The following is a 113,906-nucleotide window of genomic DNA, read 5'->3' as shown; positions in this document are numbered from 1 at the left end:
TCGACCGCGGCGACCGTGTCGTGATCTACCTGCCGATGGTGCCCGAGGCGGTCATCGCGATGCTCGCGTGCGCGCGGCTCGGCGCCGTGCACTCGGTCGTGTTCGGCGGGTTCGCGGCCCCTGAGCTGGCCGTCCGGATCGACGACGCCCGGCCCAAGGCGGTCGTGTCGGCGTCCTGCGGCATCGAGGCGGGCCGGGTCGTCCCCTACAAGCCGCTGCTCGACCGGGCCCTCGACCTCGCCAGGCACAAGGTGGAGCGGTGCGTCATCCGGCAGCGTGAGCAGCTGCACGCCGACCTCGTCCGGCCGCGCGACGTGGAGTGGGACGAGGCCGTCGCCGCCGCCGAGCCCGCCGAGTGCGTGCCCGCCGCCGCCACCGACCCGCTGTACATCCTGTACACGTCGGGGACGACCGGGCGGCCGAAGGGCGTCGTCCGCGACAACGGCGGTCACGCGGTGGCGCTGCGCTGGTCGATGGAGAACGTGTTCGGCGTCGGGCCCGGCGACGTGTTCTGGGCCGCGTCGGACGTCGGATGGGTCGTCGGGCACTCCTACATCGTCTACGCGCCGCTGCTCACCGGCTGCACGACCGTTCTGTACGAGGGCAAACCCGTCGGAACCCCCGACGCGGGGGCGTTCTGGCGGGTCGCCGCGCAGCACCGGGTCAAGGCCCTGTTCACCGCGCCGACCGCGATCCGCGCCATCAAGAAGGAGGACCCGGAGGGCGCGCTGCTCGCCGGGTACGACCTGTCGGCGCTCGACACGCTGTTCCTGGCCGGGGAGCGCCTGGACCCGGGCACCTACCGGTGGGCGGCGCGCGTCCTGGACCGTCCGGTCATCGACCACTGGTGGCAGACGGAGACGGGCTGGCCGATCGCGGCGAACCTGCGCGGGCTGGAGCCGATGCCGGTCAAGCCGGGGTCGCCTTCGGTGCCGGTCCCCGGCTACGACGTGCGGATCCTCGGCCCGGACGGCTCCTGCCTCCCGCCCGGCGAGGACGGCGACATCGCCCTGCGCCTGCCGCTGCCGCCCGGCACGCTCCCGACGCTCTGGCAGGACGACGAACGTTTCGTCGAGTCGTACCTGACCAAGCATCCGGGCCACTACCTCACCGGCGACGGCGGTCACGTCGACGAGGACGGCTACGTCTGGGTCATGGGCCGCACCGACGACGTGATCAACGTGGCCGGGCACCGGCTGTCCACCGGGACGATGGAGGAGGTCATCGCCGCCCATCCGGCCGTCGCCGAGTGCGCGGTCATCGGCGTCGAGGACCCGATCAAGGGGCAGGTTCCGCGCGGTCTGGTCGTCCTGAAGAACGGTGTCCTGGCCGAGGCGGGCGAGGTGTGCGCGGAGCTGGTCGCCATGGTCCGGGACCAGGTCGGGCCGGTCGCGGCGCTGAAAGAGGTCACGGTCGTCCCGGCGCTGCCGAAGACCCGCTCGGGCAAGATCCTGCGCGGCGTGATGCGCGGCATCGCCGACGGGCGGGAGGTCTCCGCCCCGTCCACGATCGAGGACCCGGCCGTGCTGGACGCCCTCCGTCCCGTCCTGCGCGCCGACGCCTAGGCGCCGGGCGGTCTCGGCCGGGGCGGTCCCCGATGGACGACCCGCTTGGGCCAGCACAGCGCCACCAGGAACACGCCGAGGGCCGCGATGGAGATCTGCAACAGCGTCTCCCAAAGGCTCCACCCGTCGCCCGTCAGGCCGAACACCTGCGCGAGCCCCGTCCCGGCGAACGCGGCGACGATGCCGACCGCGATCGTGCACCAGACCGGCATGGTCTCCCGTCCCGGCGTGAACAGCCGTCCCAGCACCCCGACCGCCGCGCCGAGGACGACGGCCGCGGCGAGCCCCCCGATGGTCATGCGCGCTCCTCGAACTCCCAGGCCACGGTGAAGGCCCGGTCACGGGACGCTCTACCCTCGTCCGGGCGGGTGACACGGAAGGTCAGCGGACGACCAACGTGCGGCGACCGCGCGCGACGAGTTCACCGATGACGGGGGCACCGGGAATCTCTCCGGCGACCAGCAGGCCGCCGGAGACCTGCGCGTCGGCCAGCAACAGCCGCTCCTCCTCGGAGATCCGGCGGAACTCGGTGTGCGGCGACACCCACGACAGGTTGCGGCGGGTGCCGACCGGGACGAAACCGTCCCGGACGGCGGTGCGGGCGCCGTCCAGGTACGGGACGGCGGCGGCGTCCACGACGGCCGTGACGCCGCTCGCCCTCGCGAGCTTGTAGAGGTGGCCGAGCAACCCGAACCCGGTGACGTCGGTGGCGCAGACGATGCCGCGTTCCAAAGCCGCCACGCCCGCGGCGGCGTTCAGCGCCGTCATCGTGTCCACCGCGTGCGCGAACACCTCGCCGGTGGCCTTGTGGCGGGCGTTGAGGACCCCGACGCCGAGCGGCTTGGTCAGCGACAGCGGGACGCCGGGACGTCCACCGTCGAGGCGCAGCAGCCGGTCGGGGTCGGCGACACCCGTCACGGCCATGCCGTACTTCGGCTCGGGGTCGTCCACGCTGTGCCCGCCGGCGATCGTGCACCCCGCGAGGGCCGCCGCGTCCCGGCCACCGCGCAGCACCTCACGGGCCAGTTCCGCGGGCAGCGCGTCACGGGGCCAGCCGAGCAGGTTCAGCGCCATCAGCGGCTCCCCGCCGATCGCGTAGACGTCGGACAGCGCGTGGGCGGCGGCGATGCGGCCCCAGTCGTAGGCGTCGTCGACGACGGGGGTGGAGAAGTCGGCGGTGGACACCACGGCCCGTCCGCCCTCGACGCGCAGCACTGCGGCGTCGTCACCGTCAGGGCCCCCGGCGAGGAGGGCGTCGTCACCGCCGGTGAGCCCGGCCACCATCCGCTCCAGCTCCGCCGGCGGGATCTTGCTCGCGCAACCCGCGCCGTGAGCGTACTGCGTGAGGCGGGCGACGGGGGCGAGGCGTGTCACTGAAAGATTTAACGCACAACTAACGCATATGATCAACAAACGGACAGTACGAATATGGTCACCGAGGGCGCGCCCCCGTTCCGACCTGCGCGAACCTTCCCGCCCTGCCACGTCCCGCCCGTCCCCGACTAAGATCGTCCACGGAGGCGTGTGAGTGCCTGGTGGCCTCCCCGGCCTTCAAAGCCGACGGTCCCGAGGACCTCGGGACGGCGGGTTCGATTCCCGTACGCCTCCGCCACCGGCCGCCGGGAGGCCGCCAAGCTGCGGTTTCCGGGTACGGTGACCGTTATGGGGCGGATCACCGTGCGCAGGCCCGTGCTGCGGCTGAGCACATCCGGGACGGGGGGACGCAGGCCCGACACGCTCGCGGTGGAGGAGCCGCTGGAGATCCGTGTCGCGGGCAAGCCGCTCACCATCACGATGCGCACACCGGGGAACGACTTCGACCTGGTCGCCGGGTTCCTGGCCGCCGAGGGCGTGATCGCGGGCCCGGACGACCTGGCGACGATGCGGTACTGCGCCGACACCACGGAGCAGAACACCCTCGACGTGGTTCTCGCGCCCGGGGTGACGCCCCCGGACGACTCGATGACCAGGGCGTTCACCACGACGAGCGCGTGCGGGGTGTGCGGGAAGTCGAGCATCGAGGCGCTACGCGCCGACCGGCCGTACGACGTGGCCCGTGACCCCCTCCGGGTGACGCCGGAGCTGCTGGCGGCGCTGCCGGAGCGGCTTCGCGAGGCGCAGCGGGTGTTCGACCGGACGGGCGGGCTGCACGCGGCCGGGCTTTTCGACGCCGACGGTCGGCTGCTCGCGCTGCGCGAGGACGTCGGCCGGCACAACGCGGTCGACAAGGTGGTCGGCTGGGCGCTGCGCGGAGGGCGGCTGCCGCTCACCGGGACCGTGCTGCTGGTGAGCGGGCGCGCGTCCTTCGAGCTGACGCAGAAGGCCATGGCGGCGGGCGTCCCGGTGCTCGCGGCGGTGTCGGCGCCGTCGTCGCTGGCCGTGGAGCTGGCCGAGGACGCGGGCATGACGCTCGTCGGGTTCCTGCGCGGCGAGACCATGAACGTCTACGCGGGAGCGGACCGCCTCGCCGCGTGAGCCCCGTCCTCCCGGGTACCCCTAGGGTGATCATCGGGAGGCGGTGGAACATGGCGGACGCCGTGGTCGTCGGCGCGGGACACAACGGGCTCGTCGCGGCCAACATGCTGGCCGACGCGGGCTGGGACGTCGAGGTCCTGGAGGCGCAACCGGAACCGGGCGGCGCGGTGCGCAGCGACCGGGGCGTGCACCCCGACTTCGTCAGCGACCTGTGCAGCGCGTTCTACCCCCTCGGTGTCGCGTCCCCGGCGCTACGGGACCTCGACCTCGAACGGCACGGGCTGCGCTGGCGGCACGCGCCCGCCGTCCTCGCCCATCCGCTGCCGGACGGGAGCTGCGCCGTCCTCGAACGCGACCGGGACGCGACGGCCGCCGGGCTCGACGCGCTCGGCGCGGGCGACGGCGAGGCGTGGCTGCGGCTGTGCCGGATGTGGGACGCGATGGGCGAGGAACTCGTGCGCGCCCTGCTCGGTCCGTTCCCGCCCGTCCGGGCCGCGGTGCCGCTTGCGGTGTCGGCGCGCCGCGCGGGCGGGCTCCGCGTCGCGCGGGCGCTGCTCGCGCCCGTGCGCACCCTCGGCGAGGGCGAGTTCGACCATCCGGCCGGGCCGCTGCTGATCGCCGGATCGGCCCTGCACACCGACATGTTCCCCGAGACGACCGCCGGGTCGGTGTTCGGCTGGCTCCTCTCCATGGTCGGCCAGGTGCACGGGTGGCCGGTTCCCGAGGGCGGTGCGGGGGCGTTGACGGCGGCGCTGGTGCGGCGGCTGGAATCGCGGGGCGGGCGCGTCCGCTGCGGCGTTCCGGTCACGTCGGTGGTCGTCCGCGACGGTCGCGCGCTCGGCGTCCGGACGGCCGACGGCGAGGCGGTCCGGGCCGTCAGAGCGGTGCTGGCGGACGTGTCCGCGCCCGCGCTCTACGGCGGCCTCGTCGGCTGGGACGACCTCCCCGGCGCGCTCCGCGAGGACATGCGGCGCTTCCACTGGGACCACGCCACCTTCAAGGTCGACTGGGCGCTGTCCGGCCCGATCCCCTGGTCGTCGCCCGAGGCGGCACGGGCCGGGACCGTCCACCTCTCCCCCGGCCTGGACGCCATGACCGGCTACAGCGCCGAACTCGCCACCGGCCACCTCCCCTCCGAGCCGTTCACGCTGCTCGGCCAGATGACGACCGCCGACCCCACCCGCTCACCCGCCGGAACGGAATCGGTGTGGGCGTACACGCACATCCCGCAGCGTGTGAAGGGCGACGCGGGCCCCGACGGCATCACCGGAGCCTGGGACGAACGGGACCGGGACGCCATGGCCGCCCGCCTGGAGAACACCATCGAACGCCTCGCCCCCGGTTTCCGCTCCCGCATCCTGAACCGGCGCGTCACCGCGCCGCCCGACTTCCGGGAGCACAACGCAAGCCTTCCGAACGGCGCCCTCAACGGCGGGACCGCGATGCTCCACCAGCAGTTCGTGTTCCGGCCCGTCCCCGGCCTCGGCCGCCCCGAGACACCGATCGCGCGCCTGTACCTGGCTTCCGCGTCCGCCCACCCCGGCGGCGGTGTCCACGGCGCCTGCGGCGCCAACGCCGCCCGCGCCGCCCTCGCCCACGCCTCCCCCGCAGGTCGCCTCCTCACCCCCGCCCTGAAAGCCCTGGCCCGCCTCCTCGCCCCGTGACCACGCCGCACGACCCTTTTCGGACCTGCGCTGGAACGGTTTACCGCCGCGGGGTTTCCTCCGCGCCCCGAACGTGCGACCTTGGCAGAACAAGACAGACCCTGCGGCAGGGTCCGGAACGGCACCGGAGCGTGAGGCATGCGGATTCGCGACATCCTGCGGAAGAAGGGAGCGGCGGTGGCCACGGTGCGACCCGAGGCCACCGTGCGGCAACTGCTCGCCATCCTGGCCGAGCACAACATCGGAGCGGTGGTGGTCTCGCCGGACGGCGTGTCGATCTCCGGCATCGTCTCCGAACGCGACGTCGTCCGGCGCATGCACGAACGCGGCGCCGTACTGCTCGACAGCCCCGTCTCCGACATCATGACCTCGGAGGTCCGCAGCTGCGGCCCCGCCGACAAGGTGGAGGACCTCCGCCGCACCATGACCGAGCACCGGTTCCGCCACGCCCCCGTCGTCGAGAACGGACGACTCGCCGGAATCGTCAGCATCGGCGACGTCGTCAAGAGCGCGATCGACGAACTCGAGAGCGAACGCGAACACCTCGTCGGCTACATCCAGAACGTGCAGTAATTTTTGTATTTTTCTCCTCCTTCGGGCGCTGCGCGCCCTCCATCGTCGTGAACTGCGTGCGATCGCTGCATCGCTCCGGCTCGCCTTGCGGCTCGCTGCGCGATCAGGTTCTCGCTTCGCTCGAACCTGCCTTCGGACGCGATCGCAGACCCTGAGGTTGTTGCGGGGTTGCGGAGGCGGCTGAGGTGAGTGGGCCGGAGGGCTCCGCTGAGCGATCTGGTGAGGGCGCTCAGACGTATATGGGGAGGTGGCGGGTGTTCGGGGTGGTCTCGGCGTCGCGGTGGGCCAGGGCCAGGCGTTCGACCGCCGTGCGTAGGGCGGCGGGTGGGAGGACGTACGGCAGGCGGACATAGTCCTCCAGGACGCCGTCCACGCCGAACACCGGGCCGGGGACGACCCGGACGCCGCGCCGCTCCGCCGCCTCCGACAGGAGCGTGGCGATCGGCGCGCCGATGCGCGCCCACAGCGACATGCCGCCCGCGGGCAGCCGGAACTCCCAGTCGGGCAGGAACTCCCGCAGCGCGGCGGCGAGCGCGTCCCGGCCGAGCAGCAGGCTCCGGGCGCGTTCGGCCCGCACCTCCTCCACCCGGGACAGCAACTCCCGGACGATCAACTGGTCCAGCACCGGGCTCGCCATGTCGAACGGCTCGCGTGCCAGGACGATACGGCGGGCCAGCGGCGCCGTGGTGCGGATCCAGCCGATGCGGAGCCCGCCCCACAGCAGTTTCGACGCCGAGCCGATGGTGACGACGCGGCCGCCGGAGTCGAAGGCGGCGAGCGGCGGCTCGCGGGGCGCGTCGAGGTCGTGGGCGAGGTCGGCGAACGTCTCGTCGGTGACGAGGAACGCGTCGGCGCGGCGTCCCGCGTCGGCGAGCGCGGCCCGGTCGGCGCCGGACATCACGTGCCCGGTCGGGTTCTGGAAGTCGGGAACGAGATAGGCCATCCGGACGGTGGCCTGCCGCATCGCGGCCGCCGCCTGCTCGACGTCCCAGCCCTCGTTGACCCCGATCGGGACGAGCCGGGCGCCGCGGCGGCGCAGCGCCCCGAGCGCGTGCGGGTACGTCGGGCGCTCCACCATGACGGCGTCGCCCGGCTCCGCCAGGACGTGCGTCAGCAGCGTGAAGGCGTGCTGCGCGCCGGTGGTGACGACGATCTGGTCCGCGCGGGTGGGGACGCCCCGAGCCGCGTACCCGTCGGCGATGATCTCGCGCAGGCTCGCCAGCCCGGCGGCTTCGTATCCGGGTCCGGAGCTGTAGCGGGGCAGTTCGGCGACGGCGGCGGCGACGGCCTCGTCGAAGATGGCGGGGGCTCCGGGGGTGGCGCAGCCGAGGTCGATGAACGACGGGTCGTCCGGCGTGGGAAGGGCCCCGCCGTACCGGCCGCTCGCCGCGGCCTGCGGCTCGGCGGACGACATCCGCACCGCGGGCAGCATCGTCCAGCTTCCCGCGCCCTGGCGGCTCTCGACGTAGCCCTCGTCGCGGAGCCGGTCGTAGGCGGCGGTGACGGTGGTGCGGCTGACGCCGAGCGCGGCGGCGAGGTCGCGTTCCGCCGGGAGCCGGGTGCGCAGGGCGAGGCGTCCGTCCAGGACGAGGGCGCGCACCGACCGGGCGAGCGCCGCGTAGACGGGACGTTCCCGCGGCACGTCCCCCAACAGTCGGGCCAGATGCGCGCCGCTCACATAACTCGTGGCCATACGAGCCACTTTCTCATATTGGCCCTGTAAGTACCAGACCACTGTCGGGCAAGGTAGGGCACACTTGTCACTCTTGTTGGTTGGAGCGGAGCAATGGCCTTGATGGTGCGTCGGCTCGTGCAGCTGTACGTGGGATTGGCCTTGTACGGGCTGGGCATCGCCCTCCAGGTGGCCTCGAACCTGGGCAACGATCCCTGGGACGTCTTCCATCAGGGACTGTCCCGGCGATTCGGCCTCTCGATCGGCGCCTGGATCATCATTGTGGGTGTGCTGGTGATGGTCGCCTGGATCCCGCTCCGGCAGCGGCCCGGCATCGGCACGATCAGCAACGTCGTCCTCGTCGGCGTCTTCGCGGACCTGTTCCTCTGGCTGCTGCCCACCCCCGACGCGCTCGCCGCGCGCTGGACGTACCTCATCGCCGCCGTCCTGGTGGGCGGGTTCGCGACCGGCTGCTACATCGGCGCAGGCCTCGGCCCCGGCCCGCGCGACGGGCTGATGACCGGGCTCGCCGCACGCGGCCACTCCATCCGCGTCGTCCGCACGGGCATCGAGTTGACCGTGCTGGCCGCCGGCTGGCTGCTCGGCGGCACCGTCGGCGTCGGAACTGTCCTCTACGCACTCGCGATCGGCCCGCTGACCCACGTCCTCCTGCCCGCACTGACGATCAAGACGCCCGCGACCGCCCCCGAAGAGCACGCCCCGGAACCAGCAACCGTCTGACACGTGTTCCGAAGTCGCCTCACCCCGCGCGCGAACGCGTCACCCGCCCGGCGCAGCGAAGCCGCAGGCGAGCGGAGCCGGGCGGATCGCGAAGCGATGTCGCGTTCGCCCAGGAACGGTCACGCAGCAAGCCGCAAGGCGAGCGAAGTGGGCCGGGACTGCAATGAATACAGTTCACCGCTCTGCGGCGAGTGTGGTGAGGACCGTGGAGAACTTCTTCGGTAGCACCAGTGTGTCGCCCTCGTAGCGGGTCTCCAGGTAGGTCATTTCGCCGGCCCGCCACCAGTACAGGTGCGGGCTGAGCGAGCCCGGGCCCTCCTCGTAGGCGCGGTCGGCCTGTGCCTGGAGTTCGGTGGCGGCGGCCACGGCCGCGCGGTAGCGGGCCCTCGGGTTCTCTTCGGCGAGCAGGAGCGGGTGCGCGACGATCAGGCTGCGGTTGGGGGCGATGACCAGCGCGCCGTACGGGCCGATCGTCAGGTACTCCTCCAGCCACGCGAGGTGGGTCGCGACGTAGAACGTCCAGCCGTGCAGGACGGAGACGCGGACGTCGCCGAGGTCCTGCTCGTCGACCTGCAGGGGTCCGTCGGCGCGGACGTTGGCGCGGCCCAGCATGAACAGCGAGTCGCCCGACACCGGCCAGCCGTTCATCTCCTCGGTGCTGAGGGTCCGTACGGAGGTGGGCGTGTCGACGACCACGACCTCGATCAACCCGGGCGCGAACGGGCGGGCGGCGAGCCCGCCGTTGTCGGCCTCGCCGGGGTAGATGCGGGTGCGCAGCAGGTGCTGGGCGAGGTCGAAGTCGCTGAGGTCGAGAGGCTCCTCCATCGAGGTGACGATGGTGGTGACGTAGTCGGACACGACGGCGGGCCAGTCGGTGCGCGGCACCAGCCGGGCCAGCTGCCGCACGTCGCGCATGTTGACGGGCAGGCGTCGCGGGCCCTCCAGCATGACGATCTCGCCGGGGCCGGGACTGCAGCTGTAGCCGAGGCTTTCGGCCACGAGCACGAGCAGCGAGTCGAGGGTGCCGTCCTGCGACGGGTCGGAACCCGCGTCGGAACGAGAATGGCGGCCGCTCATCGCGCACCTCCTGGGAGCGCTGGGAGGGTGAGCGCGCCGACGTCCGGCACACCGAGTTCGAGGGAGCCCGTGTCGAGCAGGGCGGGGGCGCCGAGTTCCAGCGTGTGCTGGCGCGGGCCGTGTCCGGCGGGGACGCCCGCCAGGATGGGGACGCCGAGCGGCCCGAGCCGCGCGGTCAGGACCGAGTCGAGTTCGGCGGGGTCGCCGCAGTCGTGCCAGGAGCCGAGCGCGATCCCGGCGGCGCCGTCGAACCAGCCGGCCTGGAGGAGTTGGACGAGCATCCGGTCGATTCGGTAGGGCGCCTCGGTCACGTCCTCCAGGAAGACGACGCGTCCGGCGGCGGGCGGTGGGGCGTACGGGGTGCCGAGGAGGGCGGTCAGGAGCGACAGGGTGCCGCCGGTCAGCGGGCCCTCCGCGCGTCCCGGCCGCAGCGCGCGCGTGCCGGGCAGGACGACGGGATCGCCGAACAGGGCCGCGCGGAGACCTTCGAGTCTTTCGTCGGGCATGTCCTGCGATACGGCCGGGGCGAGGTCGGCGATCACTCCGGCGGGCATGGGACCGAAAGAGGTCGTGACGCCGAGCCGCGCGCCGAAGGCGGCGTGCAGGGCGGTGATGTCGCTGGAGCCGTGCAGGATCTTCGGGCCGCGGCCGGACGCGACGGACGCCTCGGTCGCGTCGGCGAGCGCCGCCCAGTCAAGATGGTCCAGGACCCGGGTGGCGCCGTAGCCGCCGCGGGCGCAGACCACCGCCCTGATCTCGGGATCGCACCAGGCCTCCTGCAGGTCGGCGGCCCGGTCCGTGTCGCTTCCGGCGAGCCGATGCCAGTCATTTCGGACCGTTCCCAAAGACCCCAGGTTGACAAGGTCCAACGTGTGTTTTCCGACCGCCGGGTCAAGTCCGACACGCCGCAGGACGGCGCAGCCGGCCTCCAGCCGGACGGGGTCGACGGGACCGCTGGGCGCGACGACGGCGACGCGGTCACCGGGCCGCAAACGCCCGTACCTGCGGGTTTCCCGTGTTCGCCGCCCACCGCCCACTCGATCGGCGGTGGGCGCGGCGGACGGCCCGTCGGCCGCCTCCGCTCGGGTGCCCCCGCTGTTCAACCCGATCCCTCCTCGCACCGCGACGGATAGAGCTTGTCAGGATCCGGACGCCAGTGGAAGGGGCGCCGGGTCACGACCCGCCAACAGATCATCTCCCCGTCGTCCTTCCGGTACCGAGCGCGAGGTCGGCCAGGCGCGGCAACGTCTCGCCGATCGGGTGGCGCAGCACCGCGTCGGCCAGCCCATCGTAGGGGGTCTCGGCCGCGTTGATGATCACCAGGAGGGCGCCGTGGTCGACGGCCTCCAGACAGAGCCCGGCGGCGGGCTGGACGGTCAACGACGTGCCGACCGCGACGAACAGGTCGCAGGACCGCGCCGCGGTGATCGCCGCGTCCAGGACGTCCTGGTCGAGGGCCTGCCCGAAGGAGATCGTCGCGGACTTCTGCACGCCGCCGCAGGAGACGCACGGCGGGTCGTCCTCACCGGCGTCGAGGCGCGCGAGGATCTCGGGCATCGGGGTGCGCAGGTCGCAGGACAGGCAGACCGCCTCGCGCATCGTGCCGTGGATCTCGATGACCTTGTCGGCGGACGAGCCCGCGCGCTGGTGCAGGCCGTCGATGTTCTGGGTGATGAGCGCGCGGAGCCGTCCGGCGCGCTCAAGCGCGACGAGGGCGGTGTGGGCGGCGTTGGGCTCGGCGTCCCACACGGGGCTGTCGCGGCGGGCCCGCCAGGTGCGGCGCCGTACCTCGGGGTCGGCGAGGTAGGCGTCGATCGTGGACATCGCCTCGGCGGTGGGGTCCTTCGTCCAGACGCCCTGCGGGCCGCGGTAGTCGGGGATGCCGCTGTCGGTGGAGATTCCGGCGCCGGTCAGAACGGTGATGGCCTCGGCGACGGGCAGGAAGTCGGCGAGGGTCCGGGGAGCGTCCACCCCACCATGGTAGATCCGTCCGGACCCGCGCCGTCCTTTACGGAGCGTCACGGACTTGCCAGGCCTCAAAAGGTGACAAACTTGCCCCGGTATGAGGTCGACGCCGCACATCCTGGTGGTCAACGGCACCAAGGTCCGCCGCCCGGTGTTCATCCTGGGCGCTCCGCACTCCGGTGCGGAGCCGCTGGCGCGTGCGATCAAACGCTCCCCCGGCTTCCATCTGACCACCGGGCGTCACGGCGTCCTGCGCGTCACCTACGCGTTCGCCCGGCAGCCGTCGATCGCGACCGAGCGCGGGACGGGCGCGGCGCGGGTGCTGCGGGACGCCTACGCCGAGGCGTGGCTCGTGTCGGCCCGGAGCTGCGCGCAGTGCCCGCCGGAGTGCCGCGAGCTGGCCGGGCTCCCTCCGAGGCCGCCCGGGGATCCCGGGGCCGCGGCGGGGCCGGGCATGGAGCCGTGCGCGGATCCCGGTGGCATCGCCCGGTTCGCCGACGCGTCCCCCGACCTGATCTACAGCGCGGACGTGCTGCTGGACGCCTTCCCCGACGCGCAACTCGTCCAGGTGATCCGGGACGGCCGGGACGCGGTCGCCGACATGCTGGAAGACGAGCGCTGCCTCGCCTGGTTCAAACCGGGGCTCGACAACCTCGACACGGTGTTCCCGAACCTGTTCTACGGCGTCGAGGACCACACCGAGCGGAACCGCTGGCCGCGCGCCGCGCCCGCCGTCAAATGCGCGCTGCGGTGGCGGGGGGCGGTGCGGCTCAGCGCGCGGCTCCGTCAACAGGTCCCGGAGGAGCAGCTGCTCACCATCCGGTACGAGGACCTGGTGAGGAAACCGCGCCGGGTCGGTGACGACCTGTCGCGGTATCTGGACGCGCCGATCTCCAGGACGGCCCTGTCGGGTCTGGTCCGTCCCGCCGAGAAGGACGACGGGGGCGTCGGCTCCTGGCGGGAGCGGCTGACGGCGCGGCAGGTCGCCCAGGTCGAGAAGGTCGCCGGTACGGAGCTGCGGCGGCTCGGATACCGCCTCACCTCGGACGTCTGAACCCGGGCGTCCGAACCCGGACGTCCGAACCGGTCACTCGGCGCCGAGCGGCTCCGTCCGCCGCTCCTCGTCGCGCTGGTGGGAGAACTGCGTGCGGTACAGCTCCGCGTACAGGCCGCCCTGGAGCAGCAGCTCCTCGTGCCGTCCGCGCTCGGCGACCCGGCCCTCGTCGATCACCAGGATCTGGTCGGCCTCCCGGATCGTGGACAGGCGGTGCGCGATCACCAGGGACGTCCGTCCGGCGAGGGCGGTCCGCAGCGCGCGCTGTACGGCCGCCTCGGACTCGGAGTCCAGATGCGCGGTCGCCTCGTCCAGCACGACCACCGACGGCGCCTTGAGCAGCAGCCGGGCGATGGCGAGACGCTGCTTCTCCCCGCCGGACAGCCGGTAGCCGCGGTCGCCGACGACGGTGTCGAGGCCCTCGGGCATCGCGGTGACGAGGGCGCCGATCTGCGCGGCCTCCAGCGCGGCGAGGATCTCCGTGTCGGTGGCGTCCGGGCGGGCGTAGCGCATGTTCTCGCGGATCGTGTCGTGGAACAGGTGCGCGTCCTGGCTGACCACGCCGATCTCGGCGCGCAGCGATTCGAGGGTGACGTCGCGGACGTCCACGCCGCCGATCCGGACGGCGCCGTCGGACACGTCGTACAGCCGCGACACCAGGTGCGTGATCGTCGACTTGCCCGCGCCGGACGGGCCGACGAGCGCGACGAGCGAGCCCGGCGCGGCGGTGAAGTCGACGTCGTGCAGGACCTCGCGTCCGGGCGCGGTGTCGGTGCGGGCGATCGACTCCAGGGACGCCAGCGACACCTCCTCCGCGGACGGGTACGCGAACCGGACGTGGTCGAACTGGATCGAGGGCGCCTTGCGCAGGGACGGCGCCGAGCCCGAGCCCGGCGAAACGGGCCGTTCGGCGAGCGGGCGGGCGTCCTCGCGGTCGCGGATCAGCGGCTTCAGGTCGAGGACCTCGAAGACCCGGTCGAAGCTGACGAGTGCGGTCATGACGTCCACATGGACGTTCGACAGCGCGGTCAGCGGCCCGTACATGCGGGTGAGCAGGGTCGCGAGGGCGACGAGCGTGCCGAGCTGGAGGGTGCCGTCCACGACCAGGTAGCCGCCGACGCCGTACACCATGGCGGTGGCGAGGGCCGCGACGAGGGTGAGGGCGGTGAAGAACACCCGGCCGTACATGGCGGCGACGACCCCGACGTCGCGGACGCGGGCGGCGCGGCCGGAGAAGTTCTCCTCCTCCTCGGCGGGACGCCCGTAGAGCTTGGCCAGCATCGCGCCCGCCACGTTGAACCGCTCGGTCATCAGCGAGCCCATCTCGGCGTCCAGCACCATCTGCTCGCGGCTGACGCGCTGGAGGCGCTTGCCGACCCATTTCGCCGGCAGGATGAAGATCGGCAGGAGCAGCAGCGCGATCAGTGTCACCTGCCACGACAGGATCATCATGGTGACCAGCACCAGGACCAGGCTGATCACGTTCGACACCACCGCCGACAGGGTGGTGGTGAGGGCGCGCTGCGCGCCGATGACGTCGTTGTTGAGGCGGCTGACGAGCGAGCCGGTCTGGGCGCGCATGAAGAACGCGACGGGCTGGCGCTGGACGTGCGCGAAGACCTGGCTGCGCAGGTCGTAGATGAGTCCCTCGCCGATGCGCGCCGAATACCACCGTTGCGCGAGGCTGAGCACGGCCTCCACCAGGGCGAGTCCGGCGACGGCGGCGGCGAGCCAGATCACCAGGCCCTGCCGTCCCGCCACGATGCCCTGGTCGATGATCGCCTTCAGCAGCAGGGGGTTGGCGACGACGATCAGCGCGGCGAACGAGTTCAGGGTGAGGAACAGGACCAGCTCACGGACGTAGGGCCGGGCGTACCCGGCGATCCGTCCGACGGTGCCGGGCTTGAGCTTCTGCTGCATGACGGAACCGTCCCTGCGGAACGAGGCCATCACCTGCCAGCCGTTGCCCGGCATTCCCGGCATTCCCACAAGCGCCTCCGGAGTCCACCCCGTCGATTCGACCGGACGCGGTCGAACCGACCCGATCAAGGCCGTGTAATCAAGTAAGCACTGCCCGAGCCCGGCCCGAACAACGCGGGCCCGCACCGCCGCCTTCCCGCGTCCGCTCATGGCGTAACCGGGCCACCTGCCGGGCCACCATGATCACGATCCGGCGGCGCACGAAAACGCGGTGCTTATGGACTTCACCGCGCCTGCGCGAGTTAATGATGTCCCCATCCTCAGGCTCACACCTCCCAGGAGCCCCAGTGAAACGTAAGCTCCCGTCAGGCGGCACCGGCGTGATCTTCCTCACGGCCGCGCTGCTCGCCCTCACCGCGCTGCCGGCGGGGGCGGCCGGACCCCCGAGGTCCGCGCCGCCCGGGTCGGGGTCGGCGCCGACGGTCACGGTGAAGGGCGGCGAAACGAAGCCGGTCTTCTCCCGCGCCGACGCCGTCACGCAGACCGTCATGATCGAGACCACCGTCGACAGCGACCGCGACGGTGTCCGCGACCGCGTCCAGATGCGGATCATGCGGCCGAAGGAGACCGACACCGCCGGGCTGAAGGTCCCGACGATCATGGAGGCCAGCCCGTACTGGGCCGGCACCCACGACGTCCCGATGCATCCGGTCGACGTCGACGACGCGCAGGGCCGGTCGCTCGCGCCGCCGTTCCGAAGTCTCGCCGAGGTCTTCCCCGGCTACTACGACAACTACTTCCTGCCCCGCGGGTACGCCATCGCGAACCTGGACAGCATCGGGACGGGCGGCTCGACGGGCTGCCCGACGTCCGGGGACCGCAGCGAGCAGGCGGGCGCCAAGGCCGCGGTGGACTGGCTCAACGGCCGCGCCCGGGGCTGGGCGCCGGACGGCACGCCGGTGAAGGCGTCCTGGTCCACCGGCAACGTCGGCATGATCGGCCAGTCCTACAACGGAACGCTGCCGAACATGGCCGCCGCCACCGGCGTCGAGGGCCTGAAGGCGATCGTGCCCATCGCCGGGATCTCCAACTGGTACGACTACTACCGCGCGGGCGGCGGCGTGGTCGCGCCCGGCGGCTTCCAGGGCGAGGACCTCGACATCCTCGCCAAGGTGGTGCTGACCCGCGACAACCCCGAGGTCTGCAAGAAGATCATCGACGAGATCGCCGCGACGCAGGACCGCGAGACCGGCGACTACGGCAAGATCTGGGCGGAGCGCGACTATGTCGACCAGGCGCGGAAGGTGCGCGCCGCCGTCATGGTCGTGCACGGCGTCAACGACTGGAATGTCAAGGTCAAGAACTCCGTGCAGTGGTGGAACGCCCTGAAGACCGCGGGCGTGCCGCGCAAGCTGTGGCTGCACCAGGCCAGCCACGCCACGCCGTTCCGGTGGCGGGTCGAGGAGTGGCTGAGGCAGACGCACCACTGGTTCGACCGCTACCTGTACGGCATCCGCAACGGCGTCGAGCGCGAGCCGCGGGTGGACGTCGAGAAGCCGGACGGCACGTGGGAGACGGCGAAGGACTGGCCCGTGCCCGGCACCCGCACCGTCGACGTCAGCCTGAACGCCGGCCCCGAGGGCCAGCCGGGCACCCTGGGCCTGCGGTCCCGGTCCGGTGAGACGCAGACGTTCACCGACGCCGGCAGGACCCGCACCGCCGAGGAACTCCTCGTCAACGAGAACAAGGTCGACCCGAACCGGCTCGCCTACCTGACGGGACCGCTGCGCGGGCCCGTCCGGGTGAACGGCATCCCGTCGATGTCGGTGCGCGCCTCGCTCGACGGGCGGTCGCCGTACCTGACGGCGCTGCTGGTCGACTACGGCACCGACAGCCGTCCCACGGGCGCCCGGACCAACACCGACGACCAGGTCTGCTTCGGGGAGACCGTGACCGGCGACGTCGGCTGCACGATCCGGCAGCGGCACCGGATGGAGACCGCCCCCTACAAGATCATCACCCGGGGGTGGCTGGACGTGCGGAACCGGCGCAGCATCAGCCGCTCGGAACCGATCAAGCCCGGCAAGAGCTACACGTTCCGCTGGGACCTCGAACCGACCGACTACGTCGTGAAGCCCGGTCACCGGCTGGGCGTGATCCTGCTGTCCACCGACTACGACTACACGCTGCGGCACCGTCCGGGCACCGAGGTGGCCGTGCGGCCCGGCGTCAGCAAGATCATGCTGCCGCTGGCGCGCGGCGGCCGCGAAGTGCTCGGGTAGCCCGGTCGGACGGGTCGTTCTCAGGTGCCCCGGCTCCGGCCGGGGCGCCTTCCCGCCGAATTTCCGACGAACGCGTTTCGGGCCCGTCCCGCCATCGGCGGAGGCGGGCCCGAAACTCGTCCACCGCCGTGACCGGACCGGGGAGGTCCGGCCACGGCGACGGGCCGTGCGCTCATCCGGGGGCCGGGGTCCGTCAGGACTTCTTGCCCCGGGTCGCGCCACCGCGACCGCGCAGGTTGACTCCGGACTCGGTCAGAATCCGGTGGATGAAACCGTAGGAGCGGCCGGTGGCGGCTGCCAGGGCGCGGATGCTCTCGCCGGAGTCGTACCTCTTCTTCAGGTCCGCCGCCAGCTTGTCGCGCTCGGCACCGGTCACGCGGGTGCCCTTCTTGAGGGTCTCGGCCACGAGTACCTCCCGTAGTGATGTGGTGACCGCTGCGTTATCCCCCGCCATGATCAGTCATTCCCGGCGGTTCGGCTACCCACTCGGCCAGAAAAGATCTGCGGAAGTCGTTCCGCAGGTCACGCGAGGGCCACCAGATCGGCAAACTCGTCACTCCAGATGTCTTCCACCCCATCCGGCAGCAAAATCACTCTTTCCGGTGCGAGCGCCTCCACCGCGCCCTCGTCGTGGGTCACCAGGACGATCGCTCCGGCGAACGTCCGCAGCGCCGCGAGGATCTCCGCGCGGCTGGCCGGGTCGAGGTTGTTGGTGGGCTCGTCCAACAGCAGGACGTTCGCGCTGGACACCACCAGCATCGCCAGTGCCAGCCGGGTCTTCTCGCCACCGGACAGCACGCCCGCGGGCTTGTCGACGTCGTCGCCGGAGAACAGGAACGAGCCGAGGATCTTGCGGACCTCGACGGGCGCCATGCCGGGCGCGGACGACTGCATGTTCTCCAACACGGACCGGTCGACGTCCAGGGTCTCGTGCTCCTGGGCGTAGTAGCCGATCCGCAGGCCGTGTCCGGCCACCACGGCACCGGTGTCGGGCTCGTCGACGCCCGCCAGCAGGCGCAAAAGGGTCGTCTTGCCCGCGCCGTTCAGCCCGAGGACGACGACGCGGCTGCCCCGGTCGACGGCCAGGTCCACGTCGGTGAATATCTCCAAAGATCCGTACGATTTCGACAAACCCTCCGCGGTGAGCGGAGTCCGGCCGCACGGCGCCGGATCCGGGAAGCGGATCTTGGCGACCTTGTCGGCCTGCCGTTCGCCCTCCACGGACGCCAGCAGCCGTCTGGCGCGCCGGTCCATCTGCTGGGCCGCCTTGGCCTTGGTGGCCTTGGCGCGCATCTTGTCGGCCTGCGACAGCAGCGCCGAGGCCTGCCGCTGCGCGTTGGCCGACTCGCGCTTGCGGCGCCGCTCGTCGGTCTCGCGCTGGTCGAGGTACTTCTTCCAGCCGACGTTGTAGATGTCGATCACGCAGCGGTTGGCGTCCAGATGGAACACGCGGTTGACGACGACGTCCAGCAACTCCACATCGTGGCTGATCACGACGAGGCCGCCCTGGTGGGACTTGAGGAAGTCGCGCAGCCAGACGATCGAGTCGGCGTCCAGGTGGTTGGTGGGCTCGTCCAGCAGCAGCGTGTCGGCGCCGGAGAACAGGATGCGGGCCAGCTCGACCCGGCGGCGCTGCCCGCCCGACAGCGTGCCGAGCGGCTGGGTCATCACCCGGTCCGGCAGGCCGAGGCTGGAGGCGATCGACGCGGCCTCGGCCTCCGCGGCGTAGCCGCCGAGCACGTGCAGCCGCTCCTCCAGCCGCCCGTACCGGCGCACGGCCCGGTCGCGCTCGGCGCCGGTGGCGGTCGCCATCGCGTCCTCCGCGGCGCGCAGGTCGCGGATCACCGTGTCCAGGCCGCGGGCGGACAGGATGCGGTCACGGGCCAGCTCGTCGAGGTCGACGCCGCGTGGGTCCTGCGGCAGGTAGCCGATGGTGCCGGAGGACGTCACGGCGCCCTGGGCGGGCAGCGCCTCCCCCGCCAGCACCTTGGTGAGAGTGGTCTTGCCCGCGCCGTTGCGCCCGACGAAGCCGACGCGGTCGCCGGGGTTGACGCGGAACGTGGCGGCCTCGATCAGCAGCCGGGACCCGGCGCGCAGCTCGATGTCTTTCGCGATGATCACAGTGACTGGGCTCCCCAGGAGGGACGGCTCGATGGACAGGCACGAAGAAGCGCGCCTCTCGGTCACGAGCGGGGCTCGAACCGGGGCGCGCCGGGGCTGCCGGTCAATTCGGGAGCGGAATCATCACTCCAGTGTACGTGACGGCGGGCCGGTACCGGCCATGCCGACCGGGCACCGTTTCCCGCGCGGACGGGGTGTCGCCGATGTGTGAACACCGCCGGAAAGGCCAGGATGTGGACACGGGCGTGCGGCGCACACCAACGGGACCGGGGACTCGGCACGAAGGAGCGTGAAGTCGAATGACGCAGGTAACGAGCAACCAGCCGGAGGGCACGCCGACCTGGCTCGACATCGGCGTCCCCGACATCGACCGGGCGAAGACGTTCTACGGGACGCTGCTCGGCTGGGAGTTCCAGGACCTGGGCGCCGAAGGCGGCGGCTACAACATGTGCACACTGCGCGGGGCGCCCATCGCCGGGATGATGCGCAACCCCGACGACCAGCCCGCCGAGTACTGGTGGAGCGTCTACTTCGCCACCGACGACTGCGACGGCACCGTCAAGCGGGTCACCGACGCGGGCGGTGAGGTCGTCGTCGCGCCCATGGACGTGATGGACCAGGGCCGCCTGGCGATCGCCAAGGACCCGGTCGGCGGGCAGTTCGGCCTGTGGCAGGGCACCGCCCACGCGGGCTCGGCGATCGTCAACGAAACGGGGTCGTTCGTCTGGAACGATCTGTTCGTCCCCGGTGACGCCGGGCCCGCCCGCGACTTCTACGAGGCGGTGTTCGGCCTCCGGTCCGAGCGGCTGCCGGGCGTCGAGGGCCTCGACTACACCACCCTGGCCCGTCCGGACGGCCGCCTCGTCGGCGGGGTCTTCGGCCACGAGGGTCTCGTCCTCGGCGGCGCCACCGAGCAGGTCGCGTCCTGGCTCACCTACTTCGTGGTCGACGACACCGACGCGGCGGTCGAGCGGGCCGTCACGGGCGGCGGCTCCGTCGAGGAGGACCCCGTCGACACCCCGTACGGCCGCATCGCGACCGTCCGCGACCCGTTCGGCGTCCCGTTCCGCCTGACGAAGCCCGCGCCCTCGACGGACTCGTGAGGGACGGGCCCGATCCGGACGCCCGCGTCTCCGGGCGTCCGGATCCGGTCAGCCCTGCCGCTCGGCGGACAGCCGCTGGGTGATCGTGTGCTGGAGCCGCTGGAGGCCGGACGTGCCGACCAGCCCGATCTGTCCCTCCAGGTCGCGCAGCAGCGTGTCCTCGTTCATCACGGCCTCGGACGACTGCATCAGCACCGTGCCCTGGCCGGTGAAGTCGAACTGGTGCTCCTCGCCGGACTGCCCGCCGATCCCGAACACCATCCGCGCCGCGCCGAGCGCCCCGCGCATGTAGGAGTGGTCGTAGTGGTGGCACGGGGACGGGCAGTCGGCCCAGCCGAGCAGCGCCTGCGGGTCGACCCTGATCGGCGGCTCGACGAAGTGGACGGGCCCGTTGGAGGCGGCCACGAACCGTCCGGTGCCGATCAACGTCAGGAACCCCGGGATGATCGACTGCTTGAGTTCCAGGCCGGGCTCGAACGCCAGGAGGTTCCCGGCCCGGACGGTGAGGTTCCCGTTGTCGAGGTCGAAGGAGTTCACGTCGTAGCCGCGGTCGGCCAGCAGGAGCTTGCCCTGCCCCTGCGCGATGATCCAGTCCTGCGCGTACAGCGGCGAGTTGAACGTGTGCGCGACGAGCGAGTCGAGCGGCCCCGCCGACAGCGCCTCGAACTTGATCTGCCCGTAGTAGGCGATCATCTTGCCCTTCTGCGCGAACCACTGCCCGTTGAGGTCGACGCTGAAGGCGTAGGGGTTGACGTTGTCGTTGGACGGGAGCGTCCCGGGATTCCAGGTCTGCGTGCCGAACGTGCTCACGGTCAGATCTTCCTCTCGCTGGCCTGGACGTAGACGACCCCGGTGCCGCTCAGTTCGAGCTGGAACGCCTCGCCGGAACCTCGTCCGACCAGGTCGCGCAGCCCCACGGCCGTGGTGAGCTTGTTCTGCACCTGCCCGCGGTGCGCCACGTAGGCCTGCGGGTCGACGTGCACGGACCGCTGCGGACTGATCGGCAACTCCATCACGCCGCCGTGCGACAGCAGCGCGCACGAGCCGTGCCCGGTGAGCGTCGAGGTGAACAACCCCTGCCCGGTGACCGCGCCGCGGACCATGCCGCGCACGCCGCCCTGCTCGCCCATGAACATCGTCCCGACCTGGAGGGACGCGTCGTGCACCAGCAGCCGGTCGGCCTCGACGTAGAGCGTGTCGGCGCCGTTCAGGTCGATGACGGTGACGTTCATGCCGCCCTGCCCGAACAGGACACTGCCCTGGCCGGTGACGTGCATCATCGCGGTCCGCTCCCCGGCGACGGCGCGTCCGAGGGTGCCGCCGAGGCCCTGCCCGGCCGTCGCGGTCGGCGCGAACGACACCGGCCCGCTGTAGGCGAGCATCGCGCCGCGCTTGCTGTACACCTCCCGCCCCGGTCCGATCGGCACCTGGAGCATCTTGTCGTTGATCGACTGGTAGCCGGGCATTCAGACCTCCAGGATTCCGCCGCGCTCGGCCGGCTGGACGTAGACCAGGCCGTGCCCCTGGTACCGGAACTGCACGCTCTCCCCCGAGCCCTGGCCGAGCACCGTCCGCCAGTTGACGTCGGTGACGACGTCCTGCTGGAGCTGCCCGTGATGGCAGACGTAGGCGTGCGGGTCGACGCAGAGCGGCGCGTGCGGTGTCACCTCCAGCGCGATCGCGGGCCCGTCCGACAGGATCGCGACCGTTCCGTGCCCGTCCACCTTCGTGGTGGCGAGGCCCTGCCCGGTGCCCATGCCCCGCAACCCGACGAAGTGGACACCGGTCTGCAGGTTCCCGTCGAGGGCGAGGAGGCTCTCCGACTCGACGAACAGGGTGTCGCCGGTCAACTGGACGAGGGTCACCTCCGTCGCCTCGCTCGCCAGGTACACCGTGCCCTGCCCGTTGATCTCCATGAGGGTCATGCCCTCACCGGCGATCCTGCGTTTCAACGCGCCCCGCAGCCCCTCGCCGCCCGTCATGCCCTGCCGCTTGAACGACATCTGGCCCTCGTAGGCGACCATGGAACCGTTCAGCGCCCTGATCGTCTCGCCGCCGAGATCGACGGCGAGCATCTTGGAGCCGTTCAATCGAAATTGCGCCACGAAGCGAGAACATACAGCGGTCGCGGGGGGTGTGGGGGGTCGTCCCCCCACAGAGGACACAGCCGTTCCGGGGGGTGTGAGGGGTCGTCCCCCCCACAGAGGACACAGCCGCTGCGGAGCGGGGGGACGTCCTTCAAAGACGCCCACATCCTGGGGTGTAGGAGCCGCGACTGTAGGGGATCGTCCTCCACACAATCGTCCGGTCCGGCGCGTTGACGGTCCGCCCGGACGCGGATCGGGAAGGATGAGCACCATGTGGATGGCTCCCGAGAACCGCAGCCTGGCCAGGTGGGCCGTGCCCGGGATCGTCCTGGGCGCGGGTGTGGTGGTCGGGGCCGTGCTGGCCGCCGACGGGCGGTCCGGGACGGCTCTGGTCGCGCTCGCCGCGCTGGCCGGCTACGCGGCGTATCTGGCGTACCGGCGCAACGAGCCCACCCTTCCGATCGGCGAGGGGTTCGGGTCGGGCACGCGGGCCCGCGCGCACCTGCGGGCGGCGGCGACGACGGGGGACGTGCTGACCGTCGCGGTGATCGGCGGGCTGGTCGTCCAGGCGCTGCGGGGCGGCGACATCACCGCCTACGTGTGGCTCGCGGCCGTCGCGGGGGCGACGTACCTGCTGTCGGCGTTCGTCAGCAGCCGGAGCCTGTGAACCGCGAATATTGAGTTAACTTCATCCGACAAGTCTGGTTTCACGGGCGGGTGGGCGACATGATGCGGCTGTGTCAGCCGTCAATGCCCTTGACGCCCTCCTCCCCGCCCGAGCGGTGTTCCATCCGGTCGTCGACCTCAGCACCGGCACGGTAGTCGCCGTGGAGGCCCACACGCCCCCCGCCGTCCTCGCCGGTCCGGCGCGACCCGATCCCGCCGCCGAGGACGTCCGCCGCGCCGTGGAAGCGGCCCACGCCGCCACCGACCTCGGCACCCCACTCCCCCTGCAGATCGGGCTGCGCGCCGAGACTCTGGCCCGCGGTGACGACCTTCTCAACGAGCTGCACCGCGGCCTCATCGACACCGGACGCCGCCCTCAGGAGATCATCATCTGCGTGTCGGGCGGGTTCGCGCCCGCGCTCCGCCCGCCGGTCACCGCGGCGCTGTCGGGCCTGCGCCGCACCGGCCATCTCGTCGGGCTCGCCGGTCTCGGCGCCGCCCACGCGCCCCTCGACCTGCTCGTGGAAGGCGCGCCCTACCTGCTGAAACTCGATGCCGAGTTGGCCCGCAGAGCGGTGACCGAGCCGCGCCGCGCCGCGCTGGTGGGGAGCCTGGTCGAGCTGGCGCACCGCCTGGAGACGCACGTGCTGGCGCCGCAGATGGCGACCCGCGAGCAGGTGCTGCACATGCGCGACGCGGGGGTGCGGCTCGTCCAGGGCCCGGCGCTGGCGCCGCCGGAGTGGCGCCCCGGAATGCCGGTCCACATCCCCGTCGCGCCCGCCGACGAACCCGCCCGGCCGGACCCGGGCCTCGGCCCGCGGGTCTCGGAGTTCACACTGCCCGTGGTGACGCTGCCGCACACGACCACCGCCGGGGAGGTCCTGAACGCGCTGAACGCCGAGACCGGCATCACCAGCATCGTGCTGGTCGACGACCGGCAGCGCCCCCACCGCATGGTCGACCGGACCCGGTTCCTCCTGCGCCTTTCGGGCGCCTACGGGCACGCCCTGCACGCCCGCAGGCCGGCCGCGCGACTCGCCGACGACCCACGCCCGGTCCCGCGCACCGTCCCGGCCGTCGCGGCGCTACGGGCCGCCGGACTCGAGGAGGAACGCGTCTACGACGACCTCGTCGTCGTAGACGAGATCGGACGCTGCCTCGGCATCGTCCGCGTCGCCGACCTGATCCGCGGCCTGTCGCGCTGACCCGGCGCGCCGTGCCGAGATCGCCGCTGCGACCTCAGCCCGCCCCGGATGATCCTTTGTGCGGATCCGAGGCGGAAAGTCCGGCGGCGACCGTCTCCCGGGCGAGGATGGCCGCCTGGACTCGGCCGGCGAGCCCCAGCTTTCCGAGGATGCGGCTGACATGGGTCTTGGTGGTCGTCTCCGCCATGTCCAGCCGGGCCGCGATCTGACCGTTCGACAGGCCCTCCCCCAGGCACGCGAACACCTCCCGCTCCCGTGGCGTCAGCTCCTCCAGTCCGGGCGCCCCGGCGGGCGCCGAGGGCCGGCCGGCGAAGGTGTCGATCAGCCGCCGGGTCACCCTCGGCGCGATGATCCCCTCGCCCGCCGCCACCGTCCGCACCGCCTCGACCAGCCGGTCGGCGTCGACGTCCTTGAGCAGGAACCCCGCCGCGCCCGCCCGCAGCGCGCCGAACACGTACTCGTCCAGGTCGAACGTCGTCAGCACCAGCACCTCGGTGAGGCCCGCGATCTCCCGGGTCGCGCCGATGCCGTCCAGGCGGGGCATGCGGACGTCCATGAGCACCACGTCCGGACGCAGCTCCCGCGCCAACTCCACCGCCCGCACCCCGTCGGCGGCCTCGCCGACCACCCGGACCCCCGGGGCCGCGCCGAGGATCAGCACGAGGCCCGCCCGCACCGCCGCCTGGTCGTCCGCGACCAGCACGTCGATCATGACGCCGCCGCGAGCGGCTGGTCGACGGGCAGTTCGGCGTGCACGCGCCACCGGCCGCCGTCCGGTCCGGCGGCGAACTCCCCGGCCAGCATCACCGCGCGCTCACGCATCCCGACCAGGCCGCTGCCCGTGCCCGGCAGCCGCGCCGCGTCCTGCCCGAGAGGGCTCAGCACGTCGATCACCACGCGGCGCCGCGTGTACTCGACACGGACGTCGGCGTCGCCGGGCCCGGCGTGCTTGAGCGCGTTCGTCAACGCCTCCTGGACGATCCGGTACGCGGCCAGTTCCACCGCCGCGGGCAGCTCCGGCGGCTCCCCGGCGACCTCCAGCCGCGTCGACAGGTCGGACCGCGCACTGTGCCGGACGAGCCGTTCCAGCTCGGCCAGCCGCGGCCGCGCCGCCGCGTCCTCCTCGGCGCCGTCACCCTCCCGCAGCAGCCCGATCATCCGGCGCATCTCGGCGAGGCCCCGGACGCTGTTGTCCCGGATGACCTCCATGGCCCGCTCCACCTCGTCACGGCCCAGGCCCCGCACCTTCAGCACGGCCGAGGAGTGCAGCGCCACGGCGCTCAGATGGTTGGCGATCACATCGTGCAGTTCGCGGGCCATCCGGGCCCGCTCGGCGGTCACGGCGGCAAGCCGGTCCATCTCGGCGAGCCGCGCCACCTGCTCGGCGCGCTGCCGTTCCGCCACCGCACGGCGCCGGTGCTCCCGGACGGAGAACGCGGTCAGCACCGGCCCCACCCAGACCAGCCCGGCGACCGCGCCGCCGACCACGCCCCCGGCGACGTCCCGCACCCCGATCCCGACGGCCACCGCCGCCGCCAGAGACGCCACCACGGTCGCCCCGAGCAGCCACTCCGCCGTCCGCCGCCGCCCGTACAGGCTCGCCGCGTACAGCGCGTCCCCGTAGATCATCGCGGTGGCGATGCTCGGCCCGAACACCACGTCGACGGCGTTGAACGGCGTCGCCACCGCCAGCGCCGTGAGCGGGGCCGTCCGCCTCAGCAGGACCGCCGCGCAGAGCCCGAGCAGCGGGACGAGCCGCGCCCACACCGAGGGATCCCAGTCCTTCGACCACGTCGAGTAGCCGTGCGCCGCGAGCATCACCAGCCCGCCCGCCAGGGCCCCCAACGCGATCAGCGCGTCCTTGCGGGTCGTGAACCTGTGCACCCCTCCATCTCAGCATCCCCGCGCCGACGCCTCCTCCGCCCGGGTGAGGATGCCCCGTACATCCTTCGGACGACCCGCCGAACCCCCACCACGGACGACGATCCCGGCCCCTTCCCGGACCAGGATGGAAACCGTCGGAAGGGAATCCACGTGCTCATCGCGATCACCGCCGGATGCGAGATCGGCTTCTGGGTCGTCCTCGCCGCGGGCCTCGCCGCCCGCTACGTGCTCCGCCTGCGCCGGACCGGCGCCGCGCTCCTGTGGTGCGTCCCGCTGGTCGACCTCGTCCTGCTGGTCGCCACGGCGCTCGACCTCGGGAACGGCGCCACCGCGGGCTTCGCGCACGGCCTCGCCGCCGCCTATCTCGGCTACTCGGTCGCGTTCGGGCCGAGCATGGTCCGCTGGGCCGACGAGCGCTTCGCGCACCGCTTCGCCGACGGCCCGCCGCCCCGCGGCAAGCCCGCCGACGGCCGGGCCCGCACCCGCTACGAATGGCGCGAGTTCGGCAAGGCGGTCGGCGCCACCGCCCTCGCCTGCGGCCTCCTGCTCGCCATGATCGCGTGGGTCGGCGACCCCGACCGGACCGCGGCCCTGCTCGCCTGGCTCGTCCGCCTCGGCGTGGTCCTGGCGATCTGGTCGCTGTGGCCGATCACCCACACGCTCCGGCCGAGCGGGGTCAGACGTTGAAGCCCAGGGCGCGGAGTTGGTCGCGGCCCTCGTCGGTGATCTTGTCGGGGCCCCACGGGGGGAGCCAGACCCAGTTGATCTTGACGTCCTTGACGAGGCCCTCCAGGGCGCTGTGGGCCTGGTCCTCGATCACGTCGGTGAGCGGGCAGGCGGCGCTGGTGAGCGTCATGTCGAGGGTGGCGACCTCGTCGTCGAGGTTCACGCCGTAGACCAGGCCGAGGTCGACGACGTTGATGCCGAGTTCGGGGTCGACGACGTCCTTGAGGGCCTCGAGGATCTCTTCCTCGGGGACGGCGGTGGTTTCGGTCATGATGCCTCTCCGAGTGCGCGGGCGGTCGCGTCCTTCCACGCCATCCAGGCGAGCAGGGCGCATTTGATGCGGGCGGGGTACTTGGAGACCCCGGCGAAGGCGATGGCGTCCTCCAGGACGTCCTCGTCGGCGTCGACGTCCCGGCCCCGGGACTGCATCAGCGTGAGGAACTCCTCGCCGACCGCCATCGCCTCCTTGACGGACTTCCCGATGACCAGGTCGGACATCACCGAGGCGCTGGCCTGGCTGATGGAGCAGCCCATCGCGTCGTAGGAGACGTCGGCGACCGTGGCGTCCCGGCCGTCGCCGTCCAGGTGGACGCGCAGCGTCACCTCGTCGCCGCAGGTCGGGTTGACGTGGTGCGCCTCGCCCTCGAACGGCTCACGCAGCCCCCGGTGGTGGGGGTTGCGGTAATGGTCCAGGATGACCTCCTGGTACATCGCCTCCAGCTGCATGTCGTCCTTTCCGAGGCCTTTCTCGCTACAACAGGGAGGGTTCGGGGCCTGTTCCTCAGGCGGTCCCGAAGAACTTCTGGGCCTGCCGCACCCCGTCGGCGAGGGCGTCCACGTCGCCGAGCGTGTTGTAGAGGTAGAACGTCGCGCGGGTCGTCGCCGGGATGCCGAAGCGGCGGCAGATCGGCCAGGCGCAGTGGTGCCCGACGCGGACCTCGACGCCCTGGTCGTCGAGGACCTGACCGACGTCGTGCGGGTGGATGTCCTCGACGGTGAACGACACGGCCCCGCCGCGGGCCTCGGTGGTGCCGGGGCCGACGATCCGGACGCCGGGGATCTCGCCGAGCCGCTCGAGGGCGTAGGCGGTGAGGGCCACCTCGTGGGAGTGCACGCGGTCCATGCCGATCTCGGCGAGGTAGTCGCAGGCGGCGCCGAGGCCGATGGCCTGCGCGGTCATCGGGACGCCCGCCTCGAACCGCTGCGGCGGCGGCATGAACGTGGTCTCGTCCATGTGGACGACCTCGATCATGGATCCGCCGGTGATGAACGGCGGCATGACCTCCAGCAGCTCGCCGCGTCCCCACAGCACGCCGATGCCGGTCGGGCCGAGCATCTTGTGGCCGGAGAACGTCAGGAAGTCGACACCGAGGTCGGCGACGTCCACCGGCTGGTGCGGGACCGCCTGCGCGGAGTCCAGCAGGACCAGCGCGCCGACGGCGTGGGCCCGTGCCGCGATCCGCTCGACCGGGGGGACGGTGCCGAGGACGTTCGACTGGTGGGTCAACGCCACGATCTTCGTGCGCTCGTTGACGATGTCGTCGAGCTGCTCCAGGTCGAGACGGCCGTCGTCGGTGATGCCGAACCAGCGCAGCGTGGCGCCGGTCCTGCGGCAGAGCTGCTGCCACGGGACGAGGTTGGCGTGGTGCTCCATCTCCGTCACCACGACCTCGTCGCCGGGGCCGACCGCGAACCGTTCGGCCTCCGGGCCCGCGGTCGCGGCGTTGCTCATGGCGTAGGCGACCAGGTTGATGGCCTCGGTGGCGTTCTTGGTGAACACCACCTCGGAGGTCGACGCGCCGATGAACCGGGCGATGGACGCGCGGGCGTTCTCGTAGGCCTCGGTCGCCTCCTCGGCGAGCTGGTGCGCCCCGCGGTGCGGCGCCGCGTTGTGCCGCTCGTAGAACCGGCGCTCCGCGTCCAGGACGCGGACCGGCTTCTGCGACGTCGCGCCCGAGTCGAGGTACACCAGGGGACGTCCGCCGCGAACCGTGCGCTGGAGCAGCGGGAAGTCCTTCTTCAGCTCCTCCGGCAGCAGGCTCCCCGCCGGCTGTGGAGCGGAGTCGCTCATAGGGCAGCGCCCGCCTTCACGTACTTCTCGTAGCCCTGCTCCTCCAGCTCGTCGGCCAGTTCGGGGCCGCCCTCGGCGACGACGCGTCCACCGGCGAACACGTGCACGAAGTCGGGCTTCACGTAGCGGAGGATGCGGGTGTAGTGAGTGATGAGCAGGACGCCGGTCTCGCCGGACGCGAACCGGTTGACGCCCTCGGCGACGACCTTGAGGGCGTCGACGTCCAGGCCGGAGTCGGTCTCGTCCAAGACGGCGACCTTCGGCTTCAGCATCTCCAGCTGCAGGATCTCGTGCCGCTTCTTCTCACCGCCGGAGAAGCCCTCGTTCAGGCTGCGCTGCGCGAACGCCGGGTCGATGGACAGGTTCTCCATCGCCTGCTTCATGTCCTTGGAGAACTCGCGCAGCTTCGGGGCCTCGCCGCGGACGGCCGTCACGGCGGAGCGCAGGAAGTTGGAGACGGACACGCCGGGCACCTCGACCGGGTACTGCATCGCCAGGAACAGCCCGGCGCGGGCGCGTTCGTCGACCGTCATGTCGAGGACGTCCTCGCCGTCGAGGGTGACGGTCCCCGACGTCACCTCGTACTTGGGGTGCCCGGCGACCGCGTAGGCGAGGGTGGACTTGCCGGAGCCGTTCGGCCCCATGATCGCGTGGGTCTCGCCGGCCTGCACGGTCAGGTCGACCCCGCGCAGGATCTCCTTCGCCCCGTCGGAACCGTCGCCGACGGAGACGTGGAGGTCGCGGATCTCAAGCGTGGCCATAGTGCGTGTAGTCCTTACTCGATCAGTCGTCGGCCGCGAGCGACACGTAGACGTCGCCGTCCTCGACCTTGACCTTGTAGGTGGCGACCGGCTGCGTGGCCGGTGGGTTGGTGGGCTTGCCGGTGCGCAGGTCGAAGCAGGACCCGTGCAGCCAGCACTCGATCGTGCCGTCGTAGACCTCGCCCTCGGAGAGCGAGACCTCGGCGTGCGAGCAGATGTCGTTGACGGCGTACAGCTCGTCGCCGCTGCGCGCGATCGCGACGGGCGTGTCGTCGACCTCGACGGCCAGGGCCCCGTCCGCGGGGACGTCGGCGAGGGCGCACACCTTCACGTACGTCATGCGTCCGACCCCCGGTCGAGCTCCGCCTCGATGGCCTCCCGCACCTTCTCGCGCACCTCGACGACCTCGATGCGTTCGACCAGCTGGCCGAGGAAGCCACGGACGATCATGCGGCGCGCCTGGTCGAAGGTGATCCCACGGGCCTGGAGGTAGAACAGGTGCTCGTCGTCGAGACGGCCGGACGCCGAGGCGTGCCCGGCGCCGGCGACCTCGCCGGTGAGGATCTCCAGGTTCGGCACGGAGTCGACCCGCGTCCCGTCGGTCAGCACGAGGTTGCGGTTCAGCTCGTAGGTGTCGGTGCCCTCCGCCTCCGCGCGGATGATCACGTCGCCGATCCAGACGGCATGGGCGTCCTGGTCCTGCAGGGCGCCGCGGTAGTCGACGCGGCTGCGGCAGTTCGGCACGGCGTGGTCGACGAGGAGGCGGTGCTCCAGGTGCTGGCCGCCGTCCACGAAGTACACCCCGTACAGTTCGGCGTCGCCGCCGGGCCCCTCGTAGGAGACGGACGGGGAGATCCGCACGACGTCGCCGCCGAGCGTCACGTTGTGCGAGACGAACCGGGCGTCGCGGCCGAGGCGGGCGTGCTGGTGGGACACGTGGACGCCGTCGTCCGACCAGTCCTGCAGGCTGATCACCGAGAGGCGGGCGCCGTCGCCGACGACGAACTCGACGTTGTCGGCGTACGTGGCGGAGCCGCGGTGCGTCAGCACGACGGTGGCCTCGGCGAACGGTTCCACGATCACGGTGGTGTGGCCGAAGGCGGCGGCGGAGGCGTCCTCGCCGCGCACCCGCAGCACGGTCGGCGCGGACGCGACCGCCTCCTTCGGGACGGTCACGACCGTGGCCTGGGTGAAGGAGTTCCACGCCTGCGCGCTGACCCGGTCGGACGGGACGTAGGCCCGGCCGAGCCGGGCGTCGTCGCGGCCGACCGTCTCGACGGTCACCTCCGGCGGCGCCTCGGTCTCCACCAGGACCTTGCCGCCGTCCTCGGCCGTGCCGTTGTGCAGGCCGCGGAGGCGGCGCAGCGGCGTGAACCGCCACTCCTCCTCCCGGCCGGTCGGCACGTCGAAGTCGGCGACCTCGAACGACGCCCTGTCGTGCAGCGTCGAGAGAGGCTTGACGTCGAGCCCCATCAGCCGACGGCTCCTTCCATCTGCAGTTCGATGAGCCGGTTCAGCTCAAGCGCGTACTCCATCGGCAGCTCGCGCGCGATGGGCTCGACGAACCCGCGCACGATCATCGCCATCGCCTCGTCCTCGGTGAGGCCGCGGCTCATCAGGTAGAACAGTTGCTGCTCCGAGACCTTGGAGACGGTGGCCTCGTGGCCCATCTCCACGTCGTCCTCGCGGACGTCGACGTACGGGTAGGTGTCGGACCGGCTGATCTGGTCGACGAGCAGCGCGTCGCACTTCACGGTCGACTTGCTGTGCTCGGCGCCCTCCTGGATCTGCACCAGGCCCCGGTAGGACGTGCGGCCCCCGCCGCGCGCCACCGACTTGGAGATGATGCTGGAGGAGGTGTTCGGCGCGGCGTGCACCATCTTGGCGCCCGCGTCCTGGTGCTGGTCCTCACCCGCGAACGCGATCGACAGGGTCTCGCCCTTGGCGTGCTCGCCGAGCAGGTAGACCGCCGGGTACTTCATGGTGACCTTGGAGCCGATGTTGCCGTCGACCCACTCCATGGTGGCGCCCTCGTAGGCGACGGCGCGCTTGGTCACCAGGTTGTAGACGTTGTTGGACCAGTTCTGGATGGTCGTGTACCGGACGCGGGCGTCCTTCTTCACGACGATCTCGACGACGGCGGAGTGCAGCGAGTCCGACTTGTAGATCGGAGCGGTACAACCCTCGACATAGTGGACATAGGAGCCCTCGTCGGCGATGATCAGCGTCCGCTCGAACTGCCCCATGTTCTCGGTGTTGATCCGGAAATAGGCCTGGAGCGGGATCTCCACGTGCACGCCCGGCGGGACGTAGATGAACGAGCCACCCGACCACACGGCCGTGTTCAGCGCGGCGAACTTGTTGTCGCCGACGGGGATGACCGAGCCGAAGTACTCCTGGAAGATCTCCGGGTGCTCGCGCAGGCCGGTGTCGGTGTCGAGGAAGATGACGCCCTTCTCCTCAAGGTCCTCGCGGATCTTGTGGTAGACGACCTCCGACTCGTACTGGGCGGCGACGCCCGCGATGAGGCGCTGCTTCTCCGCCTCGGGGATGCCGAGCTTGTCGTAGGTGTTCTTGATGTCCTCGGGAAGCTCCTCCCAGGACGTCGCCTGCTGCTCGGTGGAGCGCACGAAGTACTTGATGTTGTCGAAATCGATGTCCGACAGGTCGGAGCCCCAGGTGGGCATCGGCTTCTTGTCGAAAAGCCGCAGCCCCTTGAGACGCAGGGCGAGCATCCAGTCCGGCTCGCCCTTCTTGGCCGAGATGTCGCGGACGACGTCCTCGTTCAGGCCGCGCCGAGCCGACGCGCCCGCCTCGTCCGAGTCGGCCCAGCCGAACTTGTACCTGTCGAGCCCTTCCAGCTCGGGGTGGGCAGCCGTAGTCATAGGGAGGTGCCTCCGGACTCCTCGTCACCGTTCAGTGGTCGTTCCTCGTCGTCCGTCCCGCACAGGGAGCGGGGGCTGACGTGGGTGGTGCAGATGCCGTCGCCGTGGGCGATGGTCGCCAGTCGCTGGACGGGCGTGCCCAGCAGACGGCTGAACGCCTCGGTCTCGGCCTCGCACAGCTGCGGGAACTCCGCGGCGACGTGCGCGACCGGGCAGTGGTGCTGGCACAGTTGTTCGCCGCCGCCCGGGCGTGGACCCTGCCCCGCGGCGGCCGCGTAGCCGTCGCTCGACAGCGCCTCGGCGAGCGTGCGGACCCGCTGGTGGGGCGGGGCGGCCTGGACGACGGGCCGGTAGCGGCGCTCCAGATCGGCGATCTGCCGCCGGGCGAACTCGGCGACCGCGTGCTCCCCCACCGTCTCGGCGAGGAACCGCAGCGCGCTGGTCGCCAGGTCGTCGTAGGCGTGCACGAACGCGCTGCGACCGGCGTCGGTGATCGCGAACCACTTGGCGGGACGTCCCCGGCCGCGCCGGGTCTGCGGCGTCCGCGCCTTGCGCACCTCGATCATGCCGTCGGCCAGCAGCGCGTCCAGGTGCCGGCGGACCGCGGCCGGTGTGAGACCGACGCGCTCCCCCAGCGTGGACGCCGTGACGGGCCCGTGTTCGAGGATCAGCCGGGCCACCCTCGCGCGGGTGTCGCGCTCGGTGTGCCCGGGCACGGACGGCAGGCCGAACGGCCGCGCCGCGGCGGCCTTCGCGCTCGTCCGATCCTGGTCCACGTTTTTCACAACATCAGTGTGCCGTAATTCCTTCCCCTCAAACAGCGGAATCGGCGATGTCATGCCTCACGCAGGTAAGCCTTACCTAAGTCGCGCTCGCGTCCCTGGAGTCCCGCGGGCCCCGCGCGGCCCGGGGAACGGCCCCGCGCGGAAGGAGCAGCACCGGGCACGGCGCCGCGCGGACGATCTTGCCGGAGCCCTCCCCGAGGAAGACCTTGCGCAACGGCCCGTCATGACCGGACAGGCAGGCCAGGATCTCGCCCGGAAGCATATCGACCGTGCCGAGCGTCGTGGTGAGGCCGGTCCCCACGGCCGTCAGCCGCTCCACCGGCGGACCGCCGCCGAACCGTCCGGCGGCGTCGCGGAGATCCTCGTCCGCCTGCGCCACCTGGCGGTCCAGCGCGCCGCCCGCTTCGGCGAACCTCGCCGCGAGTCCGGGCGGGCGGGTCACCAGCGTGAGCAGCCTCAGCGGCACCCCCAGGGCCCCGGCGAACTCGGCCGCCGCGGACAGCGGCCCGTCCACGTCGGGGCGGCGCCAGTACGCGATGGTCATCCGCTCGAACCGGTCCGGCGCGGCGTCGGCGTACCCGCGCGGCGCGAGCAGCACCGGAACGGGCGAGCCGTGCAGGAGCTGGTCGGCGGTGCTGCCGATGGCGATGCGGCCACGGTGGCCGCGCGGCGCCGACCCGACGACGACGAGGTCGGCGCCGACCTCTCCGGCGACCTCGATGAGGCCCCGCCCGCTGCCCCGGTTGGCGTGCACGCGGGTGGTCACGGCGGACTCCGGGACGCCCACCTCGGCGAGCCGGTCGACGGCCTCGTCGAGGGCCGCCCGCGACTCCGACCTGAGGTAGCCGACCCATTCGGCGTCGACCGAGCCGGGGCCGCGCGCGGGCCACGGCGGCGGATGGACGTTCGCGACCACGAGCCGCGCGTCCAGCGTCCGGACGACCAGTGTCCGGACGACCAGGGCCGCCAGCGCGAGCGCGTCGACGCCGCGGTCGTCGGGCGAGTAGCCGACGAGCACCGTCATCTCGGTCATGAGGCCCCCTTTCCCGAAGGCGCGGTCGCCAGACGCGAATGGCGGCGGCCGTACAGGAAGTAGGCGGCCAGTCCGACCAGGCACCACAGCGCGAACACCGTCCAGGTCACGCCGCCGAGGCCGACCATGAGGTACAGGCAGAACCCGACGCCGGCCAGCGGCGTCACCGGGTAGAGCGGGGCTCGGAAGCTGCGCGGCAGGTCGGGTCTGGTCCGCCGCAGGACGATGACGCCGACGTTGACCAGCGCGAACGCGAACAGCGTGCCGATGCTGGTGGCGTCCACCAGCCGTCCGAGCGGGATCACGGCGGCGAGCGTGGCGATGAACACCGCCACGATGAGCGTGTTGGCGACGGGCACCCGGCGCCGGGGGCTCACCCGCTGGAACACGGGCGGGACGAGCCCGTCCCGCGACATCGCGAACAGGATGCGGGTCTGCCCGTACATGACGGTGAGGACGACGCTGGCGATGGCGATCACCGCGCCGAGCGAGAGGATCATCGACGGCCAGGTCCGCCCGGTGGCCTCGTCCAGCACCTGCGCCAGCGACGCCTCGGTGCCGCTCAGCTCGAACCGCTCCCAGTGCATGGCGCCGACCGCCGCCAGCCCGACCAGCACGTACACGGCGGTCACGATCGCCAGGGACAGGACGATCGCCAGCGGCAGGTCGCGCCGCGGGTTCCTGGCCTCCTCACCGGCGGTGGACGCGGCGTCGAAGCCGATGTAGGAGAAGAAGACCTTCGAACCCGCCGCGCTGATGCCCGCCCAGCCCATCGGCGCGAACGAGCTCAGGTTCCCGGAGTCGAACGCGGTGAACGCCACGGCGCAGAAGAACAGCAGCACGCCGACCTTCAGGAACACCATGATCGTGTTCGCGGTGGCGCTCTCGGACGTGCCGCGCAGCAGCAGCAACGTGGCGAACACCACGACGACCACGGCGGGGACGTTGACGACGCCGCCCTCGCCCGGCGGGCCGCTCAGCTCCGCCGGGATCGTGAACCCGGCCGCGTCGTCGAAGAACGCGCTGAGGTAGGAGCCCCAGCCGACCGCCACGGCCGACACCGACACCGCGTACTCCAGCAGCAGGCACCACCCGCACACCCACGCGACCAGTTCCCCGAGCGTGGCGTAGGAGTAGGAGTAGGACGAGCCCGAGACGGGGATCGTCCCGGCCAGCTCCGCGTACGACAGGGCGGAGAACAGCGCGGTGACGGCGGCGAGGACGAACGCCAGCACGACCGCGGGCCCGGCCAACGGCACCGCCTCGCCGAGGACGACGAAGATGCCGGTGCCGAGGGTCGCGCCGACGCTGAACAGGGTGAGCTGCAGCAGGCTCATCGTCCGCTTCAGCTCGCCGCCCTCGCCCTGCCCGCCCTCGGCGACGATCCGGTCGACGGGCTTGGTCCGCAGCAGGCTCCGCGCGAACGAGGTCGGGCCGGCTCCCGTCCCGGGCGTCACAGCGTGCTCGCGAGCGGCCAGGTCGCGTTGGGGGTCACGATCGTTCCTGCGGTGCCTTCGAGGATCTCCACGCACTGGTCGAGCCGCCCGATCGCGGCCATGTCGCCGGTCCGTTCGACGAAGCTCGCCACCGCCTCGACCTTGGGGCCCATCGACCCGGCGGGGAAGTCCTCGGCGCGCAGCTCGTGCGGCGTGGTGTGGGTGATCTCCTCCTCGTTCGGGCCGCCGAAGTCGCGCAGGACGCGCGGCACGTCGGTGAGGATCAGCAGCGCGTCCGCGTCCATGCTCTCGGCCAGCACGGACGCGGTGAGGTCCTTGTCGACCACCGCCTCGACGCCCTCCAGCCGTCCGACGTCGTTGCGGAACACCGGAACACCGCCGCCGCCCGCGCAGACCACGACCGTCCCGAGCCGGACCAGTTCCCGGATCAGCCGGGTCTCGATCACCCGCTGGGGACGCGGGGACGGCACGACGCGGCGCCAGCCGTCCCCGTCCTGCCGGACGGTCCAGCCGTACTCGGCGGCGAGCTTCTCGGCCTCCTCCCGGTCGTAGACCTGCCCGACGAACTTGGTCGGGTCCTCGAACGCCGGGTCCACCGCCGACACCAGCGTCTGGTTGATCATCGCCATGACCTGGCGGCCGGGCAGCGCGTTCTGCAACGCCTGCAGCATCCAGTAGCCGATCATGCCCTGGGTCTCGGCGCCGATGGTGTCGAGCGGGTACGGGCGGGTGAGATTCGGGTCGTTGACGCTCTCCAGCGCCAGCACGCCGATCTGCGGACCGTTCCCGTGCGTGATGATCAGCTCGTGCCGTTCGGCGAGCGGCGCCAGCGCCCGTACGGCCCGGTCGACGTTGTCGCGCTGCAACCGGGCGTCCGGGGTCTGGCCCCGTTTCACCAGCGCGTTCCCACCGAGCGCGACGACCACGCGCATGGATCCCTCCCCCTGTGGCCGGCTGGTCCGCCCGCCCGACCGGCCGTTTCAGCCGAGCGTCGCGACCATGACCGCCTTGATCGTGTGCATCCTGTTCTCCGCCTCGTCGAACACGATCGACGCGGCGGACTCGAACACGTCCTCGGTGACCTCCAGGCCCTCCAGACCGGTCCTGCGGTAGATCTCCTCCCCCACGGTGGTCTCCCGGTTGTGGAACGCCGGGAGGCAGTGCATGAACCGCACGTGCGGGTTTCCGGTCGCCCGCAGGACGTCCGCGTTGACCTGGTACGGCGTGAGCAGCGCGATCCTCTCGTCCCACACGTCGGCGGGCTCCCCCATCGACACCCACACATCGGTGACGACGAAGTCGGCGCCCGCCACGCCCGTCTCCACGTCCTCGGTGACGGTGAGGGTCGCGCCGGTCGTGGCGGCGACCGTGTGCGACGGCGCGAGGACCGTCTCCTCGTCCGGCCACAGGGCGCGCGGGGCGACGATACGGACGTCCATGCCGAGCAGCGCGCCGGCCGCCACATAGGAATGACCCATGTTGTTGCGGGCGTCGCCCAGGTACGCGTACGTGACGTCCCGCAGGGGCTTGTCGCCGTGCTCGCGCATGGTGAGCATGTCGGCGAGCATCTGCGTCGGATGCCACTCGTCGGTGAGGCCGTTCCACACCGGGACGCCCGCGTACTCGGCCAACTCCTCGACGAGCCGCTGGCTGGACCCCCGGTACTCGATGCCGTCGTACATGCGTCCGAGGACACGCGCGGTGTCCTTCATCGACTCCTTGTGGCCGATCTGGGTGCCGCTCGGGTCCAGGTACGTCACGTGCGCGCCCTGGTCGTGCGCGGCGACCTCGAACGCGCAGCGGGTCCTGGTCGAGGTCTTCTCGAAGATCAGCGCGATGTTCCGGCCCGTCAGCGCGGGGCGCTCCGTCCGGTCGCGCTTGGCGGCCTTCAACTCCGCCGCCAGATCGATCAGGAACCCGAACTCGTCGGGGGTGAAGTCCAGTTCCTTGAGGAAGCTACGGCCGCGGAGGGCGGGCGCCGTGTCGACGAACGCCATGTACCCGTCTCCCCCGTTCGCTTCTCCCCCGTTCCCTTCTCCCATGGCGCGGGGTCAGGCGTCCCGCTCGATCGGGCAGGTCATGCAGCGCGGGCCGCCGCGTCCCCGGCCGAGTTCGCTGCCCCGGATCGTGATGACCTCGATCCCGTTGCGGCTCAGATGGTTGTTGCTCGTGGCGTTGCGTTCGTAGGCGATGACCACGCCGGGCGCGACCGCCAGGACGTTGGAGCCGTCGTCCCACTGCTCGCGCTCGTCGGCGAAGACGTCCTGCGTCGGGGTGAGGACCTTGACGTCGTCCATGCCGAGCGCCGCCGCGATCACCCGGTGCATGTCCTCCGGAGGATGGTCGGTGATCTTCAGTTCCTTCTCGGTGTCGCCCGGCTCGACGGTGTGGGACGGCAGCATCCCCATCCCCGCGTACTTGGTGAACACGTCGTGGTCCACCATCGTCATGACCGTGTCCAGGTGCATGAAGGCCCGTTTGCTCGGCATCCGCAGCGCGACGATCCGGTCGCAGGACCCGGTGGCGAACAGCGACTGGGCGAGCATCTCGACGGCCTGCGGCTGCGTCCGCTCGCTCATCCCGACCAGGACGGCGCGGTTCCCGAGGACCAGGACGTCACCGCCCTCCAGCGTCGCCGGGGCCATCTCCATGCCCCGGTTCCAGACGTGGAACCCGCCCGTCTCGGGCCGGTCGTAGCCGTCGGCGAACAGCGGATGCCACCGGTAGATCGCCTCCATGTTCACCGTCTCGCGCCGCCGGGCCTTCATCCGCATCGTGTTGATCGACACGCCGTCGTAGATCCAGCAGGACGTGTCGCGGGTGAACAGGTGGTTGGGCAGCGGCGGCAGGACGAACCCGTCGAGCGGGATGGAGTGGAAGGCGATCGAGGCGGGTTCCGGCATCCGTTCCAGCATCTCCCGCCGGGTGATGCCGCCGACGAGGAAGGAGCTCAGTTCCGTCGCGTCCATGGCGTCGAAGCAGTTGCGGATCGCGTCCACCGCCAGCGGACCGAACCAGTGCGGATCGACGACGGAGTCGAGGATGTGCATCCGCGCCTCGGGGTTGTCGACGGTCTCGCGCAGCAGGTCGAGCAGCAGGTGCGTCCGGACGCCCTGCGCGCGCAGCACGTCCTCGAACTCCTCGTGCTCCTCCATGGCCCGTTTGACCCACAGCACGTCGTCGAACAGCAGGCCCGCGGCGTTGGACGGGGTGAGCCGCTTCAGCGACAGCTCCGGCCGGTGCAGCAGCACCCCACGGAGCCGTCCGACCTCCGAGTCGACATGGAACGCCGTTCCCACCTGCTCACCCACCTCTTCGCCCCGCTCACCGGGGCCGCCCGGTGACAGGCCGTCAATTCCCCGGCCGGGCGCGGCGAAACTAGATCCACTTCTCTCCCGGCGGGTCGCGCGGGACCGGGCGCCGAACCGTCGGCCCGCCGACCTAGACTCGGGGCCATGACACCCCCCGGAGACGGCGCCGTCGAGCTGCACATGCTCGTCAAACGCTACGGCGCGGCGGTCGACGGGCGGCGGGCCGTGGACGGCCTGTCGCTCACCGCCGCCCGGGGCGCGGTCACGGCGCTGCTCGGGCCGAACGGCGCGGGCAAGACCACCACGATCGAGATCTGCGAGGGGTTCCGGCGGGCCGACTCCGGAACGGTCCGCGTCCTCGGTCTCGACCCCGTCGCCGACGCGCGGGAGCTGAAGCCCAGGGTCGGGGTGATGCCGCAGTCCGGGGGCGTGCCCGGCACGGCCCGCGCCGGCGAGTTCCTGCGGCTCGTGGCGTCCTTCCACACGACGCCGCTCGACCCGTCCGCCCTGCTGGAACGGCTCGGCCTCGCCGAGCATGCCCGCACCCCGTTCCGCCGCATGTCGGGCGGGCAGCAACAGCGGCTGTCGCTGGCCGTCGCCGTGGTCGGACGGCCGGAACTGGTCTTCCTCGACGAGCCCACCACCGGCCTCGACCCGCAGGCCAGGCACGCCACCTGGGAGCTGATCGAGGAACTGCGCGCAGCCGGGGTCTCGGTCGTGCTCACCACCCACAACATGGAGGAGGCCGAGCGCCTGTCCGACCATGTCGCGATCATCGACCGGGGCGCGCTGGTCGCCGAGGGCGCGCCCGAGGAGCTGACCGGCGCCGAGCGGCAGCTGCGCTTCCGCGCCCGTCCCGGCCTCGGCCTGGAGGAGCTGCTGGCGGCGCTGCCCGCCGGGAGCGCCGCCAAGGAGTCGCCCGCCGGGCACTACCTCATCGAGGCGGACGTGCGTCCGGAGCTGCTCGCCACCGTCACCGCCTGGTGCGCCTCGCACGGCGTCCTCACCGAGGACCTGCGGATCGAACGCCGCACGCTGGAGGACGTCTTCCTCGAACTGACCGGACGGGAGCTCCGCTCGTGACCGCGCCGCCGTCCACCCGGCTGGACCTGTCGCCCGCGCCGGGCGCCGTGCCACTGCCGCGGATGATCCTGTCGCAGACGGGCTACGAGGTCCGCGCCGTGCTGCGCAACGGCGAGCAGCTGCTCCTGACGTTGATCATTCCGGTGGTGCTGCTCGTCCTGTTCAGCGCCACGTCCCTGCTCGACCTCGGTCCCGGCCGCCGTGTCGACTTCCTCGCGCCCGGCGTCCTCGCGCTCGCGGTGATGTCCACGGCGTTCACCGGGCAGGCCATCGGAACGGGGTTCGAACGGCGCTACGGCGTCCTGAAGCGGCTCGGCGCCACACCGCTGCCGCGCGGCGGCCTGATCGCCGCCAAGACCCTCAGCGTCGTCGCCGTCGAGGCGGTGCAGGCCGCGGTGATCTGCGCGGTGGCGCTGGCGCTCGGCTGGCGCCCGGACGGCGATCCCGGCTCGGTGCTCGCCCTGCTGCTGCTCGGCACGGCGGCGTTCAGCGGGTTCGGGCTCCTCATGGCCGGGACGCTGCGCGCGGAGGCCACCCTCGCCGCCGCCAACCTCGTCTACGTCGTGCTGCTGGCCGTCGGCGGCGTCGTGTTCCCGCTGGACGAGTTCCCGGACGGGGTCCGCGGCGCCCTGGAGCTGCTGCCGATCTCGGCGCTGGCCGAGGGGCTGCGGGACGTCCTCCAAGACGGCGCGGCCCTGCCCGGCAAACCCCTCGTCGTCCTCGCGGCATGGGCCGCGGTGGGTCTCGTCCTGGCCGGGAGGTTCTTCAGGTGGGAGTGACGTCGGAGGTGATACATGGCGCTCGCTGAGGCGCCCGGGTCCTTCGAGGGCGCGTCGCGGGCGGCCGGTCGCCTCCGGGCGCTCTCGCTCGGCTCGGTGCCGCCGCCCGCGCTGATCCTGCTCGGCATCATCTCCGTGCAGGTCGGGGCGGGCATGGCCAAGCACCTGTTCGACCGGCTGCCGCCGAGCGGCGTCGTCACGATCCGGCTGCTGACCTCGGCGATCGTGCTGGGCTTCCTGGCCCGCAAGGCGCTGCGGACCGTGCTGCGCGACCATTCGCGCGCCAACCTCGCCATCGCCGCCGGCTTCGGGTTGGCGCTGGCGCTCATGAACTTCTCGATCTACCAGTCGTTCGCGCGGATCCCGCTGGGCGTGGCGGTCACGATCGAGTTCCTCGGCCCGTTGACGGTGTCGATCGTCGCGTCCCGCCGCGCCCGGGACGCGCTCTGGGTCGTCCTCGCCGGGGGCGGCGTCATCCTGCTCGCCCGGGGCGGCACCACCGACCTCGACCCGGTCGGGATCGCGTTCGCGCTGCTCGCCGGGGCGTGCTGGGCCGCCTACATCCTGCTCACCGCCGCGACCGGGCGGCGGTTCTCCGGCACCACCGGGCTGGCCCTCGCCAGCGTCGTCGGGTCGATCGCGGTGCTGCCGCTCGGGGTCGCGTCCGCCGGAACCGCCCTCGTCGACCCGTGGCTGCTGCTGATCGGGCTCGGGGTCGGGCTGCTGTCGTCGGTGATCCCCTACTCGCTGGAACTGGAGGCGCTGCGGCGGATGCCCGCCCGTGTCTTCGGGATCCTGATGAGCCTGGAACCGGCCGTGGCCGCGCTCGTCGGCGCCGCGCTGCTCGGGGAGATCCTCAGTGGACGGCAGTGGATCGCGATCTGCTGCGTCATCGTCGCCTGCGCGGGCGCCGCGCGGAGCCAGCAAGATCCGCCGGAGGCGCCCGAGGCGTGAGCGGTGTGGAAGGATCGGGACCAAAGGGAACGTCCAGCGGGAGAGGAGCCGCCGTGGTGGGCCGGAGCGAGGACCAGGGGATGCCGCCCGAGTTCTTCGAGGCGGGGTCGGCGTCGTTCGTCGACCTCCTGCGCGTCCACTCTCCCGACCTGCTGCCCGTCAACCGGTTCCCGGAGGGAGACGCGCCGGAACTGCCGCACGGCACCACCATCCTCGCGCTGACGTTCCCCGGCGGGCTGATGATGGCCGGCGACCGGCGCGCCACCCAGGGCAACCGCATCGCCTACCGGGAACTGGACAAGGTGCAGCGCGCGGACGAGTACTCCGCCGTCGCGTTCGCGGGGACGGTCGGTCTCGCGCTGGAGATGGTGCGGCTGTTCCAGGTGGAGCTGGAGCACTACGAGAAGATGGAGACCGTCCCGCTGTCGCTGCCGGGCAAGGCCCGGCGCCTCGGCGCCGTGATCCAGGCCAACCTGGCGCAGGCGTTGCAGGGCCTCGCGGTGGTGCCGCTGTTCGGCGGCTACGACCCCGACTCCGGCGAGGGACGGATCTACACCTACGACATCACCGGCGCCCCGCAGGAGGCCCGCGACTTCCACGCCGACGGCTCCGGCTCCCCGTACGCGCGAGGCTCGCTGAAGAAGCTGTACCGGCCCGACCTGTCGGTGGAGGACGCGGCGACGGTCTGCGTCCAGGCCCTGTACGACGCGGCCGACGACGACGCCGCCACCGGAGGCCCCGACCCGGCGCGGCGCATCTACCCGACGATCGCGACCGTCACCGAGGACGGCTACCGGCGTCTGCCGGAGGAGCAGGTGTCCGCGATCACCGACGAGGTCATGCGGGCCCGGATGGACGACCCGAACGGGCCCGTCGCGCCGCTGCGCTGACGTCGCTCCTCCCCCGCGTCCGGCCCCGCGTCCGGCCCCCGGGAACGTCACACCCGGCTCCTAGACTCGAAGGCATGGCACGGGCGAACGACGAGGCTGCGGCCCTCATCCAGGAACTGGCCGACCTGCTGTCCATCACCGGCGGCGACGCCTTCAAGATCAGGGCCTACGAGAAGGCGGCACGGGCGATCGCCGGGTATCCGGACGACATCTCCGGCCTCGACCTCGCCGGACTGCGCGCGATCCCCACCGTGGGCGAGGCGATCGCGAAGAAGGTCCTCGACTACACCACCACCGGCACGATCCGGCAGGTCGAGGAGCTGCGCACCCAGATCCCCGCCGGGGTGCGGGCGCTGACCGCCATCCCCACCCTCGGCCCGAAGAAGGCCCTCGCCGTCTACGAGGAGCTCGGCGTCTCCTCGGTGGACGAGCTGGCCACCGCCATCAAGGAAGGGCGCCTGCAAGGCCTCAAGGGGTTCGGCGCCCGGACCGAGGAGAACATCCTGCGCGGCATCGAGCTGATGCGCAGCTCCGGTGAGCGCGTCCTCGTCGACGCCGCCGCGAGCGTCGCCGACGAGGTCGTCGCCGCCCTGTCCGACCTGCCGCAGGTGGAGCGCTGCGCCCACGCCGGTTCCCTGCGCCGCATGCGCGAGACCATCGGCGACGTGGACGTCCTGGCGGCCTCCCGCGACCCGCACCCGATCATGGAGGCGTTCACGGCGCTGCCGTTCGTCGCGGAGGTCGTCGCGAGCGGCGACAAGAAGACCTCGATCCGCACCGCCAAGGGGCTCCAGGTCGACCTGCGGGTCGTCCCGCCCGAGTCGTGGGGCGCCGCGCTCCAGTACTTCACCGGGTCGCAGGCGCACAACATCCGCACCCGCGAGATCGCCGTGAAGGCGGGCCTGAAGCTGTCCGAGTACGGCCTGTTCGACGCCGGGTCGAACGAGCTGATCGTGTCCGCCACCGAGGAGGAGGTCTACGAGCGGCTCGGCCTGCCGTGGATCCACCCGACCCTCCGCGAGGACACCGGCGAGATCGAGGCGGCCCTCGCCGGCACGCTGCCCCGCCTCGTCACCGTCGAGGACCTGCGCGGCGACCTGCACAGCCATACCGACCTCACCGACGGGGTCGCGTCCCTGGAGGACATGGTCGCCGCCGCGCACGCCCGCGGCCTGGAGTACTACGCGATCACCGACCACGCGCCGAACCTCGTCATGCAGCGGATGACGGACGAGAAGATGCTCGCCCAGCGCGACCAGATCGCCGAGCTGCAGAAGAAGTACCGCGACCTGACGCTCCTGCACGGCACCGAACTCAACATCGACCCCGACGGCGGTGTCGACTGGGACGCCGACTTCCTGTCCGGCTTCGACGTGTGCGTGGCGTCCGTCCACTCCCACTTCACCCAGGACCGGGACGCCATGACCCGCCGGCTCGTCCGCGCCTGCGAGAACCCGCACGTCCATGTCATCGGGCACCCGACGGCGCGCAGCATCGGCCGCCGCCCGCCGGTCGACGCCGACTGGGACGAGGTGTTCCGCGCCGCCGCCCGCACCGCCACCGCCATGGAGATCGACTCGTTTCCCGACCGGCTCGACCTGCCCGCCGACCTGGTCCGCCGCGCCAAGCACCTCGGTGTGCGGTTCTCCGTCGACACCGACGCGCACTCGCTCGGCCACCACCGCAACATCCGCTACGGCGTCGGCACCGCCCAGCGCGGCTGGCTGACCCCCGACGACGTCATCAACACCTGGCCGCTGGACCGCCTCCGCGCGTTCCTGCGAGGCCAGACGAGCTGACAGGCCAGACGGGTCAGCCGATTCAACGGGCCGGGCGGGCCAGGCGGGCCAACGGGCCAGGCGGGCCAACGGGTCAGGCGGGCCAACGGGTCAGGCGGGTCATCGGGTCAGGCGGGTCATCGGGTCAGGCGGGTCATCGGGTCAGGCGGGTCATCGGGTCAGGCGGGCCAAGCGGGCCAAGCGGGCAAGCGGGCCAGCGGGCCAGCGGGCCAGCGGGCCAGGCGGGGCATCGGGGCAGGCGGGCCAAGGGGCCAAGCGGGTCAGGCGGGCAGGGGGCCAAGGGGCCAACGGGCCAAGCGGGTCAGGCGGGCCAACGGGCCAAGCGGGTCAGGCGGGCCAACGGGCCAAGCGGGCCAACGGGCCAAGCGGGCCAACGGGCCAAGCGGGCCAAGCGGGCCAAGCGGGCCAAGCGGGCCAAGCGGGCCAAGCGGGTCAGGCGGGCTGGGGCGACCCGGCCACCGGGGCCGCGGGCGCGGGGGCCGGCGCGACGGCCGGGACGGGACCCCGGTCGCGGAGCGCGAAGACGAGCCGGAACGCCGCGATCCACATCAGCACCGCGCCGAACATGTGGAGCAGCACCAGACCCTCCGGCACGCCCAGGAAGTACTGCACGTATCCGACGGCGCCCTGCGCGACGATGATGGCGGCCAGTTCGCCGCCGCGGCGGCGCGCGGCGGCCGGGGCGCTCGTCCGGTACAGGACGATCAGGGTGAGCACCGTCAGGGCGGTCGTGGCCCAGGCGAGCAGGCCGTGGACGCGGGCGACGTCGGTGATGTCGAAGCCGTAGCGGCGTGACTCGGCGTCCCCGGCGTGCGGGCCGGTGCCGGTGACGACGGTGCCCGCGACGAGGACGGCGGCGCACGCCACCACCAGCGCGGCGGCGAGCCGGCGCGTCCACGGCCCGGCGAGCGCCCGGGGCGGGGCGTCGCCCTCACCGGCGCGGACCCACAGGCCCACGCAGAACACCAGCAGCGCGGGCGACACCAGGAAGTGCAGCGACACGGCGGCGGGGTGCAGCTTCGTCAGGACGACGATGCCGCCGATGATCGCCTGCGCCACCACGCTCATCGGCTGCGCCAGCGCCCACCACACCAGCGACCGGCGGCGGGGACGCAGCCGCAGCGCCGCGACGAACACCAGCACGCCGATCCCGAGCACCACGAACGTGACCAGCCGGTTGCCGAACTCGATCGACATGTTGAGCACATGGTGCTCGGGGTTGTGGGTCGGGACGAGGCTGTCACCGGAGCAGCGCGGCCAGTCGGGGCAGCCGAGCCCGGACTTGGTGACGCGGACGGCGCCGCCGCTGACGACGATGGCCACGTTGCCGAGGACGCCGAGGAGCGCGAGGAGCCGCAGCGACCCGGGCGTCGGACGCCACACGGCGTTCCAGGCCCGGTTCAGAAGGTTGGAGGACGGTCGCTTCGCCACGGCCCCCATCGTATGGCCGGGTGCCGGTGACCCGGATCCGGCCCCCGGTCACGTCCCGTACGGGCCGGTCGGTCCCCCGGGCCCGCCGCCGGAACGCAGGAACCCGGACGGGCCCTGCCCCGCCCACGGCGGCCCGAGCGCGCCCGGACGCTGCGGCGCGCGCAGGAACGCCTGCCGGGCCAGCGACATCAGCGTGAGCAGGGAGTCGCGGCGGGCGACGAACCAGTGCTGGTCGGCCACGCCCCGGTCGGCGCGCTTGTGCAGCAGCGCCAGCTCCGTCGCGGCGAGCTGGTAGTCGGTCATGGCGCGGGCCGCGGTCCGCCCGCCGACGGTGCGGGCCCAGCGGCGGGCGATGCGCCGGGACGGCATCGACCGCAGCATCCGCACGTCCTGCGGTGTCACCAGGCCCGTCCCCGCGTACATCGGCAGGTACGCCTCGATGCGGCGGACGGTCCCGCGCCGCTCCACGACCACGACGACGATCAGGGCGACGAGGATGAGGAAGTCCAGCACGTACACGACGGCGAGGCCGCCGAGGCCGAGGGAGGCGCCGGCGTTCCACAGGCCGTGCAGGATCATCGCGCCGAGCAGCCCCGCCGCCGGCGCGGCGAACTGGCCGCGGCGGTGGGTGGCGGCGTAGGCGACGCCGAGCCCGGTCATCGAGGTGAACAGCGGGTGGCTGAGCGGCGCGATCAGCCCCCGGAGCACGAACACCGCCGTGAGCTGCTGCGCGCCGCCCTCGTCGTAGGCCCGCATGTAGTAGGTGACGTTCTCCAGCATGGCGAAGCCGAGGCCGACCATGGCGGCGTAGATGATCCCGTCGGCGAAGCCGTCGATCTCGTTGCGGCGAAACCACAGCATCCCGAACAGGACGGCGCCCTTCAGCGTCTCCTCGACGAGCGGCGCGCCGATCGTGGCGCTGACCAGGTGGCCCTCGGCCTCCCCGAACACCGGCACGGTCACGTACAGCAGCCCGGCCGTGTTGAGGACGATCGCGCCGAGCACCGCGATGCCCGCGCCCCACATGAAGGAGAACACCAGGGCGCGCGGCGGTTCCGGCTCCAGCCGGTCGAGGGTGAGCGCGAGGGCGACCAGCACCGGGATCGGGATGATGGCGAGCAGGAGCCCCACCCAGAAACCCGGCCCGCCGAACGCCGCGGTCACGCCGAGGGCGATCAGCACGCACACGCCCGAGACGGTCATCCCGAGGATCATGCCGATGGGGGGCCGGCCCGGAATCCGCCCTTCGAGCACCGCCCTGGGGTCCACGTGTGCCATGAGGCGAGCGTAACGGCCCGCCCCCGTAGGCGTTACGACAAGATCGGGTCGATGGCCACGGCGGTGAACAGCAACGCCAGGTAGACGTTGGACAGGTGGAAGAACCGCATCGGCCGCAGGTGGACACCCGTCACCCCGGCGCGCACCGCGCGCAGCAGCCGGTGCCCCTCGGCGAGGAACACCAGCCCGAGGGCGACGGCGACGGCGCCGTACACCGGGCCCATTCCGGCGACCGGCCACAGCAGCAGCGAGCACGCGACGGTGGCGTAGGTGTAGACGAGGCTCTCGGTGACGACGCGGCGTTCGGTGGCGACGACCGGGAGCATCGGGACCTTGGCGACCGCGTAGTCGTCGCGGTAGCGCATGGCGAGCGTCCACGTGTGCGGCGGCGTCCACAGGAACACGACGCCGAACAGGACGAGCGGCGTCCAGGCGACGCCTCCGGTCACCGCCGCCCAGCCGATCAGGACGGGCATGCACCCGGCGATGCCGCCCCACACGACGTTCTGCGACGTCCGCCGCTTGAGCAGCAGCGAGTACACGAAGACGTAGAACAGGATCGCGAACAGCGACCCGGCCGCGGCGACCGGGTTGACGGTGAGCAGGAACCCGGCGGTGGACACCGTCGCCAGCCCCACCCCGAAGATCAGCGCGCGGGCCGGGGTGACCTGGTGGCGGGCCAGCGGGCGGCGCCGCGTCCGGCGCATCTTGGCGTCGATGTCGCGGTCGATGTAGCAGTTGATCGCGTTGGCGGCGCCGGCGGACATCGTGCCGAACGCCAGCGTCAGCAGCACGGTGGACAGCGCGGGAACACCGCCGTCCGCCAGGAACATCACCGGAAGGGTGGTGATCAGCAGCAGCTCGATCACACGCGGCTTGGTCAGCGCGACGTAGGCGCGCACGCTCGCGCCGAACGACGGGCGGACGGCCGGGGCCGGGTCCGGGAGCGGCTCGGCGGTCGCCGGCACGAGCGGGGTCGGCGTCGCCACCGGCGCCCGGCCGTCGAGGTCGTCGAGCTCGACTCCGCGCTTGTTACTGAGCACCGTCACAATCGGGTCCACGTCCAACTAGGGGTGAGAAATCGCGTACCACCTCGGCGGCGCCCCCGCGTTCCCGGGCCGGCCTCGGCTGGATGCAACTTCCGGCTTCGTTCCTGCCGCGGCCGCTGTCGTCAACCGCGCAATCACTGTAGTGCGCCCCCTCCGGAGGTCGCGCACCGGGTCAGGGATCACCCGCCGGATCGTCCGCCGGGACGATTGACTCGCGGGCGTCCGGGCAAGGTCGCGATAGGCTCGCGAAAGGGCGCGGCATGATCCCCGGGGACCCCCGACGGGGCGGCCGCACGGGCCGGGAGGAAAGTGTCGGACCCCCGGAGAGAAGTGCCGGAACAAGGAAGAGGCGCCGCGCCGGCGAACGTTGTCGCCCCTGGACGACCCCGTGGGCGGCGGGTCGGGCGTGAACGCGGCGGCACAACATCACAGAGTGGATCTGTAACACCGGTTCGAGAGGAGCCTGGCGTTCCGTGAGCAGGAACAACAGCACGTTTGAATGGTCCGACCAGGACCGGCGGGCGGTCGACGTGGTCCGCGCCCTCGCCATGGACGCGGTCGAGGAGGCGGGGTCCGGCCACCCCGGAACGGCGATGAGCCTCGCGCCCGCCGCCTACCTCCTCTTCCAGCGGTTCCTCCGGCACGACCCGACCGACCCGCACTGGGCCGGCCGGGACAGATTCGTGTTGTCCTGCGGACACTCCAGCCTGACCCTCTACATCCAGCTGTACCTGTCGGGCTACCCGATGACGCTGGACGACCTGAAGGCGCTGCGCAAGTGGGGCAGCCTCACCCCGGGCCACCCCGAGGTCGGGCACACCGCCGGGGTGGAGACGACGACGGGCCCGCTCGGCCAGGGCATCGCGAACGCCGTCGGGATGGCGATGGCGGCGCGCCGCGAACGCGGCCTGTTCGACCCGGACGCGCCGGAGGGCGAGTCGCCGTTCGACCACACGATCTGGGCGTTCGCGTCCGACGGGGACATCCAGGAGGGCATCAGCCACGAGGCGAGCGCCCTCGCCGCCCACCAGCGGCTCGGCAACCTGGTCCTGCTGTACGACGACAACCACATCTCGATCGAGGACGACACCGCGATCGCGCTGTCGGAGGACGTCCGGGCCCGGTACGCCGCGTACGGGTGGGACGTCCACCACGTCGACTGGACGGAGAACGGCGACTACGAGGAGAACGTCGCCGCGCTCGCCGCCGCGTTCGAGGCCGCGAAGGCCGAGACGGCGCGTCCCTCCTTCATCGCGCTGCGGACCATCATCGGGTGGCCCGCGCCGAACAAGAAGAACACCGGCAAGATCCACGGTTCGGCGCTGGGCGAGGACGAGGTCGCCGCGACGAAGCGGATCCTCGGCATGGACCCGGCCGAGAGCTTCCACGTCCCCGAGGACGTCCTGGCGCACGCCCGCGCGGTGTCCGACCGGGGCCGCGCCGACCACGCCGAGTGGAACCGGGCGTTCGAGGCGTGGCGGGCGCGGAACCCCGAGCGGGCCGCCGAGTACGACCGGATCTCGACGCGCACGGCGCCGTCCGGGTGGGAGGCCGCGCTGCCGGAGTTCGAGCCCGGCAAGGACATCGCGACCCGCGCGGCGTCCGGGCAGATCCTCGCCGCGCTGGCGCCGGTGCTGCCGGAGCTGTGGGGCGGCTCCGCCGACCTGGCCGAGAGCAACAACACGACGATGAAGGGCGAGCCGTCGTTCGTCCCGGAGGAGTTCCAGACCAAGGAGTTCCCCGGGCACCGGTACGGCCGGACGCTGCACTTCGGTGTCCGCGAGCACGCGATGGCGGCGATCTGCAACGGCATCGCGCTGCACGGCGGAACGCGCCCCTACGGTGGCACGTTCCTGGTCTTCAGCGACTACATGCGTCCGGCGGTGCGGCTCGCGGCCCTGATGAAGCTGCCGGTGACGTTCGTGTGGACGCACGACTCGATCGGTCTCGGCGAGGACGGCCCGACGCACCAGCCGGTCGAGCACCTGTGGTCGCTGCGGGCGATTCCGGGGCTGGACGTGGTCCGTCCGGCCGACGCCAACGAGACGGCGGTCGCGTGGCGGACGATCCTCGGCCACACCGACCGTCCGGCGGGGCTCGCGCTGACCCGGCAGAAGCTGCCGACGCTCGACCGTGGCGGCGCGCTCGCGTCCGCGGAGGGCACCGCCAAGGGCGGCTACGTGCTCGCCGACGCCGACGGCGGGCGGCCCGACGTGATCCTCATCGCGACCGGCAGCGAGGTGCAGCTCGCGCTGGAGGCGCGGGACGCGCTCCAGGCGGAGGGCACGCCGACCCGGGTCGTGTCGATGCCGTGCGTGGAGTGGTTCGAGGCGCAGTCCGACGCCTACCGGCAGGAGGTGCTGCCGCCCGGCGTGCGCGCCCGCGTGTCCGTGGAGGCGGGGGTGGCGCTCGGCTGGCGCGCCTACATCGGCGACGCCGGCGAGGCGGTGAGCCTGGAGCACTTCGGCGCGTCCGCCGACTACAAGACGCTGTTCCTGCAGTTCGGCATCACCGCCGAGCGGATCGTCGCGGCGGCGAAGGCGAGCCTGATCAAGGCGTGCGTCAAGCACGCCGGACGCGGCGAGACGACCGGCAACTGAGCCCGGCGACCGAACCGGGCGTTGAGGAGGCAGGCACGATGAGCGACAACCTGAAGGCGCTCTCGGACGAGGGCGTGTCGATCTGGCTCGACGACATCAGCCGTGAACGGCTGCGGTCGGGCAACCTCGCGGAGCTGGTCAAGGACAGGCACGTCGTCGGCGTCACGTCCAACCCGACGATCTTCGCGAAGGCGTTGAGCAAGGGCGACGCCTACGACGACCAGGTCCGTGACCTCGCGGTGCTCGGGGTGGACGTCGAGGAGGCCTCCCGGGCGATCATCACCCGGGACATCCGGTGGGGCTGCGACGTTCTGCGCCCGGTGTACGACCGGACGGACGGGCTGGACGGCCGCGTGTCCATCGAGGTCGATCCGCGACTCGCCGGCGACACCCGCGCCACGGCCGCCGAGGCGAAGATGCTGTGGTGGCTGGTGGACCGGCCCAACCTGTTCATCAAGATCCCCGCGACGAAGGCGGGTCTGGCGGCGATCACCTCGACGCTGGCCGAGGGCATCAGCGTGAACGTGACGCTGATCTTCTCGCTGGAGCGCTACGGCGAGGTCATCGACGCGTTCTTCGCCGGGCTGGAGCAGGCTCGGGAGAACGGCCACGACCTGACAAAGATCACGTCGGTGGCGTCGTTCTTCGTCAGCCGGGTGGACACCGAGATCGACAAGCGGCTCGACAAGATCGGGTCGGACGAGGCGAAGGCGCTGCGCTCCAAGGCGGGCGTCGCCAACGCCCGGCTCGCGTACGCGCTGTACGAGGAGAAGTTCGGCACCGACCGGTGGCGGGCGCTGAAGGACGCGGGGGCCCGTCCCCAGCGTCCCCTGTGGGCCTCGACCGGTGTGAAGGACCCCGACCTCGACGACACCCTGTACGTGGTCGAGCTGGTCGCGCCGGGCACCGTCAACACGATGCCGGAGGCGACGCTGGACGCGGTGGCCGACCACGGTCAGGTCCGCGGCGACACCGTTCGCGGCTCCTACGACGACGCCCGCGCGCACATGGCGGCGTTGAAGGACGCCGGAGTCGACTACGACGACGTCGTGCGGGTGCTGGAGGAGGAGGGCGTGGAGAAGTTCGCGGCCTCGTGGAAGGAGCTGCTCGGCTCCATCTCCGGCGAGCTGGAGGACAAGAGGGCCGGCGCGTGACCTCGGTGGTGACCGCCGGGGGGGATCTCGGTCACCATCCGCGGCGCCGTCGTCGACGAGAGCGAGACGGTCCTGGACCGTCTCGTCTCCGACGGCGTGCCGGGCGCGCTGACGTCCGGCAACGCCAAGCTGTGGGGGCCCGACGCGGCCCCGCTCGCGGCCCGGCGGCTGGGCTGGCTGGACCTGCCGGAGACCTCGCGGTCGCTGGCGGACCGGCTGGCCGAGCCCGCGGCCGAGGCCCGTGACACCGGGCTCGACCGCGTGGTCCTGCTCGCCGCGGGCGGGTCCGCGCTCGCCTCGGACGCGATGTTCCGCACAATGGTCCGCACCGTGGGGACCGGTTCTGAGAACTCCGGGGGGCCGGAGCTGATCGTTCTCGACACCACCGATCCGCATGAGGTGTCGGGGGTCCTGGCCGGCGACCTGCACCGGACGCTGGTGGTCGTGGTGGGCGAGAGCGTCGAGGCGGAGTCGCTGCGCCGCGTGTTCGGGCGCGCGTTCTCCGCGGCGGGCCTCGGCCGCGCCGAGCTGGCCCGCCGGTTCGTCGTCGTGGCCGAGGAGGGGTCGGCGCTCGAACGTGCCGCGCTCGACGTGGGGCACAACCTCGTCCAGGCCGAGCCGGACGTCGACGACCGGTTCGGCGCGCTCGGCGCGCGGGGCCTCGTCGCCGCCGCGCTCGCCGGCGTCGACGTGGACGCCCTGCTGGACGAGGCGTCCCGGTTCGCGGAGGTGCTGCGGCAGCCGTACGACAACCCGGCCCTGGCGCTCGGCGCGGCACTCGGCTCGTCGGCGCTCGGCGACCGCGACAAGCTGGTCCTCGCCGACCACGGCTCCGGGCTCGCCGGTTTCACCAGGTGGGCGGAGCAGCTGGTCGGCGGCGCGACCGGCAAGAACGGCCGGGGGCTGCTGCCGGTCGTCGTGGAGGGCGTCGACGCGCCCGGATTCGACCTCACCGACGATCTGCGCCGGGTCATCCTCGGCCGCCGCCCGGACGAGCCGGGGCCGGGCCGCGAGGCGGGCGTGAGCGTCGCCGGGCCCCTCGGCGCGCAGTTCCTGCTGTGGGAGTACGCGACGGCGGTGGCGTGCCGGGTGCTCGGCGTGGACCCGTTCGACGAGCCGGACACCGGCGAGTCGCGGGAGAGCACGGCGGCGCTGCTGCGCTCGGAGGAGGGCGCCGCGCCCACGGTGGTGCGCGCCCCGCCGGAGCTGGTGTCGGGCGCGGTGGAGGTGCACGCCCCACGGGACACGCTACGCGGCGCGCGGACGCTCGCCGAGGCCCTCGAGGTGATCCTGGAGGACGTCCCGGACGGCGGGTACCTCGCGGTGACGGCGTACCTGGACCGGGTCGGGGACGCGGCGGCGGCCGGGCTGCGGCCACCCCTGGCGGCGCGGGTCGCGAAGCTTCGCCGGCGCCCGGTGCCCGTCACGTTCGGCTGGGGGCCGCGGTCCCTGCACACGGTCGGCCAGTACCACAAGGGCGGCCCGGCGAACGGAACGTTCCTGCAGGTCACCGGGGCGGTCACGGATGACGTCACCGTTCCGGGGCGGCCCTACAGCCTCGGGGAGCTGCAGCTCGCCCAGGCGTTCGGCGATCTGCGGGTGGTGCGGTCGCTCGGGCGTCCCGCCGTCCGCCTCCACCTGCGCGACCGCGCGGAGGGCGTCGCCCAGCTCATCGAGACGCTGGGCTGACCGGACGCCCGCCGACCGGCGCACTGACCGGCGCGCTGACCAGGGCGCTGACCAGGGCACTGTCATCTGTTGACATCACACCGCAACAAAGATCGTGGGAGAAGGTCGCGAATGCCCATTCTCTCCTGAAACGATGGGAGGCAGGAGGGAACGGTGTCGGGATTCGACGTACTGACGCGCGGCGACGTGCTGGACTCGGCGTTGCAGGCGCGGGACTACCTCGTGAGCTGTGGCGTGCCGGGCGCGCTGGCCGCGAAGGACCCAAGGCTGTGGGGGGCGCGCGCGGTCGACCACAGCCGTCTCGGCTGGCTCGACCTGCCGTTCGCGTCCCGGGGCCTGCTCAAGCAGGTGAACGGGCTGGTCGAGGAGGCGCGGCACGCGGGGCTCGACCACATCGTGCTGATCGGCGTCGGCGCGGAGAGCCTCGCCGCGCAGGCGATCGTGGAGGCGCACACCCCCACGGTGGCGGCCGCGCGCCGCGCCGACGAGCGGTTCGGGCGCGGCGGTCCGGGCGGGCTGACCGTCCTGGACGGCAGCGACACGGCCCCGCTCGCGTTCGCGATGGAGCGGCTCGACCGGACGCTGGTCGTGCTCGCCAGCAAGGCGGGCGTGTCGCTGGAGGGCGACGCCTACCGGCGGATCTTCACGGCGGCGTTCCGGGAGCTGGGCCTGTCCGAGCGGGAGATCGCGAACCGGTTCCTCGTCATCACCGACCACGGGAGTCCGCTGCACGACTACGCCCGCCAGCGCGGCTACCGGATCGGGCTGACCGACCCGTACCTGCCGGGCCACTACGGAGCCCTGTCGGCGTACGGGCTGGTCCCGGCCGTCCTCGCGGGCGCCGACACCGACCGGCTGCTGGAGGAGGCGGCGACGCTGATGCCGTCGCTGGCCAAGGACGAGGACAACCCGGGTCTGCTGCTCGGCGCGGTCCTCGGCGGCTGCGCGCAGCAGGGTCCCGGCGGCCTGACCCGCGACAAGGTGGTGCTGCGCGAGCCCGGCGGGCCCGGCGCGCTCGGCGCCTGGATCTCCCAGCTCCTCGCCGTCGGCACCGGCAAGCGCGGCAAGGGCGTCGTGACGTTCGAGCCGCCCGGCGGCAAGGGCCCGTTCCCCGACGTGCACGGCGTGTCGATCAACCCCCGGGCGGCGGCCGACGACGACGAGTCCGACACCTCCGTGTGGGCGCCGCTCGGCGCGCAGTTCGTGTTGTGGGAGTACGCGACGGCGGTCGCCGGGTGGCTGCTCGGCGTGAACCCGTTCGAGGCGGGCAGCACGGTCGTCCAGGAGTCCGAAGACGACGCGGCGGCGCTGCTGCGGGCGGCGGGCCGTGGTCCGTTGACCGCGGAACGACCGGTGTACGTCGAGGACGACATCGAGGTCCACGCCGACTTCCCGTGGCCGCCGGGCGCCGAGTTGCGGACCGTTCTCGGCGGGCTGGTCGCGTCGGTGCCGTCCGACGGGTACCTGTCGGTCATGACGTACCTGTCGGGCGACTTCTCCGGCCGGTACCTCGCGCCGTCGCTCGCCCGCGCGTCGGGACGTCCCGTCGCCTACGGGCCGGGACCCGCCTACCCGCACGCGACTGGACCGGTGCACAAGGACGGGCCGGGCAACGGCGCGTTCCTCATCATCACCGGCGACCCGGCGCCCGGTGACGTGCTCGCCTCGCAGCCCGTCCCCGGCCGCCCCTACAGCCTGGCGAAGCTGCAGATCGCGCGGGCGCTCGGTGAGCTGCGGGCGCTGCGCGAACGGCGCTTCCCGGTGATCCGGCTGCACCTGCGCGACCCGGCGGACGGCGTGGGCAGGCTGACCGAGGCCGTCCGGGACGTGGCGGGGGCGCGCAGACCGTGACCCTCGACGCCGTCGTCTCGGGGGAGACGGCCATCACCGCCCGGGGGCCGTTGCAGGCGGCCACCGAACGGGTACGGCTGCATCTGCGGGACCGCCGGGCGGGGGCCGCCCGGCCGCTCGAACCCGCCCGAGGAGGGGGACGAGCGCGCAGGGCCCTCCCGGGGACGGGGCAATCCGAGCGAACGCTAACGAAGGGGACCACGTGACCGACCCATTGACCGGCGCATCGACCGTCCCGGCCAATCCGCTCCGCGACCCTCGGGACAAGCGCCTGCCGCGTGTGGCCGGGCCGTGCGTGCTCGTCCTGTTCGGCGTCACCGGTGACCTGTCGCGCAAGAAGCTGCTTCCGGCGATCTACGACCTGGCGAACCGGGGGCTGCTGCCGCCGGGGTTCTCCCTCGTCGGGTTCGCCCGCCGTGACTGGGAGCACGAGGACTTCCGCCAGATCGCCTACGAGTCGGTCAAGGCGCACGCCCGGACCCCGTTCCGCGAGGACGTGTGGACGCACCTGTCGGAGGGCATGCACTTCGTCCCCGGCACCTTCGACGACCCGGGCGCGTTCGACGCGCTGTCGATGGCCGTGAAGGAGCTGGACGGCAGCCGCGGCACGGGCGGCAACTACGCCTTCTACCTGTCGATCCCGCCGAAGTTCTTCCCGGAGGTCGTGGAGCAGCTGCGGCGCAGCGGCCTCGCCGACCACAAGGACCGGGCGTGGCGGCGGGTCGTCATCGAGAAGCCGTTCGGCCGTGACCTGAAGACCGCGCAGGAGCTGAACGACACCGTCCACCGTGTCTTCCCCGAGGAGTCGATCTTCCGGATCGACCACTACCTCGGCAAGGAGACCGTGCAGAACATCCTGGCGCTGCGGTTCGCCAACACGATGTTCGAGCCGATCTGGAACCGTTCGTTCGTCGACCATGTGCAGATCACGATGGCCGAGGACATCGGCATCGGCGGCCGGGCCGGGTACTACGACGGCATCGGCGCGGCCCGCGACGTCATCCAGAACCATCTCCTGCAGCTGCTGGCGCTGACGGCGATGGAGGAGCCGACCTCGTTCAGCGCGGAGGCCGTCCGCGCCGAGAAGGCCAAGATCCTCTCGTCGGTGCGGGTGCCCGGCGACCTGACCGCGTCGACGGCACGGGGCCAGTACGCGGCGGGCTGGCAGGGCGGCGTGAACGTCCGCGGCTACCTGGAGGAGGACGGGATCCCCGCCGACTCCTGCACCGAGACCTACGCCGCGGTGAAACTGGAGATCGAGAACCGCCGGTGGGCGGGCGTCCCGTTCTACCTGCGCACCGGCAAGCGGCTCAGCCGCCGGGTGACGGAGGTGGCGATGGTGTTCCAGCAGGCGCCGCACCTGCCGTTCTCCGAGACCGACACCGAGGAGCTCGGGCAGAACGCCCTGGTCATGCGGGTGCAGCCGGACGAGGGCATCACGGTCAGGTTCGGGTCGAAGGTGCCGGGCACCTCGATGGAGATCCGGGACGTCAACATGGACTTCGCCTACGGCGAGTCGTTCACCGAGACCTCGCCGGAGGCCTACGAGCGACTGCTGCTGGACGTGCTGATCGGCGATCCGCCGCTGTTCCCGCGCCAGGAGGAGGTCGAGCTGTCCTGGAAGATCCTCGACCCGATCGAGGAGTTCTGGGCGGGCCGGGGCGGCCTCGACCAGTACAAGTCCGGCGGCTACGGGCCCGACAGCGCCGACGAGCTGATGGCGCGCGACGGGCGCACGTGGCGGCGGCTCTAGAGGAACGGGGGCTCGCATGAACATCGACCTGACCGGCACCACCACCCGGCAGATCCAGGACGCGCTGACGCAGTCGCGGCATCTGATGGGCGGTCCCGCCGTCGGCATGGTCCTCACGCTGATCATCGTGACGGACGAGTCGGCGCAGTACGACGCGGTGCGCGCGGCGACCGAGGCGGCGCGCGAGCATCCGTGCCGGGTGCTCACCGTGATCTCCCGCGATCCGCGCGGCAACTCCTCGCGGCTGGACGCCGAGATCCGCATGGGCGAGACCGGGCCCGGTGAGACGGTGCTGCTGCGCATGTACGGGCCGCTCGCCGAGCACGCCGACTCGGTGGTGGTGCCGCTGCTGATGCCCGACACGCCGGTGGTGACATGGTGGCCGGGCGGCAAGGTGCCCAAGAGCCCGGCGGACGACCCGCTCGGGCGGCTGGCGCAGCGCCGGGTCACCGACTCCTACGCGGCCCGTGACCGGCTCGGGACCCTCGCGCAGCTCGCCGGGGCGTACCGGCCCGGCGACACCGACTTCACCTGGACGCGGCTGACGAACTGGCGGTCGCTGCTGGCCGCCGCGCTCGACCAGGAGCACGACGAGATCGTGGGCGGGGAGGTGACGGCGGAGCCGGACAGCCCGAGCGCGGAGCTGCTGGCGGCGTGGTTGTCGATCCGGCTCGGCGTCCCGGTGGAGCGGACGGTGTCGGAGGGCCCCGGCGTGACCGGTGTGCGGCTGCGGACGACCGGCGGCGACATCATGGTGCACCGTCCCGACGGGCGGGTCGCGACGCTGTGCCGTCCGGGGCAGCCCGACCGGCAGGTGTCGCTGATGCGCCGCCCGATGGCGGAGCTGCTGGCGGAGGAGCTGCGCCGCCTCGACCCCGACGAGGTGTACCGCGACGCGGCGGCCCGGTTCGCCAAGGACCTCGCGGGCGGAACGGCGGACGAGAGTCCCGCGGACGGGGCGGCGGGGTCGTGACCGACCCGACGGTGCTGCTGCACCGCGACCAGGAGGTGCTCGCCGCGGCTGCGGCGGCGCGGCTGGTGACGCGGATCGTGGACGCGCAGTCGGCGCGCGGCTCGGCGTCGGTCGTGCTGACCGGCGGCGGCGTCGGCACGGCCGTGCTCGCCGCCCTCGCGGCGACCGACGCCCGCGACGCGGTCGACTGGGGCCGCCTCGACGTGTGGTGGGGCGACGAACGTTTCCTGCCCACGGGCGATCCGGAGCGCAACGAGACCGGCGCCCGCGCGGCGCTGCTCGACCACGTCCCGGTCGATCCGGCGCGGGTGCGTCCGATGCCCGCGACGGACGGCCCGGACGGCGACGACCCGGACGCCGCCGCCGAACGGTACGCCGCGCGACTGCGGGCCGCGTCGGATTCCGAGGGCCCGGTGCCGACGTTCGACGTGCTGATGCTCGGCGTCGGCCCCGACGCGCACGTGGCGTCCCTGTTCCCGGGGACGCCCGCGTTGGACGACGAACGTCCGGTGGTGGCGGTGCGGAACTCCCCGAAGCCGCCGCCGACCCGGATCTCGCTGACGTTCCCGTCGCTGTGCGCGGCCCGCGAGGTGTGGCTGCTGGCGTCCGGGGAGTCGAAGGCGGAGGCGGTCCGGCTCGGGTTGTCGGGCGCGGATCCCTCCGTGGCACCGGTCGCCGGGGCGCGCGGCCGGGAACGCACCCTGTTCCTGCTGGACAGGGCCACCGCCGCGTCCTGACACCTCCCCGAGCGCTCCCCGGGTGCGGTGGCACGGCTCCCGGAACGGGCCCCGAACTTACGCATGCCTTACGCAAATCCGCGCATACCTTGACAGGTGTACGCGTTCGAGCGTGAGGAGATCGCTGATGCTCAAGGGTCGGCCCGCGGCCGCGGGCGCGCTGGTCGCCGGTGCGGTGCTGCTCGTCGCGGGCTGTTCGTCCGGCGGCGACGGAGGCGGGGGCGGTGGCAGCGGGGGTGATGACAAGAACGCGGTGAAGCTGGCCATCACCCCGGCGAACGGAGCCCAGCAGATCGCGCCCGACCAACCGGTCACCGTCAAGGCCGAGGGCGGCAGGCTCACGGGCGTGACCCTCACCTACGGTCAGCAGCGCACCCCGGCCTCGGGGACGCTCGCGGCGGACGGCACGTCGTGGCGGTCATCGTGGACGCTGCGTCCGTCCACCACCTACACGGTGACCGCGAAGGGTTCCGGCGACGGCGGTGACCCGGTCACCGCGACGTCCACGTTCACGACGCTGACACCGGCGAAGAAGCTGGAGAGCGGCATGTCGCCGCTCGACGGGGAGACCGTGGGCGTCGGCATGCCGGTGCAACTGCTGCTCTCCAAGCCGGTGCCGACGAAGGAGGGCAAGGTCGCGGTCGAGAAGGCCCTGGAGGTCCGGACGTCCAAGCCGGTCGAGGGCGCCTGGTCGTGGATCAGTGACAAGGAGGTCGACTTCCGGCCCCGCGAGTACTGGCCGACCGGGCAGAAGGTGAAGGTCATCGCGCACCTGGCGGGTGTGAAGGCCGGTGAAGGCCTGTACGGGACGAAGGACCGGAGCGTCGCCTTCACCGTCGGCCCGAAGCACATCACCACCATCGACGCCAAGAAGCACCGCGCCACCGTCACCGACGGCGGCGAGACCGTGCGGACGATGCGGGTCAGCCTCGGCAAACCCGGACATGAGAGCTACAGCGGCACGATGATCGCGCAGGAGAAGGCGGCGAAGATCATCATGGACTCCGCGACCACCGGCAACCCCGGCGAGTACCGGATCCCGACGAAGTGGAACGTCCGCCTCACCTACAGCGGGACGTTCGTGCACTCGGCGCCGTGGTCGACCAACTCCCAGGGCGAGGACAACGTCAGCCACGGCTGTGTGAACGCCTCCCCCGCGGACGCCAAGTGGTTCTACGACTTCACCAACCGCGGCGACATCGTCAACGTGACCGGCACGTCCCGGAAACTCCGGTTCGGGAACGGCCCCACGCCGTGGGCGAAGTCCTGGCAGGACTGGCTGGCGGGCAGCGCCGTCGGCAAGCCGATCACGAGCGCTCCCCTGTCGTGACCCGACGCCCGCCGTCCCCACGATCACTGGCACACTGGGCTCATGCAGAAGCTCTCGCTGGACGCACAGGTTCGCGACCATCTGAAGCGCGCCGCCGCGGGTTCCACCGGGCGTAGCGCCGACACCGTCTACGGCGGGCACGAGCGCGTCCTGCGGCAGACGCTGATCGCGCTGACGGCGGGCACGACGCTGGCCGAGCACGAGAACCCCGGCGAGGCGACGATCGTGGTCCTGCGCGGGCGGGTGCGGCTGGTGAGCGGCGAGAACTCCTGGGACGGGATCTCCGGTGACCTGCTGATCGTCCCGGACGCGCGGCACAGCCTGGAGGCGCTGGAGGACTCGGCCGTCCTGCTCACCGTCGCCAAGGTCGGCTGATACCAAAGTCGACGGGGCACCGACCTGCGGCCACTGCCGCACCGGGGCGCGGCGGTTAGCGTGGTGGGGTGAATCCCCGCAGGTCCGCGCGCGAGTGGGCGCGCGATGTCGCCGTCACGACCGCCGCCCTGTTGATCGGGCTCGTGGTGCTGGAAGGCGCCCGCGAGTCCTATCCGGGGACCCCGCCCCTGTTCTTCAATGTTCAGCAGATCGTGCTGGGGTCGTTCGGTCTCCTGACGCTGCTGCTCCTGCGCCGCCGGTGGCCGGTCGGGGTGGCGCTGTTCCTGACGGTCCTGGGGTTCACCAACTCCCTCTCCTGGGGCGCGACGGCGATGAGCGTGTTCAACGTCGCGGTCCACCGGCCCTGGCGGCCCGCGGTCGGCACGGCCCTGCTGAACACGGCGATCGTCGTGGTGGTGTTCCAGGTCACGGACGCCCACCTGAGCACGCGGGAACGCTGGGAGTCGACCGTCGTGTTCGGCCTCGGCTACACGGTGACGCTCGCCGTGGGGATGCTCGTCCGGTCGCGGCGGCAGCTCATCGAGTCGTTGAAGGAGCGAGCCCGTGCCGCCGAGACCGAGCAGTTGCTGCGGATCGAGGAGGCCCGGCTGCTGGAACGGGAGCGGCTCGCCCGGGAGATGCACGACGTCCTCGCGCACCGGATCTCACTGCTTGCCGTGCACGCCGGGGCGCTGGAGTTCCGCCCGGATACCCCCGCCCAGCAGCGGGAGGCCGCCGGGGTCATCCGGCAGTGCGCCTTCGAGGCGATGGAGGACCTGCGGGAGGTCATCGGCGTGCTGCGACACGACGCGCCGGGCGCCGAACCGGAGCGACCGCAGCCGACGCTCGCGGACGTGCCGGGCCTCGTCTCGGAGTCCCGGCGCGCCGGGGGCCGTGTGACGTTGGACGAGAACGTCCCCGAGCCGGACCGCGTCCCGTCCCGCGTGGGACGGCACGCGTACCGGATCATCCAGGAGGGGCTGACCAACGCCCGCAAGCACGCGCCGGGCGCCGCCGTCCAGGTGACCCTCGACGCCGGAAGGGACCTGAAGATCGAGGTCGTCAACGCCGTCCCGCCCGGCCCGCCCGAACTCGCGATGCCCGGGGCGGGCGCCGGGCTCGTCGGCCTCGCCGAACGGGTCGCGCTGCTCGGCGGGACACTGGAGCACGGCCGCACCGGCGACGGCCGGTTCCGCCTGCACGCCCGGCTGCCCCTGTAGATCATCTGCCGCCCCGGTCGAGCATGGCGGCGGGGTCGTCGGGGAAGATGGCACGCATGGCTGCGAACTCCGCCGACCGGCCCGTCCTCGAAGAACTCGACCACGACGAGTGCCTGCGGCTCATCGCCGACGGCACCGTCGGACGCGTCGCGTTCGACGACGGCGAGGGGCCCACGGTCGTCCCCGTGAACTACTCCCTCGACGGCGACGCGGTGGTCTTCCGCACCTCGGTGTCGGGCCGTCTGAACCGGAGCCTGTTGACCGCCGTGACCGGCGGGGAGGTCCGGATGGCCTTCCAGGTCGACCGTTTCGACGAGGCGAGCCACGAGGGATGGAGCGTTCTGCTGCGCGGCGGCGCGCACCCCCTGTCGGAGGAGGAGATCACGCAGGTCACGGCGGTCGAGCCCTGGCCGGGTGGGGAGCGTGACGCCTGGTTCCGGCTGGCGCCGGCGGAGGTGAGCGGGCGGCGGGTGCGCAGGCCGTAAAGTGTCCGGATGGACTCCCCCATCCGCGTCCTGATCGTGGACGACGACGCGCTCGTCCGCACCGGCCTGACGATGATGCTGTCGAATGCGCCCGACCTCGACGTGGTGGGAGGCGTCGCGGACGGCGCCGAGGTCGTCGCGGCCGTCAACCAGCACCGGCCCGACGTCGTCCTGATGGACATCCGGATGCCCCGCGTCGACGGGCTCGCGGCGACGGAGCTGCTGCGCTCCCGCCGCGAACCCCCCGAGATCATCATTCTGACGACGTTCGACACCGACGACCACATCATGCGGGCGATGCGGGCGGGCGCGAGCGGCTTCCTGCTGAAGCACACCCCGCCGCCGGAGATCGTCCAGGCGATCCGGCAGATCGCCGCGGGCGAGCCGATGATGTCGCCCGCCGTGCTGCGCAAGCTGATGTCCTATGTCGCCGACTCCGGGGCCGACCCCCGCCAGGCCCGCGCCCGTGAGCTGCTCGGCCGCCTCAGCGACGGTGAACGGGCGGTGGCGGCGCTCGTCGGACGCGGCCGGACCAACAGCGAGATCGGCGCGGAGCTGTCCCTCAGCGTCGCGACCGTGAAGGCGTACGTGTCACGGCTCCTGACGAAACTCGAACTCAACAACCGCGTCCAGATCGCCCTCCTCGTCCACGACGCCGCCCTCGACGATTAGGCCTTCCCGCGCGGCGGTAGCGGCACGTTCGGGAGCAGCAGCGCCGTCGTGAGACCGACCGCGAGGAGCGGGAGTCCGGCTAGGAACAGGTCGGAGAAGGCGGCGGCGAACGCCTCGGCGACACCGTCGCGCACCGGGCCGGGGAGGGTGTCCAGCACGGCGGGGCGGACGGCGTCGGTGAAGTCGGGGACCTGACCGTCCGGGACGCGGCGTCCGACCTCCTCGGCGAACCGGCTGGACACGATGGCGCCGAACACGGCCATGCCCGCGGCGGTGCCGAGCATCCTCGTGGCGAAGACCCCGGAGCTCGCGGCACCGAGGTCGCGGCGGGGCGCGGCGTTCTGCGCGATGAGCACGACGACCTGCTGGGACAGCCCGGCGCCGAAGCCGAGCACCGCCATGAAGCAGCCGGCCGTGACCAGGCCGGTGTCGGCGTCCATGGTCGCGAGCAGCGCGACACCGAGCCCGCTGAGGGCCATGCTCGCGGCGGGCAGCCGGTGGTAGCGGCCGGTCCGGGCGATGTACCGTCCGGCGCCCATGGAAGCGGCGAGGAGACCGGTCATCATCGGCAGGAGCAGGAGACCCGACTCCGTGGCGCCCACTCCCCCGACGACCTGGAAGAACATCGGCAAATACGTCGCGAGCCCGAACCCGGTGGCGCCGCCCACGGCGGCGACGACGCAGGCCACGGCGAACGACCGGTCGCGGAACAGCCGGGGCGGCACGACCGGTTCGGCCGCCGTCCGCTCGACGAGGACCCACAGGGTGAACAGCGCCGCCGCGCCCGCCGCCAACCCGATGACCACCGGCGAGTGCCACGGGTGGCGCGTCCCGGCCCAGCTGGTGACCAGGGTGAAGCAGGTGACGGCGGCGCCGAGCAGCACGATGCCCGGGTAGTCGACGCGCGGCCTGCCTTCGGGCTTCGGGAGCCGCAGGAACAGCAAGACCGCGGCGGTGGCGACTAGGCCGAGCGGCAGGTTGACATAGAACGCCCACCGCCAGGACGCGTGGTCGGCGAGCAGGCCGCCGATCAGTGGCCCGGCGATGCCGGACACCGCGAAGATCAGCGCCGAGTACCCCTGGTACTTCGCGCGCTCCCTCGGCTCGAACAGGTCTCCGGACAGCGCGAACATCGAGCTGAGCAGGCAGCCCGCCGCCGCTCCCTGGACGACCCGGAACGCGATCAGCCAGGTCATCGATGACGCCGCCCCGCACGCCGCCGACGCGGTCATGAACCCGAGGAGCCCCACCAGCAGGATCGGGCGGCGGCCGAACAGGTCGCCGAGCCGTCCCGACAGGGGCACGGTGACGGTGGTGGCGAGCACGTACCCGGTCGACACCCAGGCCAGCCGGTCGAGTCCGCCCAGGTCACCGACGATGGCGGGTAGCGCGGTGCCGAGCACCGTCGCGTCAAGCGAGGACATCAGTCCGGCGAGCAGGAGCCCGCCGAACACCAGCAGCCGGTCCCGATGGCTCATCGATGTCGCGGTCACGAACACTCCATTCTCGTGCGTTTAGCAACTATATGCTTAACGCACGATAATGCGTTGCGCAACCTAGCTAGACTGATCGCCATGAGCGAGGAGGCACTGGACGCGGTCGAACGGAGCATGGTCAAACTGCGGCGGGGCATGGCGCGGCAGCGGCTCGGCAGGGCGGCGATCCGCGAGCACAACCTCCCCGTGGACGTCCAGGTCCTGCATGTCGTGGACGTCATCGACGAGGGCCCGGACGACCCCGGGCAGGAGATGAGCGTCGGCCTGGTCGCCGCCCGGCTCGGCGTGGACGCCTCCCGCGGCAGCCGCATCGTGGCAGAGGCCGTCAAGTCCGGATATGTCCGTCGTGTCGCGTCGCAGGAGGACGGTCGGCGCATCCATCTGGAACTGACCGACGCCGGTCGCACCGTCGTCGAGGCCACCCGCCGCACCCGCCAGAAGCATTTCGCCGAGGCCATGAGCGGCTGGACGGACGAGGAACGCGCCGAGTTCGCCCGCCTTCTCGCCCGCTTCGTCCACACCTACGACGACTGACACCCCGCGTATGGACGAGACCGAGCTTCTGACCAAGGCCCGCGACGGCGACCCTGCGGCGTTCGACGCCCTCGCCGCCCGCCACAAGGGCGAGTTGAAGGCGCACTGCTACCGCATGCTCGGCTCCGTCCAGGACGCGGAGGACGCCCTCCAGGAATCGCTGCTCGCCGCCTGGCGCGGCCTGCCCGGGTTCCAGGGCCGCAGTTCCCTCCGCACCTGGCTGTACCGGGTCACCACCAACGCCTGCCTCCGGTTCGCGTCCCGGCGCCCGAAACGCATCCTCTCCCCCGACCACGGGCCGCCACGCGACGACGTCCACGACCTCGGCGAACCGGTCCCCGACCCGGTCTTCCTGGAGCCCTGGCCCGACGACCCGGACCCGGCCGCCGCGTTCGCCCGCCGCGAGAACGTCGAACTGGCGTTCGTGGCCGCGTTGCAGCACCTGCCCGCCGCCCAGCGCGCGGTGCTGATCCTGCGGGAGGTGCTGGAGTTCTCCGCCGCTGAGACGGCCTCGTTCCTGGACCTCACGCCCACCGCCGTGAACAGCGCCCTGCAACGGGCGCGCAAGGCCGTCCAGGAGCGGATGGCGCCGACCACCCAGCAGGCCGAACTGTCCGCCCTCGGCGCGGACGGTCGACGCGAGCTGATCGACGCCTTCGTCACCGCCTGGGAACGCGCCGACGTGGACGCCCTCGTCTCGCTGCTCGCCGACGACGTCCGGTTCACGATGCCGCCGCTGCCCGCCTGGTTCGACGGCCGCGACGACGTCACCCGCTTCCTCGCCGAACGGGTCTTCGAGACGCCGTGGCGGCTCGTTCCCGTCGCGGCCAACGGGCAGCCCGCCTTCGCGTGCTACCAGGCCGCCCCCGACGGCCGTTTCCGGATCGGCGCCATCAACGTCCTCAGTGTCCGGGACGGCCGGATCACCGAACTCTCCACCTTCCTCGACCCGAACCTGCACCCGCTCTTCGGACTGGCGGAAGAACTTTCGTCCTGACCGATGAATCCGCGCTTCCCCGTGTCTCTCCCCCTGTGAAAGCACAGTTCCGAGGGAGAACACCATGCCAAAGCTGATCGTCGTCAACATCATCTCGCTGGACGGCTTCTACGAGGGTCCGGGCAAGGACGTCATGGCCCTGCCCTTCCACGAGGCGTTCGACGAGTACAACGCCGCACGCCTCCGGGCAGCCGACACCCTCCTGCTCGGTCGCGACACCTATGAGGGCTTCAAGACCTACTGGCCGCCCGTCGCCGACGACCCGTCCGCCCCCGCCGTCGAACGCGAGATCTCCCGGCTCAACAACGCCATCGACAAGGTCGTCATCTCCGACACCCTCATCCCTGAACAGACGGCGCCCTGGCACAACACAGAGATCGTCGAACGCGCCGCCGCACACACCCGCATCACCGAGCTGAAGAAGACCCCCGGCAAGGGGATCGTGATGTTCGGCAGCCGCACACTGTGGCACGACCTGCTGTCCGCGGGCCTGGTCGACGAACTCCACATCATGATCGGCCCGTCCCTCCTGGGTGGCGGGACCCCGCTGTTCAGCGGCCCGTCGCCCGTCCGGCTCCGACTCCTGGACTCAGAGCCGCTGCCCGGCCGCCACCTCGTCCTCGCCCGCTACACCCCGGCCTGACCCCGGCACCAGCCAGGCGACGGCGACCGCGGCGAAGACCGCGAACCCGAGCGTGTAACCGGACTCGTCCGGCAGCGCACCCGACGTGGGCGTCCGCGCAGGACGGCCGCGACCTGGGCGCCGACCGCCCCGGCCACCGTCCGGACGAGATCGTGTTGATCCCGCTGGCGACGCCGGTCTGGTGCACCGGGGCGCATGCTCGTCCACGCCATCGACCGCGCCGCGCGGACCGACCGACGATCAACCAAGCCGAGCCTGTAGCAGGCAGAACTCGTTGCCCTCGGGGTCGGCGAGGACGACCCAGCTCTCTTTCCCGGTCTGCCCGACGTCGGCGTGCCGCGCGCCCGCCGCCAGGAGGCGTTCCAACTCGGCGTCCTGATCCCGATCCGTCGCATTGACGTCGATATGCAGCGGGAGCTTGCCCGTCTTGACGTCCTCGCTGCGACTCAGAAGCAACGTCGGCTGCAGACCGCCGGAACCCTCCGGCGGACCGATCTCCACATCGCCGTCGTCCCGGTCCAGCACCACGTACCCGAGCACCTCACACCAGAACTCGGCCAGCGCCTCCGGGTCACGACAGTCGAGCACAAGCGCACTGATCCGACACGCCATGTCCGCCACCCCCGCTTCATGATCGGCCTACGCCGCGCACCCTAACACCGCCCCCGACCATGGAGAGGGTCACGTCCCGTCCCCGGCTCGGACAAGACCGCCGACGCCCTCCGCGCACACAGTCCTTCGACGAACCCGGCAGCTGGCGTTTCGACTGGGATTGGGCCCACACCCACCTACGCGACCTTCGGGGAAAGGGTGACCAGGACAAGGCCCCGGATCAGGGCTCTCGGCATTGATTCCATGGTCAGGGACGCTATTGCGGTGGGGCTTTCGCGCCGATACAGCCGGCCGCGGGTTCTTTGCTACAGCCCGCTGTAGTGTCCGGCGGCGGCGGTCGGTCGACAATGGTGCTCCGGATCGAGGTCATGGGGGTGTGGATGGGCAGCCGCGCGCTCGCCGGCTCGTCATACCTGCTGGGGACGCTGGCCACCGCCGTCGCCACGATGGTGGCGCTGCCGGTGATGCTCGTCCCGGCGGCGGTCCAGGGCTGGGCGGGATGGCATCGGCGACGGGCCGGGAAGCTGCTCGGCGTTCCGGCGGCCGGGTGGTCGGGCGGGCGACGGGCCGTTCTTTGGACGCCCGCGCACGTCGCCGTCGGGCTCTCGTTCGGGCTGGTCGCGCTGCTGTGTCTGGGCAACATCGTGGTCGCGGCGGTGACATTGCCGCTCTGGTGGGCGTTTCCCCCCGACGAGCGGCCCACCTTGTTCGTCGAGATGCGTGTGGGCGATTGGGCGACCGCGCTGGTCGGGGGCGTCGTCCAGATCGCCGCGCTCGGCGCGGCGGCCTGGTGGGCGCTTCCGGTGTTGGCGCGGCTCCACGCGCGGATGTGCCTGGCGGTGCTCGTGCCGTCCGCCCGCGAACGCCTGACCGAACGGGTGGACGTGCTGACCAGGAGCCGGGTCGGCATGGTCGACGCCCATGGCACGGAACTCCAGCGGATCGAACGCGATCTGCACGACGGCACGCAGGCGCGCCTGGTGTCCATCGCCATGCAGCTCGGCATCGCCCGCGAGACGCTCGGCGACGACCCGGACGCCGTCGCGGCGCTGATCGAGCGGGCGCACGACACGGCGGAGGAGGCGATGGCCGAGCTCCGCACGGTGCTTCAGACGATCTACCCGCCGATCCTCGCCGACCGCGGGCTCGACGGGGCGCTGACGGCGCTGGCCGCCGGGTCGGGCGTGCCGGTCCGCGTCGGGCTCGGCGAGCTGGGCACGCTCCCGGCGGGTGTGGAGGCGGTGGCCTACTACGTGATCGCCGAAGCGCTGACGAACGTGTCCAAGCACGCCGACGCCACGCACGCGGCCGTCCGGGTCGCCCGCGCGGACGGCGAGCTGTCCATCGAGGTCACCGACGATGGGCGGGGCGGCGCCGACGAGGCGCGTGGCACCGGAATCATCGGGATACGGCGGCGGGTCGCCGCGCTGGACGGCATCGTCCGGCTCGACAGCCCACCGGGCGGGCCCACCATGCTCACCGTCCGGATACCGTGCGCACAGTGATCGTTCGGGAGGTGTCGTGCGGGTCGTGATCGCCGAGGACAACGTGCTGCTGTCCAGCGGTCTTGAGCTGCTGCTGGCGTCGAAGGGCTGCGAGGTCGCGGCGGTCGTCGGCGACGGCGAGGCGTTCCTCGACGCCGTCGCCGGGCACCGGCCCGACATCGCCATCGTGGACGTGCGGCTGCCGCCGACGTTCCGCGACGAGGGCATCCACGCCGCGCTGCGGGCCCGCCGCGAGCATGGCGCGTTGCCGATCCTGGTGCTGTCGCAGTACGTCGAACGCGACTACGCCGGGGAACTCCTGTCGGACGGCCGCGGCGGCATCGGCTACCTGCTCAAGGACCGCATCGGCCGGGTCGCCGAGTTCGTCGACGCCCTGCGCCGTGTCGCCGCCGGCGGCACCGCGATGGACCCCGAGGTGGTCGCCCAACTCCTCGCGCGCCGCTCCGGGGACCCCCTGGACAGCCTCACACCGCGCGAGCGGGAGTCGCTCGCGCTCATGGCGCAGGGCCACGACAACGCCACCATCGCCGAGCGGATGCGGATCTCGGACAACGCCGTCCACAAGCACATCGGCAACATCTTCGCCAAGCTCGGCCTGGCCCCGGACGATTCCGGCCACCGGCGCGTGCGGGCCGTGCTCGCCTACCTGGACGGCACGTCCTGAGGCCGGCGGCGCTTGGGTCCGAGTCATCACAAGGCGCGGCAGAGGATGTCCAGGGCGGTCGGGTAGGCGGAGCCGACCGGGGTGCTGTAGCCGAGGACGAAGCCCTGGGGGCGGTCGGACGGGTTCTGCCAGTGGCTGTGGAGGGGCATCAGGGCCAGGTCGAGTTCTGTGGCGCGGGCCATGATCTCGGGCTCGGTGGGGCCGTTGTCGGGGAGGAGGACGAGGGCGTGCAGTCCGGCGGCGATGCCTTGTACGTGGACGTGGGGGGCGCGGTCGTGCAGCGTTTCCCGTAGGAGGTCGCGGCGGCGGCGGTAACGGAGGCGGGACGCGCGGACGTGGCGGTCGTAGGCGTGGGTGTCGAGGAGGTCGGCGAGGACGAGTTGGCCGAGCGACTGGGTGTGCGCGTCGGCGAGGCGTTTGGCCTCCGTGACGGGTTCGACCAGGTGGGCGGGCAGGACCAGCCAGGCGAGGCGCAGTGCCGGGGCGAGGGTCTTGGACGCGGTTCCGGCGTAGACGACGTGGGCGGGGGCCATGCCCTGGAGGGCGCCGACCGGGTGGCGGTCGTAGCGGAACTCGCCGTCGTAGTCGTCCTCGACGATCGTCGCGCCGGTGGCGCGGGCCCAGGAGGTGAAGGCGTGGCGGCGGTCGGGGTGGAGGGTCGCGCCGTACGGGTACTGGTGCGCCGGGGTGAGGACGGCCGCGCCCGCCGGGCCGGGCTCGGGGCGGGCGCCGAGGTCGTCCACGGGCAGTGGGACGACCTCCAGACCGCGATGGCGGACGATCTTTCGGTGGAACGGGTGGCCCGGTTCCTCCATCGCGATCGTGGTCGTTCCGGTGTCGCAGAGGACTTCGGCGAGCAGGCCGAGGGACTGCGCGTATCCGGAGGTGACGACGATCCGGGCCGGGTCGGCGTGGACGCCGCGGGCCCGTCCGAGGTAGGCGGCCAGCGCCTCGCGCAGTTCGGGGCGGCCGCGCGGGTCGCCGAGCGCGTACGCCTCGGGCGGTGCGGCGTTCAGGACGCGGCGGGTCGAGCGCAGCCAGGCACGGGCGGGGAAAGCGCCGAGGTCGGGGCTTCCCGGCAGGAGGTCGTGGACGGGTTCGGCCGCTCGCCGCGCGCCGGCCGCGTTGGTGGGTGTGGGGGTGATCTCCGCGACCCTAGTGGCGGAGCCGGGGACGGTCGTCAGGTAGCCCTCGGCCGTCAACTGGTCGTAGGCGGCGGTGACCGTGCCGCGGGAAAGGTGGAGCTGGGCGGCGAGGACGCGGGTCGACGGGACGGGGTCGCCGGGGGCGAGCCGCCCGGTCCGGATCGCGGCGCGGAGGGCGCGTTCGAGGCCCGCCCGGCGGCCACCGGACGTGTCGAGGTCGAGATGCAGATCGATTCCCGAACCGGACCAACTTTTCGGCATGAGATTGGATCTTAACCATGGTCCGGTGGCCGCCTAAATTTCCCGACATGCTTGTTCTCGCCCAGCTCAGCGACACACATCTGGACGGCGGTGAGCGCCGCCGCGAACGGGCGGCGTGGGTCATGGAGCGGGTGAACGCCGTGCCGCTCGACGCCGTTCTCGTCACGGGTGACATCGCCGACCATGGCACGCCCGCCGAGTACCGGCAGGCCCGGGAGGTGCTGCGGTCCCCGCATCCGGTACTGACGTGCCCCGGCAACCATGACGCGCGGGGGCCGTACCGGGAGGTGCTTCTGGACGAGCCGCCGGGTGGCGGGCCGATCAACCAGGTGCACAAGGTTGCGGGCGCGGTGTTCGTGATGTGCGACTCCACGGTTCGCGGAGAGGATCACGGGTTTCTCGACGACGAGACGATCGACTGGCTCGATCGGTGCCTGTCCCAGGAACCCGAGGCTCCGGCGTTCGTCTGTTTCCACCATCCGCCGGTGCCGGTGGGCATCCCGTACGTGGATCGGATCAGGCAGTTCGGCGAGGAACGGCTGGCCGCGGTCGTCGCGCGGCATCCGCAGGTCGTGGCCCTGCTGTGCGGGCACGCGCACACGGCGGCGGTCACGACGTTCGCGGGACGGCCGCTGCTCGTCGCGCCGGGAGTGGCGTCCACGCTGAAGCTGCCCGGTGAGGCGGGCGGCATCGCCTCCAACGACGCTCCCCCGGGTGTGGCGTTCCACGTCCTGGACGACGCGGGGCGCCTGACCACCCATTACCGCACCGTCTAGACGTGCTCCATGAGGAAGATCGCGGAGGTGCCGGGGGTGAGGGCCTCGAACACGTGGGAGGCGTCGCCGGGATAGGTGATGTAGTCGCCGGGGGCGAGTTCGATCGGGCCGTCCGACGGGCCCACGAGCGCGCGGCCGGTGCTGAGGACGGCGTGTTCCACCGTGCCCGGCGGGTGCGGGTCGGAGACGCGGCGGGCGCCGGGCTGGGCGGTGACGCGGTAGAGGTCGCGACGGGCGTTGGGCGGGCAGGACGCGAGCAGCGTGGTCGTGTAGTCGGCCTGGTCGGAGTGGGCGGCGGGGCCCTCGCCCGCGCGGATCACGCGGACGGGCGCCCGGGGCGGGTCGACGAGACGGCTGAACGGGACGTCCAGGGCCGTGCCGAGCGCCCACAGCGTCTCGACGCTCGGGTTTCCGGTGCCCGCCTCCAGTTGGGACAGCGTCGACTTGGCGAGACCGGCGCGGCGGGCCAGCTCCGTCTGTGACATCCCGGCGCGCTCGCGTTCCCGACGGAGAGACGCGGCGATCACCGCGATCAGATCGGCGTTTCCCATCGTTCGCTCCAGACTGCCATGTGTTCGGTTTGACGAACCATGCACGTTGTGTTCATGTTAATGGACGATTGTTCGGCACACCGAACGGGAACTGGAGCATGCAGCATCTCGGCATCCTCGCCCACAGCATGGAAGGCGCCGCGCTGTGCCTGCGCGCCTTCTGCCAGGAAGGGTTCCGCGAGCTGGGCCCCGACGACCACCCGGACGTGACGCTCGACCTCACCGCGATGGCCCGGAGCATGCCCGCGTGGGACGCCGGAGATCACGACCCGATCCGGGCGACGTTCGCCGAGAACGTCCGGCGGCTCGCGGCGGCGGGCGCCGACTTCTTCGTCTGCCCGGACAACACCGCGCACCTGGCGCTCGAACGGCCCGGCGACGACCTGTCGCTGCCCGGCCTGCACATCGCCCGGATCGTCGCCGACCAGGCAGCCCGGGACGGCCGCGCCCGCGTCGGCGTCCTCGGCACCCGGTACACCATGGCCGGCCCGGTCTACCCCCGCGAACTCGCCGCGCGCGGCATCGAGGCCCGGGTCCCGGACGCCGACGACCGGGAGACCGTCAACCGGATCATCTTCGCCGAGCTGGTCAACGGCGTCTTCACCGAGGAGTCGCGGCGCGTGTACGTCCGCGTCATCGAGCGGCTCGCCGAACGCGGCTGCGACGCCGTGGCGCTCGTCTGCACCGAGATCCCGCTGCTGGTGACGCCCGACGCGTCGCCGCTGCCGACGCTCGACTCCACCCGCCTGCTCGCCCGCGCCGCCTTCGACGTGGCCGTCGGCCGCCGCCCCTTCCCCACCTGGCGCGGCGGGCCCGTCGACGCTTCGGCGGACGACGAAACGACCCCGTCCTAGATTCGGGACGCCCGCCCGTTTCGATCCCGACCGGCGGGAACGTCCCCACCTGGTCGCCGGAGTTCGTTCGCGGCGGCCCGTCCCGGAACGGAGGTCGACCCGTGCGGTTCCACGATCTGCATCACGGTGACCGGCCGCTGTTGCTGCCGAACGCGTGGGACTTCGCGAGCGGCGCGGCGCTGGTCAAGGCCGGTTTCCCCGCGATCGGGACGACGAGCCTCGGTGTCGCCGCCGCGGCCGGGAAGATCGACGCGGCGGGCGGCACCCGCGACGAGACCATCGCGCTCGCCAGTGTCCTCGCCCGCCTGCCCGTGCCGGTCACCGTCGACGTCGAGGGCGGCTTCTCCGACCGGATCGGGGACGTCGCCGAACTCGTCACCGAACTCGCCTCGTTCGGCATCGTCGGGATCAACCTGGAGGACGGCCGCGCCGACGGGACCCTCGCGCCGCTCGACCACCAGACCACCCTCATCGCGGCGGTGAAGCGGGCCGCGCCGCAGGTGTTCCTCAACGCCCGTACCGACACGTTCTGGCTCGGCGACCCGGACCGGGACGAGACGCTGCGGCGGGCCCGCGCGTTCGCGGAGGCGGGCGCGGACGGGGTGTTCGTGCCCGGCATCGTCGACGACGCCGACATCCGCGCCGTCCTCGACATCGCGGGCGTGCCGCTGAACGTGCTGTACATCCCGGGCAAGACCGAGTACGAGCGGATGGCGCGCCTCGGCGTCCACCGCGTCAGCACCGGGTCGCTGCTGTTCCGCGAGGCGTTGCGCGCCACGGTCGCGGCGGCGCTCGACGTGACCGGACAGGACGACACCGAACGCCGCACACCCTCGTACGGGGACGTCCAGGACCTCGTCCGGCGCTAGGGAACGGCGTCCACGAAGCGGCGCGAGCCGACCCAGCGGGAACGTTCGGCCGCGTAGTAGGCGGCGCCGTCGGGCCCGGCGGGACCGTCCGGGCGGCGACGCATCCCGAGCTGCAGGGCGATCTCCGCCGACGCCGGGTTCGCCATGTCGATCTCGGCGGTGACCCGGTGCACCCCGACCACCCCGAACGCGTAGTCGAGGACCGCGCGGGACGCCTCGGCGGCGAGCCCCTGCCCCCACCGGTCCGGTTCCAGGCTGTAGAGGATCTCCACGTCCACGCCGTGGCCGAGGGGCCCGTCGTGGTGGCTGAGCCCCGCCACACCGATCAGCGGGTCGCCGGGCGCCGCCGCGTCCGGACCCGGAACGCCGTCGATCCCACCGGACCAGCGGGCCGGCCGCAGCGCCCACAGCCCGTAGCCCTCGGTGGCGAAGTCCCGCTCGCTGGCGTCGATGATCTCCGCGACCTGGACGGCGGAGATCAACCGGTCGTCGAACAGATGACGCCGGACGAGCGGGCCCGTCCAGTGCGTCAACAACGCGGCGTGGTCGGCCATCGACACCGGATGCAGTTCGAGCCGCACCGTCCGCAGGACCTCACTCATCTCCGTCCTCCCCAGCGGGCCAGGCGGGCGCGGGCTCGCCGTCCGGGACACCGACCCGGAACACGCGCAGGTGCAACGCCAGCGCCCGGTAGTAGCCGACGAGCGTGACCAGTTCCACGACGGCGGGACGGCCGAGCGTCGTCGCCGCCTCCGTGAACACCGCGTCGCCGAGGTCGCCCTCGGCGACGAGCTGCCGGACCGCCTCGTACACGACGCGTTCCCGGACGTCGGCGAGCATCGGCGCGCGGCCCTCCCGGAGCGCGGCCATCTCGTCGTCCGCGAGCCCGACCCGGCGTCCGATCAGCTCGTGCGTGTGCCATTCGTAGTCGGAACGCAGATGCGCGGCGACGACCAGCGTCGCGATCTCCCGTTCGCGTCGGGTGAACGCGGTGCGGAACCGCAGCGCGGCGCCGAGATCCTGCAACGGCAACCCGACCGAGGGGCTGTACAGCATGGCGTTGAACGGGCCGAGCAGACGCCCGAACCTGTCGGCGATCGCGACGGGCGGGACCCGGCCCTGCGCGCGCGGGCCACCGGTCACCGCCTCGTAGACGGTGCGCTGGTCGTCGCTGAGGGTACCGGGGAGCAGCAGCGGGAGCCGGGTCGCTGACGGACCGGGCGGAGGTCGGTCATTGACATGCTCACCGCTCACGGGGTCGATCACTTACCGCACGCTAGGCGGTCCGACCGGACGGCTCAAGCCCCCGCCGGAATGTGAAACCCCGGGCGCAGGATGACGTGGCGATCACGTGACACCGGCGGCGCGCTGGCAGGATGGGCGGGTGAGCGGCATCTATGACGATCCGTGGGCGTACGCTCTGGCGTGCTCGTTCCGCGACGTGCCCACCGAGGTGGACGTCCTGCTCGACTGGTGCGCCGAGAACCGGCTGAAGCCGGACTCGATGCTGGAACTGGCGGCCGGGCCCGCCGAGCACGCCCGGGAGTTCGCCCGCCGGGGGGTCGCCGCGACCGCGCTCGACCTGAACCCGGCCATGTGCGCCTACGCGTCCCGGGAGGCGGCCCGCGACGGCGTCGAGGTGACCGTCGTCGAGGACGACATGACCCGGTTCGACCTGGGCCGCCGGTTCGACCTGGTCGTGACCATGCTGGACTCGACATCGCACCTGATGACGCTGGACGCGTTCGTCGCGCACCTGCGCCGCGTCGCCGCGCACCTGTCCCCCGGCGGCCTGTACATCGTGGAGATGTCGCATCCGCGTGACCGTCTCACCGACGAACCGACCGTCAGCACGGGCTGGCAGGTCGAGCGCGGCGACGTCCGCGCCACCGTCCGGTGGGGCGAGCCCGGTGACGTGCTCGACCCGGTCACCCAGATCGCCGACGACCACGTCACGATGACCATCACCGACTCGGACGGGACGCGGGTGCTGCGCGACGTCGTCCCCTACCGGTTCTGGACGGCGACGGAACTGGACGCGGTGATCCGCCTCGCGGGCGGCCTGGACGTCGTCGCCCGGTACGGCGACTTCGGGGCCGGTGAGCACGCCGTGGCGCTCACCGACCCCGCCGCCTGGCGCATGATCACGATCCTGCGGGGGGCGTGACCGTCAGGGCGTGGCCGTCCACCCCGGCATCGGGTAGGACGCGAGCAGCTCGCGGACCTGCCCGGCGACCCGCTCGACGACGCTCTCGTCCTGCTTCGCCGCGGCCTGCACGACCTCGTCCATCCATTCCGCGACCCGTGGCATCAGGTCCTCGCCCAGCCCGCGGGTGGTGATCGCGGCGGTGCCGACCCGCAGCCCCGACGGGTCGAACGGCTTGCGCGGATCGAACGGGACGGCGTTGTAGTTCAGCTCGATCCCCGCGCGGTCGAGGGCCTGCGCGGCGGGTTTGCCGCCGATGCCCTTGTTCGTCAGGTCGATGAGGATGAGGTGGTTGTCGGTGCCGCCGGAGATCAGGTCGTAGCCGCGGTCCAGCAGCGCGGCGGCGAGGGCCTTCGCGTTGGCGACGACCTGCCGCGCGTACGCGGCGAACTCCGGCTGCGCCGCCTCCCGCAACGCGACCGCGATCGCCGCGGTCGTGTGGTTGTGCGGCCCGCCCTGGAGCCCTGGGAACACGGCCTTGTCGACCGCCTTCGCGTGCTCGCCCGTCGACATGATCATCGCGCCGCGCGGACCGCGCAGCGTCTTGTGCGTCGTCGTGGTGATCACGTCGGCATGACCGACCGGCGACGGATGCGCGCCACCCGCGATCAGTCCCGCGATGTGCGCGATGTCGGCCGCCAGCACCGCGCCGACCTCCCGGGCGATCTCCGCGAACGCCGGGAAGTCGATCGTCCGGGGAATCGCGGTGCCGCCGCACCAGATGAGCTTCGGCCGCTCCTTGAGCGCCAGGTCACGGACCTGGTCGAGGTCGATCCGGCCCGTGTCGGCGCGCACGTCGTACCGGACGGGACGGAACCACTTCCCGGTCGCCGACACCGACCAGCCGTGCGTCAGGTGCCCGCCCATCGGCAGCGACAGGCCCATCACCGGGTCGCCGGGCTCCAGGAACGCCATGTACACGGCGAGGTTCGCGGGCGACCCCGAATACGGCTGGACGTTGGCGTGCTCGACACCGAACACTTCCTTCGCCCGGTCGACGGCCAGCGTCTCGATCGGGTCGACGACCTGCTGACCCTCGTAGTACCGCTTGCCGGCGTACCCCTCGGAGTACTTGTTGGTCAGAACCGTCCCGGCGGCCTCCAGGACGGCGGGCGACACATAGTTCTCCGAGGCGATGAGCCGCAGCTTCTCGAACTGGCGGCGCGCCTCGTCCTCGACGAGCCCCGCGATCTCGGGGTCCTGGCCACGCAGATGGGGAACGGGCGGTTCGTGCATTTCGGTGCCTCCACGCTGCTCGCACCGGGTTCTCGGGCACCCCGGCGTAAGGGGCCCGTACACCCAGGCGCGCGGTGCGCGGACGGCTCTTCGCTCCCCGGTGGTCAATCCACCTTCACTGCGCCAGTCACGTAGCCGCAAGCATACAGAAGTCGTGTTCTCCCCCGCGCGAGCCCCGCGCGGGGGAGAACACGACCCAACCCAAAAACCCAAGCCCGCCTCCGCAACCCCGCAACGACCTCGGGGTTCGCGATCGCGTCCGAAGGCAGATTCAAGCGAAGCGAGAATCTGATCGCGCAACGAGCCGCCAGGCGAGCCGAAGCGATGCCAGCGATCGCACCGCGTTTCTCGACGATGGAGGGCGCTCCGCGCCCGAAGGAGGAGAGAAATGCAAAGACTACCGCGCTGCTTCCAGAGCCTTCTTGACGGCGGCGCGCTTCTGGCGGAGCTTGGCCAGGGCCTCTTCGAGGATGGCTTCGCCGTCCTCGTCGCTGCGGCGCTCCTTCACGTACGCGAGGTGCGTCTTGTACGGCTCGGTCTTCGGGGGCGCCGGAGGGTTCTCCGAGTCCTGACCGGCGGGGAACCCGCAGCGCGGGCAGTCCCAGGTCTCGGGGACCGCCACGTCGGTCGCGAAGCTGGGGCGGGTCTCGTGCCGGTTGGCGCAGTAGAAGGTCACCCACACGCGGGGGGCGGCGTCACCACGTTCCGCCTCTCCCATCGGACCGGCCCCGACACGGCTGCCCCGAATCGCGTTGCCACTACCCACGGAGTACTCCTCGTTTGTCTTCCGCCGCCGCCCGTTACCTCCTGCTAGGACGGCGCGGCGTTCGCATTGGTGTCGAGACGGATGTCTCAGGCGTCGCCCTTGAACAGCAGGCCGAGCACGACGATCGAGGCGAACCACAGGACGCCGACGGCGATCGTCAGCCGGTCGAGGTTGCGTTCCACCACGGACGATCCGCCCAGGGACGACGAGACGCCGCCGCCGAACATGTCGGACAGGCCGCCGCCCTTGCCCTTGTGCATGAGGACGAGGACGACCATCAGCAGGCTCGTGACGATGAGCACGATAGACGATGCGAGGATCACGATTTCAGCGCCTTGTCTCTAGTTCAGGACGGTCTGTAGTTCAGGACGGTGGACCAGGCCGAGCGGTTTACCCGTCAGCTACGAAGGGTACGACGAACCGGCCGCTGGTTCGGCACGAACCCCCGGTTCACCCCGAATTGATCAAGAAGATCAGACGGGAAGATCCCGGTACCGGCAGATCTTGACGAACTCTCCCGGGTCCAGGCTGGCACCACCGACCAAGGCGCCGTCCACATCGTCCTGCGCCATGAGTTTGGCGACGTTGTCGCCCTTCACCGAACCGCCGTACAGGATACGCACCTCGTCGGCGACTCCGCCGTCGTACAGCTCGGCGAGCCGCGTCCTGATCGCGGCGCAGACCTCCTGCGCGTCCTGGGGGGTGGCGACCTCCCCGGTGCCGATCGCCCATACCGGCTCGTAGGCGATCACAAGGCGCCGGACCTGGTCGGCGGGGATCTTCTCCAGGCCGCCGTCCACCTGCGCGAGGACGTGCGGGACGTGCCCGCCCGCCTTACGGACCTCCAGCCCCTCGCCCACGCACAGGATCGGGGTGAGGTCGGCGCCGAGCGCGGCCTTCGCCTTGGCGTTGACGAGCGCGTCGTCCTCGGCGTGGTACTGGCGGCGTTCGGAGTGGCCGACGACGACGTAGCCGCAGCGCAGCTTGGCGAGCATCCCCGCGGAGATCTCACCGGTGTAGGCGCCGGAGGCGTGCGCGGAGACGTCCTGCGCGCCGTACTGGATCGGGTACTTGTCGGCCTCGATGAGGGTCTGGACCGAGCGGATCGCGGTGAACGGCGGGAGCACGGCGACGTCCACCGCGTCGTAGTCGGCCTCCTTGAGCGCGAACGCCAGTTTCTGGACGAGCGCGATCGCCTCGAGGTGGTTGTTGTTCATCTTCCAGTTGCCCGCCATCAGCGGTTTGCGGGCGGGGCTCGCGGGGGCCATCGGTCAGTCCTCCAGGGCCTGCAGGCCGGGCAGCGTCTTGCCTTCGAGGTATTCGAGGCTGGCGCCGCCGCCGGTCGAGATGTGGGAGAAGGCGGCCTCGTCGAAGCCGAGCCGCCGGACGGCCGCGGCGGAGTCGCCGCCGCCGACCACCGTGAACGCGCCGGAGTCGATGAGGCCCTGCGCGACGGCGCGGGTGCCGTTCTCGTAGGGCTTCATCTCGAACACGCCCATCGGGCCGTTCCAGAACACCGTGCGGGCGTCCGCGAGACGCGCGGCGAACAGTTCGCCGGACTCGGGGCCGATGTCGAGGCCCATCCGGTCGGCCGGGATCGCGTCGGCGGCCACGACGCCGTGGTCGGCGTCGGCGGAGAACGCGGTGGCGGCGACGACGTCGACCGGGAGCACGAACTCCACGCCGGTGTCCGCGGCGCGCCGCAGGTAGTCGCGGACGGTGTCGAGCTGGTCCTCTTCGAGGAGGCTCGTGCCGACCTCGTGGCCCTGCGCCCGCAGGAAGGTGAAGACCATGCCGCCGCCGATGAGGATGCGGTCGGCCTTGCCGAGCAGGTTGTCGATCACGCCGAGCTTGTCGGACACCTTGGAGCCGCCTAGCACGACCGCGTAGGGCCGTTCGACGTGCTCGGTGAGCCGCTTCAGCACCCCGACCTCGGTGGCGATCAGTCCGCCCGCGGCGTGCGGGAGCCGTCCGGGCACGTCGTAGACGGACGCGTGCCTGCGGTGCACCGCGCCGAACCCGTCCCCGACGTACAGGTCGGCGAGGGCGGCGAGCCGGTCGGCGAACGCGCCGCGCTCGGCGTCGTCCTTGCTGGTCTCGCCCGGTTCGAAGCGAAGGTTCTCCAGCAGCGCGACATCGCCGTCGGCGAGCGCGCCGACGGTCGCGCGGGCGGAGTCGCCGACGACGTCCGAAGCGAACGCGACGTCCGCGCCGAGCAGCTCGCCCAGCCGCGCCGCCACGGGCGCGAGGGAGAACTCGGGGTTCACCTTCCCCTTGGGACGGCCGAGATGGGCGCAGACGATGACCTTGGCGCCTTTGGCCCGCAGCGTCTCGATCGTCGGGAGGCTCGCCCGGATCCGCCCGTCGTCGGTGATCGCGCCGCCGTCCAGGGGGACGTTCAGGTCGGCGCGGACGAGGACGCGCCGACCGGCGACGTCGAGGTCGTCAATGGTGCGCATCGAGTTGCGATGTCCTTCCGTACACGGCCGCGCCGTGGCCGCGCGGTGCGGTGCGCGGCCACGGCGTCGGGGGCTTCGGTCAGAGCTGCGCGCCGACGAGCTTGACGAGGTCGACGAGACGGTTGGAGTAGCCCCACTCGTTGTCGTACCAGCCGACGACCTTCACCTGGTCGCCGATGACCTTGGTCAGCCCGGAGTCGTAGATGCAGGACGCCGGGTCGGTGACGATGTCGGTGGAGACGAGCGGGTCCTCGGTGTAGGTGAGGTAGCCCTTCAGCGGGCCTTCGGCGGCCGCCTTGAACGCCGCGTTGACCTCGTCCACCGTCACCTCGCGCGACAGCGTCACGGTGAGGTCGGTGGCCGAGCCCGTCGGCACCGGGACGCGCAGCGCGTAGCCGTCGAGCTTGCCCTTCAGCTCGGGCAGCACCAGGCCGATGGCCTTGGCGGCGCCGGTGGAGGTCGGCACGACGTTCAGCGCGGCGGCGCGGGCGCGGCGCGGGTCCTTGTGCGGGGCGTCCTGCAGGTTCTGGTCCTGCGTGTAGGCGTGGATCGTCGTCATCAGGCCGCGCTCGATGACGAAGCTGTCGTGCAGGACCTTCGCCAGCGGGGCCAGGCAGTTGGTGGTGCAGGACGCGTTGGAGATCACCGTGTGGTTCGCCGGGTCGTAGGCGTCGTCGTTGACACCGAGGACGAGGGTGACGTCCTCGTTCTTCGCCGGAGCGGAGATGATCACCTTCTTGGCGCCGTTGTCGGCGTGCACCTTGGCCTTGGTGGCGTCGGTGAAGAAGCCGGTGGACTCCACGACGACGTCGGCGCCGACCTCGCTCCACTTCAGGTTCGCGGGGTCGCGCTCGGCGAACGCCTTGATCGCCTTGCCGCCGACGACGATCTCGGTGTCGGTGGCGCTCACCTCCTCGGGGAGGCGGCCGAGAATGCTGTCGTACTTGAGCAGCCGGGCGAGGGTGGTGGTGTCGGTCAGGTCGTTGACCGCCACGATCTCGATGTCGGCACCGGACGCCTTCACGGCCCGGTAGAAGTTCCGGCCGATCCGGCCGAACCCGTTGACGCCTACTCGGATGGTCACGGAACGGCTCTCCTCGCACATCGTGTCGCCCGGCCGGGGCCGGACTGTCGCCTACGGTCGATCAGGGGATCCCCCTGTCTCCGACCCTATCCAATGATCCGTGGGCGGCCTGACACCGGTGGGTGCGGCGCCGTCGGCCCCGCGCCGGGTCCGGCGACGATCAGGGTGCGAGCATCTCGGCGGTCAGGTTCGCCTCGGTGCCGGGGATGCCCTGGTCACCGGCGCGCTTGTCGGCCATGGCGAGGAGGCGGCGGATGCGGCCCGCGATGGCGTCCTTGGTGAGCGGCGGGTCGGCGAGCTGGCCGAGCTCCTCCAGGGACGCCTGCTTGTGCTCCAGCCGGAGCCGTCCGGCGTTGACGAGGTGCTCGGGCGCGTCGTCGCCGAGGATCTCCAGGGCGCGGGCGACGCGGGCCCCGGCGGCGACGGCGGCGCGCGCGGAGCGGCGCAGGTTCGCGTCGTCGAAGTTGGCGAGCCGGTTGGCGGTGGCGCGGACCTCGCGGCGCATCCGGCGCTCCTCCCACGCGAGGACGCTGTCGTGGGCGCCGAGCCGGGTGAGCAGCGCGCTGATCGCGTCGCCGTCGCGGACGACGACCCGGTCGACGCCGCGCACCTCCCGCGCCTTGGCGTGGATCTTCAGCCGGCGGGCCGCGCCGACCAGGGCGAGCGCGGCCTCCGGGCCGGGGCACGTCACCTCCAGCGACATGGACCGGCCCGGCTCGGTCAGCGAGCCGTGCGCGAGGAACGCGCCCCGCCACGCGGACTCGGCGTCGCAGGCCGCGCCCGCGACGACATGCCGGGGCAGGCCGCGGACCGGACGGCCGTTGCTGTCGATCAGGCCGGTCTGCCGGGCGAGCGACTCGCCGTCCCGGAAGACGCGCACGACATAGCGGTTGCCCTTGCGCAGGCCGCTCGGCGCGAGCACCACGACCTCGGAGGTGTGCCCGAACACCTCCGAGATGTCCTTGATCAGACGGCGTGCGGCGACGCCGGTGTCGATCTCGGCCTCGATCACGATGCGCCCGCTGACCAGGTGCAAGCCGCCCGCGAAGCGCAGCAGCGTCGAGACCTCGGCCTTGCGGCAGCACGGCTTCATGACCGTGAGCCTGCTCAGCTCGTCCTTGACCACACCGGTCATCGCCATGAGTTGGACCCCTCCCCCTATCGGACTTCCAGCAGTGTCGCCGATCCCGGCGCCACCGGACGTCACTCGCCGAATATCTTGTCGAAGGCTTGGGCCAGCCGGGCGGGTTCATGACGCGGCGACCCGTCGTCGGCGGCCACGTCGGCGAGCACGAGACGTCCACCGATGTCCTGGACGGCCTTCTCAAGGGCCTCCGGATCGTCGACCACACCGGCGTCGGCGAGGACGACGTCCACCCGCAGGTCGGGCGCGTGGGCGCGCAGCACCTCCAGATGGGTCTGCGGCGAGAAGTCGTCGGTCTCACCGGGCTGCGGCGCCAGATTCAGCGCGACGGCGCGGCGGGCCCGGCACGACACCAGCGCGCGGGCCAGCGCCGGGACCTTCAGATGCGGCAGGACGCTGGTGAACCAGGAGCCGGGTCCGAACACGATCCAGTCGGCGTCCTCCACCGCGGCGAGCGCCTCAGGGCAGGCGGGCGGGTCGGCGGGCACCAGCGACACGCCGAGCACCGTGCCGGGCGTCTTCGCGCACGCGACCTGCCCCTTCACATGGGTGATCGCGTCGGGGCGGGCCGGGTCGGCGCCGCGCACCTCGGCGACGATGTCCATCGGGACGGCCGCCATCGGCAGGACCCGGCCGTGCGCGCCGAGCAGCCGCCCGACCCAGTCGAGCCCCGCGACCGCGCCCTCCCGGCCGAGCAGTTCCCACAGCGCGACGATGAGGACGTTGCCGACGGCGTGTCCCTGGAGATCGCCCTCGCTGCGGAAGCGGTGCTGGACGACGTCCCGCCACGTCTGTCCCCACTCGTCGTCGCCGCACAGTGCGGCGAGCGCCATCCGCAGGTCGCCGGGCGGAAGGACACCGAGTTCGCGGCGCAACCGTCCGCTGGACCCGCCGTCGTCGGCGACCGTGACGATCGCCGTCAGCCGGTCGGTGACGCGGCGCAGCGCCGACAGCGAGGCATAGAGGCCGTGACCGCCGCCGAGCGCGACGACCTTCGGGCCGTGGGGCTTCACCGTGCCGCTAACCTGCTCTCCTCATCCGGCCCCCGCGCCGGGGACCGGGCAGGGGTCTACTCGCGGCCGAGGTCACGATGGGCGACCTGCACCTCGATGCCCTCGTCCCGCAGCCGGGCGGCGATCTGTTCCGCCATGGCCACACTACGGTGTTTGCCCCCGGTACATCCCACGGCCAGCGTCACGTAGTGCTTGCCCTCACGTTCGTATCCGTCGGCGAGAAGACGCAGCACCTCGGCGTAGGCGTCGAGGAACTCCTTGGCGCCGCGCTGCCCGAGGACGTAGTCGCGGACGGCGCCGTCGCGGCCCGTCTTCGGCCGCAGCTCCGGCACCCAGTGCGGGTTCGGCAGGAACCGGCAGTCGACGACGAGGTCGGCGTCGACGGGCAGGCCGTACTTGTAGCCGAACGACACGACGGTCGCGCGGAGGCTGGACTCGCCGGTGTCGTTGCCGAAGAAGCCGATGATCTTGTTGCGGAGCTCGTGCACGTTGAGCCCGCTGGTGTCGATCACCAGATCGGCCTCGGCGCGGACCTCCCGGACGAGTTCGCGTTCGCGGGCGATGCCGTCGACGAGACGGCCGTCGCCCTGCAGCGGGTGCGGACGGCGGACGCTCTCGAACCGGCGCACCAGGTCGGCGTCGTTCGCCTCCAGGAACACCACGCGCGGGTGGACGCCGCGTGCCTCCAGTTCGGCGATCGAGGAGTGCAGGTCCTCGGTGAAGGCGCGGCTGCGCACGTCCACGACCACGGCGATGCGCGGGACGGCGTCCTTCACCCGGCCGCCGAGGTCGGCCATCGTCGCCAGCAGGCCCGGCGGCAGGTTGTCGACCACGAACCAGTCGAGGTCCTCCAGGGATTTGGCCGCCGTGCTGCGGCCCGCCCCGGACATTCCGGTGACTATCACAATGTCCGGGATCTTCGTCTCACTGGTCATGTCGGTCTCCCCGTATGCTCCCCGTCCGCGTCCCCCCGCGGCCCCGTGCCGCCGTGCAGGGCGGCGACGATCCCCTCGGCGCTGCGCCGCCCGATGCCCGGGACCTCGGCGACCTGCTCGGGTGTCGCGTCCTTCAACCGCTTCAGCGACCCGAAGTGTTTCAGCAGCGCCGCCCGGCGCGCCGGACCCAGACCCGGAACGTTATCGAGTTCGCTCACCGTCATCGACTTCGATCGCCGCTGCCGGTGGAACGTGATCGCGAACCGGTGCGCCTCGTCGCGGACCCGCTGGACGAGGAACATCCCCTCGCTGTTGCGCGGCAGGATCACCGGGTCGTCCTCGCCGGGCAGCCAGATCTCCTCCAGCCGCTTGGCGATGCCGCACACGTCGATGTCGTCGACCCCGAGCTCCACCAGGGCCCGCCGCGCGGCGGCGACCTGCGGCGGACCGCCGTCGACGATCACCAGGTTCGGCGGGTAGGCGAACTTGCGGGGCCTTCCGGTCTCCGGATCGATCGGCTGGTGCGCGCCCTCCTCGCCGGGAGTGTCGCCCAGGTGGTCGAGTTCGCCCGTCTTCTCGCTCTCCGCGAGGTAGCGCTTGAACCTGCGGGTGATGACCTCGTGGATGGAGCGGACGTCGTCCTGCCCCTGCACGCCCTTGATCGTGAACCGGCGGTACTCGCTCTTGCGGGCCAGACCGTCCTCGAACACGACCATCGACGCGACCACGTCGGAGCCCTGGAGGTTCGACACGTCGTAGCACTCGATGCGCAGCGGGGCCTCGTCCAGCTCCAGCGCCTCCTGGATCTCCTGGAGGGCGCGGCTGCGGGTGGTGAGGTCGGACGCGCGGCGCGTCTTGTGCTGTTTGAGCGCCTCGTGCGCGTTGCGCGCGACCGTCTCCAGCAGGGCCTTCTTGTCGCCGCGCTGCGGCACCCGCAGCCGGACGGGCCCGCCGCGCTGCTCCGACAGCAGCTCGGTCATCGCGTCCTCCTCGGGAGGCAGCGCCGGGACGAGCACCTCCCGCGGAACCGATTCGCTCTCGCCGTAGATCTGGATGAGGAAATGCTCGACCAGATCGGCGGTGGTGACGTCCTCGACCTTGTCGACGACCCAGCCGCGCTGCCCGCGGATCCGGCCGCCGCGCACGTAGAAGACCTGCACGGCCGCCTCCAGCTCGTCCTCCGCGAAGGCGATCATGTCGCAGTCGGTGGTGTCGGCGAGGACGACGGCCTGTTTCTCCAGGGCCCGTTCCAGCGCACGGACGTCGTCGCGGAGCCGGGCGGCGCGCTCGTACTCCTGGGACGCGGCGGCCTCCCGCATGTCGCGCTCCAGCCGTTTGATGAACCGGCTGGTGTGGCCCGCCATGAAGTCGCAGAAGTCCTCGGCGAGGAGCCGGTGCTCGTCCGGGGTGACGCGGCCGACGCACGGCGCCGAGCACTTGCCGATGTAGCCGAGCAGGCAGGGACGGTCGAGCTGGTGCTGCCGTTTGAACACGCCCGCGCTGCACGTCCGGACGGGGAACACGCGCAGCAGCTGGTCGACCGTCTCCCTGATCGCCCACGCGTGGGAGTACGGCCCGAAGTAGCGCACGCCCTTGCGTTTCGCGCCGCGCATCACCATCACCCTCGGAAACTCCTCGTTCAGGGTGACGGCGAGGTACGGATACGACTTGTCGTCGCGGTAACGGACGTTGAACCGGGGATCGAACTCCTTGATCCAGGAGTATTCGAGCTGGAGCGCCTCGACCTCGGTGGCGACGACCGTCCAGTCGACGCGCGCGGCGGTCCGCACCATCGTCTGCGTGCGCGGATGCAGCGTGGAGAAGTCGGCGAAGTAGGAGTTCAGACGTTGCCGCAGGCTCTTGGCCTTGCCCACGTAGATGACCCGGCCGTGCTCGTCGCGGAACCGGTACACGCCGGGAGACTCGGGGATGGAGCCGGGTGCGGGTCGGTAGGTCGCCGGATCTGCCACGTTCAGAAGCCTAATGGGCGGGGCCGACACGCCGTGCTGGCGCGCGTCCGGGCCGGGGTGACGGAGGTCTCCCTCCGCTGGTCACATGTCCGCAAAAGATTCGGAAAGGGAGAGTCGGACGTAGGTTCTCCCCAGCCCGGAAGGGGGTCGTCGCGGACGTGTCCGCACTGTGGGCATGGATCGTCCTCGCGGCCGTCGTCGCCGCGTCGGTGATCGTCGTGGAGGTGGGGCGCCGGCTGCTGGCGGGGCGGCTGTCGGCGCGTTGGCCGGGCGCGGGTCGTGTCGCCCGACGCGTCGCCGCGCCGGCGTTCGCGTTCGCCGCCGTGGTGGGCGGCGGCGCCGCGATGCCGTACCGGATGCTCGGCGACCCGGCCGAGGACGCGGTCCGGCAGGCGGTGCGGATCGCGGCGATCGGCGTCACGACCTGGCTGGTGCTGCGGATCGGCTACGCGTTGACCGACCCGCCGCTGGCCCGGCTGACACGTGTGGAGGGCGACCGCAACCGGCGCGCCCGGCGGGCCCGCACGCAGATGCTGCTGCTGCGCCGTATCGCCGCCGTGCTGATCGTGGTGCTGGCGGTGGGCGCCGCGCTGTTCACCTTTCCCGGGGTGCGCGCGGTCGGCGCGGGGCTGCTGGCCTCGGCGGGCGTCGCGGGGCTGGTCGTCGGCATCGCCGCGCGGCCGACGCTGGGCAACCTGCTCGCCGGGTTGCAACTGGCGTTCAGCGACGCGCTCCGGCTGGACGACGTCGTCGTCACCCAGGGCCACTGGGGACGGGTCGAGGAGCTGACCCTCTCCTACGTGGTGCTGCGGCTCTGGGACGACCGGCGAATGATCTTCCCGGTGTCGCATTTCACGGAGCAGCCGTTCGAGAACTGGACCCGGCACTCGTCCCGGCTGCTCGGGTCCGTGGAACTGCACGTCGACTGGTCGGTGCCGATCGACGAGCTGCGCGCCGAACTGCACGCGGCGCTGCGGGACAACCCGCTGTGGGACCGGCGCGACTGGATGCTCCAGGTGGTGGACGTCCAGCCGAACGGGCTGGTCACCCTGCTGGCGATGATGAGCGCGGCGGACTCGGCCAGCACCTGGGATCTGCGCTGCGACGTGCGCGAGCATCTCGTCTCCCACATCCGCCGCCACCACCCCGAGGCGCTCCCCCGCCTGCGTGTCGAGGCCACCGCGAGGGAGGACGCCCCGGAAGAGAACGGCAGGGACGAGAACGGCCGGGACGAGAACGGCCGGGCCGCCCCCGGCGGGGGCCGCCCGGCGCGCCCGGACACGCTCAGGCGAGCATGATCTGGTCGCCCTGCACGGTGATCTTCTTCTCCGGCAGCGGCTTGTCGGCGGGCGGTGCCGCCACCGAACCGTCGGTGATCTTGAACTTGCTGCCATGGCAGTGGCAGTTGATCGTGCCGCCGGTCACCGAGCCGACGGCGCAACCGCGGTGGGTGCAGTCCACCGAGAACGCCTTGAACTGACCCTGGGTCGGCTGGCACACCACGACCTTGGCGTCCTCGAAGATCTTGCCGCCGCCGACCGGGATGTCGGCGGTCTTCGCGATCCCCTTGCCCCCGCCCTGCGACCGGCCGCCGTTCGACCGGCCGCCGCCGGTCGAGCCGCCCGACCCGGTCGAGTCGCCCGCTTCGCCGCCGTCGTCGGACCCGCCGCACGCCGCCGCCAGCCCGGCGATGCCCGCGAGGCCCGCTCCGATGAGCAGGCCCCTGCGGCTGTTCCCCCCGGCCGGCGCGTTCCCCGGCGCCTGCTCCGCTCCGTCCGACCGCGTCTCGGACCCCTGTGGCATTCTCGCCCTCCGGTGACATCTCGATTTCGGTACGTCACCAGGGAGCACGTACGCGGGGCCGAAGTGGTTCAATTCCGAACCATTTCATGGGCGCCCGGCGGATCAGCCGACGACGATCCCACCGCCCTTGACCTGCACCGGGTACTCCTTCAACGGCTTGTCCGCGGGGCCGCGCCGCACGGAACCGTCCGCGATCGCGAACTCGCTGCCATGGCAGTCGCACTTGATCAGCCCGTCGGTCACGGAGCCGACGGTGCAGCCCTGGTGCGTGCAGACCGCCGTGAACGCCTTGAACGCGCCCTGGGTCGGCTGTGTCACCACGACCTTGTCGCCGCCGTAGATCTTGCCGCCGCCGACCGGGATGTCGGCGGTCTTCGCGATCTCCTTGCCCCGGAGTTCCTCCGTGGACTTCTCCCCGTCGCCGCCGCACCCCGCGAGCGTGGCCGCGCCGACGATTCCGGCGCCGCAGAGCACCGCACGGCGGCCGATCCCCTGTTCGTCAGTCATACCGGCCATGATCCTGGACGACGTTCCAGGTCGCGCGCCGACCCGCCCGTGAACGCGCAAGCCGTCCGAGCGTCCGGGTGCCGGGTGCGCTGGGTGCCGGGACGGGGCGTCCGTCCCGGAGGCCCTCCCCCTTCCCTTGGGAGGGCCTCCGGGATCAGCGGCCGACCCGCGGGTTCTCCCAGATGCCCGGGATCTGACCGGTCCCCTCTCCTGGAGGGAGGGGCCTACCGGCGCCTTTGTCCTGCTCTCTCTTCACCGCACGCGCCCGGCGGGCCGGACGGTTCGGCGAACCGCGAGCCTTCCCCGCCCGGACCCACGTGGGGTCACGAGAGGATCTTGCCGAGGAACTTGCCGGTGTGGCTGGCCTCCACCTTGGCGATGTCCTCGGGTGTGCCCGCGGCCACGACGGTACCGCCCCGGGACCCTCCCTCGGGACCCATATCGATGATCCAGTCGGCGGTTTTGATGACGTCCAGGTTGTGCTCGATGACGATCACCGTGTTGCCCTTGTCGACCAGCCCGTTCAGGACGCCGAGGAGCCTGCGGATGTCCTCGAAGTGCAGGCCGGTGGTCGGCTCGTCCAGCACGTACACGGTCCGGCCGGTGGAGCGTTTCTGCAGCTCGGACGCCAGTTTGACGCGCTGGGCCTCACCGCCCGACAGGGTCGGGGCGGGCTGGCCGAGCCGGACGTAGCCGAGCCCGACGTCGTTCAGCGTCTTCAGATGCCGGTGGATCGCGGTGACCGGCTCGAAGAACGTCGTGGCCTGCTCGATCGGCATGTCGAGCACCTCGGAGATCGTCTTGCCCTTGTAGTGGACCTCCAGGGTCTCCCGGTTGTAGCGGGCGCCGTGGCAGACCTCGCAGGGGACGTAGACGTCCGGCAGGAAGTTCATCTCGATCTTGATGGTGCCGTCGCCGGAGCAGTTCTCGCAGCGTCCGCCCTTGACGTTGAAGGAGAAGCGGCCCGGCTGGTAGCCGCGCACCTTCGCCTCGGTGGTCTGCGCGAACAGCTTGCGGATGTGGTCGAACACGCCGGTGTAGGTCGCCGGGTTGGAGCGCGGCGTGCGGCCGATCGGCGACTGGTCGACATGGACGACCTTGTCGAGGTGGTCGATGCCGTTGACGCGCTTGTGCTTGCCGGGGACGGTCCGCGCCCTGTTCAGCTTCTTGGCGAGCGCGTTGTAGAGGATGTCGTTGACGAGCGTGGACTTGCCGGAGCCCGACACGCCGGTCACGGCGGTGAGGACGCCGAGCGGGAACGACACGTCCACGTCGCGGAGGTTGTTCTGCTGGGCGCCCTTGACGGTGACCTCGCGGCCCCGCGTCCGCGGACGGCGGATCTCCGGAACGGCGATCTCGCGCCGCCCCGCCAGGTAGGCCCCGGTCAGGGAGCGTTCGGAGTTCTTCAGGTCCTCGACGGTGCCGGACACGACGATCTCGCCGCCGTGCTCACCGGCGCGGGGGCCGATGTCGACGATCCAGTCGGCGGCGGCGATGGTGTCCTCGTCGTGCTCGACGACGATCAGCGTGTTGCCCATGTCGCGGAGCCGCAGCAGCGTCTCCAGCAGCCGGTGGTTGTCGCGTTGGTGCAGACCGATGGACGGCTCGTCCAGCACGTACAGGACGCCGACGAGTCCGGAGCCGATCTGTGTCGCCAGCCGGATGCGCTGTGCCTCACCGCCCGCGAGCGTCGCGGACGCCCGGTCGAGGGTGAGGTAGTCGAGGCCGACGTCGAGGAGGAAGCCGAGCCGGGCGTTGATCTCCTTGAGGACGCGTTCGGCGATGTGCCGCTCCCGCTCGTTCAGCTCCATCGCCAGCAGGAACTTCGCGGCCTCCCCGATCGGCATCGCGGCGACCTCGGCGATCGACCGTCCGCCCATGGTGACGGCGAGCACCACCGGCTTGAGCCGGGCGCCCTGGCACGTCGGGCACGGGATCTCCCGCATGTAGCCCTCGTACCGCTCCCGGCTGGAGTCGCTCTCGGACTCGGCGTGCCGCCGCTGGATGTAGGGGATCACGCCCTCGTAGGACGTGTAGTACGAGCGCGTGCGGCCGTAGCGGTTCTTGTACCGCACGTGGACCTGGGTCTCGTGCCCGTTCAGGATCGCCTTGCGGGCCTTGGCGGGCAGCTTCTCCCACGGCGTGTTGAGGTCGAAGCCCATCGCGTCGCCGAGGGCCGACAGCAGCCGCAGGAAGTAGTCGCTCACATGCCCGTTCGACCACGGCTGGATCGCCCCCTCGCCCAGGGTCAGCTCCATGTCGGGGACGAGCAGTTCCGGGTCGACCTCCATACGGGTGCCGAGGCCGGTGCAGTCGGGGCAGGCGCCGTAGGGCGAGTTGAACGAGAACGACCGCGGCTCCAGCTCCTCGAACGACAGGTCGTCGTAGGGACAGTAGAGATGCTCGGAGTACATCCGGGTGCGGTGCTCGTCGTCCTCCGGCAGGTCGACGAAGTCGAGGACGATCGTGCCGCCCGCGAGCCCGAGCGCGGTCTCCACCGAGTCGGCGAGCCGCTGCCGCGCCGAGTCCTTCACCGAGAGCCGGTCGACCACGACGGAGATGTCGTGCTTCTCCTGCTTCTTCAGCTTGGGCGGCTCGTCCAGGCGGATCATTTGACCGTCGACCAGAGCCCGCGAGTATCCCTTGGCCTGGAGTTCGCGGAACAGCTCAAGGTACTCTCCCTTGCGGCCGCGGATCACGGGCGCGAGCACCTGGAAGCGGGTGCCGGGCTCCAGCTCCAGCACCCGGTCGACGATCTGCTGCGGCGCCTGCCTGCTGATCGGCCGGCCGCAGTCGGGGCAGTGCGGGTGCCCGATCCGGGCGTAGAGCAGCCGCAGGTAGTCGTACACCTCGGTGATCGTCCCGACCGTGGACCGCGGGTTCTTGCTGGTCGACTTCTGGTCGATCGACACCGCCGGGGACAGGCCCTCGATGAAGTCGACGTCGGGCTTGTCCATCTGGCCGAGGAACTGGCGGGCGTAGGCCGACAGCGACTCCACGTAGCGCCGCTGGCCCTCCGCGAAGATCGTGTCGAAGGCCAGGCTCGACTTCCCGGAACCCGACAGACCGGTGAACACGATCAAGGAGTCCCGCGGGAGGTCGAGCGAGACGTCCTTCAGGTTGTGCTCGCGTGCTCCACGCACGATGAGTCGGTCATGCACGGCGTTGTTCCGGTTCCTCTTCTGGGGCGCGGCGATGGGGAGAGACAGTCCGTCTCAAGGCTAGCCAGGGGGTGCGACAGAATCCGCCTGCCGGATTCCCCAAGGCCATAACAGCGGCGCGTGTCGCCGCATTTCACGATGGCCGCCGCCCGTCCGGGCGGCACTCTCGCACCGTACACGTGTTCGAACACCACTTGCCACCGGAACACCCGGACCGTCTGTGGCACGCCGCGGACGCGTGCGCCAGGATGTGCGACAGGATGGAGGCCCCACGGGGTCGAGGAGGAGCGCATGGATCGGCGTGTGGTCATCGATGAGCTGGATGCGGGCGTGGAGCGCATCGTCGGCACGCTGTCGGGGCTCGGCGACCAGGACATGCGCGCCCCGTCCGCGCTGCCCGGCTGGAGCCGCGGTCACGTGGCGACGCACATCGCCCGCAACGCCGACTCGCTGTGGAACCTGCTCGAGTCGGCGCGGACGGGCGTGGAGATCCCGCAGTACCCGAGCTGGGACGCCCGCAACGCCGACCTGGACGCGGGCGCCGGACGGCCTCTCGACGAGCTGGTCGAGGACATCCGCGCGACCGCGGCGCGGTTCTCCGATTCGGCTCGGTCGCTGTCCGAGGACACCTGGAACGTGCCGGTGAAGTCCATGATGGGCTGGCCGCACCCCGCCTGGTACACACTGTACCGGCGCTGGCACGAGGTGGAGGCGCACCACGTCGACCTCGCCGCCGGGTACGGGCCCGCCGACTGGCCCGAGACCTATGTCCGGTGGGCGTCGGGCAGCACCCTGACCGACATCGCGGCGCTGCCGGAGGGCAGGCTCGGCGAACTGGCCGGGCTCCGGATCACCGCGACCGACTACGGCGAGTCCGCCGACCTCGGCTGGACGTCCGGCGGGCCGGAGGCGTCCGGGTCGGGTCGGGCGCTGCTCGGCTGGCTGAGCGGCCGCAGCGACGGCGCGGGCGTGTCCCTGCGCCCGGACGGCCCGCTGCCCGTGCCGCCGCCGTGGCCGCACGAGCCCACCGGTTTCTGAACCCCGCCCTCCCCTGCCGCTCGGTCAGTCGTCGCCCGCGAGGCGGTGCAGGGCGTCCACCGAGCGGACGACGATCGCGTTGCGGGCGACGGTGATCCCGTCGCGGACGGGTTCCGCGGCGAGGATCTGCGCGACCTTGCGGCGGCCCATTCCGGCCCAGCGTCCCAGGTCCTGCTGGGAGAGGGGCACCTGGATCTGGACGCCGCCCTCGTCGGTCACGGCGTCCGGCGGGTCCGCCTTGACGGGCGAGCCGAACCGCGACGCCAGGCGCAGCAGCCGGGTCGCCAGGCGGCGTTCGGGGTCGTCGGGGAAGTGCGCGATCCGCAGGTCGTTGGAGTCGCGGAGCCGTTCGGCGAGGACGGCGGCGACGGCCCACACCGAGCCGGGGTGGGCGTCCAGGACGTGCCGGAACCGCGCGGCGGGCAGCACGAGCGCCTCCACCCGGGTCAGCGCCTCGACGTTGGCGTGCCGGACGCCGCCGTCCGCGGCCTCCAGCTCCCCCACCAGGTCGCCGGGTCCGAGGACGTCGAGGACGGCCATGTCGCCGTCGCGGTCCGCCCACACCCGCACCGCGCCGGAGCGCAGCACGAACACCTGGGACGCGCGGGTGTGCTCGCGCATCAGGAACGCGCCGGGTCTGATCACCACCGGGGCGCCCGCCCGCCGCAGTTCCTCCCGGGCGCGGACGGGCAGCGCGTCCCAGAACCGCGTGCTCTCCATCTCGCCTCCTCGCCGCCAGGGTCCAGTGAACGCGGCGCTGCGTCGATGGACTACGTCTTATGCCACATGTCGAGGTCTTGCGTCATGTCGAGGTCTTGTGTCGGTCGTCCTGTCACATGTCGAGTGATCGATCCGATGCGAGCCAGCTGTCGAGGGCGCGGACGCGGCGGACGCAGTCGTCGGCCGCGTCCCGGTCGCCGAGCGCGAGATGGGAGTCGCGCAGCAGTTCCAGGGCCCGCCGCAGGCCCCGCTGGTCGTCCATGTCGCGGCGGGTGACGATCTCGGCGTTGACGTGCTCGACCGCGCGGGCGTGCTTGCCGAGCAGCTGTGACGCGCGGGCCATGGTGTGCAGGGCGTACGCCTGTTCGCGGGTGTCGCCGAGTTCGGTGGCGAGGTCGAGGGCGCGCCGTCCGGTCTCCAGGGCCTCGTCGGCGTGGCCGAGGTCGAGGTGGATGGCGGCGAGGTGGACGAGCGCGGTGCCCTCGGAGTGCCGGTCGCCGACCTCGCCGAGGTAGCGCAGGGCCTCCAGTTCCCGTTCCAGGGCCTCCTGCGGGCGGCCGGCGCGGCGGAGCACGGCGGCGAGGGTGTCCTTCCCGACGCCGAGGCCGTACCAGTCGCCGCTGTCCTCGCGGATGCGCAGCGCCTGCCGCGCGGCGCGTTCGGCGTCCTCGGGCAGGCCGAGCCGCGAGTAGGTGCGGGCGAGGCTGCCGAGCGTCCCGGCCATGCCGCCCTGGGCGCCGAGCCGGTGCCACAGGTCGAGGGCCTCCAGGCCGAGGACGAACGCCTCCTGGTGGCGGCCGAGCCGGCGCATGACCACCGACAGGTGCTCCAGGTCGTGGGCCTCGCCGTGCTGGTCGCCGATCTCCCGCCGGATCTCCAGGGCCCGCAGCAGGTGCTCGCGCGACTCCCGGTACCGGCCGAGGCGCCAGTGGACGATCCCGATCTGCGCGAGCGCCTCCGCCTCGCCGTGCCGGTCGCTGGTGTCGCGGTGCAGGCGCAGCGCCTGCCCGCAGTAGGTGAAGGCCTCCGCGAAGTTCGCGGCGTCGCACATGAGCATGCCGAGCGTGGTGAGCGCGCGGGCCTCGCCGTGGCGCGCGCCGAGGGCCCGGTAGGTGCGCAGGGCCTGTTCGGCGTCCTTGCGGGCCATGTCGCGCAGGCCGAGCACGGCGTTCATGCGCGCGAGTTCCGTCAGGGCCTGCGCGGCGCCGTGCATGTCGGCGAGTTCCTGCCGGATGTAGAGGGCCTCCAGCGCGTGCGAGACCGCCTCGTGGACGTTGCCCTGCCGCCGGTGGACCTGCGCGACCGTGAGAAGGGTCTCGGCCACGCCCGGCTGGTCGTCGATCCGGCGCCGTACGCCGAGCGCCTCGGCCGCGTGGTCCAGCGCCCGCTCGTAGTCGCCGAGGCCCAGGTGCGCGCGGGCGAGGGTGTCGTGGCCACGGGCGATCCCGGCGTCCGCGCCGTCGCCCCCGCCTTCCGCCTCCTCGCGCAGGTTCGTGTGGATGGCCAGGGAGCGGCGCGCGCGTTCGATCCCCGTCAGGTAGCGGCCGAGCGCCAGGTGCACGTCGGCGAGGGTGGCGAGGGTCACGGCCTCCCCGTACCGGTCGGGCGGGTCGACCGCCCGGAACCCGCGCCGGGCGTCCTCCCCGTACCCGATGGCCTGCACGGAGTCGCCGAGCTCGAAGTGCGCCGTGGCGAGGTTGTGCAGCATGACGGCGGCCGCCGCCCAGTCCTCCTCGGCGCGGGCGGCGTGCAGGCCCGCCTGGTGGACGGCGATGTTGTCCTCGCTGTAGCGCCGGAACTCCTGGAAGTCGAAGAGGGCGTCGGCGAGTTCCCAGCACGTGCGGTGCAGGCCGAGCCGGGCGGCCTGGTGGACGGCGGCGACGAGGTTGCGGCGCTCGGACTCGAACCAGGCGAGCCCGGCGGCGCGTTCGGCCGCGTTCGCCGGACGGGCGGGCGTCTCCCCCCGGGGCACGGTGGGCCGGGGCCGCACCGCGAGCGCCGCTCCGGCCGCGCGCGCCTCGGCGAGGTAGCCGGCCAGCAGCCGCCGCTGCGCCGTCAGCAGCTCGCCGTCGGAGTCCTCCCGCAGCGCGCGTTCGCGGGCGAAGTCGCGCAGCAGGTCGTGCATCCGGTAGCGGTCAGGTCCGACGTCCCGGACGAGGTAGGCCTGCCGGAGGCCCTCCAGGCACTCGCGGGCGTCGGCGACCGTGCGGTCCTGGAGGGCGGCGAGCGCGGCGGGCGTGAAGTCGGGACCGGTGACGAGGCCGAGCAGGCGGAACGCCTCCCGCTGGTCGCCGCGCAGGCTGCGGTAGGCGACGTCGAACGTCGGGCTGAGCACGGCCTGCAGGCCCGGCCCGGACGCGCCGTGCGCCGCGCCCTCGCTCAGCCCGGCCCCCGTCAGGCCCGGCCCGTACGGCGGCGCGTCCTGCGCGTCCCGCGCGGCCAGCTCCCGGACGGTCGCGGCGATGGACTCGCCGGGGTTCTCGGCGAGCCGTCCCGCCATGACGCCGAGCGCCAGCGGCAGGTGCCCGCACTCCCGGACGAGCCGCTCGATCGCCCGGTGTTCGTCCCTGACGCGGGCGTCGCCGGGCCCGAGCACGCCCGCGATGAGGTCGACGGCCTCCTGCGTCGCCATCTCCCGCAGTTCCAGCGTGCGGATGTCGGCGCCGTCGAGGAGCGCGGGCAGTCGCCGCCGGCTCGTGACGAGCACCAGCCCGGACGTCACCGCGGCCAGCAGCGGTCTGATCTGCTCGGGCCGTGAGGCGTTGTCGAGGATCAGCAGCATCCGCCGGTCGGCCAGCAGCGACCGGCACTGCGCCTCCAGTTCCGCGGCGGCCCGGGGCAGCTGGTCGCCGGGCACCCCCGCGGCGCGCAGCACCTGCCCCATCGCCTCCGCGGGGGTGACGGGGTTGCGGCGGGTGCCGCGCAGGTCGGCGAACAGGACGCCGTCCGGGAACCGGTCGACGACCCGGTGCGCCCAGTGCAGCGCCAGCGTCGTCTTCCCGACGCCCGCCATGCCCTGGACGATCACGGCGCGCGGCCATTCGGACTGGCCCACCAGCAGGTCCAGCTTGCCGAGGCTGACGGCCCGGCCCGCGAAGTAGGGGTTGTCGGCGGGCAGCAGGACCTGCGGCGGGCTCTGCAGGCGGACCGGTTCGCGCGCCGCGATCCCGGCGCCCGACGCGGGTTCGGGCCGTTCCCGGCCGGGTTCGCGTTCGGCGGCGGGCCAGGCGGCGGGCCATTCGTCGCCCCACGGGCTCGCGGCGCGGCGCAGCCGTTCGGTGTCGAGCACGGTCAGCGGCCGTGGTCTGCTGTCGAGGATTCCACGGGCGCGCCACAGCCGGAACCACCGCACCAGCGTCTCCCGCGAGATGCCCGACCAGTTCGCCAGCTCCGCCTGGCTGAGCTTCAGCGGGATCCGCGTGCCCTGCCCGGGGCCGGGCTCGCCGAACCGGTGCGCCAGCTCCAGCAGGTGGTAGGCGAGGCGCTGCGGATGGTCGGCGGCCCGGACGGCGTGCCGGCGCCCGCCGTAGGTGACGCTCTCGGAGATGGCGTGCATCATCGCCTCGGCGACCTGCGGGCTGGCCGCGAGCAGGCTGCGGAACTTGCGGCGGTCGACGCGCAGCGCGGCGACATGGTCGAGCGCGGCGACCGTGCCGCGCTGCGGATGCCCCCACGGGCCGAGGACGCCGACGATGTCCCCGGCCCCGAACAGGTCGATGATCGACTCGTCGCCGTCGCTGGAGTCGACGAACTCCTTGGCGACCGCGTTGCTCGCGGCGCGCGGCGACGCCTTGAACACCACGTACACGGCGGGCGCGACCGACCCCTGGTGGCACAGCATCCCGCCGGGCGGGATGTCGGTGCGCCGGCCCATGGCGCGCAGGGCCTGCCGGTCGGTGGGGGCGAGCCGCTCCCAGAAGCTGCCGCGCCGGACGTCCAGGCTGAACCGAGTGGCGTGGGGGGCCGTCCCGCCGGGGGGAACGTCGTCGATCACCCGGTCACCCTCCCGCCATCGCCGCCGCCAGCGTCCAGAACAGGAAGAGCACCGAGGTGGCCGCCGCCCACGCGACGGCCTGCCAGGACAGCTCGCCGCAACGATGCGCCGCCGACAGCAGCCGACGCAGTTCCCCGTCGCGGACGCGGTCGTCCAGCGCGGTCGCGGACCCGAACGGCGTCCACGGCACGCCCGGGTCGACCGGGGAGCCGGTGCGGCCGCGGACCTCGGCGAGCACCGACACCAGCGTCCGCTGGGACCGGACCGCGTACGACGCCGAGATCACGAACGCCGTGGCCAGGACCGGGAGCAGCGCCAGCGCGGCGAGGCCCGGGACGCCCGCCGCCAACCGGGACGCGGTCCCGGCCAGGACCAGCGCGAGGAACACCGCCGCGATGGCCGAGTCCCGGCCGCAGAGCCGGACCAGGGTGCAGGCGTGCTGGAGGATGTCCTCCGGCGTCTCCCTGTCCGGTCCTGGGCGGAATGCGGTAACCAACCCTTCACCGTCCTCACTCACCTGATCTTCCAATGACCATGGTGCGCCCACAAGCCGGAAGTTTCCGTCCGCGAACGCACGGTTCGGCTGCGTCTGGTGACTCATTCCGCCCTCGTGCCGGATCTCGCGGAGATCACGGTGGCCGATGCTGGAAGATGGTCACCGCAACGATCGACGGGAGGACTCCTTGACCTACACCGGCAACGTCGACGTCGGCGGCCGTCCCGACGTCCGGGAACTGCCCGGCCTGACGGTCACGAAGGTGGCGGTCGGTCCGTACGACAACAACGCCTACATCCTGCGCTGCGCCGCCACCGGCGAGCAGTTGCTCATCGACGCGGCCAACGAGGCGTCCCGCCTGCTGGAGCTGATCGGGGACGGGCCGCTCGCCCGGATCGTCACCACGCACCGCCACCAGGACCACTGGATGGCGCTGAGCGATGTGGTCCGCGCCACCAGCGCGCCCGTCGTCGCCCATCCCCGCGACGCCGAGGCGCTGCCCGAACCGGTCGCCGAGCCCGTCGAGCACGGCGACACCGTCCAGGTGGGCGACGCGACGCTGGAGGTCGTCCACCTGCGCGGCCACACGCCCGGATCGATCGCGCTGCTGTACGACGCCGGGGGCGAACTGGCCGACCGTCCGCACCTGTTCACCGGCGACAGCCTGTTCCCCGGCGGCGTCGGCAACACGTGGGGCGACCCGACGCGTTTCACGCAGTTGCTCTCGGACGTCGAGGAACGCGTCTTCGACCGGCTCCCGGACGCCACCTGGTTCTATCCCGGTCACGGCAAGGACTCCACGCTGGGTCGCGAGCGTCCCTCGATCCCCGAGTGGCGCTCGCGCGGCTGGTGATCCCCGCCTCCCGCACGGAACATCAGGTCACGGGTGTTCGTTGCTTCAACCACACTTCGGGCCGATACCAGGAGACGACCATCCACGAACTCCAAGCGGTGGACCCGGGACCTGTCCTGAGCTACCCGGCGGGCTCCCTGGTTCTCGTCGCCGGGCTGCCGGGGGCGGGAAAGACGACCCTCCTCGACCGGCTGTACGACCTGGACGGGGACGAGACGCTCCCCGTCCCGGCCGGCGACGTCCTGGTGATCGACTCCCGGCAGGCCCGCAACTGGTGGGCCCGGGGCCTGCGCTTCCTGCCCGCGCGGGTCCGCACGCCGCTCATCCACACCACCCATGTGTGGCGGATCGCCCGCGCGATCGTCGCCGGCCACGGCGTCGTCGCGCACACCCGCGGCACCTGGCCGCACATCCTGCACTTCTTCGCGTGGCTGGCCCGGCGGCGCGGCAACCGGCTGCACCTCATCCTGCTCGACGTGGACCCGGCCATCGCCCGCGCCGGGCAGATCGCCCGCGGCCGGATCGTCACCGCCGCGACGTTCGCCCGGCACTGCCGCCGCTGGCGGCCGCTCGTCGACCGGGCCCGCGACGGCGATCCGCTCCCGCCCGCGTCCGGTGTGACCGTCCTGGACCGCGACGCCGCCGACAGGCTTCGGACCATCCACTTCACCTGACCCGCGTCACCCGACGCCGTCCCGGCCCGTCCCGGCGTTGCTACCTCCGAGGTACATGAGGGTTCGTTCCGGTGGATGAGGCGCTGCGGGGGCGCGTTCGCCTATAAACGGAATCATGACGATGCCACGACTGCCGCGCGAGGATCTGACCGCGGCGATGGCGGCCCGGCGGGAGCTCGGCCCCGACTACGACGACGCCTTCATCGAGACGGTCGTGGACCGCATCCAGGAGGCCCTCGACACGCGTACTCCCGCCGCCGCGCCGCGGGCCCGTCCGGTGGCGGAGCCCGCGCGCGGCCGGCAGGACCACAGCCTGGCGATGGCGGTGCTGTCGCTGCTGGCCGCCATCCCGTTGAGCGCCATCGCCGTCGTCAACGCCGGTCTGCCGGGTCTGATGTTCGCGCTGCTCGCGATCGTCCTGGTGAACGTCACCTACACGTTCCGGCCGCGCTGACCGCGCGCCCGGTCGCGCCGACCGCTCACCCGCCCGGCTCGGGGTCGCGGGGCAGGCCGAGGAGACGCTCGGCGATGATGTTGAGCTGGACCTCGGTGGTGCCGCCGTAGATCGTCATCGCGCGGCTGAACAGCGTGGCACGTGCCAACACGCCACTGTCGGCGAGCGGCACCTCGGTGGCGGCCACGGTGCCCTGCGCGGCCCAGCAGTGGTCGGCGACGTCCTGGTTGAACTGCACGCCGAGGAGTTTGCGGACGCTGGCCTCCGCGCCCGGCTCGATGCCGTTCAGCTGCTTGAGCGTGGTGCGCAGCCCGAGCAGGTCGATCGCCTGGCCGCGCGCGACGAGCCCGCCGGCCTCGACCATCGCGACGGGGTCGAGGTCACGGCCCCGGAGGAACTTCAGCAGCTCGGGAACGCCCATGCCCAGCGAACCGCCGGTCGACAGCGACACCCGCTCGTTGGACAGCGTGTGCCGCGCGACCTCCCAGCCCCGGTTCACCTCGCCGACGACCCGGTCGTCCGGGACGAACACACCGTCCAGGAACACCTCGTTGAACAGGGCGTCTCCGGTCAGCTCGCGCAGCGGGCGGACGTCCACGCCCGGGGACCTCATGTCCACCAGGAAATAGGTGATGCCGTCGTGCTTGGGCGCGCCCGGGTCGGTCCGGGCGATGCAGAAGCCCCACTCGGCTCGCCGCGCGAACGACGTCCAGATCTTCTGGCCGGTGAGCCGCCAGCCGCCGTCGACCCGCTCGGCCCGCATCGTCAGCGACGCGAGGTCGGATCCCGCGCCGGGTTCGGAGAACAGCTGGCACCAGATGATGTCCCCGCGCAGGGTCGCGCGCAGGAACGTCTCCTTCTGCTCGTCGGTCCCGTACCGGACGAGGGACGGGACCAACCACCGCCCGATCGCCAGGTTCGGTCCCCTGATCCCGGCGGCCTTCAGTTCCTGCTGGATGAGGATCTGCTCGACGGGCCCGGCCGCGCGGCCCCACGGCTCGGGGAGATGCGGAGCGGTCCATCCCTCGTCGCCGAGTCTGCGGTGCAGCTCGGCCCTGTCGTCGATGGCGGCCAGCCCGGCGATGTCGGCCCGGACGCGTTCGCGCAGCGGCCGGAACTCATCGTCCAGTTCCAGGACGACCTCGCGGCGGCCGCCGTCCAGCGCGAGCGCCGCGACCCTCGCCGCCCAGTCCGCGGACGGTCCGAGCAGTGCCCGCAGCGTCATGGCGCGACGCAGGTAGATGTGCGCGTCGTGCTCCCAGGTGAAGCCGATGCCGCCGAGGATCTGGATGGCGTCGCGGGCGGTCCGCACGCCCGCGTCGGCGGCGACTACGGCGGCGACCGCGGCCGCGAAACCGGCGTCGGGGGCGCCCTCGTCCAGGGCGCGGGCGGCGTCCCAGGCGGCGGCGCGGGCCTGCTCCAGCGCGGTGAGGGCGCGGGCGGCCTTGTGCTTGACGCCCTGGAACTGCCCGATCGGACGGCCGAACTGCTCGCGGACCTTCGCGTACTCGGCCGCGGTCGTCACCAGCCACCCGGCGAGACCCGCCGCCTCGGCGCCGAACAGGGCGGCGGCGATGTCCCGGACGTGCCCGGCGGTGACGCCGCCGAGCACGCGGTCGGCGGTGACGGTGACATCGGTGACCTCGACCGTGGCGACGCGGCGGGTTCTGTCCAGGCTCGCGACGGGCGTGACCGTGACGTCCGCGGCGTCGACGGCGACCCACCGCTCGCCGCCGTCCACCGGCAGGACGATCACGTCGGCGAGCGCGGCGCCGAGCACCGTCTCCGCCGTTCCGGACACGACGAGCGCGTCACCGTCGCCGCGGGCGGTCATTCGGGTGTCGGCGCCGCCCGCGTCCAGCGCGACGGCGCCGGTCATCGACCCGCCGGCGAGCGGGGGCAGCAGTTCCCCGCGCGCCTTCGCGTTGCCGGACGCGTCGATCACGGCGCTCGCGAGGACGGTCGGCAGGAACGGGCCGGGCGCGGCGGCCCGGCCCAGTTCCTCCAGCGCGACCGCCAGTTCCAGGAGGCCGTGACCCTGGCCGCCGTGCTCCTCACCGAGGTGCAGCCCGAGCAGGCCCTGGTCGGCCAGGGCGGGCCAGAACCCGGGCCGGGTCTCCCGGTCCGCGTCCAGCGCCGCCCGGACGGTCGTCGCCGCAACGTGTCGCTCGGCGAAGCCGCGGACCGCGTCCGCGAGCGCCTCGTGTTCCTCGGTCAGCCCCATGCCCATGCGTCGACCCCTTCTCTCCCCGCACCGCTGAGCGTCATTCTAGAACACGGTTCGGTTATGGGAAGGGCAAGCCGCGCGCGGTTACGCGTCGCGTGTCGCGGCGGCGTCCGCGTCCGCGGCGTCGACGGCCTCGTTCGAGGTCGACGCGCCGGCGGCGGGCGCCCTCCCTCCGGCGGCGAGGCTGGCGACCGTGGTCGCGACGAGCGTTCCGGCGATCACCGCGAGGGACACCCAGATCGGAATGTCCGGAGCCCAGGAGACGCCGTACTCGTGCAGCGCGTGCAGGACCAGCTTCACGCCGATGAAGCCGAGGATGAACGCCAGTCCATGACCGAGGTAGACCAGCCGGTCGGTGAGCCCGCCGAGCAGGAAGTACAGCTGGACGAGCCCCATCAGCGCGAACGCGTTGGCGGTGAACACCAGGTACGGCTCGGTGGTCAGCCCGAAGATCGCGGGAATGGAGTCCAGCGCGAACAGCACGTCCGTGGACCCAATCGCGATCATGACGATGGCGAGAGGGGTGAACAGCCGGCGCCCGCCGCGCTTGGTGGTGAACCGGGACCCGTCGTACTCCTCGGCCGTCGGGATGATGCGCTTGGCCCACCGCAGCAGCGCGTTCTCCTTGAACTCGTCCTCGTCGCCGCCGCGGACGAGGCCGATCGCCGTCCAGATGAGGAACGCGCCGAAGATGAAGAACACCCAGGTGAACGTGGAGATCGCCGCGGCGCCGACCGCGATGAACAGGCCGCGCAGCAGCAACGCGATCACGATGCCCGCCATCAGCACGGTGTGCTGGGCGTGCTTCGGCACGGCGAACCGGGCGAGGATCACCATGAACACGAAGAGGTTGTCGACGCTGAGGCTCTTCTCGGTGACGAAGCCGCCGAAATACTCCCCGGCGTACCGTCCGCCGGCGAACAGCCAGACCCCGACGCCGAACAGCACGGCGAGGCCGATGTAGACGGCCGACCAGAACGCGGCGCGCCGCGTCGTGAACTCCCGCGTGTCGTTGCGGTGGATGAGGAACAGGTCGGCGGCGATGACGGCGAGGATCGCCGCGATCGTGAGCCCCCAGACCAGGGGTGAGACGGACAAGGCGGTGCCTCCAGCGGACACGAAAGAGCGCCGGAGGTCTCTCCCGCCCCGGGCGACGCGCTCGCCTGCAGGGCCGCGGAACCCGGGTCGGTACGGACCGACCGTATTGACGGGAACCGTGTGTGGGGATACTCCCCTCCATTACCTCCTTCAACGCGGAAGGGCCGCCGGAGGTTCCCTACCTGGAGAGATTCGTCAGCGGCGGGCCGGAACCAGTTCCCGATAGACGTCCGCGAGCTGGTCCACGGCGTCGTCCTCGCCGGGCAGCAGGGCCGAGCGCCGCGCGGCGGCCGACGCCAGCCGGGCCGCGAGCGCCGGATCGTCCAGGACACGGCTCACCGCGCGGTCCAGCGCGTCCGGATCACCCGGCGGGACCAGCAGCGCCGCCTCGCTCTCCGGGCCCTGCAACAGCGGCCCCGCACCGTCCGCGGCGGCGGGCCGCTCGTCCGCGCCGACCATGCCGGGGATCCCGCCGACGCGGGTGGCGACGAGCGGCCGTCCCGCCCGCAGGATCTCCTGGACGACCAGCGGCTGCCCCTCCCACACGCTCGGGACGACCGCCACGTCCGACGCGGCCAGCAGCCCGGCGATGTCCGACCGGCGTCCGAGCAGCCGGACGGGCAGGTCCTCGGCCTCGATGCGGGCGCGCAGCTCCTCCTCCAGCGGACCGTCACCGACGATGGCGACGAGCGGCGGCGGGGTGCGTCCCGTCCAGGCGCGCGACGCGTCCAGCAGTGTCGGCAGCCCCTTCTGGTGGGCGAGCCGCGCGACGGTGAGCACCAGCGGCCGCTCCCCCACGCCCAGCTCCGCCCGCAGGTCGGCGCGGACCGCCGGGCCCGGCGGAGCCTGCGGCGCCGGCGCCGGAATGATCGCGTGCCCCACCGACCGGGCACCGAGATCCCGCATCCGCCGCTCCAGGTCGGGCGACACCGCGAGGACGCGCGCCGCGCCGCGCGCCACGACCCGCTCCAGCCCGGCGTGGACGACGGCCGTCCGCCCACCCGCGATGAGGGCGTTGTGCAGGGTGACGACCAGCGGCGGCCCGCCCCCCGCCAGACGCAGCGGCCCCGGCGCGATCCGCGCGCACGCCGCCACCGCCAGGGCCCCGGCCCGCAGCCCGTGCGCGTGGACGACGTCGGCGCCGCGCAACAGCGACCGCAGCCGCGCCACGGCCCTGGCGTCACGCGCCGGGCGGGGCCGGTCGGCGAGATCGACCTCGGCGAACCGGACGCGCCCGTCACCGGCGCCGGCGAATCCGAACAGCTCCTCGGCCGACACGGGCCCGCACACCACCACCTGCGCGCCGCGTCCGGCCAGGCCGTCGGCGACGGACCGGACGTGCTTGCCCACGCCGCCCGCGACGGTGCCGAGGACGAGCGCGACGCGCAGACCGTCCAGATCCCTCTTGTCAGACATGGGGTGTGACCCTCCGGCTCAGGACGGCGCGCAGGTCACGGCCGTCGATCACGAATGCGATGACCAGGAAGACCACGGCGGCGGCGACCGCGGCGAGCAGCCCGGTGCCGACATTGCGCAGTTCCCCGGTCGCGCCGGGCCCGCCCGTCCCGAGCAGCGCGGCGGTAGCGTAACCCGCGGCGGCGCCCGCCGCACCGCCCGCCAGGCCCGCCGCCAGCGCGCGCGGAATCCCCGCCACCGACGCGGCGCCCCTGGCGCGCAGCAGCGTTCCCAGCAGCAGCGCGCCCGCCACGGTCATCCCGGCGGCGTTGCCCGCGCCGAGCGCCGCGACGACCCACTGCCGGTCGGCGGTCCACACGAGCGCGATGTCCGCGACCATCACGACGAGCCAGCCGGTGACGATCGCGGCGGCGCCCATCCGCCCGCGATGGCAGGCGTACAGGACGCGACCGAGATGCGCGATGAGCCCGTATCCGACCAACCCGGGCGCGAACGCGAGCACCGCGCGGGACAGCACCTCCTGCTGGTCCGGGTGACCGGGGTTGAACACCGCGCCGATCGGGACGGCGACGGCCGCGAGCGCCGCCGCGCCCGCGCACGACACCAGGACCACCGCCCGGGTCGTGGACGCGGTGATCCGGTCGAACCGGTCGTCCTCCCCCGCGCTGATCCGCGCGGACAGCGTCGGGAACGCGCTCGTCGCGATCGGCACGGCGAGGATCGCCCATGGCAGCAGGTAGATCGCCCACGCGTACTGGTAGTTGGCGAGCGCGCCGCCCGTGCCCTCGTAGCTGAGCCGGACGACCAGCAGCGCCGACACCTGCTGGGCCGCGACGGTCGCCAGGCCCGCGACCGCGAGCCGCCGCACGCGCGGCGCCACCCCGTCCGGGAACCGCAGCGTGGGACGCAGCCGGAGCCGCAGCCGCCATGCCGCGATCCCGGCCGTGACCGCCATCGCGACGCCGCCGAACGCGGTCCCGATCGACAGGGTCAACTCCGCGTCCAGCGGCAGACCGGCCAGGTCGTTCTCGTGACCGCGACCGAGCGGCGCGTAGACGACGTACGCGACGATCACCACGACGCTCGACATCAACGGCGCCAGGGCGGGCGCGACGAAACGGCGGTGCGACTGCAACAGCCCGTACAGGACGACCGCGACCCCGTACATCACCATCTGCGCCGACATGATCGCGAGCATGGTGGAGCCGACGTCCACGATGTCGCCGCGCGCACAGCCCTTGAGATCGCGGCCGACCAGCAGCTCCATGATCGGACGGGAGCCGACCGCCATCAGCGCCGACAGCGGCACCATCAGCACCACGATCCAGGTGAGCAGCGCCGACGCGATACGGCGGACCTGCTCGCGGTCGCCGCGTTCGGCGGGCCCGGCGAGGACCGGCACGACCATGCCGGCGAGCGCGCCGCCCGCGACGATCTCGTAGACGATGCTGGGGAACTGCGTCGAGGTGAAGTACGCCTGGCTGAGGCACGACGTGGTGACCGTCTGGGAGAACGCGTACGTACGCCCGAACCCGGCCAGCCGCGACAGCACCGTGATGACGGCGATGACGACGGCCGCGCCGGCGAGGCCGCCGGTCAGGCGGCGAAGGGCGGTGGCACGGTTCGGCGGTGACACGCTCGTGAAGGTCTACCGGGGGGACGGGTCGGCGGCGGCGCGGCTAGGCGGGCGACGACCGGAACGCGTCATCGGTGCCGGGCTTGCCCTGTTCGTCGGCGGCGGATGTGCGCTGCTCGTCTGTCTCGGACGCCGGGGCGGGCGCCGGGGCGGGCACGGCGACGGGACGGCGGCCGAGCATGTCGACGCGGTTCAGCACCGGATTGCCCGCGATGACCTTGGTGAAGCTGACGAACTCGCTGGCCACGTTCAGCCCGGTGATCCCCGCGAGGACGGCGAGACGCGGCCCGCGGCCGAGCCGGGTCGCGGCGAGGCCGAGCAGGGCGCCGAGCGCGTTGGCGCCGGTGTCGCCGAGCATCGCGCGCTCACCGAGGTCCTCGGGCAGCAGCGCGGCGGCGGCGCCGAGCGGCGCGGCCACGACCGCCGCCCCGGACCGGCTCAGCGCCAGCGGCGCCCCGGTGAGGAGACCGACCTTGACGGCCCGTCCGGGCCGCAGGTCGAACAGGTTCATCAGGTTCGCGCTCCCGGCGATGATCGCGCCGTTGAGCAGCGTGTCGACCGCGCGTCCCGACCGGGACGGGGCGGGCGACCCGGCGAGCGCGGCGGCGGCCAGCCCGGTCGCGCCGATGCCGAGGATCTTGACGGAGCCGCTGGTGACCTCACCGCGGGCCAGGGCCTTCAGATGACCCTTGAACCCCCGGGACGAGGCGGACCCCGCGAGGTCGTCGTACCCGCCGAGCAGCCCGGCTCCGGCGCCCGCGAGCAGCGCGGCGGCGCGGGTGCGGCCCCCGGCGCCGGGCACCAGCAGCCCGCCCGCGGCGGCGCCCGCGACGAGCGCCGGGCCCTCCAGCAGCGTCACCGGCTCACCGCGGTGGTTGGTGCGACCCCACACCTCCTCGCCCGGCAGCCCGTTCAGGCCCGGCGGCCGCCGGGTCAACGCGGCGTACGCGGCGCGCGCGGCGACGGCGCCGAGCCCCGCCCCCACCAGCAGCCGCGCCGCCCTCGCCGAGGGAATGTGTGTTCTCATCAGAAGGTCACCCGTTCTTCCCCGCCTCGGGCGCGGGCGATGGCGCGTAGCCGCTCGTCCCGGCGCCCGTGCCGTACTGGCCGGACTTGCCGCTCATCTCGTTCTGCAGCGCCAGGATCGTCACGACCTGCCCGGACGCGGAGTCCACCACGTCGATGGCGGAGACCGAGTCCTTGGTGTCGGAGTCGCGCAGCGCCGCGATCAGCCCGCCCTCCTGCGCCGAGGTCGGCGGGCCACCGACGACGGTACCGCGCCCGGCGGCGTCGAGTGCGGACGCCAGCGAGATCAGCGCCTTGTTGTCGTCGCCGCCGCCGTCGTAGGCGTACGCGCTGGCGGGCGCGACCACCACGGCGAGGGTCGCGTGCTGCCCCGGCTTGCCGCTGGCGGTGATGTACCCGGCCTGGGTGAAGGCGTTCAGGACGGCTCCGCCCGCGGCGTCCTCCCGCCCGGACCTGGCGGGATCCTTGGTGACGAGGGCGGCGGCGAGCACCGCGCCCGCCTTGTCGTAGGCGGTGGCGCCCTCGGGGTACTCGACGCCGTCGGGCTTCAGCTGGGTGGCGAGTTCGTCGACCGTGGTGCGCTGGTCGTCGTCCAGGAACTTCTTCTGGACGGTCACGCGCCCGGTGACGGACGCGCCCGCGTCCTTGGCGAGCTCGCCGATCCGCTCGATGCCGTCCTCGCCCGCGCCGGGCGTCTCGACGAGCACCAGGGACTGGCCCCGCAGCCGGTTCAGGACGATCTGCGGCGCCAGCACCTGGGCGAACTGCTCCTGCCCGTTCATCCGGTGCTCCAGCTGCCGCTGCTGGGTGCGGGCCTGCTGGGCGGTCTTGGCCGCCGAGTTCGCCTGCTGGCGCAGCGTCTCGCTCACCGAGTCCGACAGGGTGGTGGAGCCGAGCACGATGCCGAGCGCCAGCGCGAGGAAGATCGCGACGATGGAGACGAGGTGATAGCGGAAATCGATCACGTGAAGAGTCCGGTCAACCAGAAGACGAAGGCGTGCCAGCGGTCGGCGAGCAGGGGACTGATGACGTCCCCCGCCGGTGACATGGCGACGGCGGTGACGATGGCGACGACCGCGCCGAGGACGAGGAACAGCAACGACCAGGTGGAGATCCGGCTGCGGTAGAGGCGGCTGACGCCCTTGGCGTCCACGAGTTTGCTGCCGACCCGCAGCCGGGTGAGGAACGTGCTCGCCATCCCGGCGCGGCCCTTGTCGAGGAACTCCACCATGTTGGCGTGCGTGCCGACCGCGACGATCAACGTGGCGCCCTTGTCGTCGGCGAGCAGCATCGCGATGTCCTCGCTGGTGGCGGTGGCGGGGAACGTCACCGCCTCCTGCCCGAGGTCGTGCACCCGCTTCAGCCCCGGCGCCCGGCCGTCCCGGTAGGCGTGCACGACGATCTCGGCGCCGCAGGTCAGCGCGTCGTCGGACACCGAGTCCATGTCCCCGACGATCATGTCGGGACGGTAGCCGGCCTCCATCAGCGCGTCGGCGCCGCCGTCCACGCCGATGAGGACGGGACGGTACTCGCGGATGTAGGGCCGCAGCGTCGCGATGTCCTCACGGTAGTGGTAGCCGCGCACGACGATCAGCGCGTGCCGGCCCGCGAGCTTGGTGGTGACGTCGGGGACGCCGACACCGTCGATGAGCAGGTCGCGCTCGCGCTTGATGTACTCCATCGTGTTGGCGACGAACGCCTCCAACTGGGTCGCGAGCCCGGCCTTCGCGTCGGCCAGCGCCGCCAGGACGCTCTCGGGCGTCTGCTCGGTGCCCTTGGCGACGACGTCCTCGCCCTTGTTCGTCACCTTGTGCACCACACGGCCCCGGACGCGGACCTGGTCGCCCTCCTGGAGCCGGGTGAAGATCTCCGGGCCGACGTCGTCCACGAGCGGGATGTCGGCGTCCAGCAGGATCTGCGGCCCGAGGTTCGGGTAGCGGCCCGAGATGCTCGGCGCGACGTTGACGACGGCGCCGACACCGCACGCCACCAGCGCCTCCGCGCTGACCCGGTCGAGGTCGACATGGTCGATCACCGCGATCTCACCGGGCTGCAGTCGCTTGGTGAGATTCTTGGTGCGACGGTCGAGCCGCACCGTGGCACTGACACCGGGCAGGCCGTCGTCGCGGGCCAGGCCGAGCGTGAGGACGCGCCTCTTGAGCACGTGCCTGGGCAGCCGGTCGGCCAGCCGGACGCGCCGCTCTGTCGTGGGTGACGGCTCGTTCATCACCTGCCATCCTGCCAGAGCACGGGGGCCGATACTGGAAACGGCAAGCGTCCAGGCGTGTCCGTTCGTGTACGCTCTGTATTTTTTGGCCGGGTCACCGTTCGGCGGACGCCATGGCGAGAAGCTCCTCGGCGTGGGCGCGGCCGAGCTCGGAGTCCTCCAGGCCGGCGAGCATCCGCGACAGTTCCCGCACCCGACCCTCCTGGTCGAGGGTGGTGACGCCGCTGCGGGTGACGGTGCCGTCGTCGGACTTCTCCACCAGCAGGTGCCGGTCGGCGAACGCCGCGACCTGCGGGAGATGTGTGACGACGATCACCTGCGCGTTACGGGCCAGCCGTGCCAGCCGCCGTCCGATCTCCACCGCGGCCTTACCGCCGACGCCCGCGTCGACCTCGTCGAACACGAACGTCGGCACGGGGTCGGCGCCCGCGAACACGACTTCGATCGCGAGCATCACGCGGGACAGCTCACCACCCGACGCGCCCTTGTGCAGCGGCAGCGGCTTCGCCCCGGGGTGCGGGGCGAGCCGCACCTCCACCTCGTCGACGCCGTGCGGCCCGTAGTCGTCGGTGGGGGTGACGGTGACGGAGACGCGGGCGTGCGGCATCGCCAGCGCGGTCAGCTCCTCGGTGACGGCGGCGGAGAACCGTTCGGCGGCGCGGGCGCGGACCGCGGTCAGCTCCCCCGCCTCGGCGGCGAGCCGCTCGGTCAGCTCGGCGTGCTCGGACCGCAGCTCCTCGATGCGGTCGTCGTCGCCCTCCAGCTCGGCGAGCCGCGCCGCCGACGCGCGCGCCCACTCCAGGACCGCCGCGGCGGTGCCGTCCGGCCCGCCGTACTTGCGGATCAGCGCGGTCACCTCGGCGCGCCGCTCCTGGACGGTCGCGAGCCGCGCCGGGTCGGCGTCCACGGACTCGGCATAGGACGCGAGGTCGGTGCCGACGTCGGAGACGAGGTAGCCGGCCTCGGCGAGCCGGTCGGCGAGCGCCGCGAGTTCCGGGTCATGGTCGCGGACGGCGTCCAGCGCGTTGCGGGCCTGGCCGAGCAGGCTCGTCACGTTCGCCGCCTCGATCGCCGCGGCCGGGTCGCCGAGCAGCGCCTCGTGCGCGGTGTCGGCGGCGCCGCGCAGCGCGTCGGCGTGCCCGAGCCGCTCCTCCTCGGCGGCGAGGTCGGTCTCCTCGCCCTCCTTCGGGTCGACCTTCTCGATCTCCTCCAGGCCGAAGCGGAGCGTGTCCGCCTCCCGGGCGCGCTCGCGGGCCCGGGTGGTCAGCTCGTCCAGCAGCGCGGTGACCTGCCGGTGCCGCTGGTAGGCCTTGGTGTAGGCGCGCATCGGCTTGGTCAGCGCCGCGCCGGCGTAGCGGTCGAGGGCGCCACGCTGCCGGGACGCCTGAAGCAGCCGCTGCTGGTCGGACTGCCCGTGCACCGCGACCAGGTCGTCGGCGATGGTGATCAGCACGTTCACGGGAACGGACCGGCCGCCGAGGAACGCGCGGGACCGGCCCTCCGCCGACACCGACCGCGTCACGATCAACGCGCCGTCGTCCAGTTCGCCGCCGGACTCCTCCACCCGCTCCACCACGCGGCCGCCGGGATCGACGACGATCCGGCCCTCCACCGTGGCGCGGTCCGCGCCGGGCCTGACCCGCTGCGGGTCGGCGCGGCCGCCGAACAGCAGACCGAGGCTGGTGACCACCATGGTCTTGCCGGCCCCCGTCTCGCCGGTGACGACGTTGAACCCCGGAGACAGATCGAGCACGGCCTCATCGATCACTCCGAGGCCCTCGATCCGCACCTCATCGACCATCGGGCGCACCAGCGTCACAACCCTCCGCAAACAGATCCCGGTTCGCGCCTGTGGAGATTATCCCCTCTGCTCGCCCGGCGCCTCCCCGCCGATCGTCGAGGCGTCCGCGACCTGCGAGTCCTCCAGTGGAGGAGTCGGTCGGGCGGGCTGCCTGACCCGGCCGCGCCAGCCCGTCACGGGCAGTCCGAACTTCGTGACGAGACGGTCGGTGAACGGGGTGAGGTGCAGCCGCGCCAGCCGCACCGGCTCGGCGCCGCGCCGGACCTCGACCCGCGCGCCGGGCGGCACGTCGAGGGTGCGGCGCCCGTCGCACCACAGGACGGCCCGCGGCGTGCCCGGGAGCACCTCCACGGCGACCAGCGACCGCGGCGACACCACCAGCGGGCGCGCGAACAGCGAATGGGCGCTGATCGGCACGACCAGCATCGCCTCGACCTCCGGCCAGACGACCGGACCGCCGGCGGAGAACGCGTACGCGGTCGACCCGGTCGGCGTGGCGCACACCACCCCGTCGCAGCCCCAGTTCGACAGCGGACGGCCGTCGATCTCGGCGACGACCTCCAGCATCCGCTCCCGCTCGGCCTTCTCGATGCTCGCCTCGTTCAGCGCCCACGTGTGGCCGGTGACCGTGCCGTTGAGGCGGACGACGACGTCGACGGTCATCCGCTCCTCGACGTCGTAGCGGCGGGTCACGACCCGGTCGACGGTGGCGGCGAGGTCGTCGCGCTCGGCCTCGGCGAGGAACCCGACATGGCCGAGGTTGACGCCGAGGAGCGGGGTGCCGGCGGTGCGGGTCAGGTCGGCGGCGCGCAGCAGCGTCCCGTCACCGCCGAGGACCATGACGACCTCGGCGTCCTCGGCCGCGGCGGCGGTGCTGGGCATGACCTCCACGCCCGTCGCGCCGATCTCGGCGGCCTCACCGTCCAGGACCCGCACGCAGATCCCGGCCTCGCTGAGCCGCTCGACGACGAGATGCGCGCTGCGGATCGCCTCCGGCCGTCCGGTGTGCGCCACGACCAGCACCGATCTCTTGCTCATGCTCTCGCCCCACTCCCCGGCGTTCTCGGGCGTACAGACGTCTGGACGAACATCCCCGGCGGAGACGTTCCCGCTTCGCACGCCTTCTGTACGGGCCGCGGGCCGTACCCGATCACCGTGCCGGTCACCGTGCCGATCACTGTGCCGATCACTGGGGGCCGTCCGCGATGGCCTTCGCGAGGGCGGACTCGTCCAGCGGCGGGGCGCCGGCCCGCAGCCACAGGAAGTACTCCACGTTGCCGGACGGGCCGGGCAGCGGGCTCGCCGTCACGCCGCGGACGCCGAGCCCGAGCGTCTCCGCGTGCCGGGCGACGTCCCCGACCGCCTCGGCGCGCAGTTCCGGGTCGCGGACGACACCGCCCGCGCCGACGCGGTCCTTGCCGACCTCGAACTGCGGTTTCACCATCATCGCGAAGTCGGCGCCGGGCTCCGCGCAGTCGCGCACCGGCCCGAGCACGAGCTTGAGGGAGATGAACGACAGGTCGCCGACGACGAGGCCGGGGGGCGTGTCGCCGAGCATGTCGGGGCGCAGGTCGCGGACGTTCGTGCGTTCCAGGACGGTGACGCGCTCGTCCGTCCGCAGGGACCAGGCGATCTGGCCGTACCCGACGTCGACCGCGTACACGTGCGCCGCGCCCGCGCGCAGCAGGACGTCGGTGAACCCGCCGGTGGAGGCGCCCGCATCCAGGCACACGCGGCCCGACACGGTCAGGCCCTCGAACGCCCTGAGGGCGCCCGCGAGCTTGTGACCGCCGCGCGAGACGTACTCGGGGCCGTCGTCCGCGTCGGCGACGACGATGGCGGCGGCGGCCTCCACCTGCGTCGCGGCCTT

At 72.3% G+C, this 113,906-nt stretch carries 104 protein-coding genes, 1 tRNA gene and 1 riboswitch (2 of these 106 running past the window's edge); of the genes, 43 read left to right on the top strand and 62 right to left on the bottom strand.

What is annotated here, in order from left to right; translation table 11 throughout:
- Nucleotides 1-1,565 carry the 3' portion of a propionyl-CoA synthetase gene (locus tag BZB76_RS19760; RefSeq protein WP_121435864.1) on the top strand. It extends 319 nt beyond the left edge of the window, so only the last 1,565 of its 1,884 coding nucleotides appear in the window; the start codon falls outside the window, past its left edge; the stop codon is at nucleotides 1,563-1,565.
- Here the strand turns inward: BZB76_RS19760 and BZB76_RS19755 are convergent.
- Together BZB76_RS19755 and selD are read right to left on the bottom strand one after the other, a co-directional pair.
- Nucleotides 1,562-1,864, bottom strand: coding sequence for a GlsB/YeaQ/YmgE family stress response membrane protein (locus BZB76_RS19755; RefSeq protein ID WP_211343081.1), 303 nt, complete (start codon nucleotides 1,862-1,864; stop codon nucleotides 1,562-1,564). The two genes, BZB76_RS19760 and BZB76_RS19755, sit on opposite strands and share 4 nt — an antisense overlap.
- 82 nt (nucleotides 1,865-1,946) lie before the next feature.
- Complete coding sequence (gene selD / locus BZB76_RS19750) at nucleotides 1,947-2,939, bottom strand: selenide, water dikinase SelD (protein ID WP_121435863.1); 993 nt, start codon at nucleotides 2,937-2,939, stop codon at nucleotides 1,947-1,949.
- Between the two features lie 142 nt (nucleotides 2,940-3,081).
- Between selD and BZB76_RS19745 the strand changes: the two genes are divergently transcribed.
- The 4 genes from BZB76_RS19745 (at nucleotide 3,082) to BZB76_RS19730 (ending at nucleotide 6,277) form a co-directional block, all read left to right on the top strand.
- A tRNA-Sec gene (locus BZB76_RS19745) sits at nucleotides 3,082-3,177 on the top strand.
- A gap of 50 nt (nucleotides 3,178-3,227) precedes the next feature.
- Complete coding sequence (gene fdhD, locus BZB76_RS19740) at nucleotides 3,228-4,040, top strand: formate dehydrogenase accessory sulfurtransferase FdhD (protein WP_121435862.1); 813 nt, start codon at nucleotides 3,228-3,230, stop codon at nucleotides 4,038-4,040.
- 50 nt (nucleotides 4,041-4,090) lie between these two features.
- Entirely contained in the window at nucleotides 4,091-5,704 is a 1,614-nt protein-coding gene (locus tag BZB76_RS19735) for a phytoene desaturase family protein (protein ID WP_121435861.1), read from the top strand.
- A 138-nt stretch (nucleotides 5,705-5,842) separates the two neighbouring features.
- Entirely contained in the window at nucleotides 5,843-6,277 is a 435-nt protein-coding gene (locus tag BZB76_RS19730; protein WP_121435860.1) for a CBS domain-containing protein, read from the top strand.
- A gap of 229 nt (nucleotides 6,278-6,506) precedes the next feature.
- Here the strand turns inward: BZB76_RS19730 and yczR are convergent, their stop codons facing one another.
- Nucleotides 6,507-7,970, bottom strand: coding sequence for a MocR-like transcription factor YczR (yczR, locus tag BZB76_RS19725; RefSeq protein ID WP_121435859.1), 1,464 nt, complete (start codon nucleotides 7,968-7,970; stop codon nucleotides 6,507-6,509).
- A 93-nt stretch (nucleotides 7,971-8,063) separates the two neighbouring features.
- Here yczR and yczE point away from each other — a divergent pair, with 93 nt between their 5' ends.
- Nucleotides 8,064-8,690: a membrane protein YczE gene (yczE, locus tag BZB76_RS19720; RefSeq protein ID WP_121435858.1), complete on the top strand. Its 627-nt coding sequence runs from the start codon at nucleotides 8,064-8,066 to the stop codon at nucleotides 8,688-8,690.
- Nucleotides 8,691-8,864: 174 nt separating this feature from the next.
- Here the strand turns inward: yczE and BZB76_RS19715 are convergent, their stop codons facing one another.
- The 3 genes from BZB76_RS19715 to BZB76_RS19705 all read right to left on the bottom strand — a co-directional run bounded on the left by BZB76_RS19715 (nucleotide 8,865) and on the right by BZB76_RS19705 (nucleotide 11,738).
- Nucleotides 8,865-9,767: a DUF1444 domain-containing protein gene (locus tag BZB76_RS19715; protein ID WP_121435857.1), complete on the bottom strand. Its 903-nt coding sequence runs from the start codon at nucleotides 9,765-9,767 to the stop codon at nucleotides 8,865-8,867.
- Nucleotides 9,764-10,870 (bottom strand): S66 peptidase family protein, encoded by a 1,107-nt coding sequence (locus BZB76_RS19710; RefSeq protein ID WP_246007059.1) that lies wholly within the window; start codon nucleotides 10,868-10,870, stop codon nucleotides 9,764-9,766. Before BZB76_RS19710 ends, BZB76_RS19715 begins: the two co-directional genes overlap by 4 nt.
- Before the next feature lie 88 nt (nucleotides 10,871-10,958).
- A complete protein-coding gene (locus BZB76_RS19705) occupies nucleotides 10,959-11,738 on the bottom strand; it encodes an SIR2 family NAD-dependent protein deacylase (RefSeq protein WP_246007058.1) in 780 nt (259 codons plus the stop codon).
- A gap of 91 nt (nucleotides 11,739-11,829) precedes the next feature.
- Here BZB76_RS19705 and BZB76_RS19700 point away from each other — a divergent pair, with 91 nt between their 5' ends.
- Nucleotides 11,830-12,786, top strand: coding sequence for a sulfotransferase family protein (locus BZB76_RS19700; RefSeq protein ID WP_121435856.1), 957 nt, complete (start codon nucleotides 11,830-11,832; stop codon nucleotides 12,784-12,786).
- 33 nt (nucleotides 12,787-12,819) lie between these two features.
- On the opposite strand, the gene BZB76_RS19695 is transcribed toward BZB76_RS19700, so the two are convergent.
- Nucleotides 12,820-14,769: an ABC transporter ATP-binding protein gene (locus BZB76_RS19695; RefSeq protein ID WP_246007104.1), complete on the bottom strand. Its 1,950-nt coding sequence runs from the start codon at nucleotides 14,767-14,769 to the stop codon at nucleotides 12,820-12,822.
- Between the two features lie 284 nt (nucleotides 14,770-15,053).
- Here BZB76_RS19695 and BZB76_RS19690 point away from each other — a divergent pair, with 284 nt between their 5' ends.
- The gene (locus BZB76_RS19690) at nucleotides 15,054-16,988 is read left to right on the top strand and encodes a Xaa-Pro dipeptidyl-peptidase (protein ID WP_246007057.1); all 1,935 of its coding nucleotides are present in this window, start codon (nucleotides 15,054-15,056) and stop codon (nucleotides 16,986-16,988) included.
- A 193-nt stretch (nucleotides 16,989-17,181) separates the two neighbouring features.
- Here BZB76_RS19690 and BZB76_RS19685 read toward each other — a convergent pair whose 3' ends face one another.
- Nucleotides 17,182-17,394, bottom strand: coding sequence for a helix-turn-helix domain-containing protein (locus BZB76_RS19685; protein WP_021596738.1), 213 nt, complete (start codon nucleotides 17,392-17,394; stop codon nucleotides 17,182-17,184).
- A 116-nt stretch (nucleotides 17,395-17,510) separates the two neighbouring features.
- Nucleotides 17,511-19,109 (bottom strand): ribosomal protection-like ABC-F family protein, encoded by a 1,599-nt coding sequence (abc-f, locus tag BZB76_RS19680; protein WP_121435855.1) that lies wholly within the window; start codon nucleotides 19,107-19,109, stop codon nucleotides 17,511-17,513.
- Nucleotides 19,110-19,408: 299 nt separating this feature from the next.
- Here abc-f and BZB76_RS19675 point away from each other — a divergent pair, with 299 nt between their 5' ends.
- A complete protein-coding gene (locus BZB76_RS19675; protein ID WP_121435854.1) occupies nucleotides 19,409-20,212 on the top strand; it encodes a VOC family protein in 804 nt (267 codons plus the stop codon).
- A gap of 48 nt (nucleotides 20,213-20,260) precedes the next feature.
- Here the strand turns inward: BZB76_RS19675 and BZB76_RS19670 are convergent, their stop codons facing one another.
- The 3 genes from BZB76_RS19670 to BZB76_RS19660 are packed head-to-tail and all read right to left on the bottom strand — an operon-like array spanning nucleotide 20,261 to nucleotide 22,317.
- Nucleotides 20,261-21,022, bottom strand: coding sequence for an AIM24 family protein (locus tag BZB76_RS19670; RefSeq protein WP_121435853.1), 762 nt, complete (start codon nucleotides 21,020-21,022; stop codon nucleotides 20,261-20,263).
- A gap of 2 nt (nucleotides 21,023-21,024) precedes the next feature.
- Nucleotides 21,025-21,678, bottom strand: a complete 654-nt coding sequence (locus BZB76_RS19665) for an AIM24 family protein (protein ID WP_121435852.1) — start codon at nucleotides 21,676-21,678, stop codon at nucleotides 21,025-21,027.
- Nucleotides 21,679-22,317, bottom strand: a complete 639-nt coding sequence (locus BZB76_RS19660) for an AIM24 family protein (protein ID WP_233526139.1) — start codon at nucleotides 22,315-22,317, stop codon at nucleotides 21,679-21,681.
- A gap of 253 nt (nucleotides 22,318-22,570) precedes the next feature.
- On the opposite strand from BZB76_RS19660, the gene BZB76_RS19655 reads away from it, so the two are divergent.
- Both BZB76_RS19655 and BZB76_RS19650 read left to right on the top strand, forming a co-directional pair.
- Nucleotides 22,571-22,966: an ABC transporter permease gene (locus BZB76_RS19655; RefSeq protein WP_121435851.1), complete on the top strand. Its 396-nt coding sequence runs from the start codon at nucleotides 22,571-22,573 to the stop codon at nucleotides 22,964-22,966.
- A gap of 70 nt (nucleotides 22,967-23,036) precedes the next feature.
- Nucleotides 23,037-24,170 (top strand): EAL domain-containing protein, encoded by a 1,134-nt coding sequence (locus tag BZB76_RS19650; RefSeq protein ID WP_170180683.1) that lies wholly within the window; start codon nucleotides 23,037-23,039, stop codon nucleotides 24,168-24,170.
- A 34-nt stretch (nucleotides 24,171-24,204) separates the two neighbouring features.
- Here the strand turns inward: BZB76_RS19650 and BZB76_RS19645 are convergent, their stop codons facing one another.
- Nucleotides 24,205-24,882, bottom strand: coding sequence for a response regulator (locus BZB76_RS19645; protein WP_121435849.1), 678 nt, complete (start codon nucleotides 24,880-24,882; stop codon nucleotides 24,205-24,207).
- The gene (locus BZB76_RS19640; protein WP_246007056.1) at nucleotides 24,879-26,054 is read right to left on the bottom strand and encodes a sensor histidine kinase; all 1,176 of its coding nucleotides are present in this window, start codon (nucleotides 26,052-26,054) and stop codon (nucleotides 24,879-24,881) included. The genes BZB76_RS19645 and BZB76_RS19640 overlap by 4 nt, the downstream gene beginning before the upstream one ends.
- Before the next feature lie 150 nt (nucleotides 26,055-26,204).
- Here BZB76_RS19640 and BZB76_RS19635 point away from each other — a divergent pair, with 150 nt between their 5' ends.
- Nucleotides 26,205-26,741 (top strand): hypothetical protein, encoded by a 537-nt coding sequence (locus BZB76_RS19635; RefSeq protein WP_121435848.1) that lies wholly within the window; start codon nucleotides 26,205-26,207, stop codon nucleotides 26,739-26,741.
- Here BZB76_RS19635 and BZB76_RS19630 read toward each other — a convergent pair.
- The 13 genes from BZB76_RS19630 to BZB76_RS19570 all read right to left on the bottom strand — a co-directional run bounded on the left by BZB76_RS19630 (nucleotide 26,731) and on the right by BZB76_RS19570 (nucleotide 39,083).
- The gene (locus tag BZB76_RS19630) at nucleotides 26,731-27,051 is read right to left on the bottom strand and encodes a metal-sulfur cluster assembly factor (protein WP_117400701.1); all 321 of its coding nucleotides are present in this window, start codon (nucleotides 27,049-27,051) and stop codon (nucleotides 26,731-26,733) included. The genes BZB76_RS19635 and BZB76_RS19630 overlap by 11 nt on opposite strands.
- Nucleotides 27,048-27,506 (bottom strand): Fe-S cluster assembly sulfur transfer protein SufU, encoded by a 459-nt coding sequence (gene sufU, locus BZB76_RS19625; protein WP_121435847.1) that lies wholly within the window; start codon nucleotides 27,504-27,506, stop codon nucleotides 27,048-27,050. Before sufU ends, BZB76_RS19630 begins: the two co-directional genes overlap by 4 nt.
- Before the next feature lie 55 nt (nucleotides 27,507-27,561).
- Complete coding sequence (locus BZB76_RS19620) at nucleotides 27,562-28,851, bottom strand: cysteine desulfurase (protein ID WP_121435846.1); 1,290 nt, start codon at nucleotides 28,849-28,851, stop codon at nucleotides 27,562-27,564.
- The gene (gene sufC, locus BZB76_RS19615) at nucleotides 28,848-29,612 is read right to left on the bottom strand and encodes a Fe-S cluster assembly ATPase SufC (protein ID WP_121435845.1); all 765 of its coding nucleotides are present in this window, start codon (nucleotides 29,610-29,612) and stop codon (nucleotides 28,848-28,850) included. Before sufC ends, BZB76_RS19620 begins: the two co-directional genes overlap by 4 nt.
- Nucleotides 29,613-29,634: 22 nt before the next feature.
- Entirely contained in the window at nucleotides 29,635-29,952 is a 318-nt protein-coding gene (locus tag BZB76_RS19610; protein ID WP_121435844.1) for a bifunctional 3-phenylpropionate/cinnamic acid dioxygenase ferredoxin subunit, read from the bottom strand.
- Nucleotides 29,949-31,085: a Fe-S cluster assembly protein SufD gene (gene sufD, locus BZB76_RS19605; RefSeq protein ID WP_121435843.1), complete on the bottom strand. Its 1,137-nt coding sequence runs from the start codon at nucleotides 31,083-31,085 to the stop codon at nucleotides 29,949-29,951. The genes BZB76_RS19610 and sufD overlap by 4 nt, the downstream gene beginning before the upstream one ends.
- Nucleotides 31,085-32,497, bottom strand: coding sequence for a Fe-S cluster assembly protein SufB (sufB, locus tag BZB76_RS19600; RefSeq protein WP_117400707.1), 1,413 nt, complete (start codon nucleotides 32,495-32,497; stop codon nucleotides 31,085-31,087). Before sufB ends, sufD begins: the two co-directional genes overlap by 1 nt.
- Entirely contained in the window at nucleotides 32,494-33,282 is a 789-nt protein-coding gene (locus tag BZB76_RS19595) for a helix-turn-helix transcriptional regulator (RefSeq protein ID WP_420534797.1), read from the bottom strand. The genes sufB and BZB76_RS19595 overlap by 4 nt, the downstream gene beginning before the upstream one ends.
- Before the next feature lie 76 nt (nucleotides 33,283-33,358).
- On the bottom strand, nucleotides 33,359-34,315 hold the full coding sequence (locus tag BZB76_RS19590) for a universal stress protein (protein WP_121435841.1): 957 nt from the start codon (nucleotides 34,313-34,315) through the stop codon (nucleotides 33,359-33,361).
- Complete coding sequence (locus BZB76_RS19585) at nucleotides 34,312-35,772, bottom strand: amino acid permease (protein ID WP_211343080.1); 1,461 nt, start codon at nucleotides 35,770-35,772, stop codon at nucleotides 34,312-34,314. The genes BZB76_RS19590 and BZB76_RS19585 overlap by 4 nt, the downstream gene beginning before the upstream one ends.
- Complete coding sequence (arcC, locus tag BZB76_RS19580; RefSeq protein ID WP_121435840.1) at nucleotides 35,769-36,704, bottom strand: carbamate kinase; 936 nt, start codon at nucleotides 36,702-36,704, stop codon at nucleotides 35,769-35,771. Before arcC ends, BZB76_RS19585 begins: the two co-directional genes overlap by 4 nt.
- A 48-nt stretch (nucleotides 36,705-36,752) precedes the next feature.
- Nucleotides 36,753-37,769, bottom strand: a complete 1,017-nt coding sequence (gene argF, locus BZB76_RS19575; RefSeq protein WP_121435839.1) for an ornithine carbamoyltransferase — start codon at nucleotides 37,767-37,769, stop codon at nucleotides 36,753-36,755.
- A 54-nt stretch (nucleotides 37,770-37,823) separates the two neighbouring features.
- Complete coding sequence (locus BZB76_RS19570; protein WP_246007055.1) at nucleotides 37,824-39,083, bottom strand: arginine deiminase; 1,260 nt, start codon at nucleotides 39,081-39,083, stop codon at nucleotides 37,824-37,826.
- 144 nt (nucleotides 39,084-39,227) lie between these two features.
- On the opposite strand from BZB76_RS19570, the gene BZB76_RS19565 reads away from it, so the two are divergent.
- From BZB76_RS19565 to polX, 5 genes are all read left to right on the top strand, one after another.
- Entirely contained in the window at nucleotides 39,228-40,166 is a 939-nt protein-coding gene (locus BZB76_RS19565; RefSeq protein WP_121435838.1) for an ABC transporter ATP-binding protein, read from the top strand.
- Nucleotides 40,167-40,228: 62 nt separating this feature from the next.
- Entirely contained in the window at nucleotides 40,229-40,945 is a 717-nt protein-coding gene (locus BZB76_RS19560) for an ABC transporter permease (protein WP_121436218.1), read from the top strand.
- A gap of 15 nt (nucleotides 40,946-40,960) precedes the next feature.
- Nucleotides 40,961-41,899, top strand: a complete 939-nt coding sequence (locus tag BZB76_RS19555) for an EamA family transporter (protein ID WP_121435837.1) — start codon at nucleotides 40,961-40,963, stop codon at nucleotides 41,897-41,899.
- 80 nt (nucleotides 41,900-41,979) lie between these two features.
- Nucleotides 41,980-42,789 (top strand): proteasome subunit beta, encoded by an 810-nt coding sequence (prcB, locus tag BZB76_RS19550; RefSeq protein WP_121436217.1) that lies wholly within the window; start codon nucleotides 41,980-41,982, stop codon nucleotides 42,787-42,789.
- Nucleotides 42,790-42,863: 74 nt separating this feature from the next.
- Nucleotides 42,864-44,588: a DNA polymerase/3'-5' exonuclease PolX gene (gene polX, locus BZB76_RS19545; protein ID WP_121435836.1), complete on the top strand. Its 1,725-nt coding sequence runs from the start codon at nucleotides 42,864-42,866 to the stop codon at nucleotides 44,586-44,588.
- A 432-nt stretch (nucleotides 44,589-45,020) separates the two neighbouring features.
- Here polX and BZB76_RS19535 read toward each other — a convergent pair whose 3' ends face one another.
- The 3 genes from BZB76_RS19535 to BZB76_RS19525 are packed head-to-tail and all read right to left on the bottom strand — an operon-like array spanning nucleotide 45,021 to nucleotide 48,346.
- The gene (locus BZB76_RS19535; RefSeq protein ID WP_246007053.1) at nucleotides 45,021-46,019 is read right to left on the bottom strand and encodes a COX15/CtaA family protein; all 999 of its coding nucleotides are present in this window, start codon (nucleotides 46,017-46,019) and stop codon (nucleotides 45,021-45,023) included.
- A gap of 48 nt (nucleotides 46,020-46,067) precedes the next feature.
- Nucleotides 46,068-47,297 (bottom strand): PrsW family intramembrane metalloprotease, encoded by a 1,230-nt coding sequence (locus tag BZB76_RS19530; protein ID WP_121435834.1) that lies wholly within the window; start codon nucleotides 47,295-47,297, stop codon nucleotides 46,068-46,070.
- Nucleotides 47,298-47,329: 32 nt separating this feature from the next.
- A complete protein-coding gene (locus BZB76_RS19525; RefSeq protein WP_211343079.1) occupies nucleotides 47,330-48,346 on the bottom strand; it encodes a heme o synthase in 1,017 nt (338 codons plus the stop codon).
- Nucleotides 48,347-48,819: 473 nt separating this feature from the next.
- Between BZB76_RS19525 and tkt the strand changes: the two genes are divergently transcribed.
- The 12 genes from tkt (at nucleotide 48,820) to BZB76_RS19465 (ending at nucleotide 63,185) form a co-directional block, all read left to right on the top strand.
- Complete coding sequence (gene tkt / locus BZB76_RS19520) at nucleotides 48,820-50,946, top strand: transketolase (RefSeq protein ID WP_121435833.1); 2,127 nt, start codon at nucleotides 48,820-48,822, stop codon at nucleotides 50,944-50,946.
- A 38-nt stretch (nucleotides 50,947-50,984) separates the two neighbouring features.
- On the top strand, nucleotides 50,985-52,100 hold the full coding sequence (gene tal, locus BZB76_RS19515) for a transaldolase (protein ID WP_121435832.1): 1,116 nt from the start codon (nucleotides 50,985-50,987) through the stop codon (nucleotides 52,098-52,100).
- Nucleotides 52,101-52,196: 96 nt separating this feature from the next.
- Nucleotides 52,197-53,789, top strand: a complete 1,593-nt coding sequence (locus tag BZB76_RS19510) for a glucose-6-phosphate isomerase (protein ID WP_337959761.1) — start codon at nucleotides 52,197-52,199, stop codon at nucleotides 53,787-53,789.
- A 153-nt stretch (nucleotides 53,790-53,942) separates the two neighbouring features.
- On the top strand, nucleotides 53,943-55,640 hold the full coding sequence (locus BZB76_RS19505) for a phosphoheptose isomerase (RefSeq protein WP_121435830.1): 1,698 nt from the start codon (nucleotides 53,943-53,945) through the stop codon (nucleotides 55,638-55,640).
- Between the two features lie 202 nt (nucleotides 55,641-55,842).
- Entirely contained in the window at nucleotides 55,843-57,393 is a 1,551-nt protein-coding gene (zwf, locus tag BZB76_RS19500) for a glucose-6-phosphate dehydrogenase (protein ID WP_420534796.1), read from the top strand.
- A gap of 16 nt (nucleotides 57,394-57,409) precedes the next feature.
- Entirely contained in the window at nucleotides 57,410-58,366 is a 957-nt protein-coding gene (locus BZB76_RS19495; protein ID WP_121435829.1) for a glucose-6-phosphate dehydrogenase assembly protein OpcA, read from the top strand.
- Complete coding sequence (gene pgl / locus BZB76_RS19490; RefSeq protein ID WP_121435828.1) at nucleotides 58,363-59,103, top strand: 6-phosphogluconolactonase; 741 nt, start codon at nucleotides 58,363-58,365, stop codon at nucleotides 59,101-59,103. The genes BZB76_RS19495 and pgl overlap by 4 nt, the downstream gene beginning before the upstream one ends.
- A 127-nt stretch (nucleotides 59,104-59,230) precedes the next feature.
- The gene (locus tag BZB76_RS19485; RefSeq protein WP_121435827.1) at nucleotides 59,231-60,433 is read left to right on the top strand and encodes a L,D-transpeptidase; all 1,203 of its coding nucleotides are present in this window, start codon (nucleotides 59,231-59,233) and stop codon (nucleotides 60,431-60,433) included.
- 42 nt (nucleotides 60,434-60,475) lie between these two features.
- Nucleotides 60,476-60,808 carry a cupin domain-containing protein gene (locus BZB76_RS19480; protein ID WP_121435826.1) on the top strand — a complete coding sequence of 111 codons (333 nt, stop codon included), beginning with the start codon at nucleotides 60,476-60,478 and terminating at the stop codon, nucleotides 60,806-60,808.
- A gap of 68 nt (nucleotides 60,809-60,876) precedes the next feature.
- A complete protein-coding gene (locus BZB76_RS19475; RefSeq protein WP_121435825.1) occupies nucleotides 60,877-62,028 on the top strand; it encodes a sensor histidine kinase in 1,152 nt (383 codons plus the stop codon).
- A gap of 56 nt (nucleotides 62,029-62,084) precedes the next feature.
- A complete protein-coding gene (locus BZB76_RS19470; RefSeq protein ID WP_121435824.1) occupies nucleotides 62,085-62,513 on the top strand; it encodes a pyridoxamine 5'-phosphate oxidase family protein in 429 nt (142 codons plus the stop codon).
- 9 nt (nucleotides 62,514-62,522) lie between these two features.
- Nucleotides 62,523-63,185 carry a response regulator transcription factor gene (locus tag BZB76_RS19465; protein WP_121435823.1) on the top strand — a complete coding sequence of 221 codons (663 nt, stop codon included), beginning with the start codon at nucleotides 62,523-62,525 and terminating at the stop codon, nucleotides 63,183-63,185.
- Here BZB76_RS19465 and BZB76_RS19460 read toward each other — a convergent pair.
- Complete coding sequence (locus BZB76_RS19460; protein WP_147449474.1) at nucleotides 63,182-64,678, bottom strand: MDR family MFS transporter; 1,497 nt, start codon at nucleotides 64,676-64,678, stop codon at nucleotides 63,182-63,184. The genes BZB76_RS19465 and BZB76_RS19460 overlap by 4 nt on opposite strands.
- Before the next feature lie 81 nt (nucleotides 64,679-64,759).
- On the opposite strand from BZB76_RS19460, the gene BZB76_RS19455 reads away from it, so the two are divergent.
- From BZB76_RS19455 to BZB76_RS19445, 3 genes are all read left to right on the top strand, one after another.
- The gene (locus BZB76_RS19455) at nucleotides 64,760-65,215 is read left to right on the top strand and encodes a MarR family winged helix-turn-helix transcriptional regulator (RefSeq protein WP_121435821.1); all 456 of its coding nucleotides are present in this window, start codon (nucleotides 64,760-64,762) and stop codon (nucleotides 65,213-65,215) included.
- 10 nt (nucleotides 65,216-65,225) lie between these two features.
- On the top strand, nucleotides 65,226-66,212 hold the full coding sequence (locus tag BZB76_RS19450; protein WP_121435820.1) for a sigma-70 family RNA polymerase sigma factor: 987 nt from the start codon (nucleotides 65,226-65,228) through the stop codon (nucleotides 66,210-66,212).
- A 64-nt stretch (nucleotides 66,213-66,276) separates the two neighbouring features.
- Nucleotides 66,277-66,855, top strand: coding sequence for a dihydrofolate reductase family protein (locus BZB76_RS19445; RefSeq protein WP_121435819.1), 579 nt, complete (start codon nucleotides 66,277-66,279; stop codon nucleotides 66,853-66,855).
- A 240-nt stretch (nucleotides 66,856-67,095) separates the two neighbouring features.
- On the opposite strand, the gene BZB76_RS19440 is transcribed toward BZB76_RS19445, so the two are convergent.
- Nucleotides 67,096-67,467: a VOC family protein gene (locus BZB76_RS19440; protein WP_121436214.1), complete on the bottom strand. Its 372-nt coding sequence runs from the start codon at nucleotides 67,465-67,467 to the stop codon at nucleotides 67,096-67,098.
- Nucleotides 67,468-67,814: 347 nt separating this feature from the next.
- Between BZB76_RS19440 and BZB76_RS19435 the strand changes: the two genes are divergently transcribed.
- Both BZB76_RS19435 and BZB76_RS19430 read left to right on the top strand, forming a co-directional pair.
- The gene (locus tag BZB76_RS19435) at nucleotides 67,815-68,972 is read left to right on the top strand and encodes a sensor histidine kinase (protein WP_246007052.1); all 1,158 of its coding nucleotides are present in this window, start codon (nucleotides 67,815-67,817) and stop codon (nucleotides 68,970-68,972) included.
- Nucleotides 68,973-68,988: 16 nt separating this feature from the next.
- Nucleotides 68,989-69,636, top strand: coding sequence for a response regulator transcription factor (locus BZB76_RS19430; protein ID WP_121435818.1), 648 nt, complete (start codon nucleotides 68,989-68,991; stop codon nucleotides 69,634-69,636).
- Nucleotides 69,637-69,662: 26 nt separating this feature from the next.
- Here BZB76_RS19430 and pdxR read toward each other — a convergent pair whose 3' ends face one another.
- Nucleotides 69,663-71,042, bottom strand: a complete 1,380-nt coding sequence (gene pdxR / locus BZB76_RS19425) for a MocR-like pyridoxine biosynthesis transcription factor PdxR (protein ID WP_121435817.1) — start codon at nucleotides 71,040-71,042, stop codon at nucleotides 69,663-69,665.
- 47 nt (nucleotides 71,043-71,089) lie between these two features.
- Between pdxR and BZB76_RS19420 the strand changes: the two genes are divergently transcribed.
- On the top strand, nucleotides 71,090-71,818 hold the full coding sequence (locus BZB76_RS19420; RefSeq protein ID WP_121435816.1) for a phosphodiesterase: 729 nt from the start codon (nucleotides 71,090-71,092) through the stop codon (nucleotides 71,816-71,818).
- On the opposite strand, the gene BZB76_RS19415 is transcribed toward BZB76_RS19420, so the two are convergent.
- Nucleotides 71,815-72,369: a helix-turn-helix domain-containing protein gene (locus tag BZB76_RS19415; RefSeq protein WP_121435815.1), complete on the bottom strand. Its 555-nt coding sequence runs from the start codon at nucleotides 72,367-72,369 to the stop codon at nucleotides 71,815-71,817. The two genes, BZB76_RS19420 and BZB76_RS19415, sit on opposite strands and share 4 nt — an antisense overlap.
- 98 nt (nucleotides 72,370-72,467) lie before the next feature.
- Between BZB76_RS19415 and BZB76_RS19410 the strand changes: the two genes are divergently transcribed.
- Both BZB76_RS19410 and BZB76_RS19405 read left to right on the top strand, forming a co-directional pair.
- Entirely contained in the window at nucleotides 72,468-73,223 is a 756-nt protein-coding gene (locus BZB76_RS19410) for an aspartate/glutamate racemase family protein (protein ID WP_121436212.1), read from the top strand.
- Between the two features lie 101 nt (nucleotides 73,224-73,324).
- Complete coding sequence (locus BZB76_RS19405; protein ID WP_121435814.1) at nucleotides 73,325-74,092, top strand: isocitrate lyase/PEP mutase family protein; 768 nt, start codon at nucleotides 73,325-73,327, stop codon at nucleotides 74,090-74,092.
- On the opposite strand, the gene BZB76_RS19400 is transcribed toward BZB76_RS19405, so the two are convergent.
- Both BZB76_RS19400 and BZB76_RS19395 read right to left on the bottom strand, forming a co-directional pair.
- Nucleotides 74,089-74,694 carry a GNAT family N-acetyltransferase gene (locus BZB76_RS19400; RefSeq protein ID WP_121435813.1) on the bottom strand — a complete coding sequence of 202 codons (606 nt, stop codon included), beginning with the start codon at nucleotides 74,692-74,694 and terminating at the stop codon, nucleotides 74,089-74,091. The genes BZB76_RS19405 and BZB76_RS19400 overlap by 4 nt on opposite strands.
- Nucleotides 74,687-75,358, bottom strand: coding sequence for a carboxymuconolactone decarboxylase family protein (locus BZB76_RS19395; RefSeq protein ID WP_121435812.1), 672 nt, complete (start codon nucleotides 75,356-75,358; stop codon nucleotides 74,687-74,689). Before BZB76_RS19395 ends, BZB76_RS19400 begins: the two co-directional genes overlap by 8 nt.
- Nucleotides 75,359-75,476: 118 nt before the next feature.
- On the opposite strand from BZB76_RS19395, the gene BZB76_RS19390 reads away from it, so the two are divergent.
- Nucleotides 75,477-76,259: a class I SAM-dependent methyltransferase gene (locus BZB76_RS19390; RefSeq protein ID WP_121435811.1), complete on the top strand. Its 783-nt coding sequence runs from the start codon at nucleotides 75,477-75,479 to the stop codon at nucleotides 76,257-76,259.
- 3 nt (nucleotides 76,260-76,262) lie between these two features.
- On the opposite strand, the gene BZB76_RS19385 is transcribed toward BZB76_RS19390, so the two are convergent.
- The 10 genes from BZB76_RS19385 to uvrC all read right to left on the bottom strand — a co-directional run bounded on the left by BZB76_RS19385 (nucleotide 76,263) and on the right by uvrC (nucleotide 86,905).
- A complete protein-coding gene (locus BZB76_RS19385; protein ID WP_121435810.1) occupies nucleotides 76,263-77,534 on the bottom strand; it encodes a serine hydroxymethyltransferase in 1,272 nt (423 codons plus the stop codon).
- A gap of 54 nt (nucleotides 77,535-77,588) precedes the next feature.
- Nucleotides 77,589-77,675: riboswitch (ZMP/ZTP riboswitch) on the bottom strand.
- Nucleotides 77,676-77,931: 256 nt separating this feature from the next.
- Complete coding sequence (locus BZB76_RS19380) at nucleotides 77,932-78,300, bottom strand: RNA polymerase-binding protein RbpA (RefSeq protein WP_117400741.1); 369 nt, start codon at nucleotides 78,298-78,300, stop codon at nucleotides 77,932-77,934.
- Nucleotides 78,301-78,386: 86 nt separating this feature from the next.
- The gene (secG, locus tag BZB76_RS19375) at nucleotides 78,387-78,623 is read right to left on the bottom strand and encodes a preprotein translocase subunit SecG (RefSeq protein WP_121435809.1); all 237 of its coding nucleotides are present in this window, start codon (nucleotides 78,621-78,623) and stop codon (nucleotides 78,387-78,389) included.
- A 150-nt stretch (nucleotides 78,624-78,773) separates the two neighbouring features.
- Nucleotides 78,774-79,568 carry a triose-phosphate isomerase gene (tpiA, locus tag BZB76_RS19370; protein WP_121435808.1) on the bottom strand — a complete coding sequence of 265 codons (795 nt, stop codon included), beginning with the start codon at nucleotides 79,566-79,568 and terminating at the stop codon, nucleotides 78,774-78,776.
- 3 nt (nucleotides 79,569-79,571) lie between these two features.
- Entirely contained in the window at nucleotides 79,572-80,759 is a 1,188-nt protein-coding gene (locus BZB76_RS19365; protein WP_121435807.1) for a phosphoglycerate kinase, read from the bottom strand.
- A 79-nt stretch (nucleotides 80,760-80,838) separates the two neighbouring features.
- Nucleotides 80,839-81,843 carry a type I glyceraldehyde-3-phosphate dehydrogenase gene (gap, locus tag BZB76_RS19360; protein ID WP_121435806.1) on the bottom strand — a complete coding sequence of 335 codons (1,005 nt, stop codon included), beginning with the start codon at nucleotides 81,841-81,843 and terminating at the stop codon, nucleotides 80,839-80,841.
- 160 nt (nucleotides 81,844-82,003) lie between these two features.
- Nucleotides 82,004-82,984, bottom strand: coding sequence for a DNA-binding protein WhiA (gene whiA / locus BZB76_RS19355; RefSeq protein WP_121435805.1), 981 nt, complete (start codon nucleotides 82,982-82,984; stop codon nucleotides 82,004-82,006).
- A 62-nt stretch (nucleotides 82,985-83,046) separates the two neighbouring features.
- Nucleotides 83,047-84,000, bottom strand: coding sequence for a gluconeogenesis factor YvcK family protein (locus tag BZB76_RS19350; RefSeq protein WP_121435804.1), 954 nt, complete (start codon nucleotides 83,998-84,000; stop codon nucleotides 83,047-83,049).
- A 56-nt stretch (nucleotides 84,001-84,056) separates the two neighbouring features.
- Nucleotides 84,057-84,935, bottom strand: coding sequence for an RNase adapter RapZ (gene rapZ / locus BZB76_RS19345; protein ID WP_121435803.1), 879 nt, complete (start codon nucleotides 84,933-84,935; stop codon nucleotides 84,057-84,059).
- Nucleotides 84,932-86,905 (bottom strand): excinuclease ABC subunit UvrC, encoded by a 1,974-nt coding sequence (gene uvrC / locus BZB76_RS19340; protein ID WP_121435802.1) that lies wholly within the window; start codon nucleotides 86,903-86,905, stop codon nucleotides 84,932-84,934. Before uvrC ends, rapZ begins: the two co-directional genes overlap by 4 nt.
- A gap of 158 nt (nucleotides 86,906-87,063) precedes the next feature.
- Here uvrC and BZB76_RS19335 point away from each other — a divergent pair, with 158 nt between their 5' ends.
- Nucleotides 87,064-88,203, top strand: a complete 1,140-nt coding sequence (locus tag BZB76_RS19335) for a mechanosensitive ion channel family protein (RefSeq protein ID WP_121435801.1) — start codon at nucleotides 87,064-87,066, stop codon at nucleotides 88,201-88,203.
- Here BZB76_RS19335 and BZB76_RS19330 read toward each other — a convergent pair.
- From BZB76_RS19330 to uvrA, 3 genes are all read right to left on the bottom strand, one after another.
- On the bottom strand, nucleotides 88,190-88,708 hold the full coding sequence (locus BZB76_RS19330) for a Rieske (2Fe-2S) protein (protein ID WP_121435800.1): 519 nt from the start codon (nucleotides 88,706-88,708) through the stop codon (nucleotides 88,190-88,192). The two genes, BZB76_RS19335 and BZB76_RS19330, sit on opposite strands and share 14 nt — an antisense overlap.
- A 102-nt stretch (nucleotides 88,709-88,810) precedes the next feature.
- Nucleotides 88,811-89,215, bottom strand: a complete 405-nt coding sequence (locus tag BZB76_RS19325; protein ID WP_170180682.1) for a Rieske (2Fe-2S) protein — start codon at nucleotides 89,213-89,215, stop codon at nucleotides 88,811-88,813.
- A gap of 323 nt (nucleotides 89,216-89,538) precedes the next feature.
- On the bottom strand, nucleotides 89,539-92,376 hold the full coding sequence (gene uvrA / locus BZB76_RS19320; protein ID WP_121435798.1) for an excinuclease ABC subunit UvrA: 2,838 nt from the start codon (nucleotides 92,374-92,376) through the stop codon (nucleotides 89,539-89,541).
- A gap of 291 nt (nucleotides 92,377-92,667) precedes the next feature.
- Here uvrA and BZB76_RS19315 point away from each other — a divergent pair, with 291 nt between their 5' ends.
- Nucleotides 92,668-93,414, top strand: coding sequence for a maleylpyruvate isomerase family mycothiol-dependent enzyme (locus tag BZB76_RS19315; RefSeq protein ID WP_121435797.1), 747 nt, complete (start codon nucleotides 92,668-92,670; stop codon nucleotides 93,412-93,414).
- A 24-nt stretch (nucleotides 93,415-93,438) separates the two neighbouring features.
- On the opposite strand, the gene BZB76_RS19310 is transcribed toward BZB76_RS19315, so the two are convergent.
- The 3 genes from BZB76_RS19310 to BZB76_RS19300 form a co-directional block, all read right to left on the bottom strand.
- Nucleotides 93,439-94,134, bottom strand: a complete 696-nt coding sequence (locus tag BZB76_RS19310) for a Crp/Fnr family transcriptional regulator (protein ID WP_121435796.1) — start codon at nucleotides 94,132-94,134, stop codon at nucleotides 93,439-93,441.
- A gap of 112 nt (nucleotides 94,135-94,246) precedes the next feature.
- Complete coding sequence (locus tag BZB76_RS19305) at nucleotides 94,247-98,128, bottom strand: tetratricopeptide repeat protein (protein WP_121435795.1); 3,882 nt, start codon at nucleotides 98,126-98,128, stop codon at nucleotides 94,247-94,249.
- A gap of 4 nt (nucleotides 98,129-98,132) precedes the next feature.
- Nucleotides 98,133-98,624, bottom strand: coding sequence for a hypothetical protein (locus BZB76_RS19300; protein WP_121435794.1), 492 nt, complete (start codon nucleotides 98,622-98,624; stop codon nucleotides 98,133-98,135).
- A gap of 187 nt (nucleotides 98,625-98,811) precedes the next feature.
- On the opposite strand from BZB76_RS19300, the gene BZB76_RS19295 reads away from it, so the two are divergent.
- From BZB76_RS19295 to BZB76_RS19285, 3 genes are all read left to right on the top strand, one after another.
- Nucleotides 98,812-99,477: an MBL fold metallo-hydrolase gene (locus BZB76_RS19295; RefSeq protein ID WP_121435793.1), complete on the top strand. Its 666-nt coding sequence runs from the start codon at nucleotides 98,812-98,814 to the stop codon at nucleotides 99,475-99,477.
- Nucleotides 99,478-99,575: 98 nt separating this feature from the next.
- A complete protein-coding gene (locus tag BZB76_RS19290; protein ID WP_121436211.1) occupies nucleotides 99,576-100,151 on the top strand; it encodes an AAA family ATPase in 576 nt (191 codons plus the stop codon).
- Nucleotides 100,152-100,266: 115 nt separating this feature from the next.
- Complete coding sequence (locus tag BZB76_RS19285) at nucleotides 100,267-100,605, top strand: hypothetical protein (RefSeq protein WP_121435792.1); 339 nt, start codon at nucleotides 100,267-100,269, stop codon at nucleotides 100,603-100,605.
- Between the two features lie 25 nt (nucleotides 100,606-100,630).
- Here the strand turns inward: BZB76_RS19285 and BZB76_RS19280 are convergent, their stop codons facing one another.
- From BZB76_RS19280 to BZB76_RS19235, 10 genes are all read right to left on the bottom strand, one after another.
- Nucleotides 100,631-102,835 (bottom strand): acyl-CoA dehydrogenase family protein, encoded by a 2,205-nt coding sequence (locus BZB76_RS19280; protein ID WP_121435791.1) that lies wholly within the window; start codon nucleotides 102,833-102,835, stop codon nucleotides 100,631-100,633.
- 81 nt (nucleotides 102,836-102,916) lie between these two features.
- Entirely contained in the window at nucleotides 102,917-103,930 is a 1,014-nt protein-coding gene (locus BZB76_RS19275) for a TerC family protein (RefSeq protein ID WP_121435790.1), read from the bottom strand.
- Between the two features lie 195 nt (nucleotides 103,931-104,125).
- Nucleotides 104,126-105,346 (bottom strand): glycosyltransferase family 4 protein, encoded by a 1,221-nt coding sequence (locus tag BZB76_RS19270; protein ID WP_211343078.1) that lies wholly within the window; start codon nucleotides 105,344-105,346, stop codon nucleotides 104,126-104,128.
- Complete coding sequence (gene murJ, locus BZB76_RS19265) at nucleotides 105,339-106,982, bottom strand: murein biosynthesis integral membrane protein MurJ (RefSeq protein ID WP_121435789.1); 1,644 nt, start codon at nucleotides 106,980-106,982, stop codon at nucleotides 105,339-105,341. The genes BZB76_RS19270 and murJ overlap by 8 nt, the downstream gene beginning before the upstream one ends.
- A gap of 43 nt (nucleotides 106,983-107,025) precedes the next feature.
- Nucleotides 107,026-108,009, bottom strand: coding sequence for a hypothetical protein (locus BZB76_RS19260; RefSeq protein ID WP_246007051.1), 984 nt, complete (start codon nucleotides 108,007-108,009; stop codon nucleotides 107,026-107,028).
- 7 nt (nucleotides 108,010-108,016) lie between these two features.
- Nucleotides 108,017-108,973, bottom strand: coding sequence for a copper transporter (locus tag BZB76_RS19255; protein WP_121435788.1), 957 nt, complete (start codon nucleotides 108,971-108,973; stop codon nucleotides 108,017-108,019).
- Nucleotides 108,970-110,235, bottom strand: coding sequence for a putative cytokinetic ring protein SteA (gene steA / locus BZB76_RS19250; RefSeq protein ID WP_121435787.1), 1,266 nt, complete (start codon nucleotides 110,233-110,235; stop codon nucleotides 108,970-108,972). Before steA ends, BZB76_RS19255 begins: the two co-directional genes overlap by 4 nt.
- A gap of 94 nt (nucleotides 110,236-110,329) precedes the next feature.
- Nucleotides 110,330-112,036, bottom strand: a complete 1,707-nt coding sequence (gene recN / locus BZB76_RS19245) for a DNA repair protein RecN (RefSeq protein WP_121436209.1) — start codon at nucleotides 112,034-112,036, stop codon at nucleotides 110,330-110,332.
- Nucleotides 112,037-112,093: 57 nt separating this feature from the next.
- Entirely contained in the window at nucleotides 112,094-113,074 is a 981-nt protein-coding gene (locus BZB76_RS19240; protein ID WP_121435786.1) for an NAD kinase, read from the bottom strand.
- A gap of 148 nt (nucleotides 113,075-113,222) precedes the next feature.
- Nucleotides 113,223-113,906: the 3' portion of a TlyA family RNA methyltransferase gene (locus BZB76_RS19235; RefSeq protein WP_121435785.1), read on the bottom strand. The gene runs 120 nt beyond the window's last position; 684 of the gene's 804 nt are visible here — the last part of the coding sequence; its start codon lies beyond the right edge, outside the window — the gene reads right to left on this strand; its stop codon occupies nucleotides 113,223-113,225.

The organism is Actinomadura pelletieri DSM 43383, assembly GCF_003634705.1.
GTDB lineage: Bacteria > Actinomycetota > Actinomycetes > Streptosporangiales > Streptosporangiaceae > Spirillospora > Spirillospora pelletieri.
This window is presented reverse-complemented; position numbering and strand designations above follow the sequence as displayed.

What these genes read in the sequence shown, in the direction of transcription:
- BZB76_RS19755 (WP_211343081.1), bottom strand. Translation starts at nt 1,864, where the DNA reads ATGACCATCGGGGGGCTCGCCGCGGCCGTCGTCCTCGGCGCGGCGGTC.
- fdhD (WP_121435862.1), top strand. Translation starts at nt 3,228, where the DNA reads ATGGGGCGGATCACCGTGCGCAGGCCCGTGCTGCGGCTGAGCACATCC.
- BZB76_RS19735 (WP_121435861.1), top strand. Translation starts at nt 4,091, where the DNA reads ATGGCGGACGCCGTGGTCGTCGGCGCGGGACACAACGGGCTCGTCGCG.
- BZB76_RS19730 (WP_121435860.1), top strand. Translation starts at nt 5,843, where the DNA reads ATGCGGATTCGCGACATCCTGCGGAAGAAGGGAGCGGCGGTGGCCACG.
- yczR (WP_121435859.1), bottom strand. Translation starts at nt 7,970, where the DNA reads ATGGCCACGAGTTATGTGAGCGGCGCGCATCTGGCCCGACTGTTGGGG.
- yczE (WP_121435858.1), top strand. Translation starts at nt 8,064, where the DNA reads ATGGCCTTGATGGTGCGTCGGCTCGTGCAGCTGTACGTGGGATTGGCC.
- BZB76_RS19715 (WP_121435857.1), bottom strand. Translation starts at nt 9,767, where the DNA reads ATGAGCGGCCGCCATTCTCGTTCCGACGCGGGTTCCGACCCGTCGCAG.
- BZB76_RS19700 (WP_121435856.1), top strand. Translation starts at nt 11,830, where the DNA reads ATGAGGTCGACGCCGCACATCCTGGTGGTCAACGGCACCAAGGTCCGC.
- BZB76_RS19695 (WP_246007104.1), bottom strand. Translation starts at nt 14,769, where the DNA reads ATGCCGGGAATGCCGGGCAACGGCTGGCAGGTGATGGCCTCGTTCCGC.
- BZB76_RS19675 (WP_121435854.1), top strand. Translation starts at nt 19,409, where the DNA reads ATGACGCAGGTAACGAGCAACCAGCCGGAGGGCACGCCGACCTGGCTC.
- BZB76_RS19665 (WP_121435852.1), bottom strand. Translation starts at nt 21,678, where the DNA reads ATGCCCGGCTACCAGTCGATCAACGACAAGATGCTCCAGGTGCCGATC.
- BZB76_RS19655 (WP_121435851.1), top strand. Translation starts at nt 22,571, where the DNA reads ATGTGGATGGCTCCCGAGAACCGCAGCCTGGCCAGGTGGGCCGTGCCC.
- BZB76_RS19645 (WP_121435849.1), bottom strand. Translation starts at nt 24,882, where the DNA reads ATGATCGACGTGCTGGTCGCGGACGACCAGGCGGCGGTGCGGGCGGGC.
- BZB76_RS19630 (WP_117400701.1), bottom strand. Translation starts at nt 27,051, where the DNA reads ATGACCGAAACCACCGCCGTCCCCGAGGAAGAGATCCTCGAGGCCCTC.
- sufU (WP_121435847.1), bottom strand. Translation starts at nt 27,506, where the DNA reads ATGCAGCTGGAGGCGATGTACCAGGAGGTCATCCTGGACCATTACCGC.
- BZB76_RS19620 (WP_121435846.1), bottom strand. Translation starts at nt 28,851, where the DNA reads ATGAGCGACTCCGCTCCACAGCCGGCGGGGAGCCTGCTGCCGGAGGAG.
- sufC (WP_121435845.1), bottom strand. Translation starts at nt 29,612, where the DNA reads ATGGCCACGCTTGAGATCCGCGACCTCCACGTCTCCGTCGGCGACGGT.
- BZB76_RS19610 (WP_121435844.1), bottom strand. Translation starts at nt 29,952, where the DNA reads ATGACGTACGTGAAGGTGTGCGCCCTCGCCGACGTCCCCGCGGACGGG.
- sufD (WP_121435843.1), bottom strand. Translation starts at nt 31,085, where the DNA reads ATGGGGCTCGACGTCAAGCCTCTCTCGACGCTGCACGACAGGGCGTCG.
- sufB (WP_117400707.1), bottom strand. Translation starts at nt 32,497, where the DNA reads ATGACTACGGCTGCCCACCCCGAGCTGGAAGGGCTCGACAGGTACAAG.
- BZB76_RS19590 (WP_121435841.1), bottom strand. Translation starts at nt 34,315, where the DNA reads ATGACCGAGATGACGGTGCTCGTCGGCTACTCGCCCGACGACCGCGGC.
- arcC (WP_121435840.1), bottom strand. Translation starts at nt 36,704, where the DNA reads ATGCGCGTGGTCGTCGCGCTCGGTGGGAACGCGCTGGTGAAACGGGGC.
- argF (WP_121435839.1), bottom strand. Translation starts at nt 37,769, where the DNA reads ATGGCGTTCGTCGACACGGCGCCCGCCCTCCGCGGCCGTAGCTTCCTC.
- BZB76_RS19565 (WP_121435838.1), top strand. Translation starts at nt 39,228, where the DNA reads ATGACACCCCCCGGAGACGGCGCCGTCGAGCTGCACATGCTCGTCAAA.
- BZB76_RS19560 (WP_121436218.1), top strand. Translation starts at nt 40,229, where the DNA reads ATGATCCTGTCGCAGACGGGCTACGAGGTCCGCGCCGTGCTGCGCAAC.
- BZB76_RS19555 (WP_121435837.1), top strand. Translation starts at nt 40,961, where the DNA reads ATGGCGCTCGCTGAGGCGCCCGGGTCCTTCGAGGGCGCGTCGCGGGCG.
- prcB (WP_121436217.1), top strand. Translation starts at nt 41,980, where the DNA reads ATGCCGCCCGAGTTCTTCGAGGCGGGGTCGGCGTCGTTCGTCGACCTC.
- polX (WP_121435836.1), top strand. Translation starts at nt 42,864, where the DNA reads ATGGCACGGGCGAACGACGAGGCTGCGGCCCTCATCCAGGAACTGGCC.
- BZB76_RS19530 (WP_121435834.1), bottom strand. Translation starts at nt 47,297, where the DNA reads ATGGCACACGTGGACCCCAGGGCGGTGCTCGAAGGGCGGATTCCGGGC.
- tal (WP_121435832.1), top strand. Translation starts at nt 50,985, where the DNA reads ATGAGCGACAACCTGAAGGCGCTCTCGGACGAGGGCGTGTCGATCTGG.
- BZB76_RS19495 (WP_121435829.1), top strand. Translation starts at nt 57,410, where the DNA reads ATGAACATCGACCTGACCGGCACCACCACCCGGCAGATCCAGGACGCG.
- BZB76_RS19485 (WP_121435827.1), top strand. Translation starts at nt 59,231, where the DNA reads ATGCTCAAGGGTCGGCCCGCGGCCGCGGGCGCGCTGGTCGCCGGTGCG.
- BZB76_RS19480 (WP_121435826.1), top strand. Translation starts at nt 60,476, where the DNA reads ATGCAGAAGCTCTCGCTGGACGCACAGGTTCGCGACCATCTGAAGCGC.
- BZB76_RS19470 (WP_121435824.1), top strand. Translation starts at nt 62,085, where the DNA reads ATGGCTGCGAACTCCGCCGACCGGCCCGTCCTCGAAGAACTCGACCAC.
- BZB76_RS19465 (WP_121435823.1), top strand. Translation starts at nt 62,523, where the DNA reads ATGGACTCCCCCATCCGCGTCCTGATCGTGGACGACGACGCGCTCGTC.
- BZB76_RS19455 (WP_121435821.1), top strand. Translation starts at nt 64,760, where the DNA reads ATGAGCGAGGAGGCACTGGACGCGGTCGAACGGAGCATGGTCAAACTG.
- BZB76_RS19450 (WP_121435820.1), top strand. Translation starts at nt 65,226, where the DNA reads ATGGACGAGACCGAGCTTCTGACCAAGGCCCGCGACGGCGACCCTGCG.
- BZB76_RS19445 (WP_121435819.1), top strand. Translation starts at nt 66,277, where the DNA reads ATGCCAAAGCTGATCGTCGTCAACATCATCTCGCTGGACGGCTTCTAC.
- BZB76_RS19440 (WP_121436214.1), bottom strand. Translation starts at nt 67,467, where the DNA reads ATGGCGTGTCGGATCAGTGCGCTTGTGCTCGACTGTCGTGACCCGGAG.
- BZB76_RS19435 (WP_246007052.1), top strand. Translation starts at nt 67,815, where the DNA reads ATGGTGCTCCGGATCGAGGTCATGGGGGTGTGGATGGGCAGCCGCGCG.
- pdxR (WP_121435817.1), bottom strand. Translation starts at nt 71,042, where the DNA reads ATGCCGAAAAGTTGGTCCGGTTCGGGAATCGATCTGCATCTCGACCTC.
- BZB76_RS19420 (WP_121435816.1), top strand. Translation starts at nt 71,090, where the DNA reads ATGCTTGTTCTCGCCCAGCTCAGCGACACACATCTGGACGGCGGTGAG.
- BZB76_RS19415 (WP_121435815.1), bottom strand. Translation starts at nt 72,369, where the DNA reads ATGGGAAACGCCGATCTGATCGCGGTGATCGCCGCGTCTCTCCGTCGG.
- BZB76_RS19410 (WP_121436212.1), top strand. Translation starts at nt 72,468, where the DNA reads ATGCAGCATCTCGGCATCCTCGCCCACAGCATGGAAGGCGCCGCGCTG.
- BZB76_RS19400 (WP_121435813.1), bottom strand. Translation starts at nt 74,694, where the DNA reads ATGAGTGAGGTCCTGCGGACGGTGCGGCTCGAACTGCATCCGGTGTCG.
- BZB76_RS19385 (WP_121435810.1), bottom strand. Translation starts at nt 77,534, where the DNA reads ATGCACGAACCGCCCGTTCCCCATCTGCGTGGCCAGGACCCCGAGATC.
- tpiA (WP_121435808.1), bottom strand. Translation starts at nt 79,568, where the DNA reads ATGGCCCCCGCGAGCCCCGCCCGCAAACCGCTGATGGCGGGCAACTGG.
- BZB76_RS19365 (WP_121435807.1), bottom strand. Translation starts at nt 80,759, where the DNA reads ATGCGCACCATTGACGACCTCGACGTCGCCGGTCGGCGCGTCCTCGTC.
- whiA (WP_121435805.1), bottom strand. Translation starts at nt 82,984, where the DNA reads ATGGCGATGACCGGTGTGGTCAAGGACGAGCTGAGCAGGCTCACGGTC.
- rapZ (WP_121435803.1), bottom strand. Translation starts at nt 84,935, where the DNA reads ATGACCAGTGAGACGAAGATCCCGGACATTGTGATAGTCACCGGAATG.
- BZB76_RS19330 (WP_121435800.1), bottom strand. Translation starts at nt 88,708, where the DNA reads ATGCCACAGGGGTCCGAGACGCGGTCGGACGGAGCGGAGCAGGCGCCG.
- BZB76_RS19325 (WP_170180682.1), bottom strand. Translation starts at nt 89,215, where the DNA reads ATGACTGACGAACAGGGGATCGGCCGCCGTGCGGTGCTCTGCGGCGCC.
- BZB76_RS19315 (WP_121435797.1), top strand. Translation starts at nt 92,668, where the DNA reads ATGGATCGGCGTGTGGTCATCGATGAGCTGGATGCGGGCGTGGAGCGC.
- BZB76_RS19310 (WP_121435796.1), bottom strand. Translation starts at nt 94,134, where the DNA reads ATGGAGAGCACGCGGTTCTGGGACGCGCTGCCCGTCCGCGCCCGGGAG.
- BZB76_RS19285 (WP_121435792.1), top strand. Translation starts at nt 100,267, where the DNA reads ATGACGATGCCACGACTGCCGCGCGAGGATCTGACCGCGGCGATGGCG.
- BZB76_RS19280 (WP_121435791.1), bottom strand. Translation starts at nt 102,835, where the DNA reads ATGGGCATGGGGCTGACCGAGGAACACGAGGCGCTCGCGGACGCGGTC.
- BZB76_RS19270 (WP_211343078.1), bottom strand. Translation starts at nt 105,346, where the DNA reads ATGTCTGACAAGAGGGATCTGGACGGTCTGCGCGTCGCGCTCGTCCTC.
- BZB76_RS19260 (WP_246007051.1), bottom strand. Translation starts at nt 108,009, where the DNA reads ATGAGAACACACATTCCCTCGGCGAGGGCGGCGCGGCTGCTGGTGGGG.
- steA (WP_121435787.1), bottom strand. Translation starts at nt 110,235, where the DNA reads ATGAACGAGCCGTCACCCACGACAGAGCGGCGCGTCCGGCTGGCCGAC.
- recN (WP_121436209.1), bottom strand. Translation starts at nt 112,036, where the DNA reads ATGGTCGATGAGGTGCGGATCGAGGGCCTCGGAGTGATCGATGAGGCC.
- BZB76_RS19240 (WP_121435786.1), bottom strand. Translation starts at nt 113,074, where the DNA reads ATGAGCAAGAGATCGGTGCTGGTCGTGGCGCACACCGGACGGCCGGAG.